112 protein-coding genes, 4 tRNA genes and 1 pseudogene (2 of these 117 running past the window's edge) are annotated in these 113,243 nt (G+C 68.0%); 49 read left to right on the top strand and 68 right to left on the bottom strand.

Annotation, left to right across the window (positions count from 1 at the left end):
- The 3 genes in view from MHN84_RS04380 to MHN84_RS04390 are tightly spaced (at most 32 nt apart) and all read left to right on the top strand, a layout consistent with a single transcriptional unit that may run on beyond the window.
- A protein-coding gene (locus tag MHN84_RS04380) for a GntR family transcriptional regulator (RefSeq protein WP_241203401.1) crosses the window boundary here: on the top strand, window positions 1-487 show its 3' portion. 176 nt of this gene lie to the left of the window's left edge; only the last 487 of its 663 coding nucleotides appear in the window; the start codon falls outside the window, past its left edge; the stop codon is at window positions 485-487.
- 32 nt (window positions 488-519) lie between these two features.
- On the top strand, window positions 520-1,896 hold the full coding sequence (locus MHN84_RS04385; RefSeq protein WP_241203402.1) for an NADP-dependent succinic semialdehyde dehydrogenase: 1,377 nt from the start codon (window positions 520-522) through the stop codon (window positions 1,894-1,896).
- Between the two features lie 2 nt (window positions 1,897-1,898).
- Window positions 1,899-2,486, top strand: coding sequence for a carboxymuconolactone decarboxylase family protein (locus tag MHN84_RS04390; protein ID WP_241203403.1), 588 nt, complete (start codon window positions 1,899-1,901; stop codon window positions 2,484-2,486).
- Window positions 2,487-2,559: 73 nt separating this feature from the next.
- On the opposite strand, the gene MHN84_RS04395 is transcribed toward MHN84_RS04390, so the two are convergent.
- Genes MHN84_RS04395 through MHN84_RS04420 form a run of 6 tightly spaced genes read right to left on the bottom strand, consistent with a single transcriptional unit; the run spans window position 2,560 to window position 9,492 of the window.
- Window positions 2,560-3,825, bottom strand: a complete 1,266-nt coding sequence (locus tag MHN84_RS04395; protein WP_241203404.1) for a Xaa-Pro peptidase family protein — start codon at window positions 3,823-3,825, stop codon at window positions 2,560-2,562.
- Complete coding sequence (locus MHN84_RS04400) at window positions 3,822-4,763, bottom strand: NAD(P)-dependent oxidoreductase (RefSeq protein ID WP_241203405.1); 942 nt, start codon at window positions 4,761-4,763, stop codon at window positions 3,822-3,824. The genes MHN84_RS04395 and MHN84_RS04400 overlap by 4 nt, the downstream gene beginning before the upstream one ends.
- Window positions 4,764-4,782: 19 nt before the next feature.
- Window positions 4,783-5,541: an ABC transporter ATP-binding protein gene (locus tag MHN84_RS04405; RefSeq protein WP_241203406.1), complete on the bottom strand. Its 759-nt coding sequence runs from the start codon at window positions 5,539-5,541 to the stop codon at window positions 4,783-4,785.
- Window positions 5,538-7,403 (bottom strand): branched-chain amino acid ABC transporter ATP-binding protein/permease, encoded by a 1,866-nt coding sequence (locus tag MHN84_RS04410; RefSeq protein WP_241203407.1) that lies wholly within the window; start codon window positions 7,401-7,403, stop codon window positions 5,538-5,540. The genes MHN84_RS04405 and MHN84_RS04410 overlap by 4 nt, the downstream gene beginning before the upstream one ends.
- Window positions 7,400-8,281 carry a branched-chain amino acid ABC transporter permease gene (locus MHN84_RS04415; protein ID WP_241203408.1) on the bottom strand — a complete coding sequence of 294 codons (882 nt, stop codon included), beginning with the start codon at window positions 8,279-8,281 and terminating at the stop codon, window positions 7,400-7,402. The genes MHN84_RS04410 and MHN84_RS04415 overlap by 4 nt, the downstream gene beginning before the upstream one ends.
- On the bottom strand, window positions 8,281-9,492 hold the full coding sequence (locus MHN84_RS04420) for an amino acid ABC transporter substrate-binding protein (protein ID WP_241203409.1): 1,212 nt from the start codon (window positions 9,490-9,492) through the stop codon (window positions 8,281-8,283). The genes MHN84_RS04415 and MHN84_RS04420 overlap by 1 nt, the downstream gene beginning before the upstream one ends.
- 248 nt (window positions 9,493-9,740) lie before the next feature.
- Here MHN84_RS04420 and MHN84_RS04425 point away from each other — a divergent pair, with 248 nt between their 5' ends.
- Window positions 9,741-11,252 carry an aldehyde dehydrogenase gene (locus MHN84_RS04425; RefSeq protein WP_241203410.1) on the top strand — a complete coding sequence of 504 codons (1,512 nt, stop codon included), beginning with the start codon at window positions 9,741-9,743 and terminating at the stop codon, window positions 11,250-11,252.
- Between the two features lie 24 nt (window positions 11,253-11,276).
- Complete coding sequence (locus tag MHN84_RS04430) at window positions 11,277-12,404, top strand: MFS transporter (protein WP_241203411.1); 1,128 nt, start codon at window positions 11,277-11,279, stop codon at window positions 12,402-12,404.
- Between the two features lies 1 nt (window position 12,405).
- Here MHN84_RS04430 and MHN84_RS04435 read toward each other — a convergent pair whose 3' ends face one another.
- Together MHN84_RS04435 and MHN84_RS04440 are read right to left on the bottom strand one after the other, a co-directional pair.
- Window positions 12,406-13,299 (bottom strand): hypothetical protein, encoded by an 894-nt coding sequence (locus MHN84_RS04435; protein ID WP_241203412.1) that lies wholly within the window; start codon window positions 13,297-13,299, stop codon window positions 12,406-12,408.
- 10 nt (window positions 13,300-13,309) lie between these two features.
- Window positions 13,310-14,398, bottom strand: coding sequence for a LacI family DNA-binding transcriptional regulator (locus tag MHN84_RS04440; RefSeq protein ID WP_241203413.1), 1,089 nt, complete (start codon window positions 14,396-14,398; stop codon window positions 13,310-13,312).
- A gap of 97 nt (window positions 14,399-14,495) precedes the next feature.
- Between MHN84_RS04440 and MHN84_RS04445 the strand changes: the two genes are divergently transcribed.
- The gene (locus MHN84_RS04445; protein ID WP_241203414.1) at window positions 14,496-15,665 is read left to right on the top strand and encodes a pyridoxal phosphate-dependent aminotransferase; all 1,170 of its coding nucleotides are present in this window, start codon (window positions 14,496-14,498) and stop codon (window positions 15,663-15,665) included.
- Here MHN84_RS04445 and MHN84_RS04450 read toward each other — a convergent pair.
- On the bottom strand, window positions 15,662-16,102 hold the full coding sequence (locus MHN84_RS04450; protein WP_241203415.1) for an SRPBCC family protein: 441 nt from the start codon (window positions 16,100-16,102) through the stop codon (window positions 15,662-15,664). The genes MHN84_RS04445 and MHN84_RS04450 overlap by 4 nt on opposite strands.
- A gap of 124 nt (window positions 16,103-16,226) precedes the next feature.
- On the opposite strand from MHN84_RS04450, the gene MHN84_RS04455 reads away from it, so the two are divergent.
- Window positions 16,227-17,234, top strand: coding sequence for a cation diffusion facilitator family transporter (locus tag MHN84_RS04455; protein ID WP_241203416.1), 1,008 nt, complete (start codon window positions 16,227-16,229; stop codon window positions 17,232-17,234).
- On the opposite strand, the gene MHN84_RS04460 is transcribed toward MHN84_RS04455, so the two are convergent.
- A complete protein-coding gene (locus MHN84_RS04460) occupies window positions 17,215-17,655 on the bottom strand; it encodes an SRPBCC family protein (RefSeq protein ID WP_241203417.1) in 441 nt (146 codons plus the stop codon). The two genes, MHN84_RS04455 and MHN84_RS04460, sit on opposite strands and share 20 nt — an antisense overlap.
- 72 nt (window positions 17,656-17,727) lie before the next feature.
- Here MHN84_RS04460 and MHN84_RS04465 point away from each other — a divergent pair, with 72 nt between their 5' ends.
- Window positions 17,728-18,081, top strand: a complete 354-nt coding sequence (locus MHN84_RS04465) for a UBP-type zinc finger domain-containing protein (protein ID WP_241203418.1) — start codon at window positions 17,728-17,730, stop codon at window positions 18,079-18,081.
- Window positions 18,082-18,113: 32 nt separating this feature from the next.
- Entirely contained in the window at window positions 18,114-18,266 is a 153-nt protein-coding gene (locus MHN84_RS04470) for a hypothetical protein (protein WP_241203419.1), read from the top strand.
- Window positions 18,267-18,281: 15 nt separating this feature from the next.
- Here MHN84_RS04470 and MHN84_RS04475 read toward each other — a convergent pair whose 3' ends face one another.
- Both MHN84_RS04475 and MHN84_RS04480 read right to left on the bottom strand, forming a co-directional pair.
- Window positions 18,282-19,841: an NAD(P)/FAD-dependent oxidoreductase gene (locus MHN84_RS04475; protein ID WP_241203420.1), complete on the bottom strand. Its 1,560-nt coding sequence runs from the start codon at window positions 19,839-19,841 to the stop codon at window positions 18,282-18,284.
- A gap of 54 nt (window positions 19,842-19,895) precedes the next feature.
- Complete coding sequence (locus MHN84_RS04480) at window positions 19,896-20,501, bottom strand: TetR/AcrR family transcriptional regulator (protein ID WP_241203421.1); 606 nt, start codon at window positions 20,499-20,501, stop codon at window positions 19,896-19,898.
- Between the two features lie 135 nt (window positions 20,502-20,636).
- Between MHN84_RS04480 and MHN84_RS04485 the strand changes: the two genes are divergently transcribed.
- Window positions 20,637-21,422 carry an MBL fold metallo-hydrolase gene (locus MHN84_RS04485; RefSeq protein WP_241203422.1) on the top strand — a complete coding sequence of 262 codons (786 nt, stop codon included), beginning with the start codon at window positions 20,637-20,639 and terminating at the stop codon, window positions 21,420-21,422.
- Here MHN84_RS04485 and MHN84_RS04490 read toward each other — a convergent pair.
- The 5 genes from MHN84_RS04490 to MHN84_RS04510 all read right to left on the bottom strand — a co-directional run bounded on the left by MHN84_RS04490 (window position 21,395) and on the right by MHN84_RS04510 (window position 22,849).
- The gene (locus MHN84_RS04490; protein WP_241203423.1) at window positions 21,395-21,988 is read right to left on the bottom strand and encodes a TetR/AcrR family transcriptional regulator; all 594 of its coding nucleotides are present in this window, start codon (window positions 21,986-21,988) and stop codon (window positions 21,395-21,397) included. The genes MHN84_RS04485 and MHN84_RS04490 overlap by 28 nt on opposite strands.
- A 1-nt stretch (window position 21,989) precedes the next feature.
- Window positions 21,990-22,553 carry a chorismate mutase gene (locus MHN84_RS04495; protein WP_241203424.1) on the bottom strand — a complete coding sequence of 188 codons (564 nt, stop codon included), beginning with the start codon at window positions 22,551-22,553 and terminating at the stop codon, window positions 21,990-21,992.
- Window positions 22,553-22,629, bottom strand: a tRNA-Phe gene (locus MHN84_RS04500). Before MHN84_RS04500 ends, MHN84_RS04495 begins: the two co-directional genes overlap by 1 nt.
- A gap of 38 nt (window positions 22,630-22,667) precedes the next feature.
- Window positions 22,668-22,744: transfer RNA gene (locus MHN84_RS04505), tRNA-Asp, on the bottom strand.
- A gap of 32 nt (window positions 22,745-22,776) precedes the next feature.
- A tRNA-Glu gene (locus tag MHN84_RS04510) sits at window positions 22,777-22,849 on the bottom strand.
- 125 nt (window positions 22,850-22,974) lie between these two features.
- Here MHN84_RS04510 and MHN84_RS04515 point away from each other — a divergent pair.
- Window positions 22,975-23,050: transfer RNA gene (locus MHN84_RS04515), tRNA-Lys, on the top strand.
- Between the two features lie 3 nt (window positions 23,051-23,053).
- Here MHN84_RS04515 and MHN84_RS04520 read toward each other — a convergent pair.
- Entirely contained in the window at window positions 23,054-23,965 is a 912-nt protein-coding gene (locus MHN84_RS04520) for a serine/threonine-protein kinase (protein WP_241203425.1), read from the bottom strand.
- A 74-nt stretch (window positions 23,966-24,039) separates the two neighbouring features.
- Between MHN84_RS04520 and MHN84_RS04525 the strand changes: the two genes are divergently transcribed.
- A complete protein-coding gene (locus MHN84_RS04525) occupies window positions 24,040-24,366 on the top strand; it encodes a hypothetical protein (protein WP_241203426.1) in 327 nt (108 codons plus the stop codon).
- Here MHN84_RS04525 and MHN84_RS04530 read toward each other — a convergent pair.
- Both MHN84_RS04530 and MHN84_RS04535 read right to left on the bottom strand, forming a co-directional pair.
- Entirely contained in the window at window positions 24,332-24,982 is a 651-nt protein-coding gene (locus MHN84_RS04530; protein WP_241203427.1) for a L,D-transpeptidase family protein, read from the bottom strand. The genes MHN84_RS04525 and MHN84_RS04530 overlap by 35 nt on opposite strands.
- Before the next feature lie 20 nt (window positions 24,983-25,002).
- Window positions 25,003-26,013 carry an oxygenase MpaB family protein gene (locus MHN84_RS04535; RefSeq protein WP_241203428.1) on the bottom strand — a complete coding sequence of 337 codons (1,011 nt, stop codon included), beginning with the start codon at window positions 26,011-26,013 and terminating at the stop codon, window positions 25,003-25,005.
- A gap of 58 nt (window positions 26,014-26,071) precedes the next feature.
- On the opposite strand from MHN84_RS04535, the gene MHN84_RS04540 reads away from it, so the two are divergent.
- The 5 genes from MHN84_RS04540 (at window position 26,072) to phoU (ending at window position 31,909) form a co-directional block, all read left to right on the top strand.
- Window positions 26,072-26,653, top strand: a complete 582-nt coding sequence (locus tag MHN84_RS04540) for a TetR/AcrR family transcriptional regulator (protein WP_241203429.1) — start codon at window positions 26,072-26,074, stop codon at window positions 26,651-26,653.
- A gap of 106 nt (window positions 26,654-26,759) precedes the next feature.
- The gene (locus MHN84_RS04545; RefSeq protein ID WP_241203430.1) at window positions 26,760-27,767 is read left to right on the top strand and encodes an acyl-ACP desaturase; all 1,008 of its coding nucleotides are present in this window, start codon (window positions 26,760-26,762) and stop codon (window positions 27,765-27,767) included.
- A 29-nt stretch (window positions 27,768-27,796) separates the two neighbouring features.
- Window positions 27,797-28,930, top strand: a complete 1,134-nt coding sequence (dusB, locus tag MHN84_RS04550) for a tRNA dihydrouridine synthase DusB (RefSeq protein ID WP_255729921.1) — start codon at window positions 27,797-27,799, stop codon at window positions 28,928-28,930.
- Between the two features lie 237 nt (window positions 28,931-29,167).
- The gene (locus tag MHN84_RS04555; RefSeq protein ID WP_241203431.1) at window positions 29,168-31,168 is read left to right on the top strand and encodes an LCP family protein; all 2,001 of its coding nucleotides are present in this window, start codon (window positions 29,168-29,170) and stop codon (window positions 31,166-31,168) included.
- Window positions 31,169-31,240: 72 nt separating this feature from the next.
- Window positions 31,241-31,909 (top strand): phosphate signaling complex protein PhoU, encoded by a 669-nt coding sequence (gene phoU / locus MHN84_RS04560; RefSeq protein ID WP_241203432.1) that lies wholly within the window; start codon window positions 31,241-31,243, stop codon window positions 31,907-31,909.
- Between the two features lie 70 nt (window positions 31,910-31,979).
- Here the strand turns inward: phoU and pstB are convergent, their stop codons facing one another.
- From pstB to MHN84_RS04590, 6 genes are all read right to left on the bottom strand, one after another.
- On the bottom strand, window positions 31,980-32,756 hold the full coding sequence (gene pstB / locus MHN84_RS04565; RefSeq protein WP_241203433.1) for a phosphate ABC transporter ATP-binding protein PstB: 777 nt from the start codon (window positions 32,754-32,756) through the stop codon (window positions 31,980-31,982).
- A gap of 9 nt (window positions 32,757-32,765) precedes the next feature.
- Window positions 32,766-33,683: a phosphate ABC transporter permease PstA gene (pstA, locus tag MHN84_RS04570; protein ID WP_241203434.1), complete on the bottom strand. Its 918-nt coding sequence runs from the start codon at window positions 33,681-33,683 to the stop codon at window positions 32,766-32,768.
- Window positions 33,680-34,756, bottom strand: coding sequence for a phosphate ABC transporter permease subunit PstC (gene pstC / locus MHN84_RS04575; RefSeq protein ID WP_241203435.1), 1,077 nt, complete (start codon window positions 34,754-34,756; stop codon window positions 33,680-33,682). The genes pstA and pstC overlap by 4 nt, the downstream gene beginning before the upstream one ends.
- Window positions 34,757-34,812: 56 nt before the next feature.
- On the bottom strand, window positions 34,813-35,946 hold the full coding sequence (gene pstS, locus MHN84_RS04580; protein ID WP_241203436.1) for a phosphate ABC transporter substrate-binding protein PstS: 1,134 nt from the start codon (window positions 35,944-35,946) through the stop codon (window positions 34,813-34,815).
- A gap of 128 nt (window positions 35,947-36,074) precedes the next feature.
- Complete coding sequence (gene mshD, locus MHN84_RS04585) at window positions 36,075-36,983, bottom strand: mycothiol synthase (protein WP_241203437.1); 909 nt, start codon at window positions 36,981-36,983, stop codon at window positions 36,075-36,077.
- Window positions 36,980-37,810 carry a response regulator transcription factor gene (locus MHN84_RS04590; protein WP_241203438.1) on the bottom strand — a complete coding sequence of 277 codons (831 nt, stop codon included), beginning with the start codon at window positions 37,808-37,810 and terminating at the stop codon, window positions 36,980-36,982. Before MHN84_RS04590 ends, mshD begins: the two co-directional genes overlap by 4 nt.
- Before the next feature lie 169 nt (window positions 37,811-37,979).
- Between MHN84_RS04590 and lmeA the strand changes: the two genes are divergently transcribed.
- The 8 genes from lmeA (at window position 37,980) to MHN84_RS04625 (ending at window position 42,312) form a co-directional block, all read left to right on the top strand.
- Window positions 37,980-38,792, top strand: coding sequence for a mannan chain length control protein LmeA (gene lmeA / locus MHN84_RS04595; RefSeq protein ID WP_241203439.1), 813 nt, complete (start codon window positions 37,980-37,982; stop codon window positions 38,790-38,792).
- A complete protein-coding gene (locus tag MHN84_RS04600; RefSeq protein ID WP_241203440.1) occupies window positions 38,789-39,211 on the top strand; it encodes a thioredoxin family protein in 423 nt (140 codons plus the stop codon). Before lmeA ends, MHN84_RS04600 begins: the two co-directional genes overlap by 4 nt.
- A gap of 29 nt (window positions 39,212-39,240) precedes the next feature.
- Window positions 39,241-39,330 (top strand): Ms5788A family Cys-rich leader peptide, encoded by a 90-nt coding sequence (locus MHN84_RS29960; RefSeq protein WP_374238313.1) that lies wholly within the window; start codon window positions 39,241-39,243, stop codon window positions 39,328-39,330.
- A gap of 84 nt (window positions 39,331-39,414) precedes the next feature.
- Window positions 39,415-39,888 (top strand): DUF4395 domain-containing protein, encoded by a 474-nt coding sequence (locus MHN84_RS04605; RefSeq protein WP_241203441.1) that lies wholly within the window; start codon window positions 39,415-39,417, stop codon window positions 39,886-39,888.
- Between the two features lie 17 nt (window positions 39,889-39,905).
- Window positions 39,906-40,739, top strand: coding sequence for a sulfurtransferase (locus MHN84_RS04610; protein WP_241203442.1), 834 nt, complete (start codon window positions 39,906-39,908; stop codon window positions 40,737-40,739).
- 1 nt (window position 40,740) lies between these two features.
- On the top strand, window positions 40,741-41,043 hold the full coding sequence (locus MHN84_RS04615) for a DUF1416 domain-containing protein (protein ID WP_241203443.1): 303 nt from the start codon (window positions 40,741-40,743) through the stop codon (window positions 41,041-41,043).
- A gap of 185 nt (window positions 41,044-41,228) precedes the next feature.
- Window positions 41,229-41,549 (top strand): DUF732 domain-containing protein, encoded by a 321-nt coding sequence (locus MHN84_RS04620; RefSeq protein WP_241203444.1) that lies wholly within the window; start codon window positions 41,229-41,231, stop codon window positions 41,547-41,549.
- Between the two features lie 133 nt (window positions 41,550-41,682).
- Window positions 41,683-42,312, top strand: coding sequence for an FABP family protein (locus MHN84_RS04625; protein ID WP_241203445.1), 630 nt, complete (start codon window positions 41,683-41,685; stop codon window positions 42,310-42,312).
- A 531-nt stretch (window positions 42,313-42,843) separates the two neighbouring features.
- On the opposite strand, the gene MHN84_RS04635 is transcribed toward MHN84_RS04625, so the two are convergent.
- On the bottom strand, window positions 42,844-43,722 hold the full coding sequence (locus MHN84_RS04635; RefSeq protein WP_241203447.1) for an aminodeoxychorismate lyase: 879 nt from the start codon (window positions 43,720-43,722) through the stop codon (window positions 42,844-42,846).
- 51 nt (window positions 43,723-43,773) lie between these two features.
- Between MHN84_RS04635 and MHN84_RS04640 the strand changes: the two genes are divergently transcribed.
- Both MHN84_RS04640 and MHN84_RS04645 read left to right on the top strand, forming a co-directional pair.
- Complete coding sequence (locus tag MHN84_RS04640; RefSeq protein ID WP_241203448.1) at window positions 43,774-44,859, top strand: folate-binding protein YgfZ; 1,086 nt, start codon at window positions 43,774-43,776, stop codon at window positions 44,857-44,859.
- A 130-nt stretch (window positions 44,860-44,989) separates the two neighbouring features.
- Entirely contained in the window at window positions 44,990-45,169 is a 180-nt protein-coding gene (locus tag MHN84_RS04645) for a DUF3073 domain-containing protein (RefSeq protein ID WP_143817336.1), read from the top strand.
- A 25-nt stretch (window positions 45,170-45,194) separates the two neighbouring features.
- On the opposite strand, the gene purM is transcribed toward MHN84_RS04645, so the two are convergent.
- Together purM and MHN84_RS04655 are read right to left on the bottom strand one after the other, a co-directional pair.
- Window positions 45,195-46,268 (bottom strand): phosphoribosylformylglycinamidine cyclo-ligase, encoded by a 1,074-nt coding sequence (gene purM, locus MHN84_RS04650; protein WP_241203449.1) that lies wholly within the window; start codon window positions 46,266-46,268, stop codon window positions 45,195-45,197.
- Between the two features lie 42 nt (window positions 46,269-46,310).
- Window positions 46,311-46,928 carry a DUF2461 domain-containing protein gene (locus MHN84_RS04655; protein ID WP_241203450.1) on the bottom strand — a complete coding sequence of 206 codons (618 nt, stop codon included), beginning with the start codon at window positions 46,926-46,928 and terminating at the stop codon, window positions 46,311-46,313.
- Window positions 46,929-46,963: 35 nt separating this feature from the next.
- Between MHN84_RS04655 and MHN84_RS04660 the strand changes: the two genes are divergently transcribed.
- Window positions 46,964-47,413, top strand: coding sequence for a cupin domain-containing protein (locus MHN84_RS04660; protein WP_241203451.1), 450 nt, complete (start codon window positions 46,964-46,966; stop codon window positions 47,411-47,413).
- Window positions 47,414-47,489: 76 nt separating this feature from the next.
- Complete coding sequence (locus MHN84_RS04665) at window positions 47,490-48,458, top strand: NAD(P)H-binding protein (RefSeq protein ID WP_241203452.1); 969 nt, start codon at window positions 47,490-47,492, stop codon at window positions 48,456-48,458.
- 18 nt (window positions 48,459-48,476) lie between these two features.
- On the opposite strand, the gene purF is transcribed toward MHN84_RS04665, so the two are convergent.
- Window positions 48,477-50,018 carry an amidophosphoribosyltransferase gene (gene purF / locus MHN84_RS04670; RefSeq protein WP_241203453.1) on the bottom strand — a complete coding sequence of 514 codons (1,542 nt, stop codon included), beginning with the start codon at window positions 50,016-50,018 and terminating at the stop codon, window positions 48,477-48,479.
- 123 nt (window positions 50,019-50,141) lie between these two features.
- Window positions 50,142-50,534, bottom strand: coding sequence for a sterol carrier family protein (locus MHN84_RS04675; protein WP_241203454.1), 393 nt, complete (start codon window positions 50,532-50,534; stop codon window positions 50,142-50,144).
- 16 nt (window positions 50,535-50,550) lie between these two features.
- Between MHN84_RS04675 and MHN84_RS04680 the strand changes: the two genes are divergently transcribed.
- Window positions 50,551-51,747: an MCE family protein gene (locus MHN84_RS04680; RefSeq protein ID WP_374238314.1), complete on the top strand. Its 1,197-nt coding sequence runs from the start codon at window positions 50,551-50,553 to the stop codon at window positions 51,745-51,747.
- Here the strand turns inward: MHN84_RS04680 and MHN84_RS04685 are convergent.
- Genes MHN84_RS04685 through MHN84_RS04710 form a run of 6 tightly spaced genes read right to left on the bottom strand, consistent with a single transcriptional unit; the run spans window position 51,737 to window position 59,221 of the window.
- Complete coding sequence (locus tag MHN84_RS04685; protein ID WP_241203455.1) at window positions 51,737-52,360, bottom strand: CPBP family intramembrane glutamic endopeptidase; 624 nt, start codon at window positions 52,358-52,360, stop codon at window positions 51,737-51,739. The two genes, MHN84_RS04680 and MHN84_RS04685, sit on opposite strands and share 11 nt — an antisense overlap.
- Window positions 52,360-54,075, bottom strand: a complete 1,716-nt coding sequence (locus tag MHN84_RS04690; RefSeq protein WP_241203456.1) for an alpha/beta-hydrolase family protein — start codon at window positions 54,073-54,075, stop codon at window positions 52,360-52,362. Before MHN84_RS04690 ends, MHN84_RS04685 begins: the two co-directional genes overlap by 1 nt.
- Window positions 54,072-56,378 carry a phosphoribosylformylglycinamidine synthase subunit PurL gene (purL, locus tag MHN84_RS04695; protein ID WP_241203457.1) on the bottom strand — a complete coding sequence of 769 codons (2,307 nt, stop codon included), beginning with the start codon at window positions 56,376-56,378 and terminating at the stop codon, window positions 54,072-54,074. Before purL ends, MHN84_RS04690 begins: the two co-directional genes overlap by 4 nt.
- A gap of 10 nt (window positions 56,379-56,388) precedes the next feature.
- Complete coding sequence (locus tag MHN84_RS04700; RefSeq protein WP_241203458.1) at window positions 56,389-57,585, bottom strand: sodium:proton antiporter; 1,197 nt, start codon at window positions 57,583-57,585, stop codon at window positions 56,389-56,391.
- A gap of 19 nt (window positions 57,586-57,604) precedes the next feature.
- Window positions 57,605-57,952: a VOC family protein gene (locus MHN84_RS04705; RefSeq protein WP_241203459.1), complete on the bottom strand. Its 348-nt coding sequence runs from the start codon at window positions 57,950-57,952 to the stop codon at window positions 57,605-57,607.
- Between the two features lie 15 nt (window positions 57,953-57,967).
- Window positions 57,968-59,221 carry a M18 family aminopeptidase gene (locus MHN84_RS04710; protein WP_241203460.1) on the bottom strand — a complete coding sequence of 418 codons (1,254 nt, stop codon included), beginning with the start codon at window positions 59,219-59,221 and terminating at the stop codon, window positions 57,968-57,970.
- A 52-nt stretch (window positions 59,222-59,273) separates the two neighbouring features.
- Here MHN84_RS04710 and MHN84_RS04715 point away from each other — a divergent pair, with 52 nt between their 5' ends.
- The gene (locus tag MHN84_RS04715) at window positions 59,274-60,269 is read left to right on the top strand and encodes a Dyp-type peroxidase (protein ID WP_241203461.1); all 996 of its coding nucleotides are present in this window, start codon (window positions 59,274-59,276) and stop codon (window positions 60,267-60,269) included.
- The gene (locus tag MHN84_RS04720; protein WP_241203462.1) at window positions 60,266-61,063 is read left to right on the top strand and encodes a family 1 encapsulin nanocompartment shell protein; all 798 of its coding nucleotides are present in this window, start codon (window positions 60,266-60,268) and stop codon (window positions 61,061-61,063) included. The genes MHN84_RS04715 and MHN84_RS04720 overlap by 4 nt, the downstream gene beginning before the upstream one ends.
- Before the next feature lie 81 nt (window positions 61,064-61,144).
- Here MHN84_RS04720 and MHN84_RS04725 read toward each other — a convergent pair whose 3' ends face one another.
- From MHN84_RS04725 to MHN84_RS04755, 7 genes are read right to left on the bottom strand one after another with little or no spacing between them, the layout of a single operon-like run.
- The gene (locus tag MHN84_RS04725) at window positions 61,145-61,867 is read right to left on the bottom strand and encodes a hypothetical protein (RefSeq protein WP_241203463.1); all 723 of its coding nucleotides are present in this window, start codon (window positions 61,865-61,867) and stop codon (window positions 61,145-61,147) included.
- Window positions 61,868-61,878: 11 nt separating this feature from the next.
- The gene (locus tag MHN84_RS04730) at window positions 61,879-62,886 is read right to left on the bottom strand and encodes a hypothetical protein (RefSeq protein ID WP_241203464.1); all 1,008 of its coding nucleotides are present in this window, start codon (window positions 62,884-62,886) and stop codon (window positions 61,879-61,881) included.
- A 44-nt stretch (window positions 62,887-62,930) separates the two neighbouring features.
- A complete protein-coding gene (locus MHN84_RS04735) occupies window positions 62,931-63,179 on the bottom strand; it encodes a WXG100 family type VII secretion target (protein WP_241203465.1) in 249 nt (82 codons plus the stop codon).
- Window positions 63,180-63,227: 48 nt separating this feature from the next.
- On the bottom strand, window positions 63,228-63,512 hold the full coding sequence (locus MHN84_RS04740) for a type VII secretion target (protein WP_241203466.1): 285 nt from the start codon (window positions 63,510-63,512) through the stop codon (window positions 63,228-63,230).
- A 30-nt stretch (window positions 63,513-63,542) separates the two neighbouring features.
- Window positions 63,543-64,214, bottom strand: coding sequence for a phosphoribosylformylglycinamidine synthase subunit PurQ (purQ, locus tag MHN84_RS04745; RefSeq protein ID WP_241203467.1), 672 nt, complete (start codon window positions 64,212-64,214; stop codon window positions 63,543-63,545).
- Window positions 64,211-64,453, bottom strand: a complete 243-nt coding sequence (purS, locus tag MHN84_RS04750) for a phosphoribosylformylglycinamidine synthase subunit PurS (protein ID WP_241203468.1) — start codon at window positions 64,451-64,453, stop codon at window positions 64,211-64,213. The genes purQ and purS overlap by 4 nt, the downstream gene beginning before the upstream one ends.
- A 35-nt stretch (window positions 64,454-64,488) precedes the next feature.
- Window positions 64,489-65,142, bottom strand: a complete 654-nt coding sequence (locus MHN84_RS04755; protein ID WP_241203469.1) for an ATPase — start codon at window positions 65,140-65,142, stop codon at window positions 64,489-64,491.
- 41 nt (window positions 65,143-65,183) lie between these two features.
- Here MHN84_RS04755 and MHN84_RS04760 point away from each other — a divergent pair, with 41 nt between their 5' ends.
- Together MHN84_RS04760 and MHN84_RS04765 are read left to right on the top strand one after the other, a co-directional pair.
- Window positions 65,184-65,843: an MBL fold metallo-hydrolase gene (locus MHN84_RS04760; RefSeq protein WP_241203470.1), complete on the top strand. Its 660-nt coding sequence runs from the start codon at window positions 65,184-65,186 to the stop codon at window positions 65,841-65,843.
- A gap of 175 nt (window positions 65,844-66,018) precedes the next feature.
- Window positions 66,019-66,942 (top strand): annotated as a pseudogene (locus MHN84_RS04765) (YbfB/YjiJ family MFS transporter); the annotation flags it as partial.
- 33 nt (window positions 66,943-66,975) lie between these two features.
- Here MHN84_RS04765 and MHN84_RS04770 read toward each other — a convergent pair.
- Window positions 66,976-67,908, bottom strand: a complete 933-nt coding sequence (locus MHN84_RS04770) for a LysR family transcriptional regulator (protein WP_241203471.1) — start codon at window positions 67,906-67,908, stop codon at window positions 66,976-66,978.
- A 93-nt stretch (window positions 67,909-68,001) separates the two neighbouring features.
- Here MHN84_RS04770 and MHN84_RS04775 point away from each other — a divergent pair, with 93 nt between their 5' ends.
- Together MHN84_RS04775 and MHN84_RS04780 are read left to right on the top strand one after the other, a co-directional pair.
- Complete coding sequence (locus MHN84_RS04775; RefSeq protein ID WP_241203472.1) at window positions 68,002-68,709, top strand: SDR family NAD(P)-dependent oxidoreductase; 708 nt, start codon at window positions 68,002-68,004, stop codon at window positions 68,707-68,709.
- Window positions 68,696-69,064: an SgcJ/EcaC family oxidoreductase gene (locus tag MHN84_RS04780; RefSeq protein ID WP_241203473.1), complete on the top strand. Its 369-nt coding sequence runs from the start codon at window positions 68,696-68,698 to the stop codon at window positions 69,062-69,064. Before MHN84_RS04775 ends, MHN84_RS04780 begins: the two co-directional genes overlap by 14 nt.
- A 72-nt stretch (window positions 69,065-69,136) precedes the next feature.
- On the opposite strand, the gene MHN84_RS04785 is transcribed toward MHN84_RS04780, so the two are convergent.
- The 5 genes from MHN84_RS04785 to MHN84_RS04805 form a co-directional block, all read right to left on the bottom strand.
- Window positions 69,137-70,777 carry an FAD-binding dehydrogenase gene (locus MHN84_RS04785; protein WP_241203474.1) on the bottom strand — a complete coding sequence of 547 codons (1,641 nt, stop codon included), beginning with the start codon at window positions 70,775-70,777 and terminating at the stop codon, window positions 69,137-69,139.
- 26 nt (window positions 70,778-70,803) lie between these two features.
- Window positions 70,804-71,508 (bottom strand): DUF2334 domain-containing protein, encoded by a 705-nt coding sequence (locus MHN84_RS04790; protein WP_241203475.1) that lies wholly within the window; start codon window positions 71,506-71,508, stop codon window positions 70,804-70,806.
- An 82-nt stretch (window positions 71,509-71,590) separates the two neighbouring features.
- Window positions 71,591-72,076, bottom strand: a complete 486-nt coding sequence (locus tag MHN84_RS04795; protein ID WP_241203476.1) for a glutathione peroxidase — start codon at window positions 72,074-72,076, stop codon at window positions 71,591-71,593.
- A complete protein-coding gene (locus tag MHN84_RS04800) occupies window positions 72,073-74,196 on the bottom strand; it encodes a S9 family peptidase (protein ID WP_241203477.1) in 2,124 nt (707 codons plus the stop codon). Before MHN84_RS04800 ends, MHN84_RS04795 begins: the two co-directional genes overlap by 4 nt.
- Complete coding sequence (locus MHN84_RS04805; protein ID WP_241203478.1) at window positions 74,193-75,086, bottom strand: phosphoribosylaminoimidazolesuccinocarboxamide synthase; 894 nt, start codon at window positions 75,084-75,086, stop codon at window positions 74,193-74,195. Before MHN84_RS04805 ends, MHN84_RS04800 begins: the two co-directional genes overlap by 4 nt.
- A gap of 52 nt (window positions 75,087-75,138) precedes the next feature.
- Here MHN84_RS04805 and MHN84_RS04810 point away from each other — a divergent pair, with 52 nt between their 5' ends.
- Complete coding sequence (locus MHN84_RS04810) at window positions 75,139-75,771, top strand: hypothetical protein (protein WP_241203479.1); 633 nt, start codon at window positions 75,139-75,141, stop codon at window positions 75,769-75,771.
- Here the strand turns inward: MHN84_RS04810 and MHN84_RS04815 are convergent.
- From MHN84_RS04815 to purB, 3 genes are read right to left on the bottom strand one after another with little or no spacing between them, the layout of a single operon-like run.
- Window positions 75,768-76,334: a DUF1707 domain-containing protein gene (locus MHN84_RS04815; RefSeq protein ID WP_241203480.1), complete on the bottom strand. Its 567-nt coding sequence runs from the start codon at window positions 76,332-76,334 to the stop codon at window positions 75,768-75,770. The genes MHN84_RS04810 and MHN84_RS04815 overlap by 4 nt on opposite strands.
- Window positions 76,331-77,569: a cytochrome P450 gene (locus MHN84_RS04820; protein ID WP_241203481.1), complete on the bottom strand. Its 1,239-nt coding sequence runs from the start codon at window positions 77,567-77,569 to the stop codon at window positions 76,331-76,333. The genes MHN84_RS04815 and MHN84_RS04820 overlap by 4 nt, the downstream gene beginning before the upstream one ends.
- A complete protein-coding gene (gene purB / locus MHN84_RS04825; RefSeq protein ID WP_308192912.1) occupies window positions 77,566-78,996 on the bottom strand; it encodes an adenylosuccinate lyase in 1,431 nt (476 codons plus the stop codon). Before purB ends, MHN84_RS04820 begins: the two co-directional genes overlap by 4 nt.
- 32 nt (window positions 78,997-79,028) lie before the next feature.
- Between purB and relZ the strand changes: the two genes are divergently transcribed.
- Window positions 79,029-80,759 carry a bifunctional ribonuclease/(p)ppGpp synthase gene (gene relZ / locus MHN84_RS04830; protein ID WP_241203482.1) on the top strand — a complete coding sequence of 577 codons (1,731 nt, stop codon included), beginning with the start codon at window positions 79,029-79,031 and terminating at the stop codon, window positions 80,757-80,759.
- Here the strand turns inward: relZ and ppdK are convergent.
- The 6 genes from ppdK to MHN84_RS04860 form a co-directional block, all read right to left on the bottom strand.
- Complete coding sequence (gene ppdK, locus MHN84_RS04835) at window positions 80,752-83,460, bottom strand: pyruvate, phosphate dikinase (RefSeq protein ID WP_241203557.1); 2,709 nt, start codon at window positions 83,458-83,460, stop codon at window positions 80,752-80,754. The genes relZ and ppdK overlap by 8 nt on opposite strands.
- Complete coding sequence (locus tag MHN84_RS04840) at window positions 83,460-84,593, bottom strand: aromatic ring-hydroxylating dioxygenase subunit alpha (protein WP_241203483.1); 1,134 nt, start codon at window positions 84,591-84,593, stop codon at window positions 83,460-83,462. Before MHN84_RS04840 ends, ppdK begins: the two co-directional genes overlap by 1 nt.
- A gap of 38 nt (window positions 84,594-84,631) precedes the next feature.
- Window positions 84,632-85,828: an FAD-dependent oxidoreductase gene (locus tag MHN84_RS04845; protein ID WP_241203484.1), complete on the bottom strand. Its 1,197-nt coding sequence runs from the start codon at window positions 85,826-85,828 to the stop codon at window positions 84,632-84,634.
- A complete protein-coding gene (locus tag MHN84_RS04850; protein ID WP_241203485.1) occupies window positions 85,825-86,184 on the bottom strand; it encodes a bifunctional 3-phenylpropionate/cinnamic acid dioxygenase ferredoxin subunit in 360 nt (119 codons plus the stop codon). Before MHN84_RS04850 ends, MHN84_RS04845 begins: the two co-directional genes overlap by 4 nt.
- Window positions 86,185-86,386: 202 nt before the next feature.
- Entirely contained in the window at window positions 86,387-87,973 is a 1,587-nt protein-coding gene (locus tag MHN84_RS04855; protein ID WP_374238316.1) for a BCCT family transporter, read from the bottom strand.
- Between the two features lie 227 nt (window positions 87,974-88,200).
- Window positions 88,201-88,980: an IclR family transcriptional regulator gene (locus tag MHN84_RS04860; RefSeq protein WP_241203486.1), complete on the bottom strand. Its 780-nt coding sequence runs from the start codon at window positions 88,978-88,980 to the stop codon at window positions 88,201-88,203.
- Window positions 88,981-89,119: 139 nt separating this feature from the next.
- Between MHN84_RS04860 and MHN84_RS04865 the strand changes: the two genes are divergently transcribed.
- Both MHN84_RS04865 and purU read left to right on the top strand, forming a co-directional pair.
- The gene (locus tag MHN84_RS04865) at window positions 89,120-91,582 is read left to right on the top strand and encodes an FAD-dependent oxidoreductase (RefSeq protein ID WP_241203487.1); all 2,463 of its coding nucleotides are present in this window, start codon (window positions 89,120-89,122) and stop codon (window positions 91,580-91,582) included.
- The gene (gene purU / locus MHN84_RS04870; RefSeq protein ID WP_241203488.1) at window positions 91,579-92,430 is read left to right on the top strand and encodes a formyltetrahydrofolate deformylase; all 852 of its coding nucleotides are present in this window, start codon (window positions 91,579-91,581) and stop codon (window positions 92,428-92,430) included. The genes MHN84_RS04865 and purU overlap by 4 nt, the downstream gene beginning before the upstream one ends.
- A 4-nt stretch (window positions 92,431-92,434) precedes the next feature.
- Here purU and MHN84_RS04875 read toward each other — a convergent pair whose 3' ends face one another.
- Together MHN84_RS04875 and MHN84_RS04880 are read right to left on the bottom strand one after the other, a co-directional pair.
- Window positions 92,435-93,064 carry a GntR family transcriptional regulator gene (locus tag MHN84_RS04875; RefSeq protein WP_255729983.1) on the bottom strand — a complete coding sequence of 210 codons (630 nt, stop codon included), beginning with the start codon at window positions 93,062-93,064 and terminating at the stop codon, window positions 92,435-92,437.
- Window positions 93,065-93,163: 99 nt separating this feature from the next.
- The gene (locus tag MHN84_RS04880; RefSeq protein WP_241203490.1) at window positions 93,164-93,835 is read right to left on the bottom strand and encodes a GntR family transcriptional regulator; all 672 of its coding nucleotides are present in this window, start codon (window positions 93,833-93,835) and stop codon (window positions 93,164-93,166) included.
- A gap of 113 nt (window positions 93,836-93,948) precedes the next feature.
- On the opposite strand from MHN84_RS04880, the gene glyA reads away from it, so the two are divergent.
- The 6 genes from glyA to MHN84_RS04910 all read left to right on the top strand — a co-directional run bounded on the left by glyA (window position 93,949) and on the right by MHN84_RS04910 (window position 101,022).
- Window positions 93,949-95,274 carry a serine hydroxymethyltransferase gene (glyA, locus tag MHN84_RS04885; RefSeq protein ID WP_241203491.1) on the top strand — a complete coding sequence of 442 codons (1,326 nt, stop codon included), beginning with the start codon at window positions 93,949-93,951 and terminating at the stop codon, window positions 95,272-95,274.
- Entirely contained in the window at window positions 95,271-96,515 is a 1,245-nt protein-coding gene (locus MHN84_RS04890) for a sarcosine oxidase subunit beta family protein (protein WP_241203492.1), read from the top strand. The genes glyA and MHN84_RS04890 overlap by 4 nt, the downstream gene beginning before the upstream one ends.
- A 17-nt stretch (window positions 96,516-96,532) precedes the next feature.
- The gene (locus MHN84_RS04895) at window positions 96,533-96,808 is read left to right on the top strand and encodes a sarcosine oxidase subunit delta (protein WP_241203493.1); all 276 of its coding nucleotides are present in this window, start codon (window positions 96,533-96,535) and stop codon (window positions 96,806-96,808) included.
- On the top strand, window positions 96,808-99,660 hold the full coding sequence (locus MHN84_RS04900) for a glycine cleavage T C-terminal barrel domain-containing protein (RefSeq protein ID WP_241203494.1): 2,853 nt from the start codon (window positions 96,808-96,810) through the stop codon (window positions 99,658-99,660). Before MHN84_RS04895 ends, MHN84_RS04900 begins: the two co-directional genes overlap by 1 nt.
- Window positions 99,653-100,240, top strand: coding sequence for a sarcosine oxidase subunit gamma (locus MHN84_RS04905; RefSeq protein WP_241203495.1), 588 nt, complete (start codon window positions 99,653-99,655; stop codon window positions 100,238-100,240). Before MHN84_RS04900 ends, MHN84_RS04905 begins: the two co-directional genes overlap by 8 nt.
- Window positions 100,241-100,395: 155 nt before the next feature.
- A complete protein-coding gene (locus MHN84_RS04910; RefSeq protein ID WP_241203496.1) occupies window positions 100,396-101,022 on the top strand; it encodes a GntR family transcriptional regulator in 627 nt (208 codons plus the stop codon).
- A gap of 3 nt (window positions 101,023-101,025) precedes the next feature.
- Here the strand turns inward: MHN84_RS04910 and MHN84_RS04915 are convergent, their stop codons facing one another.
- Genes MHN84_RS04915 through MHN84_RS04930 form a run of 4 tightly spaced genes read right to left on the bottom strand, consistent with a single transcriptional unit; the run spans window position 101,026 to window position 107,146 of the window.
- A complete protein-coding gene (locus tag MHN84_RS04915; protein WP_241203497.1) occupies window positions 101,026-103,338 on the bottom strand; it encodes an FdhF/YdeP family oxidoreductase in 2,313 nt (770 codons plus the stop codon).
- A gap of 4 nt (window positions 103,339-103,342) precedes the next feature.
- On the bottom strand, window positions 103,343-103,975 hold the full coding sequence (locus MHN84_RS04920) for an MBL fold metallo-hydrolase (protein ID WP_241203498.1): 633 nt from the start codon (window positions 103,973-103,975) through the stop codon (window positions 103,343-103,345).
- Window positions 103,972-105,057, bottom strand: coding sequence for an S-(hydroxymethyl)mycothiol dehydrogenase (locus MHN84_RS04925; protein ID WP_241203499.1), 1,086 nt, complete (start codon window positions 105,055-105,057; stop codon window positions 103,972-103,974). Before MHN84_RS04925 ends, MHN84_RS04920 begins: the two co-directional genes overlap by 4 nt.
- A gap of 40 nt (window positions 105,058-105,097) precedes the next feature.
- Window positions 105,098-107,146: an NADH:flavin oxidoreductase gene (locus tag MHN84_RS04930; protein ID WP_308192913.1), complete on the bottom strand. Its 2,049-nt coding sequence runs from the start codon at window positions 107,144-107,146 to the stop codon at window positions 105,098-105,100.
- A gap of 193 nt (window positions 107,147-107,339) precedes the next feature.
- On the opposite strand from MHN84_RS04930, the gene MHN84_RS04935 reads away from it, so the two are divergent.
- The gene (locus MHN84_RS04935) at window positions 107,340-108,728 is read left to right on the top strand and encodes an L-serine ammonia-lyase (RefSeq protein ID WP_241203501.1); all 1,389 of its coding nucleotides are present in this window, start codon (window positions 107,340-107,342) and stop codon (window positions 108,726-108,728) included.
- Between the two features lie 9 nt (window positions 108,729-108,737).
- On the top strand, window positions 108,738-108,974 hold the full coding sequence (locus MHN84_RS04940; RefSeq protein WP_241203502.1) for a hypothetical protein: 237 nt from the start codon (window positions 108,738-108,740) through the stop codon (window positions 108,972-108,974).
- Window position 108,975: 1 nt separating this feature from the next.
- Here MHN84_RS04940 and MHN84_RS04945 read toward each other — a convergent pair whose 3' ends face one another.
- Window positions 108,976-110,409 (bottom strand): APC family permease, encoded by a 1,434-nt coding sequence (locus MHN84_RS04945; RefSeq protein WP_241203503.1) that lies wholly within the window; start codon window positions 110,407-110,409, stop codon window positions 108,976-108,978.
- 40 nt (window positions 110,410-110,449) lie between these two features.
- A complete protein-coding gene (locus MHN84_RS04950; protein ID WP_241203559.1) occupies window positions 110,450-111,082 on the bottom strand; it encodes a TetR/AcrR family transcriptional regulator in 633 nt (210 codons plus the stop codon).
- A gap of 59 nt (window positions 111,083-111,141) precedes the next feature.
- Between MHN84_RS04950 and MHN84_RS04955 the strand changes: the two genes are divergently transcribed.
- Window positions 111,142-111,990: an esterase family protein gene (locus MHN84_RS04955; protein WP_241203504.1), complete on the top strand. Its 849-nt coding sequence runs from the start codon at window positions 111,142-111,144 to the stop codon at window positions 111,988-111,990.
- Here the strand turns inward: MHN84_RS04955 and purD are convergent.
- Window positions 111,987-113,243: the 3' portion of a phosphoribosylamine--glycine ligase gene (purD, locus tag MHN84_RS04960; RefSeq protein ID WP_241203505.1), read on the bottom strand. Its footprint extends 12 nt past the window's final position; the window shows 1,257 of its 1,269 coding nt (coding positions 13-1,269); its start codon lies beyond the right edge, outside the window; its stop codon occupies window positions 111,987-111,989. The two genes, MHN84_RS04955 and purD, sit on opposite strands and share 4 nt — an antisense overlap.

Raw genomic sequence — 113,243 nt, forward strand, 5'->3', positions numbered from 1 at the left:
ATCCGAGGGTCTGATCACCACGGTGGCCAACGCCGGCGCATGGATTGCCCGGCTGAGTCTCGACGAGTGCGTCGAGCTGTACCAGGTCCGGGAACGAGTCGAGCCGTTGCTGCTGCGGTACAGCCTGCCTGTGTTGACGGATGCCCAGATCGACCGATTGGCAGAGTTGGCCGAACAGATGCGTGAAACGCGGGGGGTGGAACACTTCCTCGAACTCGATCGCGAATTCCACCTCGGCAGCTACGCCGCCGCCGAGACGACGTTCCTCGGGCCGACAGTGGAGCGGTTGTGGAACACCACCCAGCACTACCGCCGCGCCTTCACCCGTCTGCTCGACGACGAGAGCAACCGCATAGTGCACGACGAACACCACATGCTGGTGACCGCGCTGCGCGAGCGCGACTCCGACGAGGCCGAGCGGGTGCTGCTCGGCCACATCCGGCGCACCCGTCGCCAATTGGCTCGTCATCCCGAGATCTTCGGGTGACGCTGTACCCCCGCACAGAACAGGACCCGTGTATGGCCATCGCAACCGTGAACCCCGCCACCGGCGAGACCGTCGAGACGTTCGCCCCGCACGACAGCGCCGAGGTGGAGCGCCGGATCGCGCAAGCCGTCGCCGCGTCCCAGACGTTGCGCGCCACCGATTACGCCCAACGGGCACAGTGGATGCAGGCCTGCGCCGGCATCCTGGAGGCCGATGTGGAACGGGCTGCGACGATGATCACCCGGGAGATGGGCAAGCCGATCGCTCAGTCGCGGGCCGAAGTTCTCAAGTGCGCCAGGAACATGCGGTTCTACGCCGACAATGCCGAGGCCTTCCTCACCGGTGACTCCCTGGCGGATCCGGCGGCGGTGGGCGCGTCGGCCGCGGGCACCGTGTGGCAGCCACTGGGCGTGGTACTGGCCGTGATGCCCTGGAATTACCCACTGTGGCAGGTGATCCGCTTCGCCGCCCCCGCACTGATGGCCGGCAACACCGGGTTGCTCAAGCATGCCTCCAACGTGCCGCAATCGGCGCTCTACCTCGACGAGCTGTTCGAGAAGGGCGGATTCCCGACGGGATCGTTCCGAACACTGCTGATCGGATCGCGGGAGGTGGCCGCGGTGCTCGAAGATCGCCGGATCACCGCGGTCACGCTGACGGGTTCCGAGCCGGCCGGCCGCGCAGTGGCCGCCACGGCCGGCCAGCAGATCAAGAAAGCGGTCCTCGAACTCGGTGGGTCGGATCCGTTCGTCGTCATGCCCAGTGCCGACCTCGACGCCGCAGCCACGGTCGCGGTCAAGGCCCGCGTCTCCAACAACGGTCAATCCTGCATCGCAGGAAAGCGTTTCATCATCCACGCCGACGTGTACGACACGTTCGTCGGGCTCTTCGTCGAGAAGATGAAGGCACTGACCGTCGGCGACCCGATGGACGAGGCCACCGACGTCGGCCCGCTGGCCACCGAATCAGGGCGCTCCGACGTCGCCGAGTTGGTCGACGATGCGGTCGCCAAGGGCGCCGAGGTGCTCACCGGCGGGTCTGCACCGGACGGCCCGGGCTGGTTCTACTCCCCCACTGTGTTGGCCGGGTTGACCGAGGACATGCGGATCGTCATGGAGGAGGCTTTCGGGCCCGTCGCCTCGGTCTACCGGGTGGCCGACCGGGACGAGGCGGTGCGGGTGGCCAACCAGACGACCTTCGGCCTGAGTTCGTCGGTGTGGACAACCGATGCCGCAGAACAGGATTGGTTCGTCGACCAGTTGGATGCGGGCGCGGTGTTCGTCAACGGGATGACGGTCTCGCACCCTGAGTTGCCGTTCGGCGGGGTGAAGGACTCCGGATACGGGCGAGAGCTCGCCGCGGCGGGCATCCAGGAATTCTGCAATCTCAAGACCGTCTGGAAGGCATGACCATGGCACGGATCAGCTACGTCCGCCCCGACGACGTCACCGAGCCCGACCTCGTCGCCATCCTCGACGAGTCGCGCACCCACGGCACACCCCGTCTGGAAAGTCAGGCCATTCGTGCCCACGTACCCGCCGTGCTGCGCTCGTTCAGTGCGTCGTGGCAGCAGACGTTCCGCGACGGTGTGCTGGACCATTCGGTCAAGGAGCTGGCCCGGGTGTTCATCGCCAAGAGCCTCGAGTGCGGCTACTGCGCCGGACAGCGCTCACACCTGGGGGCCGAAGCGGGCCTGACCGAGCGCGAATTCGACGAGGTGATCGAATTTCGCGACTCGACGATCCTCGGGGACCGGGAGAAGGCGGCGTTGAAGTGGGCCGAGGCCATCGCGTGGGACCCGGGCCTTGCCGACGACGCGCTGTGGGCCGAGTTGCACCATCACTTCACCGAGCCCGAGCTCGTCGAGCTCGGCTATTTCATCGGGCTGACGATGGGCCAGCAGAAGTTCCTCAAGACGCTGGACCTGCGCCACGGCGACCTGGGCACCGAGAGCCTGGCCGGACTGGCGCCCGAGGTCGCCGAGCACCTCCGCAGCTGAACCCTCCCGCGACTGTGCGGTCCCATCCGCGGCTCGCCGAGCCAGGCGGATGGGACCGCACAGTCGCCGGGGGTCAGTACTGGTTCGCGACGAACAGTTCCTGGGCGGGAAACTTGGTGAGGATCACCGGGCCGTCGTCGGTGACCACGACCTCTTCCTCGATCCGGGCCGCAGACGTGCCGTCCGAGGCCGGGCAGTAGGTCTCCATCGCGAACACCATGCCCGCCTGCAACTCGACCGGATTCTCCAACGAGTTCAACCGCGAGATGATCGGCCGCTCGTGCAGACCCAGCCCCAGCCCGTGGGCGAACTGCAGACCGAACGCGGCCATCTCGTTGTCGAACCCGAAATCCTCTGCCTTGGGCAACAGCCGGGCGATCTGGTCGGAGCCCACTCCCGGCCGGATCGCCGCGATCGAGGTGTCCATCCACTCCCGCGCCTGGGCGTAGGCATCGCGTTGGCTCTGGGTGGCCGACCCGACCCCGAAGGTGCGGTAGTAGCACGTCCGATATCCGTTGTAGGAGTGGATGATGTCGAAGAACGCCTGATCCCCCGGCCTGATCAACCGATCGGTGAAATTGTGTGGATGCGGGTTGCACCGCTCACCGGAGATCGCATTGACCGCCTCGACCTGGTCCGAGCCCATCTCGTAGAGCCGCTTGTTGGCCAGCGCGACGATCTCGTTCTCCCGCACCCCGGGCTTGAGCGCCTCGACGATGTCCTGGTACACGCCGTCGACCATCGCGGCGGCCTGGTTCAGCAACATGATCTCGTCGACCGACTTGATCACCCGCGCGTCCAGCATCGACTGCTGGGCATCGACGACCGTCAGGCCCTGGCGCTGCATCTCGAACAGGAACGGCGGCTCCACGATGTCCATCCCCACCGGAGCGTCAGCCACGCCGGCTTCGACCAGGATGGCCTTGATCTCGCGCACCGCATCGGCCATCAACCCCGCATCCGGGGCGACCGCCCCACGGAAACCGAGGAACCCGGCCCGCCAGTTGTCCTGCGGCAGCCATGGCGAATACAGCTTGTGATGGCGCACCGCCGACCCGAAATCCCACAGGATCGGCTCACCGTCGCGAGTCAGCAGGCAGTACCGGATCATCTTGTCGCCCAGCGCACCCCCGATCCAGGTCTGCGTGGTGTAGCGGATGTTGTAGAAATCGAACAGCAGGAACGCGCCACACCCGCTGGCTTCCAACGCCGCCTTCGCCCGGGACATCCGGTACTCGCGCAACCGCGCGAAGTCGACCCGCTCCTCGTAGTCCACGCCCATGTGACCGGGAGCGCCGAGAGGACGCTCGGTCGCCGGCGGGGCGACCAGCGCGGTCACGAGTGCACCGGGGTCAGGCCGTCGTCGACGCTGACGTTCTCCGGCTTCAGCTCGATGCCCGCACCGCGGGCCACTTCGAGCAGCAGCGTCGCGAAGTCCTCGTCGACCCCGACGCCGGCCCCGGCCGCCTGCGCGACGATCTGCCGGGTGGCCGAGGCGATCGGCATCGGCGATTTCAGCGCATAGGCCGCTTCCAGACCCAGGTCGAAGTCCTTCTGCAGCAGCTCCATCGTGAACGTGGGGCTGAAGTCGAGGTTGACGAAGGCGGGTGACTTGTATTGCGTGAACGTCGATCCCATCACCGAATCGTTGAGGAAAGCCAGGAAGTCGGCTCGGCTCACACCGCCCTTCTCGACCAGCACGGTGATCTCGGCCAGGCACTGGGTGACCACACCGAGCATCAGGTTGTGGGCGATCTTGACCAGCCGCGCCACCTCGCCGTCGCCGACGTAGGTGACGCTGCGACCGAAGACGTTGAGCACGGGTTCGACCGAGTCGAACACCTCGCGCGGACCCGATACCGCGACCGTGAGTTTTCCTGCCGCAATCACTTTCGGGTTGCCGCTGACCGGGGTGGCCAGGAAGTCCGACCCGCGGGAGTTGGCGGCCTCGCGGATCTTGGCGCTGATGTCGGCGGACACGGTCGAGGAGTCGGCGATGACGCGTGGGGACTGCGTGCCGGTGAGCAAGCCACCGTCGCCGAGCATCACCTGCTCCAGGTCCTTCGACGACGACACCATGGCGAACACCAGATCGCGGTCGGCCAATTCGACGGGCCGCGTGACGACTTTGGCGCCCTTGTCGACCAGTGCAGCGGCCTTGGCGGCGGTGCGATTGTAGACCGTGACGTCGTATCCCGCGTCGAGCAGTCGGGTGATGAGCTGAGCGCCCATGCGGCCTGCGCCGATCCAGCCGATCGTGGGTTGTGAGGCAGACATATGGTTTCCTTTTCTCTTTTCAGGCGCTCGGTTGAGTCACGGGGGCATCGGATGCGCTGGGTGCGTGCACTGCGCCGCCGAAGTAGAGATCGGCGATCTCGGGGTTGGACAGCACGGACTGGGCGGGCCCGGTCAGCAGCACCCGGCCGCTTTCCATCACGATGCCGCTGGAGGCCATCCGCAACCCGAATCTGACGTTCTGTTCCACCATCAGCACGGCCTTGCCGGCCGCCCGCATCACCGCGACGGCTTCGTCGATGACGGTCAGTGACTTCGGGTCGAGCCCGAGCGAAGGCTCGTCCAGCAGAACCAGTTTGGGATCGAGCATCAGTGATCGGGCGAACTCGACCATGCGACGCTGGCCGCCCGAGAGATTGCCGCAGCGGATACCGGTCTTGTCGGCGACCAGCGGGAACATGCCGAGCACCTCGTCGTAGCGCTGTTTGACCAGGCGGCGTTGACGGCGGATCACGTAGGCGCCCATCAGGATGTTCTCCTTGACGGTGAGTGTCGGGAACAGCCCGTTGCTCTGCGGCACCTGGGTGACCCCTTCACCGAGCACCTGGTCCGGTGCCAGCCCGGCGATGTCTCTGCCGTCCAGCAGGATCCGGCCCGCGCTCGGGGTGAGGATGCCGCTGACCGCACGGAGAACGGTCGACTTACCCGCTCCGTTGGGGCCCACGATGCAGCCCAGCTCGCCGGCACCGACCTCCAGGTCGACACCCTGCAGGACGTTGCCGCCCCCGTATCCGGCGACCACTCCCTCGAGTCGGATCATGCCGGGTTCCTTTCTGCCACAGTGACGCTCGAGCCCTTCGACGGCGCTTCGAGCAGGTAGTCGTCGCCGAGGTACGCGTCGAGCACGACAGGGTCCTTCTGGATCTGCTCCGGTGTGCCGGAGGCGATGACGGCGCCACGGGCGAGCACCCGGATCGGGTCGCAGAGGCCGACGACGAAGGGCATGTTGTGCTCGACGAGCAGGAACGTCTTGCCCTCGGCGTTGAGCTGACGGATCAGGTCACCCATGCGCTCGATCAGCGTGGGGTTGATCCCGCCCGCGGGTTCGTCGAGCAGGATCAGCTTCGGGTCCAGCACGAGCACCTGGGCGAGTTCGACCAGTTTCTGCTGGCCGTAGGACAATGCCCCGGCACGCGCGTCGCGGTAGGCCGCCATCCCGACGAACTCCAGGAGTTCCTCTGCCCTGCTCGCTTCGGATCCGCTGACGGCGCCGAGACCGAGCTGGTTCACCGAGAAGCTCCGCAGTGGGGCGACGACGTTCTCCAGCACCGTCATCTCGCGGAACAGCCGGGTGATCTGGAAGGTGCGGCCCAATCCGTGGTGCGCCCGCGACCACGGCGCGATGTCGTCGATGCGCTGCCCGCCCAGCAGGATCTCACCCTTGTCGGGTGTCATCGTGCCCGAGATCAGGTTGAACACCGTGGTCTTGCCGGAGCCGTTCGGACCGATCAGCGCGGTGATCGAGCCTTCGGGCACGGTGAAGCTGCAGTCGTTGACGGCGTGGTTGCCGCCGAAACTCTTGTGCAGTCCCCGCACTTCGAGCAGCGTCTTGCCGGTGGGCGCAGGCTTGGCGATCTCGGCGCGCACCAGCGGACGATCGAGCGGGTTGAGCCGCGCGCCCGAAAGCCCGACGGTGTCCCTGGTTCTGGCCTTCTCGATGATCTTCTGCAGTGTCGGCAGGATGCCCGACGGCAACAGGATGACCAGCAGGATCAGCAGACCGCCGAACAGGACGAGACGCGCGTTGCCACCGCCGAAAGCCGAGTTGGCGTAGTTGTTGACGGGCTGGATGATGAACGCGCCCAACACAGGACCGAACAGGGTGCCGCGGCCGCCGAGGATGACGGCGAGGACGATCAGTGCGCTGGTGATGATCGAGAACATGCCGATCGGATCGACGAACGACAGATAGTAGCCGTAGACCGAGCCGGCCATGCCGACGAAGAGCGCACTGAGGCCGAAGGCGAGCAGTTTGTAGACGGGCGCGTTCACCCCGATCGTGCCGGCCTTGCCTTCGTCTTCGCGAATCGCGATCAGACCCATGCCGAACTTGGTCCGCCGGATCCACCACGTCATGCCCAGCGACAGCGCGAGCAATGCGACCAGGGTCAGATGGAACGGCCAATTACCCCAGGATTCGGGCCAATCCGGCAGCGGCAGGGTCAAACCCGCGGTGCCGTTGGTGACGGGTACCCATTCGATCGCGACGAATTGCACGAGGAACAGGAAGGCGACAGTGATGATCACGAAGGCGGGGCCGCGGGACCGATAGGTGACCAGCCCGAGCAGCATCGCGATCACCGCCGCGACCACGCCCGCGAGCGGCACCCAGAGCAACGGCTGGACGTCGGGGAAGCGGGTCGCGAGGATCGCGCCGACGTAGGCGCCGATGCCGATGAACGCGCCCTGGCTCAGTGAGAGATACCCGGTGAAGCCGGTGATGACGTTCAGTCCGCTGGCGCCGATGGCCAGCACGAGCGACATGATCACGACGTTCTGCGCCGACATGCTGGGCGACAACGGGAACAGCAGGATCACCACCGCAGCGACGGCGACCACGGTGCGGGCGGCCCACGTGTGCAGTCTCGCGTCGAGCAGGCGGTTGCGTGTGGCGGTGCTCATGCGACGGCGTCCTCTCGTAGGCGGGTGCCGAGCAGTCCCTGGGGACGGGTGATGAGCACGACGATGATGACCAGGAACGGCACGGCCACCGGCCAGGCCGCTCCGATGTAGGCCGTGGCGGCCATCTCGCCGACGCCGATCACGAGGGCGCCGAGCACAGCCCCGGGCAGGCTGCCCAGACCACCGAGCACGACGATCGCGAGCAGTCGAGCGATCCACTGATAGTGCGTGCCGGGCAGGAACGGGTAGATCGTCGACAGCATCGCGCCGCCGGCCCCGAGCGTGGCCACCCCGATCGCGAATGTCAGTGCGGCGATGGTGGCCACCCCCACCCCCACGAGCAAGGCACCGCTCTCGTTCGACGACGCCGCGCGGATGGCGCGGCCAGCCCAGGTGTAGTTGAGCAACAGGTAGAGCGCGCCCATCACCACGACGGCGATCACCGCGGCGATCAGCATGGCTTGCGGGATGTAGATCGAGCCCAGCGACAACGACGCGTCGGTGTAGGACACCACCACGGTCGAGGAGGTGTTGCCCCAGATGAAACCCATGATGCCCTCGAGCATCAGCGCGATCCCGAAGGTGGCCAGCACGGTCATCGTGACGTGGGCACCGCGGACGTGCCGGATCACCAGAACGTAGACGAGCCAACCGAATCCGAACATCACCGCCATCACGATCGGGATGGACAGCAGCGGGTCGAGACCGAGATGCTTCCACAGCGTGTAGGTGAGGAACGCTGCCAGCACCGCGAAGGCGCCGTGGGCGAGGTTGATCACCCGCATCACCCCGAAGATGAGCGTCAGGCCGGAGGCCATGAGCGCATACAGCGAGCCGACGAGCAGACCGAGGATGAGCGTCTGCACCAGCGAGGTCATCAGATCGCCCCGCCGCGCCAGCCCGTGATCTTGGTCGAGGTCGCGACATCGGTGGGCAGCACGACCTGCGATACGCCGCCCTGCCACTGCCCGACCAGGAAGTCGCCCTTGGGGCTGCCGTCGGGATTCCAGCTCAGGGTACCGAGCACCGTGTCAACGCTGTTGTTGTGCAACCAATCTGCGAGCTTGGCCTGGTCGTCGATCGAGCCGACCCCGTTGACCGCCGCGGCGAGCACCTGGCCTGCCGCGAAACCGTCGGCAGCGTCCTCCGGCGGGCTCTGACCGAACTTCTCGGTGAACCGCTTGACGAATTCGGCGTTCTGGGTGGTGTCCGACCGCGGGCTGTAGCTGGACGAGAAGAACACGCCCTCGGCGTTGTCCGCGCCCACCGCGTCGAGGTACTGCTGGCCGTAGGTGGGCGAGCTGCTCTGGTAGAGGATCGCGGGTTGATAGTTGGCGCGGTTCATCGAGCGGATCATGTTGACGCCGTCTTCGAATTGCGCCCCCTGCACGACGATTTCGGCACCGGCGTCACGCATCGCGTTGACGACCGAGTCGAAGTTCTTGGTGGTGGCCGGATACTGGTCCTTGTACACCGTGCGGATGCCTGCGGCCGAGAGGATCTTCTCCGCACCTTCGACGACCGGACCGGCGAACGGATCGTCGAGCGTCGGATAGGCGGCTGTCTGGGGCCGCTGCTCCGGCGGCAGGTTGGCGATCCAGTTCGCGAACACCTTCGCCTGGTCGGTCGCCACCGCCTGCTGGGAGAAGAAGATGTAGGAGAAGCCGCGGTTGAACATGTCCGGCGACCCGCAGGACGGGCAGACGAAGAGCATCTTGTTCTTCTCGGCGATCGCCGATGCCGGGATGTTCAACAGCGAGGACTGGCTGCCCAGCACGAGGTTCACCTTGTCCTGGGCGATCAGGTTGTTGTAGTTGCTGACCGCCGTTTCCTGCTGGGTGGCATCGTCTTTGACGACCATCTCCACTTTCTTGCCGAGCAGTCCACCGGATTCGTTGACCATCTCGACCCACGTCTCGTACCCGTGCTGGGTGTCGAGTCCGCCCTGACTGAATTCACCGGTCAAGGGCAGTGACGCGCCGATCCGGATGGTGTCGCCGCCGGCGTTCTGATCTGCGGTACAGCCCGCGGCGGTCAGGGTGATCGCAGCTGCGGCCGCGAGCGCCCGGAGAACAGGGGTGATACGCATGTCCAACCTCTCTGTCAGACCGATTGCCCGTGTCGAGTCCGCGATGATGTGTAACTCACCTGCAATCGATTGCAGTGAATCCTGTCACATGCCTGCGAGGGGTGTCAACGATTTCGTACCGATCGACGCCGACGTTCGTTGTCGACTTCGGCGGACCCTTGCCAGACCGGCGATCGCTGCTTATCGTCCTATGCAATCGATTGCGACCGCGATCGATCACGTGAGCTGCCGGCTGCGAGGGAGCAGGGATGACGATCACCGACGAGAAGGCGGGCGCCCGGCATCCCCTTCCGCGCACGCACTGGGGCGCCTTCATCGACGGCAGCTTCCTAACGCCGCCGGAACTGCCCACCTTCGACGTGATCGAGCCGTCGACGGCCACTCCCCTCGCCCACGTCGTCGCCGGCGACGACGCGTTGGTGGACCAGGCGGTGTGCTCCGCGCGGGCCGCTCTCCCGGGCTGGCGGGCGCTGTCGGGACGTCAGCGCGGCGGATACCTCAAGCAGGTCGCCGAGCGCATCCGCGTGCACGCCGACGAACTCGCCGAACTCGTCGCCCGCGAGAACGGCAAGCCCAAGCGCGATGCATTGGCCAACGACGTGTCGTTCAGCTCCAACTGTTTCGAGTTCTTCGCCGGGCTGGGCGACAGCCTGCCCGGCGAGATCATCGACCAGGGACCCATCGAGACACGGGTGCTCTACGAGCCGTATGGCGTGGTTGCGGCGATCCTGCCGTTCAATTGGCCGCCGATCCACTTCGCGAAGAAAGGCGCACCCGCGCTGATCACCGGCAACACGGTGGTCATCAAACCCGGTGAGCAGGCCCCGCTGACCGTGTTGCGGCTCGTGGAGATCGCCAACGAGGTACTGCCACCGGGAGTCCTCAACGCCGTACCCGGGATCGACGCCGGTGCCGCGCTCGCCCGGCATCCCTTGGTCGAACGCATCAGCTTCACCGGCGCCACGACGACGGGACGGCGGGTCCTGCAGACCGCCGCGCAGAACCTGACCTACGCCACCATGGAACTCGGCGGCAAGAACGCGCTGATCGTCTTCGCCGACGCCGATGTCGAACTCGCTGTGACGATCGCGGTCGAGGGCATGTTCTACAACCAGGGCGAGGCATGCACCTCGACCGCGCGCATCCTCGTCCACGACGACGTCTACGACGACTTCCTCGCACGCTTCACGGCGGCGGCCACCTCTCTGGTGGTCGGCGACGGTCTCGACCCGCGCACCGACGTCGGCCCCCTCGTCGACGCGCGCCAGCGCGACCGGGTGCGCGACCACCTGCGCATCGCCCTCGACGAGGGAGCCCGCATCGCCGGGCAGGGCACGGTCCCGACCGACGACGCCTACGCCGACGGATACTGGTTCCCGCCAACGGTTCTGGTCGACGTGACGCCGGATTCCACGGTCGGCCAGGAGGAGATCTTCGGACCGATCGCACTCGTCATGCGGTACGCGACCATTGACGAGGCGGTCGAGATCGCCAACGGCACGAGCTACGGGTTGACCGCGGCGATGATCACTCGTGACGAGGCCCGGGCCTGGCACATCGCGCAGAGGCTAGAAGCCGGCATGGTCTTCGTCAACAACTACATGCGCCGGTCCTTCCTCGGCTCCCCCTTCGGCGGGGTCAAAGGCAGCGGATTCGGGCGGGAGAATGCTCCGGAGACGCTGCACGAGTTCGTCCGGTCCAAGGCGGTCCGGTTCCCCTCCGGGCGGGGCGAGATCCCCGTCTGGCCGCCGCGTGCCTGAACGAAGGCCGGCCGCGGTGGCCTCGTGATCCTGATCATCGCAGCATTCGTGTCGATGCTCGACCGCTCGGTGATGCCACCGTTGGTCCCGGTGATCGCCGACGAGATGGGCGTCGGGGTGGTGGCGATCGGCCGATCGCTGACGCTCTACGCCGTCAGTTACGCCGCCTGCCAATTGGTCTGGAGTTCGGTGGCGGCCCGGTACGGACGGGTCCGCATCCTCGTCGCGTCCACTGCGCTGGGCGCAGTTGCCAACGTTGCGACGGCATTGGCGCCGGATGCGCTGACATACAACGTCTCTCGCATGGTCGCCGGAGCCGCATTCGCCGCCACGATCACGACGGCATTGATCTACTACGGTGACACGCTGCCGATCCGGCAGCGGGCCGTGGCGACCGCGAACCTGGCTGCAGCCATCTCCCTCGGCCTGGCCGGCGGCACGCTGGGCGCCGGGGCGATCGCTCAGTGGTGGGGATGGCGCCCGGTGTACATCGTGGTGGCGCTGGCCGCATTCGCGCTGAGCGCCCTGCTGGCCCGAATGCCGGAGTCGATCGGCGCACCGCGCGAGCGGTTAATCCCGTCGATCCGGCGACTGGCGGCCAACCGGTGGGCGGTCTCGATCCTGGTGTTCACCGCGGCGGAGGGCGTTCTTCTGGTCGGTGTGTTCAACTACCTCGCGGTGGCGCTTCAGGCCGGCGGTGAGACCGTGCTGGCCGCTGGGTTGGCGACTGCCGCGTTCGGCGCCGCGGTCGTGGTGATCAGCCAGCTGATGAAGCTGGTGCTGGCTCGTTGGCCCGCCTGGCTGTTGATGGGGCTGGCCGGTGCCGCCATCGTGGGGGCCTACGCCGTGGTTGCGGTCGAGATCTCCCCGGCGGCGGTGACGGTGGCCGCCACCCTGCTGGGTCTGGCCTGGGCACTGGGTCACACCACGATGCAGACCTGGATGACCGATGCCGCCGCCGACAGCAGACCGATCGGCATGTCGTTGTTCTCGATCGCCCTGTTCGCGGGGGCCTCTGCCGGCGCCGCGGCCGGCAACGCGGCAGCGGGCGCCGGTCGGTTCAGCGTTCTCTTCGCCGTGAGCGCCACCGGCGCGGTGCTCTACGCGGTGTCGACCACCATCACGCGAGGCAGATACGTTGTGCGCGAGTGATTCACGTGCTCAGAGCACAGTGTCGCACCACCTCGTCGAACCGGTCAGCCAGACCGTCGAGCTGCGGAGCGGGCAGGAAGCGACCGCGCAATCTCACCAGCGTGTCCAGCGCCGCCACCTCGACACTGCCGTCGACAATCAGGCCGCGCGCCGGATCGCGCAGCACCGCCACGTGTTCGGCCGCCCCCTCGGGCGTCAGCGTGAGCAACCGGGCGGCAGCCTCTTCGGCGTCCTCGGTGAGGGCTCCGGCCACGATCGCTGCAGCGGTGTCCCCGAGTGCGGCCACCAGACGGTCCACCGCGTCGCCTCCCGGCGCCTGCCGCAACCGCGCGACGACGGTGCCCAGGTACGGCCCGAGGCTGGTGACGTCGACGAGTTCCACGCAGCCGTCCGCCCGGGCGCGGATCTCGTTGCCCGCGTTGAGGACCGTGATATCGCAGCGCCCGTCCACGAGTGCCGCAACGCGCGTCGGTGTCGAGCCGAGCGCGACGATCTCGACGTCCTCGCGCGCCACCCCCATCTCGGCGAGCAGCGCATAGGCCACGAACGCGAACCCTGATGTCGGCACGTCGACACCCAGCACCGCGCCCGAGAGATCGGTGCGGCCAGGACGGCCACTCAGGCACAGGCCCAGGCCCCGGTCGACCCCGGCCACGATCTCGACGTCCAACATCTCACCCAGCGGGTTGTCCGGGAGGATGCGGTAGGCCAGCACGTTGTCCGGGCTGGTGAACACCGCGTCGTATGCGCCGTCGCGCAGTGAGGCGAACTGCGCGGGTGACGACGGTACCGGCACCTGGTGCACCTGCACCCCCGCCGCGTCCAGACGGCCCGTGGACTGCGCCACGGCCAGCAGCACGGACGGGCTGAACACGCCCAGGTTCACGACATCCACGACCGATCCTTCACTGACGCTTGGGCGGTTGGTTCGGCTCCTCGTCGCGCGCGGCCGCCGTCGAGCCACGCACCATCAACGACACCGGCAGCGTCAGCGTCACCGCATCCTGCTCGCCGGTGTCGATGCCGCGCAGCAGCAGACGCGCCGCCTCGGCCCCGATCTCCCACAGCGGCGTGTGCACCGTCGTCAACGGCGGCCAGAAGTCCTCGGCGAACGGCATGTCGTTGAACCCGACCACCGACACGTCGTCGGGACAGGCCAGACCTTCGGCGCGAAGTCTCCGGATCAGCCCCAACGCCACCAGATCGTTGCCCGCGACGAGCGCTGTCGGGAAAGGCGTTGCACGCTTGAGGAGCTGATCGGCCACCTCGACACCGGCGTCGATGCTCAACGCGGCGGCGTAGACGGTGTCGTGGGCGACGCCGGCCCTCGTCGCGGCGACTTCGAACGCCTCGGCGCGCGAACGCGTGGTGGAGAAGTTCGCGGGGCCGGCCGCGTGCACGATGTGCCGGTGCCCCAGGTCGACGAGATGTGCCACGGCGAGGTCGATTCCGGCGGCGTTGTCGGCGGAAACCAGCGGATACCCGCCGAGACCCGAACCGCGGTTGACCAGCACGACCGGCACGTCGGCCGCGGCCGCCTCTTCGACCACCGGCTGGTCGTCGAGGCGGCCTGTCGCGAGGATGAAGCCGTCGACACGGCGCTGCAAGAGCGAGTCGAACACCGAGGATTCGACGTCGTCGTGCGAGTCGGTGTTGGCGATCAGCACCGTGTATCCCTGCGCCTGCAGCACACGCTCCATGCCTCGGATCATCGGCGGGAAGATCGGATTCATCAGGTCGGGGATGATGACCCCGATGGTCATCGACCGGCTGATGCGCAGGCCGCGGGCCATCGCGTTGGGGACGTACCCGAGTTGCCGGGCCGCGCGGGTCACTCGCTTGAGGGTTTCGGCGTTGACCTGCCCGCGCGTCTGAGCATTGAGCGCACGCGACACCGTCGCCTTGTGGACCTCGGCGAGCCGAGCCACATCGTCGATGGTCACCCGTCGCGGCATCGTCGCCAGCACCCCCACTTCCCCGGCCCAGCTGGCCATTCGGGTCAGATTACCGTCCGATGGGCTCTGCGCGACGCCGCACTGCAATCGATCTCAAAAACGTGTTCGCGAGCTGGGCCATCTACCCTCGACTGTCATGACGGTTGCGCGACTGACGCCCTACGCGGTGACGATCTTCGCCGAGATGTCGGCCCGCGCGGCCGAACTCGGTGCGGTCAATCTCGGCCAGGGGTTTCCGGACGAACCCGGTCCGCCCGCCATGCTCGCCGCGGCTGAGAAGGCCATCGCCGACGGGGACAACCAGTACCCGCCCGGCCTGGGCATCGCACCGCTGCGGCAGGCCATTGCCGCTCAGCGCCTGCGCCGCTACGGCATCTCCTACGACCCCGATACGGAGGTGCTGGTCACCGTCGGCGCCACCGAGGCGATCGCAGCGTCGATCCTCGGCCTCGTCGAACCGGGCTCCGAGGTGCTGCTGATCGAACCGTTCTACGACTCGTACTCCCCCGTCATCGCGATGGCCGGATGCCACCGGCGGGCGGTGCCGATGCGCCTCGACGACGGGCGATTCGCGATCGACGTGGAGGCGCTGCGCGCGGCGATCACCCCGAAAACCGCTGCGATCATCGTGAATTCGCCGCACAACCCGACCGGCACCGTCGCCGGCGACGAGGAGCTGCGGGCGCTCGCCGAGGTGGCCGTGGCTGCCGACCTGCTGGTGATCACCGACGAGGTCTACGAGCATCTGGTCTTCGACGGGCGCAGACATCTCCCCCTGGCCGGCTACCCCGGCATGGCCGAGCGCACCATCACGATGTCCAGCGCCGGCAAGATGTTCAACGTCACGGGGTGGAAGATCGGCTGGGCGTGCGGACCACGCCATCTGATCGCGGGGGTGCGGGCGGCCAAGCAGTACCTGAGCTACGTGAGCGGGGCGCCGTTGCAGCCCGCCGTCGCCGCGGCACTCGACACCGGCGACGAGTGGGTGGATGCGCTGTGCCGCTCGTTCGAATCCCGACGTGACCTGTTGGCCGCTGCGCTGCGCGAGGTCGGCTTCGACGTGTTCGACAGCTTCGGCACCTACTTCTTGACCGCCGATCCGCGCCCGCTGGGCTACGACGACGGCAGGGCGTTCTGCACCGAGTTGATCGAGCGGGTGGGTGTGGCGGCCATTCCGATGTCGGCGTTCTGCGATCCCGCCGCGTCGCATGCCGGTGAGTGGAACCCACTGGTGCGCTTCGCATTCTGCAAGCGTGAGCAGACGCTGGACGAAGCCATCGATCGGTTGGGCGCGCTGCGCCGCTAGCGTGCTCCGGCCATCACCCGCTGGCGCAGGTTCTCCAGCGCGACGTCGAGCACCATCCGCTTGGCCCGCTTGACCAGAAACGCCGGATAGGGCGCCGCGAGATCGAGGATCAGATCGAAGCGCACCCGGGTGCGCGCTTCGCCTTCCTGCACGAGGTTGTACTCGCCGTGCTGGCAGCGTTGCCGCGACGTGCGCTGGGCGTCCCACACCACCCAGTCGTCGCCCCAGTGGTACTCCAGGAGTTCCTTGTCGCTCATGCCCATGATCTTGACCGTCGCCTTCACGTGATGAGGCCGGCCGTCGGGGTGGCGGTCGATGACCTCGGCCGCTTTGTGCAGAGATGACCAGGATGCGACGGCTTCGATGTCGGCCAACGCGTCGAGGATGACCTCCGGCGGCGCCTCGATCACCACCTCACTGGAAGCACGAACAGCCATGCGGCAAAGCATAACGGCGGTCCCGATCACATGTTGGATATTGTTCAGCTAATTTTATGACGCTTCTTAATGTGGCGCGGACCGCCACGTTTGTGCCCACTCGCGGCGGGGAAGGCACGCTGCCATGAGCGCTGTGTCCGACAGTGGGCCCGACCGGGCAGCCACCGACGCCGATCCCGACTCGCCGAAGGGTGGGGAGAGCACGCTGACGGTGATCGTCGCGCTGGCCGCGAACTTCGCAGTCGCCGTCGCCAAGACCGTCGCCGCCGTCATCTCCGGCTCGGCGTCGATGACGGCCGAAGCGACCCACTCCTGGGCCGACACCGCGAACCAGGGTTTCCTGTTCGTCGCCAACCGGCGCAGCTCCCGCCCACCGGACGGCGAGCGGCCATTGGGTTACGGACGCGAGGCGTACGTGTGGTCCCTGCTCGCGGCGGTGGGGCTTTTCGTTGTCGGCGGGACGGTATCGGTGTGGCACGGCATCACCGAGATCATCCACGGAGAGTCGGGTCCGGAGAACTACCTGGTGGCCTACATCGTGTTGGGGGTCGCGTTCGTCCTCGAGGGGTCCTCGCTGCTGCAGGCGTTCCGTCAGTTGCGGTCCGAGGCGAGCGAGTACGACCGGGAACTGCTCACGCACGTGCTCGACACGTCCGATCCGACCACGCGCGCGGTGTTCGCCGAAGACACCGCGGCACTGATCGGCATCGTGATCGCACTGCTCGGCATCGGCTTGCACGAGATCACCGGCGACGCGATCTGGGATGCGATCGGCTCGATTCTGGTGGGCCTGCTGCTCGGCGTCGTCGCGGTGATCCTCATCGACCGCAACCGCCGCTTCCTGGTCGGCGAATCAGCCAGCCCCCGAGTGCGTCAGGCCGTGATCGCGCAGATCGAGCGGATGCCGGAGGTGGCCTCGGTGCGCTTCCTCCGGCTCATGTTCGTCGGCCCCAAGCAGCTGTTCCTGGTGGCCAGCGTCGACATCGAGGGTGACGCCGCCGAGTCGCGGATCGCCGAGACCCTGCGCGATCTCGAGAACAGGTTGCAGGCCGAGCCCACCATCGTCGACGCCGTCCTGACCATCGCCGAGCCCGATGAGCTCGACCGGCTCGCTAACCCTTCACAACCTTGAGCACCTGTTTGCGGAGCCCGTCGGTGGCGGTTTCGACGCCGCCTTTGATGGTGCGCTTGACGATGAAGCCGGGCAAAGGCACCGACAGGTCGATCGCGATGTCGAAACGCACCCGCGTCCTGTCGCCCTCAGGAGTGAGCGTGTAGCCGGCGTCCTGCGCCTTGAGCTGGCCCGCGGAGACCAGCGTCCAGCTGACTTCGTTGTCGCCCCAGGTGTATTCGATGACCTGCTCGTCGGTCAGCCCGGCTGCCTTGACGACCATCTTGACCTGCTTGGGCCTGCCGTCGTCGAACCGTTCCAGCACCTCGGCCTTCGTGTACTGCGGCGACCAGGTCGGGGTCGCTTCGACATCGGCGATGACGTCGAGGATCTGTTCCGGCGTTGCTTCGATCACGACTTCGCGCGAATCCTTGGTGGCCATGGCGGAACCATAGAGCACGGGAGCTGCCGTTCGGATCGAGATCACCCGAGGAGACCCGTAGGCTCGTCGACTGTGAGCAGTGACATCGACCCCGCGGTGCCGCCCAGTGGTACCGGTTGCGTCGAGTGCGATGCCGCGGGCGGCTGGTGGGTGCATCTGCGCCGATGCGCTGCATGCGGCCACATCGGCTGCTGCGACGACTCGCCGCAGCGGCACGCATCCGCGCATTGGCGCTCGAGCGGCCATCCGATCATCCGGTCCTTCGAGCCGGGTGAAGACTGGTTCTGGGACTACGCCACCCAGTCCTATTACGACGGACCCGAGCTCGCTGCGCCGCAGAGCCGGCCCGTCGACGAGACCGTGCCCGGTCCGCGGGGACGAGTTCCCGCGGATTGGATGGCGCAGCTGCAGGCGCGTCGCGAGTGAATGGAATCGCCGTGCCGGGGTAGTCCTGGCTGGTGAGCACAGATCCCCGTACCACTGACACCGACGCCGGCGCCGAGAATGCCGACGACGACGTGATAAGCGATCCGTCCAAGGGTGCCCAGGAAGGCGCCGACTGGTCAGACGAGGGCGGCGCGACCTCGGCCGGGCCGGCTACTTCGGATTAGCGCCTGTCACCTGATTCATCCCGCCGACAGGACCTCCTGCGCGGCGTTGTAGCCCGGGATGAAGGTGATGCCCGGGCCGCCGTGGCAGCCGGCCCCGGCGAGATAGCACCCGTCGATCGGAAGCGGTTGGTCCACATGACCTTTGGGGCCCGGGCGGTTCGGCCCCATCTGATCGGGGTGGATCAGGCCGTGACAGTAGTCCCCGCCGGGTGCGCCGAACATCGTGCCCATGTGTTTCGGCGTGAACGTGGTGTGGCGCAGGACGAGCTGCTCGAAGTTCGGAACCAGCCGAGTGATCTTCTCGATCACGCGGCGCCCCATCTCGGTTTTGCGGTCGCCGTAGCCGGCCTGCTCCTCGGTGAGGGGAAACCACAGCGAGAAGGCCGACGCCGCGTGCTTGCCGGGCGGCGCCAGGCTGGGATCGTTGGCCGAGGGGATCTGTAGCGCGATCGCCGGATCGGCGGGCACGATGCCCCGTTTGGCGTCTTCCCACTGCGTCTGCAGTTCTTCCGGAGTACTGAAAATGCCGATGGCCGACTGGTATTCGGGGTTGTCGAGCACCTCGTAGGGGGCGGCGAACTCGAGCGGTCCATCGAGCGCGAAATGCATCTGCAGATAACTGCCGCGGTGGTCGATGCGGGCGTAACGCTCTTTGATGTCCGCGGGTACCGCCGCCGGATCCAACAGGCCGTTGACGGTGAGATCGGGAGCGAGGGTGGAGACGACGACCGGGGCGGTCAGGGTCGAGCCCTCCTCCAGGCGGACGCCACGGACGCGACCACCGGCGGTGAGTATCTCGGCGACTTTGCTGCGTAGGCGGAGCTCACCGCCCGCGTCGGCGAACATGGACAGTAGGTGGTCGGTGACAGCACCCATGCCCCCACGGAACTTCTTGATGAGCGTGGCATTCTCGTCGGGTACGGCCAGCCCGAACGCCAGAGCGGCGGCGCTGCCCGGTGTCTCGGGACCGCGAAAGGTGGTGTTGACGGCCAGGAATGCCAGCATGCCGCGTAGCGCGCCGTGCTTCTCCCGGTCGGGAAGGTGGCGGTCGAGGACGTCGCTGACCGATCCGAACAGAATGTCGCTGATCGCCTGACGCTCGAATTCGTTTGTCGCGCAGGCATACATCTCGTCGAGCGTCTTGGGCGGGCTGGCCGCATCGAAACGGCCGAGAGCCCGCGTGGGTGCCTGACACCACGCCATGAGACCGGCCATCCCGTTGACGGCCTCGGCGCCGTGCACCTCGTTGAGATGAGTCAGCAGTCTCATGGGGTCGGTGTAGTAGATCACCGGGTCGTCGCCGATGCCGCGGAGTTGCACGCTCATCACGTCGAGATCGACTGTCGGCAGATCGTCGAGCCCCAGCGCCGCACTGACCACGGCGGAGGTGGGCACCTGCACCGACCCGGCGATCTCGAACCGGAAGCCGTCGAAGAGTTCGACCGTCGAGGCCATGCCGCCGGCATAGCGCTTGGCCTCCAGGCACACCGTGCGTAGGCCGGCGCGTTGCAGCAGCGCGGCGACGGTCAGACCGTTGTGTCCCGCACCGACGACGATCGCGTCGTAGTCCGTCATCGCCCGAGGCTGACACGCACGCCCATGTTTTGTCAATATTGACGAAACTCTGGGTCAGCCCGGACTGCCGACTCCGGTCTGCAACAGCGCCAGCGCCTGGCGACACAACCTGTCCAGCTCGGGCAGGGAACGGTCCTCCCCCAGCATCCACACCTCCATGGCGCCGAACACCGCAGCGGCGATGCACCGCGCCGTCACCGTGATGCGCATGCGCTCCTCCGTGCCGGGCGCGGGCGGGTCCTTGGCGGCCATCCGCTCTTCGATCGCCTCGGCGAAGTCCGCCTCGACCTGCCGGATGTGCCGGACGATGCGGCCCGGGTCGAGGTCGTGGGCCCGCATGGCGGCGATCTGGGTGACCGCCGAATCGTCGTAGGGGGCTGCCGAGATCGCCGACTGCACCGACTCGATGATGGGTTCGTCCGGCGAGCGCGAGGACAGCGCCGCGCGGAACCAGTGCAGTCCCGCGTCGTAATCGGCGAACAGCAGATCGTGCTTGGACGAGAAGTGCCGGTAGAACGTGCGCAGCGAAACACCGGCATCGGCGGCGATCTGTTCAGCCGACGTCTCCTCCACGCCCTGGGCCAGGAAACGGACCGTCGCGGCCTGCCGGAGCGCCTCCCTGGTGCGCTCGCTACGCGCCGTCTGAGCAGGCCGGACCATGCCGGTAAGGTACCCCAGCCACCGGACCCGCCAGATGAACCCGAGCCGTTGCCATCGCCGGATGGCGTCGACACGCTAGTGTTGTGACGCACTGTGAAAAATTGACATCGGTGACGACGCGGGGGGCGACGGCTGGTGAAGGTCCACCATCTGAATTGCGGCACGATGCGGCCTTGGGGGGCAGGCACGGTGGTGTGCCATGTGCTGCTGGCCGAGGCGGACAGCGGCCTGGTGCTCGTCGACACCGGATTCGGCACGCTCGACTGCCGCCGACCGGCCCGGTTCGGCCGGTTCCGGCAGTACTTCTTCCGGCCGTCCTTCGATGAGGCCGAAGCAGCCGTGAACCAGGTCGAGGCGCTCGGCTTCCACCGCAGCGACGTGCGGCACATCATCACCACGCATTTCGACGCCGACCACATCGGCGGGCTGGCTGACTTCCCCGACGCCCAGGTCCACGTCACCACCGCCGAGCTGGATCACGCGGTGCGCTCACCCGCGCTGCCCGACCGAATCCGTTACCGCGCCGAGCAGTGGGCACACGGCCCTCACCTGGTGGAGTACGACATCACCGGCGAGGCGTGGCGGGGGTTCGCGGCCGCCCGAGAGCTCACCGGAATCGGCCCCGGCTTCGTGCTCATCTCGCTACCCGGTCACACCCGCGGGCACGCCTGCGTGGCCGTCGACGCCGGCGATCGCTGGATACTGCACGCCGGCGACGCCTTCTTCCAGGCGGGCACCCTCGAGGAGAACCCCCGGGTACCGGCGTTGACGGCGTTCGAGAAGGCTGTGGCAGAGGACCGGAAGCAGGTGGCGGACAACCACTCTCGACTCGTCGAACTGCACCGGCGCAACGAACCCGATCTGATGATCGTCTGCTCCCACGACCCGGCGCTCTATGAACAGGCCAGAGCGCCGCGCTGATCCCGGTGCCCCACCAGGGCGATCGACGCCTCCACCGCCTCGTCGGTGACGTCGCTGAGACGACCGCCCTCCTCGACGGTGATCGCGGTCAGCTCACGCAAACCGCCGAGCAGCATGATGATGCGCCGACGCGGTACGGGACCGATTCCGGCCGAACGGAATTCGGTGCTGTCGCTGAGCGCATCGACCATGTCGATGAAGTGATCGAGCGCCTCGCGCTGCAATCCACGAGCGGCACTACCCAACGCCGGCACGTCACGAATCCAGCTGAGCATCAACGCCGATCGTGCCTCGGCAGAGGCGATCCACGCCTCGATGGCTTGGCGCACTTGCTTCTGCCATGGCGCGGCCGGATCGACGGCCGCCCGGATCTGCTGGATCTGGTCGTCGTTGGCCTCTGACAGCAGAGCGACGAAGCACTCGTCGCGGCTGGTGAAGTGCTCGTAGAACGTGCGCCGCGAGGTGCGGGCCCGGCGCACGATCTCGGCGACGGTGGTCTTGGCGTAGCCCTGCTCGGCGATCGACGCTTCCAGGCCGTCCAGCAGCCGCTGGCGGAAGTCGCTCATGTCAGCGGCAGTAGTTGCGGGTGGCGAAGTCCAATGCCTGCCGGTACAGCGGGTCGAGGCCGCGCGCCGTCGCGACCGACGCCTTCGCCGCATCGAGTTCGGCGGGGCACTGCGGGGAGTGCAGCTTGGGCCACTCCTCGGCCATCAACGTCACCATCTCGCGGTTGAGCGCGTCGATGATCGCCCGCGACGACGCCAGATCCGGCGCGTCAGCAGGAGCGGTGGCCGGATCGAAGGTCCACTGCGCCAACCGCTGGTATTCGATGCCGACGGTGGCGTCGAGCTGATCGCGGAACGCGGTCTGCACGTAGGCGGGGTCGATCTGGAAGCCGCGGGCCTGATCGGCGACGTTGTCGAGCACATGCTGCTCGCGCGCGGGGTCGACGACGGCGGTGCGGGTGTGGAACTTGTTGGCCGCCACGGGTTCGGCGATCTCCAGGCGGCGCACCGCGGCATCGACGAGATCGGTCACCGTGTGGGTGGGTTGCGCCGAGGCGGCCGGCGCCGGGACAAGGGCCACCGCCAGACCGGCGACGGCCGCTGCGAGTGCACCACGGGTGTTCATGGTGGCCAGGGCCGGGATCGAACCGGCGACCTTCCGCTTTTCAGGCGGACGCTCGTACCAACTGAGCTACCTGGCCGGAAGGCCATCGACTCGCGTCGACGAACCTCGCCAATATGGCGACCCTGACGGGACTCGAACCCGCGACCTCCGCCGTGACAGGGCGGCGCGCTAACCAACTGCGCCACAGGGCCTTACTGTGCAACCCGACGAGTCGCGTTGCGCGTACCCCCAACGGGATTCGAACCCGTGCTACCGCCGTGAAAGGGCGGCGTCCTAGGCCACTAGACGATGGGGGCCAAGTCCGAATTCCTCCGGGGTACTCACAACCACGTTCGTTGGGAGCTTCGATAGCTTAGGGTACCGACACCCGAATCCTCAAACGGCCACCCCCGCAGTATCCTTTTGCAGGCACGCACGCCACGCCCCTATAGCTCAGTCGGTAGAGCTACGGACTTTTAATCCGCAGGTCCCAGGTTCGAGCCCTGGTGGGGGCACCACATTCACAACGCGACCATCAGAACGGCCGCCACCAGCACGGCGAGCATCGCCGCCGCCCCCGCGAGGACCGCCACGACCCGCTGCGGCGCCCGACTCAATCCCTGCGCCGCACCGTCCAGACAGGCCCGCATCTGCTCGGCCGTCGCAAAGCGCCACCGCGGGTCCGGCGACATCGCGCGCTCCACGGTGGCCACCAACGCCGCATCGAGATCCGGCCGCAACACCGCCAGCGGCGTGACCGCTCCCGCCGCGATCGCATCGGCCAGCCCTGTCAGGGTCTCCTGCGGGTAGGCCCGGCGGCCGGTGAGCGCCTCGTAGGCCACCACGCCGAGCGCGTAGAGGTCGTCGCTGGGCGTCGCGGGACGGCCGGCGGCGCGGTCGGCCGGCATGTAGGCCATGGTCCCGAAAACCCGGTTGGTCAGCGTCTGTGGCGTGTCGGCGCTCTTGGCCACCCCGAAGTCGGCGACCTTCACGGTGCCGAACCAGGTGAACAGAAGGTTGGCCGGTTTGATGTCCCGGTGCAGGATCCCGCGTGCGTGCGCGGCGCCGAGCGCGTCCAGCACGTCGCTCAGGATGCCCCGGACATGCTGCGCCGGCATGGGACCGCCGCGCGCCAGGGCGTCGGCCACACTGCGGCCCGGCAGTCGTTCCAGCACGATGTAGTGCCGGCCGCGGTGCACGCCGGTGTCGTGGACCGCGACGACGTGAGGGTGGTCCACGACGGCCGCAGCGCGAGCCTCGGTCGCGAATCGGCGGCGGGTGTCGGGCTCGTGACTGACCGACGGATAGAGGAGCTTGACCGCGACGGGGCGGCCCAGCTGCAGATCCCAGGCATCGCGCACCTCGGCCATCCCGCCACGGCCCAGAATGCCTCGCAGCTCGTAGCGACCGCCCAGGACCTCCGGCGCGTGCATGCGTTCAAGCTAGCCGCTGCGGCGCCGGCGCAAACCTGACGCGGCCGTGGCGAACCCTCGTAGGATCGGCGTCGATGTACATGTCACGACCACCGCGGCCCCTGTGGTGGCGGCGCCATCCGCTGCTGACGGCGTCCGCTGCCGCGGTGGCGCTCTGGTGGACGTGGCTGGGGTGGTACCCGGCGGTGATCCTGGTCACCGCGTCGGTGGCCGTCGTCGTGGTCCGGCGTCGCCGCAAGGCGACCGCCATCCGTAACGCCGGCCTGAGGGCCCGCGCCGACTACGAACACCAGCTCACCTTGGCCGGTGACCCACACGGCTTCTACGGCCGCTTCCCGCCCGCGAACTGGTACGGCCGTCCCTCAGTCACGCAGGGCCGGACAGGCCCACCCCGATGGTGATCTCCGGCTGCTGCGCGGGGTCCAGCCACTGCAGCACCGACTGCATCTGATCACGGCCGATCGCGACACACCCCCACGTGGGCTCACCATCGGTGACGTGCAGGAAGATGCCCGCTGAGCGGCCCGGCACCCGCTCCGGATTGTGGTCGATCAGCACTGCGTAGTCGTAGATCTCCCCGGAGTCGTAGAGGTTCTCGGCGTCCTCGGAATCGATCTCGGCGGCGTGCACATGGGTGTTGTACGTCGGGGAGTCCACATCCTCGTCCCACCAGTCCTCGTCGGTCGCCACGAAGTAGGGCATGCGGGTGCCGGGGTTCTCGCTGCGCCCGAACGCCTGCCCGAGCGGGAAGGTGCCTTCCGGGGTGCGGAACACGTCGTCGGCAGGGGCCCCCACTCCAAGGCCGCCCAGGTCCGCCCGGGTGGGGCCCAGCACCACGCGCCACGTCCCGTCGACGCGCTCGTAGGTTGTCAGCTCCCCGACGGGCGAATCCGATTCCGGCGCACTGACGACGATGCGTTGTGCAGGCGACTCGCTGCCGGTTTCGGCGGCAGCACCGCCGGCGGTGCCGGTCGCCAGGATCATCAACAGTGGCGCGACGGTCAGTTTGCCCAGCACAGAGTCGAACGTACGCGCCGTCAGACCGTCGGACAGTAGAAGTGTGGGTCGCCGCGATACTCGACCGGCGGCAGGTTGCGCGCCGGGGTCTCCACCAGCGGCGCGTCGGACGGCAGGCGGCCGTGTGCCCGGTCCCATGCCGAACGTTTGCGCGGATGCATCAGCATCCGCTTCGGCAGCAGGCGGGTGGTCAGGTAGACCGCACGGCCGAACAGTGCGTGTAACCGTGCCTGCCGCGGGGTCCACGAGTACCCCATCAACTCACGCACCGGCGGGTCGTAGAGGCCGACCGTCGCGAAGTTGAAGAAGCGCTGCATCGCGGCGATGTTGAGCCGCCACAGCCAGTCAGGCAGCCAGTCGAGAGAGGGATGCTTCGGCATCGTCGAGAGGTCCATGACTTCGCGCGCGGCCCAGTTGTTCTCCAGGACGTTGCGGCACATGTGGTCCCAGTACCGCTCGAAGTCCTCCCAGCTGGCGGGCACCGGCCGCATGCTCATGCCGTACATCCGGTACCACGTGACGTGCTCGTCGAAGAGCTGCCGTTTCTGCGCGTCGGTCAGCCCGCCGCCGACCCACTCGGCCGCCAGCAGCGTGGACTTGAAGAACGTGGCGTGCGCCCAGTAGAAGACGTCGGGGTTCAGTGCGCTGTACCGCCGGCCCTCGTCGTCGACGCCCTTGATGCCGATGTGATAGTCGCGGACCTCGGCTCCGGTGCGTGGGGCGCGGTCGCCGTCGAACACCACACCGCCGATGGGATACACCGACCGGAACAGCCGGGGCATGCGCTCGAGGAAGAAGATCGAATGCTGCGCCACGGCGGCACCGAGCTGCGGGTGCATGTTCTGCATCGAGCCTGCCCACGGGCCCTGCAGCATGCCGGTCCACTGTCCGAAGTACTTCCACGTCAGCGAGTCGGGGCCCAGCGCCGCGGGTACGTCGTCGTAGCCGCCGGTCACGGGACAGCCGGCGGTCACCGGTACGTCATCGGACGCGCTGGTCACCGGGCATGTGGCGGACGTATCTTGAGTCACTGTTCGCGCTACCCCGATTCTGACTACATGCGTTGTCAAAACGAAGCATAGGAGGACTGTGCCGTCCGGTCAACGACAGGGCAGATGGTCCGGCGTTCCCGTGCGGGAGCGCCCCGCCCTGCGCCGTGACGACCTGATCGCCGCCGGGATCGAGCTGCTCGGCAGCCCGGGCGGCCCGAGCCTGACCGTGCGGGCGGCGTGCCGCGCCGCGGGATTGACCGAGCGCTACTTCTACGAGAGCTTCGCCGATCGCGATGACTATGTCGCCGCGATCTACGACGAGGTCGGCAGTGCGGCGATGGCGACGCTGGCGAAGTCGGAGAGCATGCGGGACGCCGTCGAGCGGTTCGTCGCGATGATGGTCGACGATCCGGCGCGCGGCCGTGTGCTGCTGCTGGCGCCGGAAGCCGAGCCGGTGCTGGCCCGGTCGGGAGCGCGGTGGATGCCGAACTTCATCGAGCTGCTACAGCAGAACCTGACCCGCATCACCGACCCGACCACCCAGGCGATGGTTGCCACCGGCCTGATCGGGGCACTCACTGCACTGTTCACCGCGTACCTGGACGGTCGGCTCTCGGCGACTCGGGAGCAGTTCATCGACCACTGCGCGGAACTGCTGCTCCACGGCGCAACACGCTGAATCGCGGCATGGGACACGGGTGTGACCTCCCGCGCGGCGACTTGAATGTCACCGGCAGACACAGATATATTGACTGCAACTACGAGGTACAGATATCGGAGGTGTCATGGCCAAGGATCTCACTGATCTGCAGCTGCTGACCGAACTGGAGCCCGTCGTCGAGCCCCTGGTCAACCGGCACATGAAGATGAAGAAGGACTGGAACCCCCACGACTTCATCCCGTGGTCCGACGGCAAGAACTACTACGCCCTCGGCGGCCAGGACTGGGACATCGAACAGTCGAAGCTCTCCGAGGTCGCACGGACCGCGATGTTGACCAACCTGCTCACCGAGGACAACCTGCCGTCCTATCACCGCGAGATCGCGATGAATTTCAGCATGGACGGGCCGTGGGGCTTCTGGGTCAACCGGTGGACCGCCGAGGAGAACCGGCACGGCATCGCCCTGCGCGACTATCTCGTCGTCACCCGCAACGTCGACCCCGTCGAGCTGGAGATGCTGCGCGTCGAGCAGATGACGCGGGGCTTCTCCCCCGGCCAGAACCAGCAGGGCGGCCTCGAGCTGTTCGCGGAGAGCCTGTTCGACTCGGTCATCTACGTGACGTTCCAGGAGCTCGCCACCCGCGTCTCGCACCGCAACACCGGCAAGGCGTGCGACGACCCGATCGCCGATCAGCTGCTGCAGCGCGTCTCGGCGGATGAGAACCTGCACATGATCTTCTACCGCGACGTGTCCGAGGCCGGCTTCGAGATCGCCCCTGACCAGGCGATGAAGTCACTGCACAAGGTGCTGCGCAACTTCAAGATGCCCGGCTACACGATCCCCGACTTCCGTCGGCGCGCGGTCACGATCGCCTCCGGCGGTGTCTACGATCCGCGCATCCACCTCGAGGACATCGTGATGCCGGTGCTCAAGAAGTGGCGGATCTTCGAGCGCGAGGACTTCAACGGCGAGAGTGCCAAGATGCGCGACGACCTCGGCCTGCTGGTCGAGGAACTGCAGGAGGCCGTCGACAAGTTCGAGGTCGCCAAGCAGCGCCGCGAAGAACGCCTGCGTCAGATGGCGGAGAAGAAGGCCGCCAAGGCACAACTGGTGGGATCATCGACGTCGTAGCCCCCGGCAGCGAATCGACCCGATCTGGATTGCAGATCGGGTCGATCGCGTTGCGCAGCCCCGTCGTCCTGGCCCCGATGGCCGGGGTCACCAACGTGGCGTTCCGGACGCTGTGCCGCGAACTCGAACTCGCCCGCGCCGGCACCGTCAGCGGCCTCTACGTCTGCGAGATGGTGACGGCCCGTGCGCTGGTCGAGCGGCACCCGGTCACGATGCACATGACGACGTTCGCGCCGGAGGAGTCGCCGCGCTCCTTGCAGCTCTACACCGTCGATCCGGTCAACACGTACGCGGCGGCCAAGATGATCGTCGACGAGAACCTCGCCGACCACATCGACATGAACTTCGGCTGCCCGGTGCCCAAGGTCACGCGCCGCGGCGGCGGTGCGGCCCTGCCCTACAAGCGCCGCCTGTTCGGTCAGATCGTGGCCGCGGCGGTCAAGGCGACCGAGGGCACCGATGTTCCGGTCACCGTCAAGTTCCGCATCGGCATCGACGACGAGCACCACACCCACCTCGACGCCGGGCGGATCGCCGCGGAGGAGGGCGCCGCTGCGGTCGCGCTGCACGCGCGCACGGCTGCGCAGCGATACTCGGGGACCGCCGACTGGGAGCAGATCGCAGCACTCAAAGCCCATGTCACCGGGATTCCGATACTCGGAAACGGTGATATCTTCGACGCTCGTGACGCGCTGGCCATGATGGCCGCGACGGGCTGCGACGGCGTCGTGATCGGCCGGGGCTGCCTGGGGCGGCCGTGGCTGTTCGCCGAACTCTCCGCCGCCTTCAACGGCGAGACACCGGCCACCCCGCCCACCCTGGGCGAGGTCGCGTCCATCATTCGTCGACACGGTGAGCTGCTCGCCGCGCACTTCGGAGAGGACAAAGGCATGCGCGACATGCGCAAGCACGTGGCCTGGTACCTGCACGGATTCCCGGCGGGAGCAGACCTACGGCGATCATTGGCGCTGGTCAAGACGATCTCGGAGCTAGACGACCTGCTCGGCGAGCTCGAGCCCGACGTGCCGTTCCCGGCGGCCGCCAACGGCCCTCGCGGACGGCAGGGCTCCGCGGCGTCGGTGTCCCTGCCGGAGCACTGGCTCGACGATCCCGAGGACTGCGCGGTCCCCGTCGGCGCCGACGTGATGCATTCGGGCGGCTGACCGCCCGCTTGACACGCGTCTCGACTGGATATCGATCCTCGCCCGAGGACTTCGGTCGGCTGGCTCTCTCCCAGGATGTCTCAGTACGATGAGATGCCAGCGAATGGCAGATGTACCCGGCTCATCACGCCCAGCCGGGATCAGTGCTTATCGAGTCGGAGACGGCGTTCACCCGCGGTGCGCGTCAGCACCGCCGAGACGCCTGTGGAGCAATGGGAGCTGAAAGGCCGGTAGACGATGAGTGACGGTGATCACGCCACTCGCGGCCGCCCGGATCCCGACGAACCGAACCGCGACAACGAATGGCTTACCCGATCGCAGCGGCCGGCACCAGGCGCCGCGCCGTGGGAGCGGGGAACTGACCCCTCCGACGAGGACTCCGCCGCCTCCAACCGGGGTGACGGCGAACCCGCGCCGATCACCGTCGCCGACCTGATCGCGAAGATTCACGGCGAGGCCCCGATCCCCGCGCCCACCCGCCACCGTGCTGAACCAGAGGCCGAACCCGAGGTCGATCCCGAGGCCGGCACCGATCCAGAACCTGCGCGCGACCGCGAACCCGAGCCCTACCCCGCCGACGAGTTCGACACCACGATCCTGCCCGTCCTGGACTCCCCCACCTCGGAGTTACCGGATCTGACAGCCGCCGCGATGCGTGAGGAGCCGAAGCCGCAGCGCGCAGGGCACCGTCGCAGCGTCATCGCGGGACGAGTCGTGGCGGCGCTGGTCGCAGTCCTGGCCCTGGTGTTGACCGGCGGCGCCTGGCAGTGGCAGTCATCGAAGAACAACCTGCTCAACCGCGTCTCGGCACTCGACCCCGACTCCCGCGACATCGTCGACCCCAACGCTCAGTTCGGAGACGAGAACTTCCTGATCGTCGGCACGGACACCCGCATCGGCGACAACAGCGAGATGGGCGCGGGCACCACCGAGGATGCGGCCGGTGCCCGGTCCGACACGGTGATGCTGGTCAACATCCCGGCCAACCGCAAACGCGTCGTCGCAGTGTCCTTTCCCCGCGACCTGAAGATCGAGCCGATGAAGTGCGAGGTCTGGAACCCCGAGACCCGCCAGTACGGGCCGATCTACGACGACCAGACCGAGTCCTGGGGACCCGAAGAGGCCTACACCGAATACAAGCTGAACTCCGCATTCGCCGTCGGCGGCCCGAAATGCCTGGTCAAGGTCATCCAGAAGCTGTCCGGCCTGCACGTGAACCGATTCATGGCCGTCGACTTCGCCGGCTTCTCCAAGATGGTCGACGCGCTCGGCGGCGTCGAGGTGTGCAGCACGACGCCCATCGAGGACTACGAGCTCGGCACCGTGCTGGCCAAAGCCGGTCGTCAGATCGTCGACGGGCACACCGCGCTGAACTACGTGCGTGCACGGCAGGTGACCACCGAGACCAATGGCGACTACGGGCGCATCAAACGGCAGCAGCGGTTCCTGTCGTCGCTGCTGCGCTCACTGATCTCCAAGGACACGTTCTTCTCGCTGTCCAAGCTCAACAACGTCGTCAACATGTTCATCAACGACAGCTACGTCGACAACCTCGACACGAAGGACCTCGTCGACCTCGGTCAATCGGTGCAGGGCGTCAACGCGGGCAGGATCACCTTCGTCACCGTGCCGACGGTCGGTTACGCCGACGACTACGGCAACGAGATCCCCCGCACCGACGACATGCGCGCGTTGTTCGACGCGATCATCAACGACGACCCGCTGCCCGAAGAGCGCAACGCCGACAACACCCCGGTCCCGGGCACACCCGAGTCGCCGGCGAACGGTGCACCTGCGTCTCCGACGCCCAACGACGGCGAGGTCATCGAGGCCGTGGCGACCGACCCCGCGGACGTGACGGTGCAGGTGTCGAACTCCACGTCGGAAGCCGGCCTGGCCTCGACCGCCGCCGATGCACTGCGCACCCACGGTTTCAACATCACCGATCCCGACGACTACCCCGGTCCGCTGGACCACACCACGGTGTTCTTCTCCCCCGGCAACGAAAAGGCGGCCGCAACGGTGGCCTCGTCGTTCCCCGACCCGACCATCGAGCGGTCCAGCGGCCTCGGCGACGTCGTGCAGGTGGTGCTGGGTAAGGACTTCTCTGCGGTCGGCACGCCCATGCCGAGCGGCGCCACGGTCAAGGTGCACGTCCTGCGGGGTTCCAAGAACGCCGCCAGCGAGCTCCCCGAGGACCTGACCATCACCAACGCCGCCGACACGTCCTGCGAATAGCAAGCGCCATTCACCTGGCGTTCACCGGCCGGCTCGTGACGATCTGCGCAGGTAACCCGTAGGCTTTTGATCATGCGTACCGCGTACCACGAGCAGCTGGAAGCCCTGTCCACCCAGCTCGGCGAGATGTGCGGGCTGGCGGGCGTTGCCATGGAGCGCGCCACACAAGCCCTGCTGCAAGCCGATCTGGCGCTGGCCGAACAGGTGATCACCGACCACGAACAGATCGTCGCGATGAGCGTGCGCGCCGAAGAGAGCGCATTCGTGCTCCTGGCGCTGCAGGCCCCGGTGGCCGGGGACCTGCGCGCGATCGTCAGTTCGATCCAGATCGTCGCCGACGTCGACCGGATGGGCGCGCTGGCCCTGCACGTCGCCAAGATCGCCCGGCGTCGTCACCCCCAGCATGCGCTGCCCGAAGAGGTCAACGGTTACTTCGCCGAGATGGGCCGGGTGGCCGTCGAACTCGGCCACAGCGCTCAGGAGGTGCTGATCACCCGCGACCCGGAGAAAGCAGCACGCATCCGCGAAGAAGACGACGCGATGGACGACCTGCACCGGCACCTGTTCACCGTGCTGATGGACCGTGAGTGGCGCTACGGGGTCGCGGCGGCGGTCGACGTGACGCTGCTGGGCCGCTTCTACGAGCGCTTCGCCGATCACGCCGTGGAGATCGCGCGCCGGGTGATCTTCCAGGTGACCGGGCACGCCCCCGAAGAGGAGGAGCTACCGGCCCCGCGCTGACAGCTTCCGACAGCGAGCGAGCCCCCCGGAATTCTCTCCGGGGGGCTCGCTCTCTGTCGGGGTGATTCGGTCAGCCGAAGCGGCCCGAGATGTAGTCCTCGGTCGCCTTCTGCGTCGGGTTGGAGAAGATCTTCTCGGTGTCGTCGATCTCGATCAGCTTGCCCGGCTTGCCGGTCGCCTCGAGGTTGAAGAACGCCGTCTGATCGCTGACGCGGGCCGCCTGTTGCATGTTGTGGGTGACGATCACGATCGTGAAGTCCTGCTTCAGCTCGGCGATCAGATCCTCGATCGCCAGCGTCGAGATCGGGTCCAGGGCAGAGCACGGCTCGTCCATCAGCAGCACGTCCGGTTGCACGGCGATCGCCCGGGCGATGCAGAGCCGCTGCTGCTGGCCACCGGAGAGCCCGCCGCCGGGCTTGTCCAACCTGTCCTTCACCTCGGTCCACAGGTTCGCGCCCTTGAGCGACCGCTCGGCCACCTCGTCGAGCGTCTTCTTGTTGCGCACGCCCTGGAGCTTCAGGCCGGCAACCACGTTGTCGCGAATCGACATGGTGGGGAACGGATTCGGGCGCTGGAAGACCATACCGATGGTCTTGCGCACCCCGACCGGGTCGACACCGGCACCGTAGATGTCGTCACCGTCGAGCAGAACCGAACCTTCGACGCGGGCGCCGGGGATGACCTCGTGCATCCGGTTCAGGGTGCGCAGCACGGTGGACTTGCCGCAGCCCGACGGTCCGATGAACGCGGTGACGCTGCGCGGCGGCACCGACATCGACACGTCGGCGACGGCGTGGAAGCTGCCGTAGTAGATGTTGACGTCTTTGAGATCGAGTCGCTTGGCCACAGCAGTCTCCTAAACCTTCTTGGGCGCAAAGAATTTGGCGATGAAACGGGCACCGACGTTGAGCAGCGCGATGACGATGATCAGCGTCAGCGCGGCGCCCCACATGCGGTCGGTGGGCACCGGATTGGCCCCGGCCCCGGCGGAGGTCTGGTCGTACATCATGCCGGGCAGCGAACCCATGAACCCGCTGAACATGTCGAAGTTGATGGCCTGCGAGTACCCCACCAGGATCAGCAGCGGCGCCGTCTCGCCCATCACGCGGGCCAGCGACAGCAGGATGCCGGTGACGATGCCCGACAGCGCGGTCGGGATCACGATGGCCGCGATCGTCTTCCACTTCGGCACGCCCAGTGCGTAACTGGCTTCCCGCAGGTCCATCGGGACGATGCGGAGCATCTCCTCGGTGGACCGCACGATCACCGGGATCATCAGGAGTACCAGCGCCAGCGACACGGCGATGCCCGACCGTTCGAACCCCAGCGTCGCCACCCACAGTGCGTAGATGAACAGTGCCGCGACGATCGACGGCACACCGGTGAGGATGTCGACCATGAAGGTGGTGAGCTTGCCCAACCGTGTGCCGCCGCCGTACTCGACGAGGTAGATGCCGACGAAGACGCCGATCGGGATCGAGATGACCGCGCACACGGCGGCCTGCAGAAGGCTGCCGACGATCGCGTGATAGGCACCCCCACCGGCGACGAACGCGGTCATGCCCGCCTGGGAGTTCAGCCACCAGGTACTCGAGGTGATGACACCGATCCCCTTGGCCACCACCGTGTAGAGCACCCAGAGCAGCGGCACGAGCGCGATGATCACCGAGGTGGTCACCAGGACGGTCGCCACGTTGTTGGTGACCTTGCGGCGCGTGCTGACGCCCTGGAACGTCGGCGACTTGACGGGGCGGTCCAGTGTCGGCGAACTCATGATGCAGACCGGTCCTTTCCGGAGACCGCGGCGCGCGCCAGCGAGTTCACCACGAAGGTCAGGATGAACAGCACCAGACCGGCCGCGATGTAGGCGCCCGCCTTGTACTGGTCGTTGAATTCCGATGCGGCAGCGGCGATCTTGCTGGCGAAGGTGTAGCCGGCGTCGAACAGCGTCCAGCCGAACGCCGACTGGGTGCCGCGCAGGATGATCAGCAGCGCGATCGTCTCACCCAGCGCGCGGCCCAGGCCGAGCATCGCGCCGCTGATGTACCCCGACATCCCGAACGGCAGCACCGTCGTGCGGACCACCTCCCAGCGCGTCGCGCCGAGAGCGAGCGCCGCCTCGATCTGTCCGCGCGGGGTCTGCACGAACACCTCGCGCGTGACGGCGGTGATGATCGGAAGGATCATCACCGCCAGCACGATGCCGGCGGTGAAGATCGTGCCGCCACCGGCGACCGAAGCGTTGCCCGACGCGAACAGGAAGAACCAGCTCCCGAGGTTCTCGTTGAGCCACACCGCCACCGGCCTGATCACCGGCGCGAGCACGTAGAGGCCCCAGACGCCGTAGATGATCGACGGCACCGCGGCGAGCAGGTCCACCATGTAGGCCAGCGGGCCGACCACCCGCTTGGGTGCGTAGTTAGTCAGGTAGATGGCGATGCCGAGAGCGATCGGCATCGCCAGCACCAGCGCGAACACCGACACGAACACCGTGACCTGCAGCAGGTCCAGGATGCCGAACTGCATCGCCGAGGTGTCGGTGGTGATCCAGTTTCCTCCGTAGAGGAAGAAATTCTGTTCGTTGCGCGCCAGCGCGGGGATCGCCCGCCAGAGCAGGAAAATGCCGATCGCGGCGATGATCGCGACGATGAGCACGCCCGAGCCCTCGGCCAGCCCACGGAAGATCCGGTCGCCCAGGCGCACCACGCCGCGCCGCGAGGGGTCGGTGGACAGTGGCGTCGGCTCGGGGTGAGGTTCGGCCAAGGTCTCACCCGACCCCGAGCCTGTCGGATTGGGGATAGTCACAGAAGTCCCGTCAGAGCCCTTCTCGATACTGTTGAACGTCATCGGTGTGTGGCACCCATCCTCGCCTCGAACGTGCTACCGCGCCAGCGCGCGTCTGGCTACTTGATGGCCTCGATGGAGGTCAGCAGGCGCTCCTTGAACTTGTCGGGCAGCGGCACATAGCCGGCACTCGACAACCCGCCCTGACCGTCGTTGGCGGCCACGGTCAGGAACGACTTGACCGCTGCGGAGGTCTCGGGGTCGTACCCGGCCGAGCAGACGATCTCGTAGGTGGCCAACACCAACGGGTAGGCGCCGGCTTCCTTGGTCCCGTACAGCGAATTCAGGTCGAGGATCAGGTCGTTGCCATCGGCGGCGAACTTCGCGTCGTCGATCGCCTTGCCTGCGGTCTCGTCGGTCAGTTCGACCGCGCCGGCTCCCGTGTCGATCTGGGCCATCGGCAGCCCTGCCTGCTGGGCGAAGCCCTTCTCGACGTAGCCGATCGAACCGGGTGTGGCCTGCACGGCCTGGGTGACGCCGGCGGACTTCGAGGCGCCCTCGCCGGCGCCGCCGTTGAACTCGCTGCCGGCGTCCTTCGTCCAGGTCTCCGGCGCGGCGGCCTTGAGGTACTTCTGGAAGTTGTCGGTGGTGCCCGAGGAGTCGGAGCGGTAGATCGGGGTGATCGCCGTGTCCGGCAGGGTCGCTCCGCTGTTCAGCGCGGCGATCGCCGGGTCGTTCCACTTGGTGATCTGGCCCTGGAAGATCTTGGCGAGGGTGTCGCCGTTGAGCACGAGCTTGTCGACGCCCTCGAGGTTGTAGGCCATCGCGATGGGTCCGAACACCAGCGGGAGGTTCCAGGCCGGGTTGCCGCCGCACCGCTGCGCAGCGGCTGCCACCTGGTCACCCGAGAGCGCCGAGTCCGAGCCGGCGAAGTCGACGGTGTTGGCGATGAACTGCTCACGGCCCGCCCCGGATCCGGTCGGGTTGTAGGACAGGTTCTTGCCCTGGCACTTCTGGCCCCAGACCTGGTTGAACAGCGCGACGGCATTCTGCTGGGCGGTCGAGCCTTCGGCGGTCAGCGAGTTCTTGCCACCGCAGTCGGCCGGGGCGGAGCTGCTCCCCGACGCGGACGAGGAGTCCGAGCCTGCCGACGGCGTGTTGTTGTCGCTGCCGCATCCGGCGAGGGTGATCGCGGCGACCGCCGCGACCGAGACCGTCGTGCCGAACGTCTTGCCGATGCTCTTGCGCTTCACTGATCCCACTTTCGTCGTCCGCGTGTGTCGGTGGCCGGTACGGCTCCGAGCTCACCCGGCAAGCTATGCGCCGGTAGTTGACGTACTGCGGATGACGAGTGAACGGGAGGTGAACAGGTACAGCGATTTCACAGGTGGTAGCTGGTAGGGCGACTGTAGGCGGCATCGACGGTCGCGACCTCGAAACCCAATCGTCGGTAGGTCTTCACCGCAGCGGCGTTGTCCGATTCGACGTAGAGCATCACCTCGGCGTCCCGGCCCGCGGCAGTCAGCCGGTGTGCGAGGTGGTGTAAGCCGGTGAGGGTGAGCGCAGCGCCCAGACCGCGCCCCTGCGCGGACGGGTCGACCCCCACCACGTACACCTCGCCCAACGTGTCGGAATGTGTCTTGGTCCAGTGGAATCCGAGGAGATCCCCACTTGTGGTGTCGTGCGCGAGGAACAGTCCGGCCGGGTCGAACCACGATTCGTCGCGTCGCTCCGCGATGTCGGCGTCGGTCCAGCCGCCCTGTTCGGGGTGCCAGGCGAACGCGGCGTTGTTCACGCGCAACAGGTCTGCGTCGTCTGCCGGTCCCGAGTACGTGGTGATCCGCACCCCGGCCGGTGCCGGCGTCGGTGGCAGGTCGGCCAGGCTGCGCCGCATCTGCCACAGCTCGCGCACCACGGCGAGGTCGAGCGCCGCGGCGGTGGCTCGGGCAGGCGCGAGGTTGCCGTGCGCCCAGATGCGGGCGTCCGGACCGCCGGCGGGCAGGCCGGCGCCGATCATCGCCGAACCGATGCCGCGTCGCCGCGCCTCGGGGTGCACGACCAGTTCTGCCATCGCGGGAGCGCCGTCGCCGGCAGGCGCGAAATTGAGGTAGCCGAGCACGTCGTCGCCGTCCCGGGCGAGCAGATGCCGGGTGCGGTCGTGGGCGAGTTCGCGGAGTACCTGGTCCCCGACGGGTGCGATCCCGTCAGTGTGCGAGGCCGCGGAGATCAACTCGCGGATGAGGTGCTGTTCGTGGTCGGTCAGCCGCTCGCGCCAGTCGATCGCCGTCACGTTCTGCGCAGCGCGTCGGCGGGCGTCGCGGGGATGTCGGCGTGGTGCAGGGCATCGACGACGGAGCCGTCGGTGCCGCCCGCGATGTCGACGTCGTCGTCGTACGGGTCGTCGTCCATGTCCTCGGCCAGATCGGACTCCGCGGCGGCCGACCGTCCCCGCGCGGGCCGGACCGCTTTGTAACCGACGTTGCGTACGGTGCCGATCAGCGATTCGTATTCGGTGCCGAGCTTGGCCCGCAGCCGTCGCACGTGCACGTCGACCGTGCGGGTGCCGCCGAAGAAGTCGTACCCCCACACCTCCTGCAGCAGTTGCGCCCGGGTGAACACCCGGCCGGCGTGCTGGGCCAGGTATTTGAGCAGCTCGAATTCTTTGTAGGTCAGGTCGAGAGGGCGTCCACGCAGTCGCGCCGTGTACGTCCCCTCGTCGATCACCAGCTCCCCGAGGCTGATCTTGCCCACGTTCTCCTGGTTGGCCATTCCGCCGCGTCGGCCGACGAGAAGCCGCAGCCGCGCGTCGATCTCCGCCGGTCCGGTGCTGGGCAGCAGGATCTCGTCCAGCCCCCATTCCACGTTGACGGCCACCAGGCCGCCCTCGTTGACGACAGCGACCACAGGCACGGCCGTTCCGGTGGTACCGAGCAAGCGGCACAGGCCGCGCGCGGCGGCGAGGTCGGTGCGGGCGTCGACGATCGCCACATCCGCGGTTCCGGCTTCCAGCAAAGACGACACTTCGGTGGGCGCCGTCCGGACATTGTGCGCCAGCAGCGACAACGAGGGCAGGACGGATTCAGGATGCGGGTCAACAGTCAGTAGCAGTAGGTCCAACTGTCCCCTCCAGCGCCGTGGAGATCATCCGGGACCTCGCCGGTACGTCTTTGTCGCGCGGTGACTTCCCAGATTCATACCTGACATACGGCCGTTACCCGGCCGATGGCTTCCTAACGATAGCGTGCCACCTGCTCTTAAGCCGCGCCGAACGTGGGACGCCGGCGGTGTGGGCAACAATGTCGGCGTGCGCAGGTTCGTCATCGGTGCCATCGCGACGGTGGTCGTGGTTCTCCTCGGCGCGCTCGGAATCGACTTCGGATCAGCGATCTACGCCGAGTATCGCCTGGCCAGGAGCGTGCGGACGGCCGCGGATCTGCAGTGGGACCCGTCGGTGGCGATCCTCGGGTTCCCGTTCCTGACGCAGGCGGCCGATCACCACTACAACGAAGTCGAGATCAAGGCCAGTGGCGTTGATCACGCCGTGGTCGGCAAGGCCTCGCTGGAAGCGACCCTCCATTCGGTGGATCTCGGCGATTCCTGGCTGATCGCCCCCGACGCCACCCTGCCCATCGGCAAGCTGGAAAGCCGGATCATCATCGACTCCACCCACGTCGGACGCTTCATGGGCATCCCCGATCTGCTGGTGGAAGCGCCCACCCGGGAGACCAACGACTCGACCGGCGGCACCACGGAGTCCGGTATTTCCAGCAACAAGGGCGTCGTGTTCACCGGCACTCCGCGTCAGGCCGGGGTCGATCAGCGCGTCAGCATCGCGGTGGACCTGTCGGTGACAGGGCCCGACCAGACGACGCTGACGATGACGGCGACGGGCGTGCTGACCGGTCCGGGTACGGCCGATCAGGACGTCCCGGCGGACAAGCTGCCCGCCGTGCTGGCCGCTTTCTCCACGGAGATGCCGGGACAGAAGTTGCCGTTCGGAGTCGCGCCGACCAGCGAGGGCGCCCGCGGCTCGGACCTGATCATCGAGGGCATCACCGAGGGAGTAACGGTGCCCCTGAATGAGTTCAGGATGTCATGAGTGCTTCCTGGATCACCGTGATCGCGGTGCTGATCGCGGCATTCGGCGCCGCGTTCGTCATCGGCAGGCTGCTGACCTCACGTGCGGGTTCGGTGACCCCGTCCGCGGATTCGCCTGCCGTGGACACCAGCGAGCTGGGCCTGTCCGGTACCGGTCCGACGGTCCTGCATTTCGGGGCGGTGTGGTGCGGTCCGTGTGCCGGGGTCCGCCGCGTCGTCGATCAGGTGTGCGCCGACCTGCCGGCAGTGGCGCACGTGGAGATCGACATGGACGCCAATCCCGAAGCCGCGCGCCGTCTTTCCGTGCTGTCTCTGCCGACGACGTTCGTCTTCGACGCCGAAGGACGCCAGCGGTATCGGGCGTCCGGCGTTCCGACAGCCGCTGACCTGCGGTCCGCTCTGCTGCCGCTGTTGGCTTGATCACGTGGTCGTTCGGTAAGCTGTCAGCCGTGTCAGCCCGTGTCGAGCTCAGGCTCACCAAGCGCCGCGCAGTCGATCTGTGCCGCGTTGCGGGTTGTTGCTGTTGTTGTAGCTGCTAGGTAGCCGCGCCGGTCTCGGCGTCGCGCTCCCCGGCGGTCTCGTCGCGAGCCGCACCAGCCAGTCCAGACAACAGGAGCATTTTCATGTCGCACGTCTCGCAGATCACACAGCACCCGGCACCGACCGAGGTCGACGTTCGCGGTCCGCGATTCGTCGCGTGGATCACCACCGGCGTGCTGGTCGCGACTCTGCTCGTGTCGACGGTCAGCACTGCGCTGGCCGCCGGTGTCCTCGCCGCCCAGGCGGTCGTGTTCGCGCTCGGCGCCACGGTCGGTCCCCGTCGGCACCCGTACGGTCTCGTGTTCTCGGCGCTCGTCGCTCCGCGGCTGGGTCCCGTGACGGAGCGGGAGCCGGTGGCTCCGCTGAAGTTCGCCCAATTGGTCGGCCTGCTCTTCGCGGTCGCCGGTGTCGCAGCCTTCCTCGCCGGGTCGCCGACGCTCGGGCTGGTGGCCACCGGTCTGGCGCTTGCGGCCGCTTTCCTGAACGCAGCCTTCGGCATCTGCCTGGGCTGCCAGCTCTATCCGTTGTTCCTCCGCCTCAAACCCACTCACTCGTAGTCGAAAGGATTTCCTCCATGGCACGCTCCGACGTCCTGGTCACAGCAGACTGGGCCGAGAGCAATCTCGATGCGCCGAAGACCGTCTTCGTCGAGGTCGACGAAGACACCAGCGCATACGACACCGGGCACATCCCGGGCGCGATCCGGCTCGACTGGAAGACCGATCTGCAGGATCCGGTCAAGCGCGACTTCGTCGACCAGCAGCAGTTCTCGAAGCTGCTGTCGGAGCGCGGCATCGCCAACGACGACACGGTGGTGCTCTACGGCGGCAACAACAACTGGTTCGCCGCCTACGCCTACTGGTACTTCAAGCTGTACGGCCACGCCGACGTCAAACTGCTCGACGGTGGCCGCAAGAAGTGGGAGCTCGATGCGCGGCCCCTGTCCACGGATGCGGTGAAGCGGCCCGAGACCAGCTACACCGCCCAGGCACCCGACAACAGCATCCGCGCGTTCCGGGATGAGGTCATCGCGGCGATCGGGGAGAAGAACCTGGTCGACGTGCGCTCGCCCGACGAGTTCTCCGGCAAGATCCTGGCGCCGGCGCATCTGCCGCAGGAGCAGAGCCAGCGCGCCGGTCACATCCCGTCGGCCATCAACGTGCCGTGGAGCAAGGCCGCCAACGAGGACGGCACCTTCAAGTCCGACGAGGACCTGGCCAAGCTCTACGCCGACGCCGGGTTGGACGGTGAGAAGGAAACCATCGCCTACTGCCGCATCGGGGAGCGCTCGTCGCACACCTGGTTCGTGCTGCAGGAGCTGTTGGGACACAAGAACGTCAAGAACTACGACGGCAGTTGGACGGAATACGGCTCCCTGGTGGGCGCCCCGATCGAGTTGGGAAGTTGATATGTGCTCTGCACCGAAGCAAGGACTGACGTTGCCCGCGAGCGTCGACCTGGAGAAGGAAACGGTCATCACCGGCCGTGTCGTGGACGGCTCGGGTCAGGCGGTCGGCGGGGCGTTCGTGCGCCTGCTCGACAGCTCCGACGAGTTCACCGCCGAGGTCGTCGCGTCGGCCACCGGTGATTTCCGGTTCTTCGCTGCGCCGGGCACGTGGACGCTGCGCGCACTGTCGAAGGCCGGCAACGGCGACGCCACCGTGGCGCCTTCGGGAGCGGGCATCCACGAGGTCGACGTCAAGGTCGCGTAGGACGTCGCGTAGGACACAGCTCGCAGCGCAGGCGACGCCGAGGAGTCGCGCCATCACGTCCGGCGCGACTCCTCGCTCGATCGCTTTGATCTTGCTGTGAAATCGCTGCGCGTTGAGCTGCCGTCGGCGACGATAGGTGCACTGCCCGCGCGCCCGCGTGGGCCACACCTTTCGAGGACCCGACTATGAAGATCACCATCGCCTTTGCTGCGGCCGCTGCGTTCGCCACGGTCGGTGTCATCAGCGCGCCCGCTGCCCTCGCGGATCCCGAGGGCGATTTCCTCACGGTGATCGGCAAGGGTGGCATCACCTGGCCCTCGGACAAGACCCAGCAGGTGCTCGACACCGGCCGTGCGGTCTGCCAGGACTGGGAAAACGGGGCCACCTTCGAGCAGGAGGTCGCCGACCTGACCAGCGTCACCGACTGGTCGGACTACCAGGCCGGCTACTTCGTCGGCGCGGCCACCGGGGCCTTCTGCCCGGAGTGGGAGAGCAAGGTCAGCTGACTCCTGCGCCCCGATGGGCAGAAGCTAGACTCTCCTGCGTGGTGCTGTTCTACGAACTCCTGCTCGTCGCGGCCGTCGTGGTGATCACGTGGTTCGCGTTGTACGCGCTGTACCGGCTGATCACCGACGAGTCGTGACTTCTGGCGACGAGGCGGTCGCCGCTGCTGCCGAGCGCGCCCGGCGGACCGCCGCGCGCAACATTCCGGCCTTCGGGGATCTGCCGGTGCCCGCCGATACCGCCAACTTGCGCGAGGGCGCCGATCTCGACGATCGGCTGCTGGCGCTGCTGCCACTGGTCGGGGTGTGGCGTGGGGAGGGCGAGGGTCGCGGCTCGCACGGCGATTATCGCTTCGGCCAGCAGATCGTGGTTTCTCATGACGGGGCCGACTACCTCAATTGGGAGGCGCGCTCCTGGCGGCTGACCGACGAGGGCGACTACGACGGACCGACGTTGCGCGAGACGGGATTCTGGCGCTTCGTCAACGACCCCGGTGATCCCGGTGAGTCGCAGGCCATCGAGTTGCTGTTGGCGCATTCGGCCGGCTACGTGGAGTTGTTCTACGGTCGGCCACTCAATCAGTCCTCATGGGAATTGGTCACCGACGCGCTGGCGCGGAGCAAGTCGGGAATTCTGGTCGGCGGAGCGAAGCGTCTCTACGGGATCGTCGACGGCGGCGATCTCGCCTACGTGGAAGAGCGGGTCGACGCGGACGGCGGTCTGGTTCCGCACCTGTCCGCCCGCCTGGCTCGGTTCGTCGGTTAGTGCGGCGCGCAACGGCCGCGGTGGTGTGCGCGGCGAGTATGACCATGGCGTGCTCCGCGGCGTGCTCCTCTCCCGCCCAGCAGGAACCCCCGCCGTCGACCACGGCGTCTCCGAGCGTCGGGCACGGGTCGCTCGCGTACTGCCTGAGCCAGCACGGCATGCCGAAGGCGCCGGGGCCGGTGACAGGTCCTCCTGCCGGCGTCGATCCCGCGAAGTGGGAAGCAGCGATGCGGGACTGTTCGTCACTGGCGCCCGGGCCGGGCGCGCCGGCCCAGCCCTAGAACGGCCCGGCCCCAGAAACGGAGCAGCCCCCGAGCCGTCATCCTCGGTCGGACTCAACCAAGGGGCTCGGGGGCCGGGTGGCTGCGGGGAATTCGCCAGCGCGCGCAGTAGGCGTCAAGCGCTCCCCGGCGCTGCTAGCTCGCAGCCACCTCACATGTCCATAAGTCACTCAATTTGTCGGACCACCTCCTTCCCTGTGTACAGGCGAAGGTACTCGCGCTCTGGCTGCGCGACAAGGGAATTAATCTCTCAGCGATCACTGAGGATCGCCGCGTCGATCAGCGCGGCGATGTCGGCGGCCATCGGTGCCGGCGCCAGCGCAGTGCCGTCGAGGGTGTGCACGCGCGCCGCCAGCGTGATGCTCGACACCAGCCACACCCCCTGCGCGGTCATCAGGTCTGCGGGCCGCAGGGCCTGGTAGTCGCAGTCGAAGCCGGCGGTTCGCGCCGCCTCGAACAGCGCCCGCTGCGTCGTGCCGCGCAGGATCGGATACCAGGGCGGCGGCGTCAGCAAGCAGGGGCGCCCGTCGTCGGACGTCGTCGCGATGACGACCGTGGAGCGGGGACCTTCGAGGACGTATCCGTCGGTACTGACGAACACGACGTCACCGGCGCCGTGCCGCTCGGCGTGCCGCAGCGCGGCCATGTTGACGGCGTAGGACAGCGTCTTGGCTCCCGCGACCAGCCACGGCAGGTTCTCGTCGGCGTTCGAGGCGAGTCCGCGGTCGAGCGTCAGCGCGGCGACGCCGGCGCGGCGCGCCTCGGCGACGCGGGGTGCCAGCGGACCGATGGTCGCGTAAGACGTACCGCGGGGGTCGCTTTCGCGACCTCGGCTGTACAGCAGGCGCAGCACGCCCTCGCCGCCGCCGCCGGCGAGCCATCGGGTGACGGCCAACTCGATCGCCGATCGCCACGCCGGAAGGTCGGGCGCGGCCAGGTCCATCAGCTGCGCCGAATGCGCCAGCCGCGCCAGATGCGCCTCCAGTAGGCAAGGCCTGCCCTCGCGGATCAGCAGGGTCTCGAAGATCCCGTCGCCGCGCACGGCGGCGAGTTCGTCGGCGTGCAGCAGCGGAGCTGACGGATCGCAGACCACACCGTCAAGGGAGACCACCACACTGAGTCCGGCCATGGGGCATCAGCGTAGCGGCGCCGGAAAGCCGCAGGCTCGTAGAGTTGAGGCATGTCTGTGCACACCTCCGCCGTCCCAGCGCCCGAGAACGGGCCCGACGCCGGCGCGGTCTGGCATTACGGCGATCCACTGGGCGAGCAGCGCGCGGCGACGCGCGCGGCGATCGTGGTGGACCGGTCGCACCGCGCCGTGCTGCAGCTCACCGGAGCGGAGCGCAGGAGCTGGTTGCACACGATCTCCAGCCAGCACGTCAGTGATCTGCCCGACGGCGCGGTGACGGAGAATCTCAACCTGGACGGGCAAGGGCGGGTCGAGGATCACTGGGTGCAGACACAGCTCGACGGCGTCACGATCCTCGACACCGAACCGTGGCGGGGCGAGCCGCTGCTGGCCTTCCTGCGCAGGATGGTGTTCTGGGCTGACGTCGTGGTGGACACGTCGGACCTGGCGGTGTTGTCGTTGCTGGGACCCGAGGTGTCCGGAGCGGCAGTGCTGGCGGCAATGGGTGTGCCGGCGCTGCCGGTCCCGGGCACGGCCATCCCCCTGCCGGAGGGCGGGTTCCTCCGCGTGTTGGCGGGCACCGTGGACGAGTTCGACCTCGTCGTACCGCGCGACCAGGCGGAGTCCTACCTGCAGCGACTGGAGGCCGCCGGGGTGAGGCGTGCAGGGGTGTGGGCATACGAAGCGCACCGGGTGGCGGCGCTGCGGCCCCGCCTGGGCGTGGACACCGACGAGCGCACGATTCCGCACGAGGTGGGCTGGATCGGCTCGGCGGTGCACCTCGACAAGGGCTGCTACCGCGGCCAGGAGACCGTCGCGCGGGTGCACAACCTGGGTAAACCGCCGCGCATGCTCGTGCTGCTCCATCTCGACGGCGCCACTGATCGACCCGCCACCGGAGACCCGGTGCTGGCCGGTGGCCGCGCCGTCGGGCGGGTGGGCACTGTCGTGGAGCACGTGGACGAGGGTCCGATCGCGCTGGCGCTGCTCAAACGGGGCCTGCCAGCGGACACCGAGCTGGTGACCGGCGGCGAGGTGGCCGTGTCGGCGGTCATCGATCCCGATTCCCTGCCCGCCGCCGATGTGGTGGGAGCAGGCCGGTTGGCAGTGGACAGGCTGCGGGGCGCGGCGCGGTGACCGCGGCAGAACGGGGCCTGCCAGCGCCGCGGCGTTCGGCACGGTAAAGTGTCGGCAGGACAATAGACACACTCAGATCGGAGCCGCCTAGTAATTAGGCCGCTCCGTTATTGCGCGAGGGGGTTCCCCCATGGGCCGCGGCCGGGCAAAGGCAAAGCAGACCAAGGTTGCTCGTGAGCTCAAGTACAGCTCACCGCAGACCGATTTCGAGCGGCTCCAGCGCGAGCTGGCCGGTGGAGACGATGACCGCCTCGGCGGCGACGTGCCATCGGATGATCGCTGGGCAGACGAGGACGACTGGCGGCCCTAGCCGCCGGAGCGTCCGGCTCCCCCGGTCAGAATCGGGGGTGTTGGCCCACGAGCACAGCTCGTGACGCGTCCTTGCTGCCCTTCTCGATGGTTCCGAGGGTCCAGCAGCTCAGGTGACGAGCAGTCAGGACGGCCAACGCGCGATCGGTGTCCTCCGGCGCGACGACGGCCACCATCCCGACGCCCATGTTGAACGTCTTCTCCATCTCGACGCGTTCGATGCGGCCCCGCTGCGCGATCATGCCGAACACCGGTGCCGGGGTCCAGGTTCCGCGATCCAGATGGGCGCACAGTCCAGGCGGGATGACCCGTTCCAGGTTGCCGGCCAGTCCCCCGCCGGTGACGTGGCAGAACGTGCGCACCTGCGTTTCGGCGGCGAGCGCCAAGCAGTCCTTGGCGTAGATGCGGGTCGGCTCCAGCAGTTCCTCACCGAGGGTGCGGCCGAATTCCTCGACGTGACCGGCGAGGTTCATGTGGTCGATCTCCAGCAGCACGTGCCGGGCCAGCGAGTAGCCGTTGGAGTGCAGCCCTGTCGAGGCCATCGCGATCACGACGTCACCGGGGCGGACCCGGTCGGGGCCGAGCACGTCGTCGGCCTCGACGACACCGATGCCGGTCGCGGAGATGTCGTAGTGGTCCGGGGCCATCAGGCCGGGATGCTCTGCCGTCTCACCGCCGAGCAGTGCGCACCCGGCCGCGACGCAGCCCTCGGCGATGCCGGACACCAGTTCGGCGACCCGTTCGGGCACAGTGCGCCCGACGGCGATGTAGTCCTGCAGGAACAGCGGTTCGGCCCCGCACACCACCAGGTCGTCGACCACCATGGCGACCAGGTCGATGCCCACGGTGTCGTGTTTGTCCATCGCCTGGGCGACGGCGAGCTTCGTGCCCACCCCGTCGGTCGAGGACGCCAGCAGGGGTTCGCGGTAGCCGCCGCGGAGGGCGAACAGGCCCGCGAACCCACCGAGGCCGCCTCGGACCTCAGGTCGGGTCGCCTTTTTGGCGAGGGGTTTGAACAGTTCGACGGCGCGGTCGCCTGCTTCGATGTCGACCCCTGCCGACGCGTAGGAAATGCCGTGTTGTTCGGCGCGATCGGTCATCGGCCATAAGGCTACCGCTCGGCCACGACGGCCGGTACGGCGCTAGCCGACGTGGCGGTCGAGCCACTGCTCCAGCGGCACCGCTGCGCGCAGCGTCGTGACCACGCGGTCCTTGGCCTTGGAGGTGCCCAGCCAGGCGCCGACGGGCCAACTCTTCATCATGGCGATGCCTTTGTGCCGCAGCAGCTCGATGCGCGGGTGATCTGTGGGATAGCCCCGGGGTGCCGTCTTGAGCACGTCGTGCGCCGTGATCTGGTAGCCGGCGCGGCGCAGGTGCGCGACGATGTCGGCCAGGTCGGCGCCGGAATCCTCGTCGGCCACGGCCGACCGGAAGCGCTGCAGGGCCGCCGAGTCGGGCATGTACAGCCCGCTGCCCGCAGACAGCCCCTCGGCCGAGAACGACACGTAGCCAGCGCCGATGCGGGCCGCGCAGGTGGTCTTGTACGGGGATTTGTCGGTGCTGAACCGCACGTCGCGGTAGGGCCGGAACATCTTTCCGTGCCCGAATTCGTCGGCGAGCTCAGCCAGCAACTCCTCCATCGGCGCCTTCACGTACCGCTCGTAGGTCTCCCGGTGGTCCTGCCAGTAGACCTTGGAGTTGTCCGCCTCGAGGCCCTCGTAGAACTCGACCCCCTCGATCGGCCATCCGCGAAACGCCATGGCGTCATTGTGACGCTGTGCGATGCTGCTTGCCCATGGGATGGATGCGGCACTGGTGCGCGACGATTCCGGCGCTGGCGGCACTGCTCGCCGCGCCGGGCGGGGCGGCGGCCACGCCGGGCACCGGAGTCGAGGCGGTCACCTTGTCGGACTCGACGGCCGGCGGCAGCCACTACGTCGCCAAGCTGCTGACCATCGCTCCGGGCGGCGCCACCGGCTGGCACTTCCATCCCGGCAACGTGTTCGGTGTGGTGCGGTCCGGCACGCTGACGCACTACCGCGCGGACTGCACGGTCGACGGGGTCTATCCGACGGGGTCGACGATCACCGAGGCGAGTGGGCCCGGCTACGTCCACGAGGGACGCAACGAGGGCACGGAACCGCTGGTGATGTGGGTGCTCTACGCGAATCCTGCCGATCCGCCCGATCTCCCGCTGGTGGTCGACGCCGCTGATCCGGGCTGCCGGATGCCCGGGGCTGCTTAAGCCGCCCGTTTGCGGGCAATCTAGCCCGGTATCGGCACCGAAGACCTCTCGAGTGTCGGCGACGAACGGAGTGCAGGTGTCGACTGAGCAGATCAAGTGCCTGGTGACGGGTGCGACCGGGTACATCGGCGGGCAATTGGTGCCCGAGCTGCTCGGACGGGGACATGCGGTGCGGGCGATGGCACGCAAGCCGGCGAAGCTGGATTCCGCGCCGTGGCGCGACCAGATCGAGGTGGCCGCGGGTGATCTGACCAAGCCCGACTCGCTGGAGGCGGCGTTCGAGGGTATGGACGTCGTCTACTACCTGGTGCATTCGATGGGCACGTCGAAGGACTTCGTCTCCGAGGAGGCTCGCTCCGCGCGCAATGTGGTAGCGGCCGCCGAGAAGGCAGGGGTACGCCGCATCGTGTACTTGAGCGGTCTGCATCCCGAGGGCGTCGAGCTGTCGCGCCACCTGGGATCGCGCGTGGAGGTCGGCGAGATCCTGCTGGCCTCGTCGATCGAGACGGTGGTGCTGCAGGCAGGCATCGTGATCGGGTCGGGTTCGGCGTCCTTCGAGATGGTGCGTCATCTCACCGATCGGCTGCCCGTGATGACGACACCGAAGTGGGTGCACAACAAGATCCAGCCGATCTCGATCGACGACGCGCTGTACTACCTCGCGGAAGCGGCCAGTGCCGACGTTCCTGAGTCACGCACGTGGGATGTGGGCGGGCCCGACGTCATGGAGTACGGCGACGCGATGCAGACCTACGCCGACGTCGCGGGGCTGCGCCGCCGCGTGATGGTGGTCCTGCCGTTCCTGACGCCGACGATCGCCAGCCACTGGGTGGGTCTGGTGACGCCGATCAAGGCCGGGCTCGCGCGTCCGCTGGTGGAGTCGTTGGAGTGCGACGCGATCTGCCACGAGCACGACATCGACGCGGTGATCCCGCCGCCGGCGGCAGGACTGACCTCGTACCGCGACTCCGTGGTGGCCGCCCTGAAGGAGGATCACACGGGACGCAGGCACCTGCTGCGATTCAGCAAGGTCGCGCCCCAATAACTCTCGCGGCGTCGGCTCCTACGGGCGGCGCAGCGCCGAGGCGTTGTCGTTCTCTGGCGTCAGCGGAATGCCGGTACGTGCGGCGGTGGCCAGCATGTGCTCGATGACGTTCTTGCCCAGCGCGGTCTCACCCGGCAGTTCGATCGGGTAGTTGCCGTCGAAGCAGGCCGAGCACAGGCGCGAGGCGGGTTGCTCGGTGGCCGAGATCATGCCCTGCTGCGAGATGTAGGCCAGCGTGTCGGCGCCGATGGCGTGGCGGACCGCGTCGAGCATCTCCTCGCCGGCACCGTCGGCGTTGGCCGCATTGGCGATCAGCTCCGCCGGCGTGGCGAAGTCGATGCCGTAGAAGCACGGCCATTTCACCGGCGGGGAGGCGATGCGTACGTGAACCTCGACGGCGCCGGCTTCGCGCAGCATCCGGATCAGGGCCCGCTGGGTGTTGCCCCGCACGATCGAGTCGTCGACGACGATCAGCCGCTTGCCACGGATGACGTCTTTGAGCGGGTTGAGCTTGAGCCGTATACCGAGCTGGCGGATGGTCTGCGACGGCTGGATGAAGGTACGGCCGACGTAGGCGTTCTTCATCAGGCCCTGGCCGTAGGGGATGCCGGATTCCTGCGCGTAGCCGACGGCGGCCGGGGTCCCGGACTCGGGCACACCGATCACGAGGTCGGCGTCCACGGCGCTCTCGCGGGCGAGCCGGCGGCCGATGTCGACGCGGGTGGCGTGCACCGAGCGGCCGACGAGCGTGCTGTCGGGCCGGGCCAGGTACACGTACTCGAACACGCAGCCCTTGGGCGTCGGATTGGCGAATCGCGTGGACCGCACGCCATCGGCGTCGATGGCCAGCAGCTCACCGGGTTCGATGTCGCGCACGAACGAGGCGCCGACGATGTCGAGCGCGGCGGTTTCCGAGGCGACAACCCAGCCGCGGTCGAGGCGGCCGAGCGAGAGCGGCCGCACGCCGTAGGGATCGCGGGCGGCGTAGAGGGTGTTCTCGTCCATGAAGGTCAGGCAGAAGGCGCCGCGCACCGTCGGCAGCAGTTCCAGTGCGGCCTGCTCGAGCGAGGAATCCGCCGCGCCGTGTGCCAGCAGGGCGCCCAGGATGTCGGAGTCGGTGGTCGCCGCGGCCGCTCCGCGGTTGCTCATCAGGCCTTCGTCGCGTGCGCGGGCGGCGAGCTCGGCGGTGTTGACCAGGTTGCCGTTGTGTCCCAGGGCCACGCCGGTGCCTGCGGCGGTGTTACGGAACACCGGCTGGGCGTTCTCCCACGTGGTGGAACCGGTGGTGGAGTACCGGCAGTGTCCGACGGCGACGTGACCGGGCATCGCGGCGAGTGTCTGCTCGTCGAAGACCTGGCTGACCAGCCCGAGATCCTTGAAAACCAACACCTGGGAGCCGTCGGCCACAGCGATGCCCGCTGCTTCCTGGCCCCTGTGTTGCAGGGCATACAGGCCGTAGTACGTGAGTTTGGCCACTTCCTCGCCGGGTGCCCAGACTCCGAAGACTCCGCACTCTTCTCGAGGCTCGTTCTCATGCTGGGCGGGCTGCTCGGCGGTCACGATCGTCGCTGCTCCCTAGGGGCGGTGGGTGACGGTGGCCAGTCTACGGTCAACCGCTGTCAAACGCGGAATCTCGCCGCGCCGTAGTCGAACAACCGCTGCGGCCGCGCGGCGATTCCCCGGTCACTGCGGCAGCGCAACCAACGGCAGCGCCGCGGCGATCTCCCGGGCCCGTGAGCCGGACAGTTGGAGTGCGCCGGTGACGGCCGCATCGTCGAGCGTGCGCAGGCCGGTGGCCAGCAACAGCCAGGTGCGCGGGTCGGTTTCGACGATGTTGGGCGGGGTGCCGCGGGTGTGACGCGGGCCGGCGACGCACTGGACGGCGACGAACGGCGGCACCCTGACCTCGACGGAGGCACCGGGGGCGACCGACGCCAGCGTCCTGGCCGTTGCCCGCACCGCGTCGGCCACCTGGGGGCGCGGCGGGGTTTCGGCGTGCTCATCGCGCAGCCAGTCCGCCACCGCGGCGACGGCGGCGCGGGTCTTTTCCGGATCGAGCGCACGGCGAACGGCCATGATCTAGGTTCTCAAAGTGTCTTCAGCCCCGGACGCACCGCCCTACCGGCGGCTGGGCGCGCTGATGCTCGCGGTGCTCGCCGTTTTCGGCGCAGTCCTCTTCCTGCAGTTCCGGGGGGACTTCACCGCGTACTCGACGGTGACGCTGCTCTCGAACCGGGCCGGGCTCGTCGTCGAGCGCGGTGCCAAGGTCACGTTCAACGGCGTCGAGATCGGCCGGGTGGCACAGATCGCGTCGGATACCGATGGGGGCGCCCGCCTGACATTGGACATCGATCCCGACGTGATGGGTGTCATCCCGGCCAACGCGGGCGCCGAGATCCGGGCGACGACGGTGTTCGGCAACAAGTACATCTCGTTGATGTCACCGGCACAGCCTGAGGCGCAACGGCTTTCCGACGGCAGCGTGCTGCGCGCCGACGCGGTGACGACGGAATTCAACACGCTGTTCGAGACGGTCACCGCGATCGCCGAGCAGGTCGATCCGGTCAAGCTGAACCAGACGCTGAGCGCGACCGCCGAGGCGTTGACCGGGCTGGGCGACCGGTTCGGTGCATCGCTGGAGAACGGCAACCGCATTCTGGACGACTTCGACGACCTGATGCCGCAGTGGCGGGCTGACGTGCGTTCCCTTGCGGAGCTGGCCCACATATATGCCGCTGCCGCACCGGATCTCCTCGACGGACTCGCCGCCGCGGTCACCACCGCGCGCACGCTGTCCGCCCGCTCGAGCGACATCGACGCCGCGTTGATGGCGGCGGTCGGCTTCGCCGATCCCGCGACGTCGGTGCTGGATCGTGGTGGCCCGTATCTGATCCGGGGTGCGGCCGATCTGCTGCCCACCTCTCGGTTGCTCGACGACTACCGCGGCATGATGTTCTGCACGATTCGCAACTACGCCGAGGTGGCCCCGGAGATCACCCGCGTGCTCGGCGGTGACAACGGCTATTCGCTGCGCGCGGCGGGCACCATCACCGGCGCCGGGAATCCGTTCGTCTATCCGGACAACCTGCCGCGCGTCAATGCGCGGGGAGGTCCCGAGGGCAGGCCGGGATGCTGGCAGAAGATCACCCAGGACCTGTGGCCGAACCCCTATCTGGTGATGGACACCGGGTTCAATCTCGCGCCCTACAACCATCTCGAGCTCGGGCAGCCGTTGCTGACCGACTACGTATGGGGCAGACAGGTCGGCGAGTACACGATCAATCCGTGACCCGTCGCGACAACACCACGGCCGCAACGGCTCCGGCCTCGTTGATCGCTAGGTGGGCGAGCATCGGCGCCGCCAGGCTTCCGGACCTGTCCCGTAGCCACGAGAAGATCCAGCCGGCCGCCCCGGTGATCAGCACCGTCGCCGGCACCGAGTCCTGCGCCGCGCGGGCATCGGGGACATGGGAAAGGCCGAACACCGCGGCGGTGAACCAGCGTCCGCGGGCGACACCGAATGCGCGCACGGCCGCGTGGCCCAGCGCGCCGCGAAAGGCCGCCTCCTCGGACCATACGGTGCCGAGCGGGATGTGCAGCAGGAGCCACGTCGCGGGCGACGAAGGGGGTGTACGGGTCGCAATCCCCGCGCGCACCGAGCCGAGCGTCGTCGACAGTGCCACTGCCGCAACGACAGTGGTGGCGGCGGCACTCCCCCACCGAAGACCCTGTGTCAGCGCGGGCGGGCGCAGACCGAGCGGGGCACCGGTCGACGCCGCGGCGGCGGCGCCCAGCAGCAGATGCGGTGCGGGATACCAGCGTCGCGGAATCCGAGGGGCCACGACACTCCAGCCGAGAAGCAGTGCGGCAAGCGACAATGCCTGGCCGCGTTCGCGATTCACTACCCGTCCTCGAGCCCGGTGCGCTGCAGAGCCATCCTGATCCGTTCGGTGTCGGCCGGCGTCCACCCCGGCGGCGGCGCCACCGCGACCCACCCGTCGAGGATGTAGTCGCCGTAGTTGTGACCGTGCCCGCCGGGCACCGACGACGCGTTGGTCATGTCGGCGGCAACCTGCCAGAACGTGATGATGGGGTACCACCGCATGGAGGCCGTCCGATCGCGCCCCGGCGGCTCGGCCAGCCAGTCGGGCCTGCTGAACAACAGATCTTGCGACCACCAGACGATCGGGTCCGAAGGGTGTTGTAGGAACAGCACTCTGGTGCCCTCCCACGGTTCTGCGGCGTCGCGGGCGATCTGGGCCGCGTCGTTGCCCATCGAGAACCGAACGGTGCGGCCGTTGTCGTAGCGGGGGTGAACCTCCGGCGTTCCGGGGTCTCGCCGGACGGTGATCTCGTGCCAGAGCGAGCTGGCGTTGGGCGGCCCCACCCACAGCACCGACGAGAATCCCATCCGGGAGATGTCGGGCAGCCAGTCGAAGGCACCCTGGCCCGCCATCGAGCCAAGGCTCTCGCCGTAGAGGAGCAGTCGAGGACGTCGCTGCGGCGGCAAGCTCGCCCAGCGGTCGTGGATGGCGTCGATCATCATGCGGCCGAACTCCACCGATTTGCGTTGATCGCCGATGAACGAAATCCAGCTCGGCAGATAGGAGTACTGCGATCCGACGATCGCGGTGTCACCGTTGTACATCATCTCCAGCGAGCGCGCGGCGACCGGATTGATCCACCCGGTGCCGGTGGTCGGGGCGATCACCAGAACCTTGCGCTCGAAGGCACCGCTGCGTTCCAGCTCGCTGAGCAGCACCGCCATCCTGGCCTCGTCGGTGTCGGCGGTCTCCAGCCCGACGTAGACGCGGACCGGCTCTTTGGCCGGCCTGCCGTTGATCGCGGCAAGCTCGGCCGCACTCGGCCCGGTGGCCACGAAGCTGCGCCCCTGATACCCGAGCGTGTCCCACGGCGCGAACGACTCCGGGCTGCCCGATCTCTGCGGCGCCCGGGGTTGGCTGATGCCAGCCATCGTGGTGTCATTCTGGGGCTGGAAGACCCGGTTGGCGCCGGCCAGGAACCCCCGCAGCAGCACACCGTTGACCAGCGTCAGCACCAGCACGACCACGATCGCGGTGCCGATGAAGAGCGCGAGTTCGTCGGAGATGCGCCATCGCCGGATCAGGTAGCGAGCCAACGTCCGGATCAGGTCGATGAGCGCACGGGTGACCGCGACGCACACGCCGCCGATGACCGCGGCGAGCACGAGGGTCCGCAGATAACTCGCGGTGCTCGGTCCGGTCAGGCCCATCAACGCCGACACCTGGCGCTGCCAGCCGGCGGCCGGAATCACCATCAGCACGCAGGCCAGCAGCGACAGCACCACGGTTCCGGTCTTCAGCGCCGAGGACACCGCAAGCGACGGCGGCCACCAGGATCGGCCGGCGAGCACGAACCGGCGCGCCATGCGCGCGAGGAACACGCCGATGCCGTAACCGATGGCGGCGTTGATCCCGCCGATCAGTCCCTGGAACAGCCAGTCCCTCGGCAGCAGTGACGGTGTCAGGGACAGACAGAAGAACAGCGCGGCGAACGCGATACCGGTGAAGTCCAGCCGCAGCAGGCCCCACGCCCAGACATAGAGGGGATGTGTGGTGGACTTCGACGAGGTCACCCGAACAACCCGGGCAACACACCTTCCGACGTCTGCCGCAACTCCTGCAGGCTCACCGTGAACAGCCCCTGTACCTCGACAGAGGGCTCGCCACCCTCGGGGCCCTGGTCGACCACACCGACCCGGGTGGCCGGCAACCCGCGGGCCTCACACATCGCGGTGAATCGGCTGTCCTCGGTGCGCGGGACCGCCACCAGCACTCGGCCCGCCGACTCGGAGAACAGGAACACGAACGGGTCCGACCCGTCGGGAACGATGAGGCGGCACCCGGTTTCGCCGGTCAGGGCACCTTCGACGGCAGCCTGGATCAGCCCGCCCTCGGACAGATCGTGCGCCGCGGAGACGAGACCGTCGCGGGAGGCGGCGGTCAGCACCTCGGCCAGCAGACGTTCCCGCTCGAGGTCGACCCGGGGCGGCACGCCGCCGAGATGATCGGCGGTCACCTGCGCCCAGATGGAGCCGTCGAATTCGTCGTGGGTGTCGCCGAGCAGGATCAGCGTCTCTCCCGGTTCGGCGCCGAACCCGGTGGGGATGCGCCGCTTCACATCGTCGATGACGCCCAGGATGCCGACGACCGGGGTCGGCAGGATCGGCGTGGTGCCGGTCTGGTTGTAGAAGCTGACGTTGCCGCCGGTGACCGGAATGCCCAGTGCCGCAGCACCATCGGCGAGACCACGGACCGCTTGCGAGAACTGCCACATCACGCCCGGGTCCTCGGGTGAGCCGAAGTTGAGGCAGTTGGTCACGGCGACGGGGGTGGCGCCGGTGACCGCGACGTTGCGATAGGCCTCGGCCAACGCGAGTTGGGCACCGGTGTACGGGTCCAGCGCGGTGTAGCGGCCGGACGCATCGGTGGAGATCGCGATTCCGCGGCCGGTTTCCTCGTCGACGCGGAGCACTCCGCCGTCGGCGTTCTCGGCGAGTACGGTGTTGCCCCGCACGTAGCGGTCGTACTGCTCGGTGATGAACGCGCGACTGCACAGGTGCGGGCTGCCGACCATCGCGAGCAGTGTCGCGCGGAGCTCGTCGCCGGTGGACGGTCGGGGAAGCGCCGCCGAGGTGTCGGCGTTGAGCGCGTCCTGGGTGTCGGGGCGCTCCACCGGCCGCTCGTAGACGGGCCCCTCGTGGGCGACCGTTCGCGGCGGCACATCGACGACTGTCTCGCCGTGCCAAGTGATTTCGAGACGGTCGCCGTCGGTCACCTCGCCGATCACCGTGGCGAGCACGTCCCACTTGCGGCACACCGCGAGGAACGCGTCGACGTTCTCGGGGGCGACGACGGCGCACATGCGCTCCTGCGACTCGCTGGACAGGATCTCCGCCGGAGTCATGTTGGCCGCACGCAACGGCACCCGGTCCAGCTCGACGCGCATGCCGCCGTCGCCAGCCGACGCCAATTCCGATGTCGCACAAGACAATCCGGCACCGCCGAGATCCTGGATGCCCACCACGAGGTCCGCCGCGTACAGCTCGAGGCAGCACTCGATCAGCACCTTCTCGGTGAACGGGTCTCCGACCTGCACGCTGGGCAGCTTCTTGCGGCCCGCGCCTGACTCGTCGCCTCCGAACGTCTCCGACGCCAGCACCGACACGCCGCCGATGCCGTCGAGGCCGGTGCGCGCACCGAACAGGATGATCTTGTTCCCCGCGCCGGAGGCGAAGGCGAGCTTGAGATCCTCGGTGCGCAGCACGCCCACACACAATGCGTTGACCAACGGGTTGCCCGCGTAGCTGGCGTCGAAGACCGTCTCACCGCCGATGTTGGGCAGCCCGAGCGAGTTGCCGTAGCCGCCGACACCGCGCACCACGCCGTCGAGCACGCGCCGGGTGTCGGGGGCGTCGGCCGCACCGAAGCGCAGCTGGTCCATCACCGCGACCGGGCGGGCCCCCATCGCCATGATGTCGCGGACGATGCCGCCGACGCCGGTGGCTGCGCCCTGGTAGGGCTCGATGTAGGAGGGGTGGTTGTGAGACTCGACCTTGAACGTCGCCGCCCAGCCGTCGCCGATGTCGACCACGCCGGCGTTCTCCCCGATGCCCGCGAGCATCGCTTCGCGCATCTTCGCGGTGGTCGTCTCACCGAAGTACCGCAGATGCACCTTCGAGGACTTGTAGGAGCAGTGCTCACTCCACATGACCGAGTACATCGCGAGTTCCGCGTCGGTCGGTCGACGGCCGAGGATCTCGCGGATGCGCGCGTACTCGTCGTCCTTGAGGCCGAGCTCGCGGAACGGCTGCGGCTGATCGGGGGTGGAAGCGGCGTGGTCGACCGTGTCGACTTCGTGGGTGAGCCCGGACGTCACGCCGGACAGTCTAGTTCGCAGCGCGCGACCAGCGTGCCGCGGCAGACGGCGCGATCAGCCCGTGGATCACGACGCTGCCGAGCACCACGACCACCATGACCGCCAGCGCGTCGTGTTCCTCGGCCCCGTCGAGCACGTTGTAGGCCAGCAGCCCGAACACGATGGTCGACGTTCCGCGTGGACCCAACCAGGCCAGCATCATGCGTTCCCGCCACGAGAACGGCGATCTCAGCATCGCCACCGCGACCGGGAGCACGCGGACGAGGGTCAGCGCCAGCAGGCAGAAAACCACGGTCTGCCAGGACACTCCGCGCTCGACAGCGAGGACGGCGACCGCGCCGACGACGAACCACATGATCGCCGACAGCAGGAAGCCGATGTCGTCGACGAACTCCAGTTCCTCGTGCCAGGCCGGGGAGTGCCGCAGGTAGTGGAACGTGATTCCGCAGACGAACGCCGAGACGAATCCGTTGCCGTCGAACGCGAGGCTCAGACCGTAGGCCAGCATCGGGGCAGTGACCAAGATCATCCGCACGCTCTGACCCGTCATCCAGCCGCGCCGGGTGGCGCCGTTGATCGCGAGCGCGAGCAGCGCGCCCACCGCGCCGCCGAGGACGATCGCCGTCAGGGCCTCGGGCACCGCCGCGCCCAGCGCGCGCAGCGGCGTCTCGGTGCGGACGTCACTCCCCGCCAGCGTCAGCGCGAACAGGAACACGGGGGCGACGATGCCGTCGTTGTAGCCGGCTTCGACGTTGAGAACGTTGCGCACCCGTTCGGGCACCCGGGCGTCCCGCAGGATGGTCGCCGCGGGTGCGAAATCGGTCGGTACCACCGCGCACGCGATGACCAAGAGCACCGCGAAGGACAGCTCGGGCAGCATCCACGCGCCGAGCAGCACTGCCAGCCCAAGGCTCAACGGCATGGCGAGGAACAGCATGCGCAGCGCCGCGCGGGGCTCCCGGCCGAACAGTCCACCGCGGACGTCGGTGGCGTCGACGAACAGCAGGACCGCGAGGATGATCTCGGCGCCGTGCTGGGCGACGTCGGCGTTGAGCGCGACGGCCAGGGCGTCGGAGGTGGTGAAGCCGGCGGCCACGCCGGCGCATATCAGCACCATCGGTGCTGTCAGCCGGGCCCGTTCGAGCCGTCCCGCCCCGAGCGCCCAGGCGGCGAACACCGCCGAGAAGGCGATCAGCGAGATCAGCACACGGCGATCTTGCCAGCGGCTACCCGCCGACGATGCAGAACGCGTTGCCTTCCAGATCGGCGAGCACGACCCAGTCGAATTTCTCTCCGATGCTGTGCCGCCCGGTTTCTCGCGCCCCCAGCTCGACCAGCCGGGTCACCGCGGCCTCCTTGTCGGCGGTGTGCAGATCCAGGTGCACCTTGTTCTTGCCCGGGGTCGGATCGGGCACCCGCTGAAAGCCCAGCGCTGGCCCCTTCTCCCGCGCGACCATGACGAATTCGCCTGGCGCCTCGGGATTGACGCGGCCGCCGACGGCCTCGGCCCACCAGCCGGCGAGCGCATCGGGATCCGAACAGTCGAAGGTGATCATCGCGACGTCGAGTGACATGACGCTGACCCTAGGTCAGGCCGGTGACAAGAACGCCGCGAGCGCGGCCGAGTACGCCGCGACGTCCGTGGCGCCCATCACCTCGCGCGCCGAATGCATCGCCAACTGGGCCGCGCCGACGTCGACGGTCGGAATACCGGTGCGTGCGGCGGTCATCGGACCGATCGTCGAGCCGCACGGCAGGTCGGCCCGGTGCTCGTAGCGCTGCAGCGGAACACCGGCCTGATCGCACGCGAGCGCGAACGCCGCCGCGGTCCGGCCGTCGGTGGCGTAGCGCAGGTTGGGCTGCACCTTCAGCACGGGGCCGGCGTTGACCTCGATCAGGTGTCCGGGCTCGTGCCGTTCGGGATAGTTGGGGTGCGTGGCGTGCGCCATGTCGCCGGAGGCCACCATCGACGTCGAGCAGCGGCGCAGGAAGTCTTCCCGACCGCCGCCCGAGGCCAGGGTGATGCGCTCGAGCACCGTCAACAGCAGATCGGACTGGGCGCCGTGGTCGGATTGCGAGCCCACCTCTTCGTGGTCGAACAGCACCAGGACCGGGGTCACCGTCGACGCCGGTGCCGCCAGTAACGCCTCCAGCCCGGCGTAGCAGGTCGCCTGGTTGTCCAGGCGCGGAGCGCTGACGAGTTCGCCGTCGACACCGGTGAGCCGCGAGGGCGTCAGGTCGTGGGTCATCAGGTCGAATCCGAGTACCCCGTCCGGGTCGACATCGGCGCGCTCGGCGACGTAGTCGAGGAACGAGCGCGGGCCGCCGATTCCCCACACGGCATTGACGTGTCGCTGCGGGTTGAGCTCGACGCCTTTGCGGTCCTCCGACAGATGGATGGCCAGCTGCGGGACGCGCAGGATCGGGTCGTCGATGCGGACCAGGACGTCCTCCGCGGTGGCGCCATCACGCACGGAGAGCCGGCCGCTGAGGCCCAGGTCGCGGTCGAGCCAGGAGTTCAGCCACGCCCCGCCGTAGGGCTGCAGCGCCACCACCTGCCAGCCCGCGACGGTCCGGTCCGGATGCTGCTTGACCCGCAGATTCGGGCTGTCGGTGTGGGCGCCGACGATCCGGAAGGGCAGGTGAGATTCGCCGGTCGAGCGCCACGCGATCAGGGAGCCGGCGCGGATGACGAAGTGATCGCCGGTGCCCGTCCATGCGTCGCCCTCGGACAGCTCGGTGAACCCGGCGTCGCGCAGCCGCTCCGCGGCGGTGCGGCAGGCGTGGAACGGCGAAGGGGAGTCATCGATGAACTCACACAGACCCTGCGCATCAGCCGCCATGGGTCATCATCTTCGTCGATCGCCGGAATTGATCATGATTTAGGGTCAGACGGTGCCCGAGTTACTGCCGCAGCCGGTGCTCGCGCCGCTGACCCCGGCGGCGATCTTTCTCGTCGCGACCATCGACGACGGTGGAGAGCAGGCGGTTCACGACGCGCTGGGCGACATCGCCGGGTTGGTGCGCGCGATCGGGTTTCGCGACCCGAGCAAGCACCTGTCTGTGGTGACGTCGATCGGTTCTGCAGCGTGGGATCGGCTGTTCTCCGGTCCCAGGCCGGTCGAGCTGCACCCGTTCGTCGCACTCGACGGAGGTCGGCACAGGGCCCCGGCCACGCCGGGTGATCTGCTCTTCCACATCCGCGCGGAGACGATGGACGTCTGCTTCGAACTGGCGATGAAGATCGTCGGTGCGATGGGACCGATCACGGTCGTCGACGAGACCCACGGCTTCCGCTTCTTCGACAACCGCGACCTCCTCGGCTTCGTCGACGGCACCGAGAATCCCGACGGCCCGCTCGCCGACAGCGCCACCCGGATCGGTGACGAGGACCCCGAATTCGCGGGCGGCTGCTATGTGCACGTGCAGAAGTACCTGCACGACATGGCTGCCTGGAATGCGCTGTCCACCGAGGATCAGGAGCGGGTGATCGGGCGCACCAAACTCGACGACATCGAACTCGACGATGCGGTCAAGCCGGCCAACTCTCACCTGGCGCTCAACGTGATCGAAGACGACGACGGCACCGAGCTGAAGATCGTGCGGCACAACATGCCGTTCGGGCAGATCGGGCGCGGCGAGTTCGGCACCTACTTCATCGGGTATTCGCGTTCGGCCGCGGTCACCGAACGCATGCTGACCAACATGTTCATCGGTTCGCCGCCCGGCACCACCGATCACATCCTGGAGTTCTCGACGGCGATCACAGGGTCGATGTTCTTCACCCCGGTCCAGGATTTTCTCGATGATCCACCCCCGCTTCCCGTTTCCATTCCGGAGCGCGCCACTGGCTCTCTGGCCATCGGCAGTCTGAAGGGACAACCGCAATGAACAACCTGTACCGGGAGCTGGCTCCGGTCACCGATGCCGCGTGGGGCGAGATCGAGAGCGAGGCGACGCGAACGTTCAAGCGCCACATCGCGGGACGCCGGGTGGTCGATGTCAGCGAGCCCGGGGGCGCGGTGACGGCAGCGGTCAGCACGGGGCACCTGGTCGACGTATCGGCGCCCGGCGACGGTGTGATCGCGCACCTGCGCGAGGCGCGTCCGCTGGTTCGCCTGCGAGTTCCGTTCAGCGTCAAGCGGATCGACATCGACGATGTCGAGCGTGGCTCGCAGGACTCGGATTGGGACCCGGTCAAGGAGGCGGCCCGTAAGTTGGCGTTCGCCGAGGACCGGGCGATCTTCGAGGGGTACGCGGCCGCGTCCATCGACGGTATCCGCACCTGCAGTTCCAACGCCGCGCTCGCGCTGCCCGAGGATCCGCGGGCCATTCCCGACGTCATCGCCCAGGCGTTGAGTGCGCTGCGGTTGGCCGGGGTCGACGGACCGTATGCGGTGCTGCTCTCGGCCGAGGTGTACACCCGCGTCGCCGAGACGACGGCGCACGGCTATCCGATCCTCGAGCACATCAACCGCTTGGTCGACGGTGACATCATCTGGGCGCCCGCCATTGACGGCGCATTTGTGTTGTCTACGCGCGGAGGAGATTTCGATCTGCAGCTGGGCACCGACGTCGCGATCGGCTACCTGGCTCACGATGCCGAGACCGTGCAGCTGTATCTGGAGGAGACGCTGACGTTCCTCTGCTACACGGCGGAAGCCTCGGTCGCCCTGACCCCTTGACCCGTCCGGCGAGCGCGCGCGTCTGCACGCAACACGCCGCAGAAATTTGGCATTTCACGCGTGCTCGCGGCGCGGCAAGTGTCAGGCGGCGCCCAGCTTGTCAAGCAGTCGTTGGGATGCGCGCCCATCAGTGAGCTCATCGCGAGCCTCAGGGTGCTGCCAGTAGAACCGCACCAGGCTCCGTAACGCCACGCCGCCGGGAGTGTAGGCAGAGGCCGTGAACGTCAGCACTTTGTCATCCGCCAGGATGAACACAATCGCACTCGGCGGAGATTTCTTCGGCTGCGGCGCTTCAGATATCACGTTCTCCACCGATGACCAATCAGCCGATTGCGGCCGCCAGCCCTGCAGGAATTCGAACCCTTGCTCCGTCAGTCGTAGATGACTCATGCTGCCTCGGCGCAGATTTCTTAACAACATCGGGGCGATACCCACCACAAGGAAAGACGCCGTGAAGGGCAGGGCATACCGCATGTTGGGTGGAACCGGAATCGCCAGGCGCCCCAGTGGCATAAGGATCACAATAAGTACCGACGACGTGAGCGCACCCGACAATCCCACCTGCAGGGGAATCTCAATCCCACGGTCAGGCAGGAAAGTCGTTCCTCCGCTGTCGGAACGCACGCGTGGCTTCACCCGACCTGGAACGCTTTTGAACGCGGGAACGACAAATCCCAGGCAGAAGATCGATCCACCCAGCGCCACCAACGCACTCAGGTACTCGGACTTCACCAATTGAAGGCAGGCAACCATGGCCGCAAACACAGCGAAAGCCCCGAACACCAGAGCCGACCAGATGACCACAGACGATCTCATCAGCGGCACACCACGTTGCCAATGACGCCGCCGAGGTAACCGAAAGTCCAACCACCCAGCGCGTCGCCGAGACCTGCCGCGGCAGGGGCAAATTCAGGCCAACCCAGAGCGGAGATGCCCGCTGCTCCCAGTCCACCTGTTGCATAACCCCCGGCGATACCGGCCGTCCCCGAAATAGCAGCCACGCACGCGTCCTGGAACGTCTTCGCGGTGACGGTGTCGTAGAGGGCGGTCGCGACTCCCAGCGCCGGACCACCGTATTTGCCTGCTTTGCCGAGGTTTTCGACGGACTCTTGCGTCAGCATGGGTATACCCTGCTCGGCCTGCTTCTCGAGACCGGTCAGCGCGCCTCCGCTGATGGTGACGACGGGGTGGGTGAAAAACTCGTCCGGCAGGACACCATGGCGACCATCGCCCGTCGTCACGCCTCCCGTCGTCTTGCCATCAGCGGTTCTCGTCATCGTGACCTCGGTGCCGTCCCGGAATCTGATGGAGGTGTACTGCGTTCCGTCGTAGTTCTTTCTGTCCTGGGAATACGTACTCGAGATGAAATTGCCGTCCTTGTCGTAGTAGTCGTCCTCGACGCTGGGCAGCATGTTTCCCCACTCGTAGATCTCGTGTCGGCTACCGTCCATCATCGTCAGCGTTCTCCGGTATTGGCCGTCTTCAGTTTCCCATTCTTTGTAATCCCGCACGGTCTGCGCCATGTCGTTGTCACGCATAACTCCCTGCTGAATGAGCCCGGTCATCGACAAGGGGTTGGGCACCTCGTCGCCGGGTGAAACAAAGCCTGACGTGGGGTCGAGGCGACGCGGGTCATCGGGACCAGGCATGGCGAAACCGAAAAGCTCACCGGCTGATTGGACTTTCCGGGCCGTGCCCGCATCGGCCTCACCGACGGCCACCAGCAGACGGTTGATCTCCGCCTGTTCCGTCTTTGCCTGAGCCTGCAGCGCCGCCGCCTTCTCTGCGGACACGCGCGCGGGTTTGATCAGCACGACCCACATGTCGTTGACCGACAACTCTCCCCTGTCGACCTCGTCTGCGTGATTCACCAGCGCGGTGCGGCCGTCCCGATCGTTCCTGCGCCGTCGGACAATGCCCTGGAGACAGCATCCGCATAGTTCTTGAAGGTCGAAGCCTTGTCGGTCGCCCGGGTGAACATCGCGGCCGCCGCCTTGTGCGACGCACCACTCCACGCCTCGGCAGCCGGCATGCGGTCGACGCCGTCGTCGAGATCGCGAATCGCCGTGTACACCGATTCTCCCGCTTTCGACAGCGCGGCAGCGGCCGCGCTCATCGAATCGGGGCGCCAGCCTTGCAGGCGGGACCGGGACGGCAGCATCGCTCAGAAAAGTTTGTCGAAGGAGCCGGCCAACGCGGTGTCCTCGACCTGGAACGTGTCGCCCGCCCCGCGTACAGCGACACCCATCTTCGCGACGTTGGCCGCAATCGCGTCTGCCAGCGTCGTCATGTGGCCACCGACCAATCGGACGGCCCACTGCGTCGTCGACCCGGGAAGACCGTCAGCAGCCGTCGACGCCGTATGCCCGACATCGGCACCCTTGATGGCGCTCGACGCTTCCTCCATCTGCCCCGCGAAGGCCCGCAACACGTCAGGATCGACCAACACAGGTCGACGCTAACGCAGTTCGCAGAGGGGTCAGGACACCAAAATCGCGTCCAGGGCCGAGTAGAAGATTCCGAGGCCGTCGTCCGACGGGCCGGTCAGCGCCTCGGTGGCGTGCTCGGGGTGCGGCATCAGGCCGACGACGCGGCCGTTGGCCGAGCTGATGCCGGCGATGTCGCGCATCGAGCCGTTGATGTTATCCCGGTACCGGAACACCACGCGGCCTTCGCCTTCGAGTTCGTCGAGCACCTCGTCGCTGGCGACGTAGCGCCCTTCACCGGACTTCAACGGGACCAGGATGTCCGCCCCCTGCTCGTAGCGGGTCGACCACGCCGACGTGTTGGACGCGACCTCGAGCCACACGTCGCGGCAGACGAAGTGCAGCCCGACGTTGCGGGTCAGCGCGCCGGGCAGCAGCCCCGCTTCGCACAGCACCTGGAACCCGTTGCAGATGCCCAGCACCGGCATCCCTCGCTCGGCCGCGGCCACCACCTCACCCATCACCGGCGCGAAGCGGGCGATCGCGCCGCACCGCAGGTAGTCGCCGTAGGAGAACCCACCGGGCACGATGACGGCGTCGACGCCTTTGAGGTCGGCGTCGGCATGCCAGAGGTTGACGGCTTCGCCGCCGGCCAGGCGCACCGCCCGCGCAGCGTCGATGTCGTCGAGCGTCCCGGGGAATGTGATCACGCCCACACGCGTCATGAGCCATCCTCCCGGGTTACGGTCCAGTCCTCGATCACGGTGTTGGCGAGCAGTGATTCGGCGATCGCGGCGAGCTTCTCGTCGTCGATCGCATCGTCGACCTCGAGCTCGAACCGCTTGCCCTGCCGCACATCTGAGATGCCGTCGAAGCCGAGCCGACCCAGCGCACCGACGATCGCCTGCCCCTGCGGGTCGAGGATCTCGGTCTTCGGCATGACGTGAACCACCACTTTTGCCACGCGGACACTCTACCTGCGGCGACGGCAGCCCCGCCTCACCGGCACGAGCCCAGGTAGGCGGCACACAACGGCGCCGCCAGCGCATCGAAGATCTGCGCGTCGGGCACCGCGCGCCACTCGACCCGTGTGGGCAGCGTGGTCCACAGGGCGGCCTCGACGATGGTGCTGCTGGCCGGGTCCGCCAGCAGATAGGTCCGCATCACCCGGCTGCCCGCTTCGCTGATCACGGCCGCGATCCGATCGGCCTCGTTGGTGGTCAGTGATGGCGACACACCGTCCCCGCAGGACGCCAGGGCGATGCGCGCCTTCTCCAGGACCTCGAGCGCGGTCTGCCCGCCGGTGACGACGTCCCCGCGCCAATGGATGACCTGCACCTGCAGGTTCCACTGGCCGTCCGGGTTGGGCACCGTGGCGCGCGCGGCGACCGCGTAGCGGCGCGGGTCCGTTGACGACTCGGGGGTGACGCACCATGACTCGAACTCGAAACGGGGTGCGGGTGCGGTGACCGCGAGGCCGGCCAGCGACGGCCACCGATAGATCGACGCCAGCGGCAGCGAACTCGATTCGACCCACGCGGCATCGGGGATCGCGTCGCAGGTGGGCGGACAGAATCCGGGCACCGCATTCGCCTCGCCGGAGGCCAGGAAGACCCCCGAGAACGCCAACGCCAGTGTGAGCATCCACCGCATCCGCACTACCCCCGCTCCCCTGTGCGGGCCAGACTATAGGCATGCAGCTCACACACTTCGGCCATTCCTGCTTGTTGGCGAGCTTTTCTGCCAGTGCTCGACCCGGCGGTGAGACCACGATCCTGTTCGATCCGGGCAATTTCTCCCACGGCTTCGAGGGCATCACAGGTCTGTCGGCGATCCTGATCACCCATCAGCATCCCGATCACGCCGATCCCGAACGGTTGCCGGCGCTGGTCGACGCGAACCCGCAGGCTTTGCTCTACGCCGATCCGCAGACCGCGGCCCAGCTCGGCGAGCCGTGGCGGGCTGTACACGTGGGGGATTCGCTGTCGATCGGGCACCTGACGGTGCGCGGGGTAGGCGGTCAACACGCTGTCATCCATCCGGAAATCCCTGTGATCGACAACATTTCGTATCTGATCGGCGATGGCGGCCATGCCGCGCGGCTGATGCATCCCGGTGATGCGCTATTCGTTCCGGACGAGCCGGTCGACGTGCTCGCCACCCCGGCAGCCGCGCCGTGGATGAAGATCTCCGAGGCCGTCGACTACCTGCGTGCGGTGAACCCGACGCGCGCGGTGCCGATCCATCAGGCGATCGTCGATCCGATTGCGCGGCCCATCTACTACGGCCGACTCGACGAGATGACGAGCACCGACTTCCAGGTTCTCGAGCAGGAGAACGGCACCGAGTTCTAGGTGTAGGAGTTAAAGCCTGTCAGCTGAGAGGAATTCGATCCTGGCAGGCACACCACGCAACGCTCAGGCTCGAGTCATGCGACGACACCTGCGCAGCGGGGTGCTGCCCACCGCCGGCGCACTGGCCGCTGCCATGGGCGTGGGCCGGTTCGTCTACACCCCGATCCTGCCGCTGATGACGGGTCAGGCCGGTCTGACCGCGCAGGCCGCCGGACACCTGGCCACGGCCAATTACGTCGGCTACCTGGTCGGCGCGGTGGCCACGACGTTGTCGGCCCGGTTGGCCCACTCCGCGTTGGCGTGTCGCACGTCGCTGGTCGCCATCGTGGTCAGCCTGGCCGCGATGCCGACGACGACGCACGCGGCAGTGTGGCTGACCGCCCGCACCGTCGCCGGGTTCGCGAGCGCGGTGGTCTTCGTGGTCGCCGTCAACACGCTGCTGGAGCGCCTGCCGGCGAAGGCGGGATGGGGTTTCGGCGGGGTCGGTGCCGGCATCGCGACGTCCGCCGCGCTTGTCCTCGTGCTGCCCACCGACGACTGGCGCACCGCCTGGTGGGCGGCGGCGGGCCTGGCCACCGTCTTGGGCGCGACGGGCTGGTCGTTGCATCCGCGGCGGACGCCGACGACGACGCACACGGAGACACATCGGGCCGGCAGGCCGCGTTTCCTGCTGTTGTTCACCGCGTACACCTTGGAAGGCGTCGGCTACATCATCGCCGGAACGTTCCTCGTCGCCGCGGTGACCGAGCACTCCCCCGGCGCCTTGGGCGCCGGGGTCTGGCTGGTCGTCGGCGTGGCTGTGGTGCCGTCCGCGGCGCTGTGGGCGAGGCTGGGGGCCCGACACGGCCAGCCGGCGACGCTCACCGTCGCACTCGCGCTGCAGGCCGCCGGGATCGCCTTGGCCTGTCAGGGCAGCAGCGCCGCCAGCCTCGTGGGTGCCCTGTTGTTCGGTGGCACGTTCATCGGGGTCAGTACCTTGGCGGTCGCCGAGGGCCGATTGCTCGGCGTCCGTTCGGCGGTGGCACTGCTGACGGTCGGCTACTCCGTCGGACAGATCGCCGGACCGTTGCTGGTAGCCCCGCTGACCACCGATGGGTACCGGCCGGCGCTCGTGATGTCCGCTCTCACAGTCTCAGCGGCTGCGTTGGCCGCCGCCGCGGTGTGGATCATCAGCAGGAACCCACGTTCCCGGGTCGTCGACCGTCAGATCACCGGTGTCGCTGCTGAATTCGTCGACGATGGCACGCACCGCCGGTCGATCGTCGTCCGCACGCCAGACCAGTGACCACGTCCACAGCGGCGTCGGTTCGATCACCTCTCGCCGCACCAGATCTCGCGGTTCGGGATCGCGCTGACCCCGGGGGTTGATCAGCACGGGACGCCCCAGCCGTCGCACGTGTTCGACGAACGCAGGGCCGGTGACTCCGCCGTCGTCGGTGCGGACGACGCGCGCGCCGGTGCTCGCGGCGAGCTCCTCGGCGTACCGGTTCCACGACGACCAGCTCGCGGCGTCCGTGTCGACCAGGACGACGACGTCGGCGGCCGTCACCGCCGACTCGTCGCCGCCCGGCCCCAGCGCGTGCAGGCGATCGATGCCGATGAGTCGCGCCTGAAGGGCCAGTGCGTCGAGGTCGCGCGCCTGCACCCAGCAGATCGCCAGGTCGAGCGCTCCGCTGGCCACGCGCTCGGCTTGGGTGTGCGAGGGCATCACCCAGGTGTCGACGCGCAGTTGCGCGACGCCCGCGGCGCGTTCGGCCCAGTCGGTCGGACACCAGTTGACGCAACCGATCCGAATCGGCTCTGATGCCGCCAAACCCGTTGCGCGCCTCCGTAATGCATCCGCCTGGTCGATCAGCGCCTTCGCCTCGGACACCAGTGCGGCACCGGCCGGGGTCAGAGCGACGGATCGGCGGTCACGGTCGAACAGCTGGACCTTGAGGTCGCGTTCGAGCGCCTTGATCTGTTGCGACAGCGAGGGTCCTGCGATCCGCAGCCGTTCCGCAGCGCGGCCGAAATTCAGCTCGTCGGCCACGGCGACGAAGTAGCGCAACTGACGCAGCTCCACGTTCCGCAGCGTAATAGGCAGGACCTCTCAACAGCGAGGAATCCGGTCCCGCCGAGCGGACATGCGACGCCAGGCACTCACGTTGAGCAGGACATGAACAGCACATCTGAAGTAGCAATCATCACCGGGGCATCGCAGGGCATCGGGGCGGCGCTCGTCGCGGGCTACCGTCGCCTGGGCTATGGCGTCGTCGCCACCTCGCGCAGCATCGCCCCCAGTGATGACCCGATGATCGTCACCGTCGCCGGCGACATCGCCCAACCGGGCGTCGGTGCCGCCTTGGTCGCCGCCGCACACGAACGCTTCGGCCGCGTGGACACCGTCGTCAACAACGCCGGCATCTTCATCGCCAAACCGTTCACCGAGTACACCGACGCCGACTACGAAGCTGTGACCGGGGTGAACACCCGCGGCTTCTTCGAGGTCACCCGTGCCGCCATCCCGGCGATGCTCGAGCGCGGCGGACACATCGTGAACATCTCCACCAGCCTGGTCGGTCAGGCCGACAAGAAGGTGCCGTCGGTGTTGGCCTCGCTGACCAAGGGCGGACTCGATGCCGCCACCCGCTCTCTCGCCATCGAGTACGCCGACAGGGGAATCCGAGTCAACGCCGTCGCGCTGGGCACCATCGACACCCCGATGCACGACCCGGCCACGCACCCGTTCTTGGCCGCGTTGCACCCGGTGGGTCGCCTCGGCACCCTCGACGACGTCGTCGATGCCGTGCTGTATTTGGAGAAGGCAGGCTTCGTCACCGGGGAGATCCTGCACGTCGACGGAGGTCAAAGTGCCGGACACTAGCCGCGAGATCGTTAAATCGGTGCTCGACGAGTGGAAGGCCGGCATCGACGCGCATGACCCCGAGCGGGTTGCCGCCGTGTTCGCCGACGACGCCGTCTTCCAAGGGCTGGCGCCCTACACGGTGGGACGCGACGGGGTGCGCCGCTACTACGACGGCCAGCCCCACGGTATGACGGTCGACTACCGCATCGACGAGGTCCGCCGGCCCGCCGAGCACGTGGTCGTCGGGTACGGCGCCGCTGATTTCCACCGGCCCGACGGCACGGTGGTCTCGCTGCGCCTCGGCGTGGTGCTCGCCCGAGCCCACGACGGCTGGTCGATCCAGCAATACCAGGTCAGCGCGCCACCGGTCTGACCGCGAGAAGTCGCGAACTCGAGTGACACGCCGGAGAAAGCACTCGAGTTCGCGACTTCTCGCGCAGAAGAACTAGCCCACGTCGCGGGCTGCGGCCCGGCCCGCCGCGCGACCGGAGAACACGCACCCGCCGAGGAACGTTCCCTCCAACGAGCGGTACCCGTGCACGCCACCGCCGCCGAAACCCGCGGCCTCGCCGGCGGCATACAGCCCGGCCACCGGCGTGCCGTCGGCGCCCAGTGCCCGGGATTCGAGGTCGGTCTGCAAGCCGCCCAACGACTTTCGGGTCAGAATGTGTAGCTTCACGGCGATCAGCGGGCCGGCCTTGGGGTCGGTGAGCCGGTGTGGTGCGACGACGCGGCTCACGCGGTCGGCGAGATAGCCACGCGCGCCGCGGATCGCGGTGATCTGGCTGTCCTTGGTGAACCGGTTGGCCACCTCCCGGTCGCGCGCGGTCACCTCCGCTTCGACCGTCGCGTAGTCCAATGGCTGCACATCGGGTACGGCGTTCATCTTCGCGACGAGCTCACGCAGTGAGTCGGCGGTGACGAAGTCGACGCCCTTGTCGACGAAGGCGTGCACCGGTGCGGGTCCCTTGCGGCCACGTTCGAGGACCAGGCGCACACTGCGGCCCGTCAGGTCAGGGTTCTGTTCCTGCCCCGACAGCCCGAATTCCTTGTCGACGATGCGCTTGTTCAGCACGAACCAGGTGTAGTCCTGCCCGGTCTGGCAGATGTACTCCAGCGTGCCGAGCGTGTCGAAGCCCGGGTAGAGCGGAACGGGCAGCCGCCGCCCGCTGGCGTCCAGCCACAGCGACGACGGGCCGGGCAGGATGCGGATGCCGTGCCGCGGCCAGATCGAGTCGTAATTCGTGATGCCCTCGGTGTAGTGCCACATCCGGTCGCTGTTGATCATGTGCGCCCCGGCTGCCGCGGCGATCCCGAGCATCCGCCCGTCGACGTGCTCGGGCACGCCGCTGAGGAGCTGCTCGGGCACCCGGCCCATCCGCTGCGGCCAGTTCGCCCGCACGAGGTCGTGGTTGCCGCCGATGCCGCCGCTGGCGACGATGACCGCTTGTGCGCGAAAATCGAACTCGCCGATGGAGTTTCGAGACGACGGTGCGCCGCGTGCCGCGGAAGACGGCTCCAGCACCGCCCCGCGCACCCCGACGACGGCGCCGTTCTCGACGACCACCTCGTCGACGCGGTGGCGGTGCGCGAAGCGCACCAGCGGGCCGGTCAGTCGGCGCGCGAAGATCTCGACCAGGCCGGGCCCGGTGCCCCAGGTGATGTGAAACCGCGGCACGGAGTTGCCGTGCCCGCGGGCGCCGTAGCCGCCTCGCTCGGCCCAGCCGACGAGCGGAAAGACCTTGAGCCCGCGGTCACCGAGCCAGCTGCGCTTCTCGCCGGCCGCGAAGTCGACGTACGCATGCGCCCACTGCCGGGGCCAGTGGTCCTCGGGGCGGTCGAACCCGGCGGTGCCGAGCCAGTCCTGCAGGGCCAGCTCGTGACTGTCCCGGATGCCGAGACGCCGCTGCTCGGGGCTGTCGACGAAGAACAGCCCGCCGAAAGACCAGAAGGCCTGCCCGCCGACGTTGGCGGCGTTCTCCTGGTCGACGATGAGCACGCGTCGGCCCCGCTCGACCAGCTCACATGCGGCCACCAGGCCGGCCAGGCCGGCACCGACCACGATGACGTCAGCATCATCTGCCATGCGGCCAATGTAGCGAGCGGAACCCCTCAGGCGGCGTCGGACAACGCAGCCGGGTGCCGCCAGGCGTAGACGGTGGGCTCACACCCGTGCATCAGCGCCAGGTCGGCGGCGTCCAGCATCGCCTGTCGCGGGCCGGGCCGGCGCAGGTGCCGCGCCGCGACGGCCACCCGCACGATGCCGTCGCGGCGTGCGGTGCGCTCCGCGGCGAGCACGACGGTTCGGCACCACCACGGTTCGCTCAGGAATCCCTCACCGATGCCGAGGACGCGCCCCCGCACCGTCGTACCGCGGACCAGGTCGGTGATCCCGCCCAGTCCGGCCATCACGCGAAAGCCGTTGCGCGGCAGTGCCGTGACCGCGCCGTCGGAGACGTTCCAGCCGGGTGCGGCGAACAGCCGGGTGCGCAGACCGAGGTGTTCGAGGATCCGGTCGGCGGCCATCAGGCGCAGGTTGGCCTCGTGTGCGGGCAGCGTCGCGAACTCTCCGCGACGCGTCTTGGTGGCAGCCTCGTCGAAACCGTGCAGCACGATCGCATCGCCGGCGTCGCGCCGCTGCGCGAGCCACGAGACGGTGCCGGGGTCGCGGTCGAGCCGGTATCCGCCCTTGAGCCGGGGCGCCACCAGGAACGATGCCGGCACGCCGCGCCGCGCCAGCTGCCCGTGGAACGCCGCCACGTCGTCGATCGTGCGGTCGCTGACTCCGGAGATCGAGACGATCAGTTGTCCTGCCACTTCCGCAGTGTCGCAACGCCAGGTGTCGCGATGGACAACGCCGCCACTCGTGTGGCTGAACTGTGTGCGCTGCCCCGCGAAGCTACCCCAGCACGTCTTCGATGGCCGCGATCACCTCGGGCGCATCGGGTGCCGTGCGCGGCCGGAACCGGGCGACCACCTCACCGCCGGGCGCGAGCAGGAACTTCTCGAAGTTCCACTGCACGTCACCGGCCTCGCCGCTGCCGTCCGCGGTCTGGGTCAGCGTCGCGTACAGCGGATGGCGGTCGGGCCCGTTGACATCGGTCTTGGCCAGCAGCGGAAACGTCACCCCGTAGGTCGTCGAGCAGAAGGTCTGGATCTCCTCGGCGGTGCCGGGTTCCTGCCCCATGAACTGGTTGCAGGGCACACCGATCACCGTCAGCCCGCGATCCCGGTAGTCCTTCGCCAGCTGCTCCAAGGCGCTGTACTGCGGCGTGAGCCCGCATTTGGACGCCACATTCACCACGAGCGCCGCGCCGTCGGCCAACTCCCCCAGTGTGGTGGCCTGTCCGTCCAGGGTGGTCAGGGGCATGTCGGTGAGCGTCATGAGGCAGACGCTACGTCTGCGCCGGCCAGTCCCGCCACATCGAGCAGCCAGGCGTACTGGAACGCCGTCTCTTTCCAGCGTTCGTAGCGTCCGCTGATGCCGCCGTGGCCGGCGTTCATCTCGGTCTTCAAGAGCACTCGGGCACCGTCGCGCTCGGGTTCGTGCTGAGCGTGCCGCAGCGCGGCCACCCATTTGGCGGGTTCGACGTAGTAGACGCGGGTGTCGTTGAGCGAGGTCATCGCCAGGATCGCGGGATAGCGCTTGGCCTCGACGTTCTCGTACGGCGAATACGACTTCATGTAGTGGTACACATCGGCGTCGTCGAGCGGGTTGCCCCACTCGTCCCACTCGGTGACCGTCAGCGGCAGTGACGGGTCGAGGATCGTGGTGAGGGGATCGACGAAGGGCACGGCGGCCAGGATGCCGGCGAACAGCTCGGGCGCCATGTTGGCGACCGCACCCATCAGCAGGCCCCCCGCGCTACCGCCGTAGGCCACCATCGTGTCGGCGGTCGTGACGCCGGTGTCGACGAGATGCCTTCCCGCGGCGATGAAGTCGGTGAACGTGTTGCGCTTCTCGAGCAGCTTGCCGTGCTCGTACCAGAGCCGGCCGAGCTCGCCGCCGCCGCGCACGTGCGCCACCGCGTACACCATGCCGCGATCGAGCAGGGAGAGCCGCGCGATCGAGAAGCGCGGGTCTTCGCAGGACTCGTAGGCGCCGTAGCCGTAGAGCAACAGCGGTGCAGGCGCGGTGACGCCGACCCGGTGGATGATCGACAACGGCACGCGCGCACCGTCTTCGGCGATCGCCCAGTCCCGGCGTTCGACGTAGTCCTCGGCCCGGTAGTCGCCGAGCACCGGCTGTTCGCGCAACAGCACGCGCTCGCCGGTGGCCAGGTCGAGGTCGTAGACCCGCACGGGTGTGACGAACGAGGTCGCGCCGATGCGCAGCCGCGGTGCGGCCCAGTTCGGGTTGGCGGACAGCCCGACCGACATCAGCTCCGAGTCGAAGGTGACATCGCGGGCCTCGCCGTAACCGGTTCCACGCAGGGGCCACAGCTGAATTCGCGGCAACGCCTCGCTGCGGTAGCTCACGACGAGCAGCTCGGCGAACGCGTCGACAGCATCCAGCCGCACGTCGTCGCGGTGCTCGATCAGGGTGCGGGTCGCCGATGGATCGGCCACCGGCGCTTCGACGAGCGTGAAGTTCTCGGCACCGTCGTTGTGCATGATGAGGAAGCGGTCCTCGTCGGCGACGACGGCGTGTTCGACGGAGTACTCCACTCCGTCGCGGCGCGGCCACACCACGGTGAATTCCGCTTCCGCATCGGCGGCGTCGGCGTAACGCATCTCCGAGGTGATCGCGCTGCCGGCCGCGATCAGCACGTACTTGTTACTCCGCGTGCGCCCACAGGCGACCCAGAATCTCTCGTCGGGCTCGTGGTACACCTTCTGGGCCGGCAGGCCGGCGCCCAGCCGGTGCCGCCACACGGTGTCGGGTCGCCAGGCGTCGTCGACGGTGGTGTAGTAGATGGTCTTGTTGTCGGCGGCCCAGGTGGCGCCGGCGCCGATCCCGGCGATCTCGTCGTCATACCGTTCGCCGGTCCGTAAATCCTTGAACCGCAACGTGTACCGCTCGTCCCCGACGACGTCGACGGAGTAGGCGAGCACAGTGCCGTCCACGCTGACGCTGGCAGCGCCGAGCGAGAAGAAGTCGTGCCTCTCGGCTTCGACGTTCTCGTCGAGCAGGACCTGCTCACCGGGGATGTCGGTGTCTTCGGTCAGCTGCGGCGGTGTCCAGTCGCCGGGGTCGGCGACGGGGCACCGGCAATGCACGCCGTACTGCTTTCCGGCGAAGCTGCGTCCGTAGTACCACCAGTCCCCGCGCCGTGTCGGCACCGACAGATCGGTTTCCTTGGTACGGGCCTTGATCTCGTCGAAGATCGACTGCCGCAGCGGAGCGAGGTCGGCGGTGATGTGCTCGGTGAAGGCGTTCTCGGCCTCGAGGTGGTCGATCACCTCGGCGCTGTCCTTCTCCCGCAACCACTCATAGGGGTCGACGAACACGTCACCGTGGTGAGCACGCCGATGCTCGACACGTTTGGCCACCGGCGGCTTCACCGCCGTCCTCCGATCCACTCCGCGAACTTCAGACCCGAAATACGTTCGTAGGCTTCGATGTAGCGCGCACGCGTCGCCTCGACGATGTCGGCGGGCAACGGTGGCGGCGGTTGATCGCCGTGGCGGTCCCAGCCCGAGTCGGGGCCGGTCAACCAGTTGCGGACGAATTGCTTGTCGAAGCTGTTCTGCACGGAGCCCTCGGTGTGGTCGTCGGCATTCCAGTACCGCGACGAGTCGGGGGTGAACACCTCGTCGGCCAGCGTCAGTTGCCCGTCGGTGTCGACACCGAATTCGAACTTGGTGTCGGCGACGATGATGCCCCGGCTCAGCGCGTGGTCGGCGCCGTGGCGGTAGGTCTGCAACGTCAGGTCGCGCAACTCCTCGGCTCGGGCGGAGCCGATGAGGCCGACGACGTCGTCGTAACTGATGTTGACGTCGTGATCCCCCAGCTCCGCCTTGGTCGCCGGGGTGAACAGCGGCTCGGCGAAGCGGCTCGCCTCCACCAGACCCTCGGGCAGCTCGATTCCGCAGACGCTGCCGCTGTTCTGGTAGTCGATCAGGCCCGAGCCAGTAAGGTATCCGCGGGCCACGGCTTCGACGGGCAGCATGTCGAGTCGGTGCACCACCAGCGCGCGGCCGAGCACCTCGTCGGGGATGCGGGGATCGTCGGGTGGGCCGGCGAGGTGGTTGGGCACCGGCAGGAGATCGAAGAAGAACACGCTCATCGCGGTGAGGATGCGGCCCTTGTCCGGAATCTCACTGTCGAGGATGTAGTCGTAGGCCGAGATCCGGTCGGTGGCGACGAAGAGCAGGTGTCCCTCGTCCACCCGATAGAGCTCACGAACTTTGCCGCTGGCCAGGTGCTGGTAGTCGGACAGAGCGGGACGCATCGGGCAAGCCTATCGGTCCGTCAGGAGCGCCCCGTGTGCTGTGATCGATCGCATGAGATCGCGATGGGTTCCCTATGCCACGACGCCCGCGCGGCTGCTGCGTCAGCTGTTCAGCGACGTCGTCGTCATCGGCTGGACCGCCGTCTGGGTCATCATCGGTCTGGCGGTGCACGCGGCCGTCGCGGTGATCGCCGACTTCGGCTACCAGGTCGAGAGCGGCGCCAACGGTGTGGCCGGCAACCTCGACTCGGCCGGCAACAGCGCCGACAACGTGCCGCTGATCGGGGACGCGCTGGCCAAGCCGCTCAGCGCAGCCGGCGATGCGGCCCGCGAGATCGCCGGGGCCGGTCAGTCCCTGGGCGGGACGGCCAGCTGGTTGGCGTGGTTGTTGGCGCTGGCAGTGGCCGCGCCCCCGATCCTCGCGCTGATGATGCCGTGGCTGTTCCTGCGCGTGCGGTTCGCGCGGCGCAAGTGGACGGCGGTGACGCTGGCATCCACCCTCGCCGGGGAGGAGCTGTTGGCGCTGCGGGCGCTGGCCAACCGTCCGCTGCCCAAGCTCGCCGCGGTCACCCCCGACCCGGTCGGGGCGTGGCGCAGCCAGGATCGGATGGCGATTCGCGGGCTGGCCGCTCTCGAGTTGCGGGCGACCGGGATCAGAGCGACGAATCTGCGCCGGCCGAGTTAGCGCAGGAAGCGCCGCAGCGTCGCACCGAACGGGTGCCGCACGGTGAGGGACCCGAACCGCACCCGTCCGGTCACGACGACGTGCAACCGCTGCGACGGCGCACCGGTCCCCACCCGGACCGACGTGGAGCCGCCGACGGTGCTGACCCGGTTGCAGTCCGCGGTCGCGCCGTCGGGCAGCACCAGTTCGACGGAACCGAAGTAGTCGTCGACCTCGACGTGCACCACCGGCCCTGGGAGCACCGCCGACGTGTAATCCAGGGTGGTCGAACACATCCTGGTGACCAGTCGCATGCGCGGGGGCACCGTCCACGGCCCTTTGCGGGTGATGCTGGACAGCCAGCTGCGTACTTCTTGAGCGGGCGGCGTCGCGGGCTCGCGGCCGAACGGCAGATCAGCGATCACCACGTCGAGGTCGCGACGGGTGCGCGCCGCGAACACCGCATCGAGGCGCTCGCTGTACTCGTCGAGGCTCAGCATGCCGTGACCGACGGCCCGCTCGAGCAGTCCACGTACCGCGGCGCGGTCGGCGTCGGATACCCGGAGGTCGGGGTACTCGCTCATGACAGTTCCACCATCAGGTGCCGCAGTCCGGTGTGCCGGTTGCTTCTCGTCCATTCCACCGGCGCGGCCAGCCGCATCGCCGAGAACCGGCTGAGCAGTTCGGAGAAGATCACCCGCAATTCCAGCCGAGCCAGGTTGGCGCCCAGGCAGTAGTGCACACCGTGCCCGAAACCCAGATGCGGGTTGGGCTTTCGGGCGACGTCGAACCGGTCGGGATCGACGAACACCGCCGCGTCGCGGTTGGCCGAACCCTCCCACACCAGGACCTTCTGCCCGGCGTCGATGCGCCGGCCGGCCAGGGTGGTCGGCCGGGTGGCGGTGCGCCGCTTCGACGGGGACGGCGAGGTCCACCGGACCATCTCCTCGATCGCGGTCGGCAGAAGCGACGGCTCGGCCCGCAGCGCGGTGTGGGCGTCGGGATTGTCGATCAGAGCCAGCAGTCCGCCGGCGATGGCGTTGCGGGTGGTCTCCGCCCCTGCACTGAAGAGCAGGCTGAAGAACAGATAGCTCTCCAGCTCGGACAGCTCCGGATCGTCGGAGTTGACCACCACCGAGAGCATGTCGTCGCTCGGCGCGGCTTTCTTGGCGGCGATCAATTCCTGGCCGTAGGCGAACATCCGGGAGCCGGCCTCCTCGACGGAGAGCCGGGAGATGGTGGCCCGACGGGCGTCGCCGAAATCGAAGCTCGGTTCGATGGCTTCGAACAGCCAATGCCGCTCGGACTCGGGCACTCCCAGCAGGATGCAGATCATCTGCATCGGGATCTCGGCGGCGATCTCGGTGACGACGTCCACCGGCTCGCCCGGCCGCACGGCATCGAGAAGGCGGCGGGCCCGCATCCGCAGGTCGTCTTCGACACGCGAGATCATCCGGGGCGTCAGACCGGAGCTGACGAGACGGCGCACCGCCGCGTGGCGCGGGTCGTCCATCATGTTGAGCAGCTGACCGGCGATCGGCAGATCCTGCAGCAGCGTGCCACCGAACGGGCGACCGCCGCCGGTCACCGAGGAGTAGGTGTCCGGATCACGAAGCACGGCAAGGGTTTCGGCGTGGGTCGCCACCGACCAGAAGCCCTCCCCGTCGGGGGTGTTCTCGGTCGGTTCGTGCCAGTACACCGGGGCGTGCTCGCGGTGGCGCGCGAACAGGTGGTGGGGAAAGCCCGCGGCGAAGTTGTCGAGATCGGTGAAGTCGATCCCGGTCCACCCAGAAGTCGAAGCGTCCGCGGTCGCCGTCACAGAATCGCGCCCGAGGTGTAATCGGCCGCGCCCGGGTAGCGCGCGACCAGATCGTCGACGGCCGCGATCACGCGGTCCACCTGGTCCGCGGCTGCACCGGTGAAGGCCGCCTTGTCGGCCAGCGCGCCGTCGAGCGCCGCACGGTCCAGGGGAAGGCGCGGATCGGCGGCCAGCCGATCCAGCAGATCGGGTTCGGCGCCGCGCTCGCGCATCGCCAGCGCCACCGCGACCGCGTGCTCCTTGATCACTTCGTGCGCGGTCTCGCGGCCCACCCCGGCGCGGACCGCGGCGATCAGGATGCGCGTCGTCGCCAGGAACGGCAGATAGCGGTCGAGCTCCCGCTGGATCACCGCGGGGTAGGCACCGAACTCGTCGAGCACGGTCAGGAACGTCTCGGTCTGCCCGTCGATGGCGAAGAACGCATCCGGCAGTGCGACCCGACGCACCACCGAGCAGAACACGTCGCCCTCGTTCCACTGCGCGCCCGCCAATTCCGCTGCCATGGAGGCGTATCCGCGCAACACCACCTGCAACCCGTTGACCCGCTCGCAGCTGCGCGTGTTCATCTTGTGTGGCATCGCCGATGACCCCACCTGGCCGGGGGCGAACCCCTCGGTGACCAGTTCGTGGCCGGCCATCAACCGGATGGTGTGCGCGAACGACGACGGTCCCGCGCCGAGTTGGACGAGCGCGGACACCACGTCGTGATCCAGCGATCGCGGATACACCTGGCCGACACTGGTCAAGATGTCGGTGAAGCCGAGGAACTGGGCGACGCGGGTCTCCAGGTCGGCCAGCCGCGCGGTGTCGCCGTCGAACAGGTCGAGCATGTCCTGGGCGGTGCCCATCGGCCCCTTGATGCCACGTAACGGGTAGCGGGCGATGAGTTCCTCGATGCGGCGCAGCGCGACCAGGGTCTCCTCGGCCGCCGAGGCGAATCGCTTGCCCAGCGTGGTGGCCTGGGCGGCGACGTTGTGGCTGCGGCCCGCCATCACGAGGTCGCGATAGAGTGCGGCCCGCTCGGCCAGCCGAGCGGCGACGGCGATGCCGCGCGCGTGCACGAGTTGCAACGAGCGCCGGATCTGCATCTGCTCGACGTTCTCGGTGAGGTCGCGGCTGGTCATGCCCTTGTGCACGTGCTCGTGTCCGGCGAGGGCGTTGAACTCCTCGATCCGGGCCTTGACGTCGTGGCGCAGCACGCGTTCCCGCGCCGCGATGGAGTCGAGGTCGACGTTCTCGAGCACCTGCTCGTAATCGTCGACGACGCCGGCGGGCACCTCCACCCCGAGTTCGCTCTGCGCCCGCAGCACAGCCAGCCACAGCCGGCGTTCGGCCACGATCTTGGCTTCCGGCGACCAGATCGCCACCATCTCCTCGCTGGCGTAGCGATGGGCCAGGACATCGGGAATGGACGCGCGGTTGCTCACGGCCCAACAGCCTATCGGGCACAGTAGGGGCCATGTATTTCGTCGGTCTGGACCTGGCATGGGGCCAGCGCAAACCCACCGGTGTCGCCGTCGTCGACGACGGCGGCCGGCTGGTGGCGGCGTCGGCGGCCACCGATGACGCCAGCATCCGTTCGATGGTGGCGCCCTACGTCGACGGCGACTGTGTGGTGGGTATCGACGCACCGATCGTCGTGCGCAACCCGACGGGTCAGCGGCCGGCCGAGCGGGCGCTCAACGCCGATTTCGCGAAATTCCAGGCCGGCGCGCATCCGTCGAACACGGGCAAGCCGGAGTTCGCCGACGGCACCCGGGCCGGGCGGCTGGCCGACGCCCTCGGCCTGGACATCGATCCGCAGTCCGACGGGCCGCGTCGCGCGCTCGAGGTGTATCCCCATGCGGCCACGGTGGCGTTGTTCCGGCTGGGTCGCACGCTGAAGTACAAGGCCAAGCCGGGCCGCTCGGTGGCGCAGCTGCAAGCCGAACTGCTGCGGTTGATGGATCTGGTCGAAGGGCTTGCGACCGCGGAGCCCTCGCTGCGGGTGGCCGACTCACCCGACTGGGTGCGGCTGCGCGCGATGGCCGAAAGTGCCGAGCGGAAAAGCGAATTGCGCCGAGTGGAAGATCCGGTCGACGCGGTGGTCTGCGCCTACGTGGCGATGTTCGCTGCCCGCCGGCCGGACGCGGTGACCTGTTACGGCGACGCCGAGACCGGGTGCATCGTGACGCCGACGTTGCCGTCGGACCTGGTGCCCGCCCCGCCGGAGCCGACACCTGGTGTGGTGCACGAGGCGATCGCGACCTACACCCGGCGGCGCCCCGCGCTGATGGCGTCCACCGAGCGCTACCTGACGATGGTCACGGCGCTGCTGGACGACGCCGGGATCGATTATCTGAGCGTGACCGCCCGGACGAAGTCGGTGGCATCTTTTGCCGCCAAGGCCGACCGGCACGTCGACGGCCACCGGTTGTATGCCGATCCTCTCTCGGAGATCACCGATCAGATCGGCTTGCGGGTGATCACGTATCTGCGCGACGACGTCGCCGCGGTCGCCCGGCTGCTCGGGCAGGAGATGCAGCTGCTCGACGATCGGGACATGGGGGTGGAAACCGCGAGCGAGGGCCGCTGGGGCTACGCCAGCAGGCATCTCCTGCTGGCGGCCGAAGGCGAGCAACAGCCGGCGTCGGTGCAGGTGCGCACGATCCTGCAGCACGCGTGGGCGGAGTTCGAGCACGACGTCCGCTACAAGGGTTCGATCCCCGAGGAGGACGCCCCCGATTTGGACCGGCGGTTCACCCTCGCCGCGGGTCTGCTCGAGCTCGCGGACCGGGAGTTCTCCGCGATCCGGGAGCGGTTGCGCTCGACCACCCCGGCCGAACGGCCGCGCGCCGCCGGTGAGGCGGGTATTCCGACGCCGGTCTTGGCCACCTACCTGGCCAACCGGTTCCCCGACGCAGGGTGGTCGCGCACCGACCACTACGGGTGGATGGCCGGTCTGCTGCTCGATCTCGACATCGACTCGATCGACGAGGTGGACTCGGTGTTGGCCGGCGTCGACACCGATGCGGTGAACGCCGCCATGGACTACCGCTTCCCGCCGGGGGCAGTGCGACGCCTCGACGATGCGCTGTTGAAGCTCTACGGCCGCCGCTACATCGATCTTCCCGGCAATGCACACCGAATCCGGCTGTTGGAGAACAGGTCCGAACGGCTCAGCGGCGAGATGAGCAGGGACGTCAACTGACGGCTGCCCGGCCCGCCTCCAGCCGCGCGATCGGCAACCGGAACGGTGAACACGAGACATAGTCCAGTCCGGTGCGGTGGAAGAAGTGGATCGACTCGGGGTCGCCGCCGTGTTCCCCGCAGACACCGAGTTTGAGACCGGCCTTGGTGGCCCGGCCCTCCCTGGCCGCGATCTCCACCAGTCGCCCCACCCCGTCGGCGTCGAGCGTCTCGAACGGCGACGTGGTGAACACCCCCTTGTCGATGTAGCTGGCGAACAGCGAGGATTCGACGTCGTCGCGGGAGAACCCCCACGTCGTCTGGGTGAGGTCGTTGGTGCCGAAGGAGAAGAAGTCAGCGGCCTCGGCGATGCGATGCGCGGTCAACGCCGCTCTGGGCAGCTCGATCATCGTGCCGACGGGCACGGTGAGCGTCACGCCGCGCTCGGCAGCCACCTCGGCGAGGATCTCTTCGGCTTCGTCCCGGACCAGGTGCAGCTCCATCACCGAGCCGACCAGGGGCACCATGATCTCGACTTGCGGGTCCCGTCCGGCGGCCAGCTGGTCGCAGGCGGCCTCGGCGATCGCACGCACCTGCAGGGCGAACAGTCCCGGTGTCACCAAGCCGAGTCGGACACCGCGTAGACCGAGCATCGGGTTGGACTCGTGAAGGTCTTCGACGGCCGCGAGCAGCGCACGGCGACCGGCCGCCTGTGCGCCCTGATCGCCGGCGGCATCGGCCAGTGCGACCTCGACGGCGAGATCGGTTCGGTCGGGCAGGAATTCGTGCAGCGGCGGATCCAGCAACCGGATCGTCACCGGCAAACCGTCCATCGCCTCGAGCAACGCGGCGACATCGGCTCGCTGCAACGGCAACAGCGCCGCCAGGGCGTGCTCACGCTCCTGGGGCCTGCGCGCCAGGATGACCGCTTCGATGAGCGTCCGGCGTTCGCCGAGGAACATGTGCTCGGTGCGGCACAGCCCGATCCCCTGCGCGCCCAGCGAGCGGGCCCGCGCCGCATCCTCGGCGGTGTCAGCGTTGGCCCGCACGGCCAGGCGGCGCGATTCGTCGGCGTGGGTGAGCAACCGGTCCACGGCCATGACGACAGCCGCGGTCTCGTCGTCGGCGCCTTCGAGTGCCGCCGCAAGTCCGGCTTCGATGTAGGTCTCCACCGGCGAGGGCACCACCGGCACCGCGCCGAGGAACACCTCACCGGTCGAGCCGTCGATGCTGAGCGCGTCGCCCTCCTCGATCACCACGCTGCCGACTCGCGCAGTCCTGGCCGCCACGTCGACGTCGAGCGCTTCTGCGCCGCACACGCACGTCTTCCCCATCCCGCGGGCCACCACCGCCGCATGGGAGGTCTTCCCGCCGCGCGCGGTGAGGATTCCGTTGGCGGCGATCATCCCTTCCAGGTCGTCGGGGTTGGTTTCCTTGCGCACCAACACGACGTGCTCGCCGCGTTCGTGCCAGGCGCGGGCGGTCGCGGAGTCGAACACCACCCTGCCCACAGCGGCCCCGGGCGAGGCGGCCATCCCGCGGGCCACCAGGTCCCGCTCCGCCGTCCGGTCGAATTGCGGGAACATCAGCAGCGCCAGTTGCGCCCCCGACACCCGAAGCAGCGCCTCGTCCAACGTGATCAGGTCCTCGTCGACGAGTTGGGCGGCGACCCGGAATGCGGCGGCTGCCGTGCGCTTGCCGACGCGGGTCTGCAACATCCACAAGGTGCCGCGCTCGATGGTGAATTCGATGTCGCACAGGTCGCGGTAGTGCGTTTCCAGCCGGCGCATCATCGTCATCAGTTGACCGTGTGACGCGGGGTCCAGCTCGGCCAGATCGTCGAGCGAGAGCGTGTTGCGGATGCCGGCGACGACGTCTTCGCCCTGCGCGTTGGGCAGGTAGTCGCCGTAGGCGCCCGGCCGCCCCGACGCCGGGTCGCGAGTGAACGCCACGCCGGTGCCGCTGTTCTCCCCCAGGTTGCCGAACACCATCGTGCAGATGTTGACCGCCGTGCCGAGGTGGGCGGGTATCCGTTCCCGCCGCCGGTACAACCGGGCCCGCTCGGTGTTCCACGAGTCGAACACCGCGTCGATCGCCATGTCGAGCTGCTCGCGCGGGTGCTGCGGGAACTCCTGTCCGGAGTGCTCGCGCACCAGCGCCTTGAACTCGGTCACCAGATCCTTCAGATCATCGGCGTCGAGTTCGACGTCGGTGACGACGCCCTTGGCCGACTTCGCTTTCTCCAGCGCATCGGCGAACATGTCGCCGGGCATGCCGAGCACGGTCTTGCCGAACATCTGCAGGAGCCGCCGGTAGGAATCCCAGGCGAAGCGTTCGTCGCCGGACTGCTCGGCGAGGCCTTTGACGCTGGCGTCGTTGAGCCCGATGTTGAGCACCGTCTCCATCATCCCGGGCATCGAGAAGGCCGCGCCGGAGCGGACACTGACCAGCAGCGGATCGTGTCGATCACCGAGCCGGCGTCCGAGGCCGTCTTCGAGCTGCCGCAACGCCATGGTGACCTGCACCCGCAGTTCCCCGGGAGCAGCTCCGCGACTGAGGTATTCGCGGCACGCTTCAGTGGTGATCGTGAACCCGGGTGGCACCGGCAGACCGAGGTTGGTCATCTCGGCGAGGTTCGCGCCCTTGCCACCGAGCAGTTCCTTACGACTCTTGTCACCTTCGGTGAAGTCGTAGACGTATTTGGTCATCGACTGCGGACGCATCACACGGCGAGCATGCCGCGCAGCCAGTCGTGGAAGGCCCCGATGTGGTGTTCGCTGGGAACCAGCACACCGCCGTTGCGATACACGCGCGAATTCATTGCCGGCTGGCATCTTTCGGCTGCTTCGAAGTCCTGGCTGTTGACCCGGTGGAACAATTCGACCGACCGGCTGACGTCGCGACCCGATTCGACGACCTCCGGCAGGTACAGCCAGTCGCACTCGACGACCGTGCGGTCGGCGGCCATCGGGAACATACGGTGCACGATCACGTGATCGGGAACCAGGTTCACGAACACCTGCGGGCGCACGGTGATCGCGTAGTAGCGGCGATCCTGATCTTCGGTGACCCCCGGGATGTGATCGAGCCCTTCGGAGCCGTCGATCGTGAAACCCTTGACATCCTCTCCGAATTCGGCTCCGTGCCCGACGTAGTACTGGGCCGCGTAGCCGTCGGCGAATTCCGGCAGCACCTCGGTCAGTTCGGGGTGGATCGTGGCGCAGTGGTAGCACTCCATGAAGTTCTCGACGATGAGCTTCCAGTTCGCCTTGACGTCGTAGACGATCCGGCGGCCCACGCTCAGGTCGGCAATGCCGTAGTGGTCGATCGACTCGAGGTCGCCCAGGCGATCGACGATCTCCTTCATCACGGTGTCCTCGAACGAGGGCGGCGTCTCGGCCAGGCACACCCACACGTATCCGAGCCATTCCCGCACGGCGATGGTGCGCAGCCCGTATTCGACCCGGTCGATGTCGGGCATCTTGGTCAGGTTCGGGGCGGCGATGAGCTTGCCGTCGAGGTCGTATGTCCAGGCGTGGTAGGGACATTGGAACGCGCGCCGGACCTCGCCACTGTCCTCGGTGCACAATTGCGCGCCGCGATGCCGGCAGACGTTGAAGAACGCGTTCACCTTTCCCGTGCGCGACCGGGTCACCAGGACACTCTCGCTACCCACCTGGACCGTCTTGAACGCCCCGGGCTTTGCGATATCCGAGGAGCGCACCACGCAGAACCACATCGCCTCGAAGATCTTCTGCTGCTCGAGCGCGAACACCTCCGGGTCGGTGTAGTAGTGGCCGGCCAGGGTGGAGATGAGGCTCTCGGGCAACGTGGGGGCTGCTTCGAAGGTGGTCATGAGGCTCCTGTGAGTGAGAGTGGGGCTGAGGGAAGAGGTCAGACGGCAACCGGGGTGGTGGCGAGTTGGCGGCGCCACCGGGTGAACAACTTGGGTTGGTCGACGCCGAGGACGGCGACCAGGCGGCCGTCGCGCCGGTACGTGGCGAGGAAGCTGCCGCTCTCGCAGTCGCCCGCCTCGATGGTGATCTCGTCGTCGGGCAGCGCGGTTCCGGCGAACTGGATGCGCGCGCCGTACTGGTCGGACCAGAAGTACGGCGCCTTGACGGCGGTGCTTTGGTCGGTTCCACCCGCCAGCAGCGCGGCGACCGCGATCGCCGGCCGCTCCAGTGCACCCGTCCAGTGCTCGACTCGGCGCGCCACCCCGGTCGACGGGTCGTGCCATGCCGCGCAGTCGCCCACCGCCACGACATTCGGGATGTTCGTCTGGCCGTTGGCGCCGCAGATCACGCCGTTACCGAGGGTCAGACCGCTGCCCTGCAGCCACTCGATGTTCGGGATTCCGCCGATGCCGACCACCACGACGTCTGCGGGCAGGTGGCGGCCGTCGACGAGGTCGACCCCGGTGACCCGGTCGACGCAGTCCGCGTCGCGCAGCGCGCGCTTCTGTCCGGTGAGCCCGGCCACGCCGACCCCGCAGATCAACGTCGTACCGTGCACGCCGTGCGCTTGCGCGACGACCGCGCCGAGCCGGGAACCGAGCTGCACCTGCAGGGGCGTCGGTGCCGCCTCGACGACCGTGACCGCCATGCCGAGTTTGCGTGCGGTGGAGGCGACCTCGGCGCCGATGAAGCCGGCGCCGATCACCACCATCTGCGCTCCGGGTCGCAGGTCGGAGCGCAGCGCGAGGGCGTCGTCGATGGTGCGGATGACGTGGACTCCGGCCATCTTCTCGCACCCGGGCCAGCGCCGGGCCCGCGATCCGGTGGCGATGACGAATCCGTCGGCGTGCACCCGGCGGCCGTCGGCGAGGTCGACGGTGTTGGACGACGGGTCGAGAGCGACGGCGGCCGAGCCGAGCACCCACTCGGCGGCCAGGTCGTCGGAGTCCTCGAGGGTGAGGTCGGCCTCGGTGAGGTCACCGGCGAGGAAGTCTTTCGACAGCGGCGGGCGATCGTAGGGCCGGCGCGCCTCGTCGCCGATGACGGTGATCCGGCCCGTGAATCCTTGTGCGCGAAGAGCTCTGACTGCCGAGAGGCCGGCCAGCGAGGCTCCGATGACGGCGATGTGCTTCACGACTGTCCCTGGGCCAGTCGCGCGCGGATGTCGGGCGGCAGGTTCGGCTTCTCGGTGCTGAGTTGGACGCGGATCATGCCGTCGTCGATGACGACGGTGTGGGTGCGCACCGGCAGCTTCGCGGGCGGCGCGTCCACGGCGCCGGTCCGCAGATTGAACCGCGACGCGTGCAGCGGGCATTCGACTTCGCATCCCTCGAGCCAGCCGTCGGCCAGCGACGCATCCTGGTGCGAGCACGTGTCGTCGATCGCGAACACCTCGCCGTCCTCGGTGTGGAAGACAGCGATCGGCGGTTCCGCGGCGACGCGGACCGACTCGCCGGGCGGCAGGTCGGAAAGCGGGCAGACGTCGAGCATGTGTTGCCTTCCTGTTTCGAACAGATGACGCGTATTAAGGAACGCGATTCGTAATACGCAACAGTGTGTGGCCGGTCACAATGCTTGTCAAGTGGAACAGCGGCTTCGGCCGCTGTGAGTTTCCTGACTTCTTTCGACAGCAAAAACACTGGTCGCCGCACTGTTTGCTCAGTGCGGCGACCAGTGTCGAAAAGGCTTCGTGCTACGGAGCTGGGTCTCCCACCGGCGTCTCGCCGGGAACGGCGGTCTTCTGCAGATCGGCCATCATCGGATCGCGGGTGACGTCGAGGAACAACGACACGCACATGCCGATCATCACCAGCACGAACGGTGCCGCGACGATGATCGTCATCGTCTGTAGACCGTTGAGCGCGTCGTTCCCACCGGCCCACAACATCAGCACGGCCACCGCGCCGGTACTCAGGCCCCAGAACGCGACCACCCACCGCGACGGATACACCGAGCCGCTCTGGGACAGCGTCCCCATCACCATCGACGCGGCGTCGGCACCCGAGACGAAGAAGATCGCGACGAGGGCCATCACCAGAAGCGAGGACAGGCCGGCCAGCGGCATGTGGCTGAGCATCCCGAACAGGGTGGATTCGGGTTCGCCGCTGCCGAAGATGTCGAGACCGTTGCGTTGCAGCCCGATCCCCGCCCCTCCGAAGATGACGAACCACAACAGGCTGACAGTCGTCGGGATCAGGATCACACCGATGACGAACTGCCGGATGGTGCGTCCGCGGCTGATCCGCGCCAGGAACATGCCGACGAACGGTGTCCAGCTGATCCACCACGCCCAGTAGAAGATCGTCCACGAGGAGAGCCACTTCTCGGTGTCGCCGCCGGCCTCGGCCGAGCGTGCCGACATCGCCGCGAGATTGGCCAGGTAGTCACCCAACGCGGTCGGCAAGAGGTTCAGGATCAGCACCGTCGGTCCGACGATGAACACGAAGATCGCCAGGATGAGCGCGAGCACCATGTTGATGTTCGACAACCACTGGATTCCGCGCGACACCCCGGAGACGGCGGAGGCCACGAAGGCCAGGGTGAGCAGGGCCACCACCGCCACCAACAGGAGCGTGCCCGCCTTACCGACCCAGCCGAGCACCTCGATGCCCGAGCCGATCTGCAGAGCGCCGAGCCCGAGGGACGCCGCCGTGCCGAACATCGTGGCGAAGATCGCGAGGATGTCGATGGTCTTGCCGATCGGTCCCTCGATGCGCTTGCGGCCGAACAGCGGGATGAACGACGCGCTGATCAACTGGCGCCGGCCCATGCGGTAACTGCCGTAGGCGATGGACAGTCCCACGACCGCATACATCGACCAGGGATGGAACCCCCAGTGGAACAGCGCCGTGGCGAGCGCCGTGCCTGCCTTGGAGTCGGCCAGCCCTGGCGGCGGATTGACGAAGTGGGTCAACGGCTCGGTGACGCCCCAGAAGATCAGCCCGATCCCCATGCCGGCGCTGAACATCATCGCCACCCAGCTCACGGTGTTGAACTCGGGCTTCTCACCGTCGCGGCCGAGCGGGATCTTGCCGTACCGACTCAGCGCCAGCCACGCGGCGAACAGCACGAAGCAGGTCGCCGAGACGATGAAGACCCACCCCATGTTGCTCACCACCCAGGTGAGCATCGCCGACATCGTGGAGCCGAAGTTCTCGGGCGACAGCAGGCCCCAGCCGAGGATGGCGACGACGATGACCGCGGTGACACCGAAGACCACCTTGTCGGTGATCGGCGGACGCTGACACAGCGGGACATCGTCTTTGTGCCCGGGTGCGATCGGTGCGCCCGGACCGGGAAACGTGTGGTGCAGCTTGGTTTTCAGCTCGTCGACATCGAGCGGATGGTCTTGTTGTGCGGTCACATTCTCACTCCTGGGCTGATACGAGCAGGTGTGACGAGAGCCACACTCGCCCTGATATATTAGAACGCGCGAGAGTGATACACCACCGGGAGCGCGAAATTAGTCGCTGTGAACGTGCTGGCAGAGCCGTCAGAGGCGGAGGGTCAGCCTTGGTAGCCCATGCGTTCGGACACCGCCGCCGCCGCGGCGACGACGGCAGGAATCACCTCGCGGGCGCGGCCGTCGTCGAGCCGGTACACCGGTCCCGAAACACTCAGCGCAGCGATGACGATGCCGGCATGGTCCCGGATCGGCGCCGCCACGGCGGTCAAACCGTGCTCCATCTCTTCGGTGGAGATGACATAGCCGTCGCGGGCGATGTCGATGAGCTGACGCTCGAGATCATCCATCGACGTGACCGTGCGGTCGGTGTAGCGGGTGAGGCGCGCTTCGCCGAGCACATCGCGCCGCGCTTCAGCAGACATGTAGGCCAGCAGGATCTTGCCGCTCGAGGTCGCGTGCAGCGGAGTCAGCTCGCCGACCCAGTTGTGGCTGCCGACCGATCGGGGGCCGCGGGCTTGATCGACGTTGACGGCGTAGTGCGATCGCAGGACCGCGATGTTGACCGTCTCCCCCAGCTCGACAGCCAGCCGCTCGCAGATCTCGCGCCCCTGCTGTGTGACGTCGAGTTGTCCCGACACGGCGTTGGACAGGCGCAACAGGCCGAACCCGAGTCGGTACTTGCCGCGCTCGTAGGCCTGTTCGACCAGCTCATGGTCTTCCAGGGCAGACAGCAGACGGGACACCGTGGATTTGTGCACACCGATCTCATTGGCGAGTTCGGTGACGCCGACCTCGCCGAGGCGAGCCAGGATCTCGAGGACGGACACCGCCCGGTCGACCGACTGCACACCCCCGCCCGAGTCGGAGCTCCCGTTGCTCACCGCGACGACACTACCGGGACAGCAGGGGCGAGAGGTCACCACCCGCAGGGGCACCGGCGCCGAGGTTGACCGGCGCCCAGTGGGACCTTACCTTGGTATATCAGTTGTTGATCAATCTTAGTCAGGAGCGGCCACGCACATGGGATCCCCTCGCGTCGTGATCATTGGCGCCGGCATCGTCGGCACCAACCTCGCCGACGAACTCACCGCCCGTGGCTGGGACCGGGTGACGGTCCTCGATCAGGGCCCGCTCCCGTTGACCGGCGGCTCGTCCTCGCACGCGCCGGGGTTGGTGTTCCAGACGAACTCCTCGAAGGCGATGACGGCGTTCGCGTCCTACACCGTGGAGAAGTTCTGCTCGCTCGACGTCGACGGCGCGTGGTGTTTCAACCAGGTCGGCGGTCTCGAGGTGGCGACCACCGAGGGCCGGCTCGCCGAGTTGCACCGACGGCACGGGTGGGCGACCTCGTGGGGTGTCGCCGCGCGCGTGATCGACCCGCAAGAATGCGCGAAGCTGCACCCGCTTCTCGATCCGCAGCGCATCCTCGGCGGTCTGCACGTGGAGACCGACGGACTGGCCAAGGCTGCCCGGGTGGTCGTCGCGCTGACCCGCCGCGCGCAGAGCCGGGGCGCAGAGTTCCGCGGTTCCACCAAGGTCCTGGGGATCGAACACAGCGGAGGGAAGGTCACCGGTGTGACGACGCCGTCGGGCACGGTGCCCGCCGACATCGTGGTGTCCTGCGGCGGATTCTGGGGACCGGAGCTCGGTGCGCTCGTCGGCATGGACGTACCGCTGCTGCCCCTGGCCCATCAATACGTGAAGACCCACCAGATTCCGGAACTGGTCGGGCGCAACACCGAGGCCTCCGAGGCCGGCTTCCCGATCCTGCGCCACCAGGATCAAGATCTGTACTTCCGCGAGCACGTCGACCGCCTCGGCATCGGCTCGTATGCCCACCGCCCGATGCCCGTCGACCTGCGCGACCTCCCCGACGGCGAGATCAGCTCGGAGGCAATGCCGTCCATGCTGGCGTTCACCGAAGAGGACTTCGCGCCGGCCTGGGAGCAGAGCAAGCTCCTGCTGCCCTGCCTGCAGACGGCGACCATCGCGTCGGGCTTCAACGGCATCTTCTCGTTCACCCCCGACGGGGCACCACTGGTCGGCGAATCGCCCGAGGTCGCCGGTTTCTGGATCGCCGAGGCGGTCTGGGTGACGCACTCGGCCGGCGTCGCGCGCGCCGTCGCCCAGGTGCTCATCGACGGCCGATCCGAGGTCGCGCTGAACGGCTGCGATGTGCACCGCTTCGAAGACGTGCAGCTCGATCCCGACTACGTCAGCGAGACCTCGCAGCAGAACTTCGTCGAGGTCTACGACATCCTGCATCCGTTGCAGCCCAAGGAATCTCCGCGCGATCTTCGGGTCAGCCCGTTCCATGCGCGGCAGAAGGAACTCGGCGCGGTGTTCCTGGAGGCCGGCGGGTGGGAGCGGCCGCACTGGTTCGAGGCCAACGCCGACCTGGTCGACGCGCTGCCCACGCAGTGGCAACCGCCGCAGCGCGACGCGTGGGCGGCGATGTTCCACTCGCCGATCGCTGCTGCCGAGGCATGGCGCACCCGGACCGCTGTCGCTCTCTACGACATGACGCCGCTCAAGCGCCTGGAGATCTCCGGACCCGGTGCGGTGTCGCTGCTGGAGCGGCTCACCACCGGAAAGATGGACAAGTCGGTCGGTTCGGTCACCTACACGCTGATGCTCGACGCGGCCGGCGGGGTGCGCAGCGACATCACGGTCGCCCGCCTCTCCGCCGACACTTTCCAGGTCGGGGTGAACGGCAACGTCGATCTGGACTACCTGCGCCGCCAGGCCGACGGTGCCGACAGTAACGTGGCCGTCCGCGACATCACCGGCGGTACCTGTTGCATCGGCGTCTGGGGGCCGAGGGCACGCGACCTGGTGTCGGCCCTGAGCCGCGACGACTTCTCCAACGACGGCTTCAAGTACTTCCGGTGCAAGCGGGTCCGCATCGGCGGGGTGCCGGTGACCGCGATGCGCCTGTCCTATGTCGGTGAGCTCGGCTGGGAGCTCTACACCACTGCCGAACACGGTCTGCGGCTGTGGGATGCGTTGTGGGCCGAGGGGCAACGCCACGGCGTGATCGCCGCGGGCCGCGCCGCTTTCAACAGCCTGCGGATGGAGAAGGGGTACCGCTCCTGGGGCACCGACATGACGACCGAGCACAACCCGTACGAGGCAGGACTGGGATTCGCCGTGCGCCCGCAGAAGGACGGTTACGTCGGCCACGAGGCTCTTGCAGGCGTCTCGGACGACACGGTCGAACGCCGGCTGGTCTGCCTGACCGTCGATGACGGCCGCTCCGTCGTCCTCGGTTCCGAACCGGTGCTGATCGACGGCGAACCTGCCGGTTATGTCACCAGTGCGGCGTTCGGGCACACGGTCGGCGCACCGATCGCCTACGCGTGGTTGCCCGCGACCGTCGGTCTCGGCGCCGGGGTGGACATCCAGTACTTCGACCGCAGGGTGGCCGCCACCGTGGTGGCCGAGCCGCTGGTCGATCCCGAGATGGCGAAACTCCGCTCATGACACAGACATTCACGCTGACGCTGAGTTGCCCGCAGCGGCCCGGGATCGTCCACGCGGTCAGCTCGTTCCTGTTCTCCCGTCGCTACGACATCGTCGAGCACCAGCAGTTCGACGACGACGTCAGTCAGTCCTTCTTCCTGCGCACCACGTTCTGCTGTCCCGACGACACGATCGACGCGACCATGTTGACCGAGCAGTTCTCCTCGGTGGCAGCGGGATTCGAGATGTCGTTCCGTATCAACGGGATGCAGCCACCCCGGGTACTGGTCATGGTGTCGAAACTCGGACACTGTCTCAACGATCTGATCTTCCGTTGGCGGGCAGGAACGCTCGGCGGTGAACTGGTCGCCGTCGTGTCCAACCACGACACGCTGCGACCGATGGCGGAGGCCGCCGGGCTGCCGTTCGTCCACATCCCGGTGACACCCGCGTCGAAGGCCGACGCCGAGGCCCGGCTGCTCGAGCTCGTCGAGGACCTCGACGCCGAGGTCGTGGTGCTGGCCCGCTACATGCAGGTGCTCTCGGACGAGGCGTGCGCCGCGTTGAGGGGGCGGGCGATCAACATCCACCACTCGTTCCTGCCCGGCTTCAAAGGCGCCAAGCCCTACCACCAGGCATACGACCGCGGTGTGAAGATGGTCGGCGCGACGGCTCACTACGTCACGCCGGACTTGGACGAGGGCCCGATCATCGAGCAGGAAGTCATCCGAATCGACCACTCGCACAACCCCGCTCGGCTCGCGACCGTCGGGCAGGACGCCGAGGCGCTCGCGCTGTCGCGGGCGGTGCGCTGGCACTGCGAGAACCGGGTTCTGCTCCACGGTCACCGCACCGTGGTGTTCCGCTGACGGTCTACACGACCGCGCGCACCGCTTCTTCGAATCCGGTGACGTGGGCCAGTGCGATGGCGGCAGCGGCATCGCCGTCACCGCCGGCGATCGTGCGCAGCAATTCGGTGTGTTCCCCGACGTGGCGGGCGACCATCGGCAGCCGGTCGAGGAACAGGCAGAAGATGCGCGTGGCCAGGTTGTCGTACCGGATCAGCACGTCTTCGAGGTGCGGGTTGCCGGTCGCGCGGTAGATGGCCCGGTGCACCCGCAGGTCCCACCGCATGAGTTCGTGGCGATCGATGTTGGCGATCTCCAAAGTGTCTGTCTGATCGGCGAGTTCGAGTAGGTGGGCCCGAGCAGCCGGTGACGCGTTCTCGGCGGCGGTGCGCGCGGCCACCGGTTCGAGATTGACCCGGATCTGCGAGATGTGCCGCAGGTCTGCGACGTCGACACCGGTGGCGAAGGTGCCGCGGCGCGGGAAGGAGATGACGAGACGGTCCGCCTCGAGCCGCTTGAGGGCTTCCCGCACCGGCGTGCGTCCCAGGCCCAGGCCGGCGGCAAGTTCGCTTTCCACGATGGCCTCGTTGGGCCGGATGTCCAACATGATCAGCTTGTCCTGGATGATCAGGTAGGCCTGATCGGCCAGCGACATCGCGCCGAGATCGACCTCGCCCAGCGACTCCACACCGACAACCGTCACCGACACATCCTTTCACTGGTGCGCCAATGATATATCAGTGTTTCCGGGGCGTTACAGCAACGCGCGGATGGCCCTCTCGAACCCCGTGACATGTGACAACGTCAGTGCAGATGCCGTCGCTTCGTCGCCGCGGACGATCGCTTCGAGCAGCTCGACGTGTTCACGCACGTGGGTGACGACGTCGGGCAGCCGGTCGAGGAACAGACACCAGATGCGGGTCGCGTGCGCGTCCAGGCTCTCCAGGATCGACTCCAGGTGCGGGTTCTGCGACGCGCGATAGATCTCCCGATGCACGCGCACGTCGTGTCGCAGCACCTCTCGCGGATCGTCGGTGTCGGCGATCTGCTCGATCGCCTCGGCGAGCAGGGTCAACCTCCGTCGCGAGTCCGCTGTGGCCACCCGGGCGGCGCGGGCTGCCGCCGTGGGCTCCAACTGGCGGCGGATCTCCGAGATGTCGGCCAAGTCGGTCATGTCGACCGCGGTCGCGAATGTTCCGCGCCGGGGGTACGCGATCACCAACCGGTCGCGCTCGAGTCTTTTGAGCGCCTCGCGGACGGGGGTGCGACCGAGCCCGAGTTCCGCGCCGAGCTTGTCGTCGGCCAGCGGTTCGCCGGGCTTGATGTCGAGCATCACCAGACGTTCCCGCACCGCCTCGTACGCGCGGTCGACCGCGCTCTCGGTGCCGGGGCCGGCATCGACGAACGACAGCTCCGCAAGTGTCATCTGCCCCTCATCTCATTCGTCGCACATCCGCTGTTGACGTGATCGCGAACTGATCCTAATCTATCCGACAGTTGATATATTAGTCACGTATCAAGCAATCCAGAAGGGCGAGCATGTCTGTCGACACTGCAGCACCGGCCACGGCGGGGGCCAACCCGATTCTCGGCGAGAGCCTCGCTGAACTCGATCACGATGTCCACCAAGCTATTTCGGCCGAGTTGGTGCGCCAGCAGAGCACGCTGGAGATGATCGCCAGCGAGAACTTCGCGCCGCTGGCCGTCATGGCCGCGCAGGGCTCCGTGCTGACGAACAAGTACGCCGAAGGGTATCCCGGCAGGCGTTACTACGGCGGCTGTGAGCACGTCGACGTCATCGAGCAACTCGCGATCGACCGGCTCAAGAGTCTGTTCGGGGCGTCGTTCGCCAACGTCCAACCTCACTCGGGTGCCCAGGCGAACGCGGCGGTGATGGCCGCTCTGCTGACGCCGGGCGACACCATCCTCGGGTTGACCCTCGCGCACGGCGGCCACCTCACCCACGGCATGAAGTTGAACTTCTCCGGCAAGCTCTACGACGTCGCCGCCTACCAGGTGTCCGAGCAGGACCACCGCGTCGACATGGCCGAGGTCGAGCGCCTGGCCCACGAGCGGCGCCCCAAGCTGATCCTCGCCGGCTGGTCGGCCTATCCGCGGCACCTCGACTTCGCCGAGTTCCGGCGTATCGCCGACGATGTCGGCGCGTATCTGATGGTCGACATGGCCCACTTCGCCGGCCTGGTGGCCGCCGGCCTGCATCCGTCGCCGGTGCCCCATGCCCACGTGGTGACGTCGACGACGCACAAGACGCTCGGCGGCCCGCGCGGCGGCGTCATCCTGACCAACGACGAGGCGCTGGCCAAGAAGATCAACTCGGCAGTCTTTCCCGGTCAGCAGGGTGGCCCGCTCGAGCACGTCATCGCCGCGAAGGCCGTGTCGTTCAAGCTGGCCGCCGCGCCGGAGTTCCGCGAGCGGCAGGAGCGCACCCTGGCTGGGGCCGCCATCCTCGCCGACCGCCTGCTACAGGAGGATTCGCGCGCCGCGGGCATCAACGTGGTCTCCGGGGGCACCGACGTCCACCTGGTGCTCGTCGATCTGCGCGACTCCGAGCTGGACGGAAAGCAAGCCGAAGACCGCCTGCACCGGGTCGGAATCACCGTGAACCGCAACGCCGTTCCCTTCGATCCCCGTCCGCCGATGATCAGCTCCGGCGTGCGGATCGGTACCGCGGCGCTGGCCACCCGCGGTTTCGATCTCGAGGGCTTCGCCGAGGTCGCCGACATCATCGCCGCGGCGCTGCGCCCCGACGCCGACGAGGCCGACCTCGATACGCTGCGTGCCCGCGTCGACGTCTTGGCGCGACGCTTCCCGCTGTACCCCGAACTGACGGAGGCCGCACTGTGACATCACACGCGACACCTACCCCACCCGGTGCGCACCTGCCTGATCATCCCGAATTCCTCTGGCGTACGCCGGAACCCAAGAAGACCTATGACGTCGTGATCGTCGGCGGCGGCGGGCACGGCTTGGCGACCGCGCATTATCTGGCGAAGAACCACGGCATCACCAACGTCGCCGTGCTCGAACGCGGCTGGCTGGCCGGCGGGAACATGGCCCGCAACACGACGCTGATCCGCTCGAACTATCTGTGGGATGAAAGTGCCCGCATCTACGAGCACGCCTTGAAGCTCTGGGAGACTCTCGAAGAGGATTTGGACTATCCGATCCTGTTCAGCCAGCGCGGGGTGCTCAACCTCGCCCACAGCCTGCAGGACGTGCGCGACAGCGTGCGGCGCGTCGAGGCCAACAAACTCAACGGCATCGACGCCCAGTGGGTGGACCCCGACGAGGTCAAGAAACTGTGTCCGATCGTCAACATCTCCAACGAGATTCGCTATCCGGTGCTCGGGGCCACCTACCAACCGCGGGCCGGCATCGCCAAGCACGACTACGTCGCGTGGGGTTTCGCCCGGCGCGCCGATCAGGCCGGTATCGACATCATCCAGAACTGTGAGGTCATCGGCTTCGACACCGACGGCGACCGGGTGACCGCGGTGCGCACCACCCAGGGCACCATCGGCGCGGGCCGCGTCGCGCTCTGCGCGGCCGGTCACACCTCGACGCTGACCGACATGCTCGGCATCCGCACCCCGCTGCAGAGCCATCCCCTGCAGGCGCTGGTCTCCGAATTGCTGGAGCCGGTGCATCCGACGATCGTGATGTCGAACGCGGTCCATGTCTACGTCTCACAGGCGCACAAGGGCGAACTCGTGATGGGTGCGGGCATCGACTCCTACAACGGCTACGGCCAGCGCGGCGCGTTCCACGTCATCGAGCGCCAGATGGCCGCCGCGGTCGAGTTGTTCCCCGTCTTCGCCCGCGCCCACCTGTTGCGCACCTGGGCGGGCATCGTGGACGTCTGCCCCGACGCCTCCCCGATCGTCGGCCACACCCCCTACGAGAACCTGTACCTCAACGCCGGTTGGGGCACAGGCGGTTTCAAGGCCACCCCCGGGACCGGGTGGTGCCTGGCCGACACCCTGGCCACCGGCCGCCCCCACGAATTCATCGCACCGTTCAGCCTCGACCGGTTCATCACCGGTGCGCTGGTCGACGAGCACGGCGCCGCGGGCGTCGCGCACTGATACGAAGGAGCGTTCACATGCAGCTCATCGAATGCCCGTGGTGCGGGCCCCGCGAGGAGACGGAGTTCCACTACGGGGGCCAAGCCCACATCGCCTACCCCGAGGACCCGCAGGCGCTGTCCGATGAACAGTGGGCGCACTTCGTGTTCTTCCGGGACAACCCCAAGGGACTGTTCGCCGAGCGATGGGCCCACAGCCACGGCTGCCGCCGCTGGTTCAACGCCGTACGCGACACCGCCACCTACCGATTCCAGCGGACCTACCGTCTGGACGAGCCGAAGCCGACGATCTGATGACTCACCGCACCAGCACGGGTGGCCGGATAGCCCGGGACACCACGCTTTCCTTCACGTTCAACGACCGCGAGTTCACCGGGCACCCCGGTGACACCCTCGCCTCGGCACTGCTCGCTCATGGCGTGCACCAGGTGGCCACCAGCATCAAGCTCGGTCGCCCGCGTGGCTTCACCGCCGCGTGGGCCGAGGACACCGGCGGTCTGGTCCAGATCGAGCACCCGTTTCCCGAACCGATGTTGCTGGCCACCACCGTCGAGCTGTTCGACGGCCTTGTGGCGCGCGGACTTCCGGGTCAGGGCCGGCTCGCCGAGATCCCCGACACCGCCAAGTACGACAGCACGCACGTGCACACCGATGTCCTCGTCGTCGGCGCGGGGCCGGCAGGGTTGGCCGCCGCACTGACTGCGGCCCGGGCCGGAGCGCGGGTCGTGCTGATCGACGAGCAGAGCGAGGCCGGCGGTGCACTGCTCGGATCGACCGATGTGATCGCGGGCCGGCCTGCGCTGGACTGGGTCACCGATGCCGTCGCCGAACTCGCCGGCCACCCCAATGTCGTTCACCTGCAACGCACCACCGCGTTCGGGCACTACGACGACGGTTTCGTCCTCGCGCTGCAACGGCGCACCGATCACCTGGGCGCCGAGGCGCCTGCGGCGGTCAGCAGGCAGCGGGTGTGGCGGATCCGTGCACGCCACGTCGTCGTCGCCGCCGGCGCGCACGAGCGGCCCGTGGTGTTCACCGACAACGACCGGCCCGGCATCATGCTCGCCGCGGCCGCGCGGACCTTCCTGCACCGGTTCGCCGTGTTGGTCGGCGAGCAGGCGGTCGTGTTCACCACCAACGACAGTGCCTACCAGGCAGCGTTCGATCTGCACGATGCCGGCGTCGCCATCGCCGCGATCGTCGATGCGCGCCGCGACGTCAGCGCGGCGCTGCGCGACGAGTGCGCGGCCAAGGACATCGCGATCCACACCGGCGCGGTCGTTTCCGGCACGCGCGGCGAATCCCAGGTGAGCCACGCGATCGTCGCCCGACCCGGCGATGATGCCGAGTCCACGGTCATTGCGTGCGACGTCCTGCTCGTCAGCGGCGGCTGGAATCCGGCGGTGCACCTGTTCAGTCAGGCGCGCGGCACGCTGCGCTACGACGACACGCTGGGCGCGTTCGTGCCCGGCGAGCGCCTCGAGGCGATCAGCGTCGCCGGCGCGGCCGACGGGGTGTTCGACCTACCCGGGTGCCTGCGCAGCGGCCGGGAGGCCGCCGCCGCGGCGGTCAGCGCGCTCGGCCTGACCGCGCCGGCCGAAACCCTTGCGGGAGAGTCGGACACCGTCACGCCGCAGGCCACCGGTGCCGTGCTGTGGTACGTGCCCGATCCGGCGTCGGCGACGCGCCAGTTCGTCGACGTCCAACGCGACGCCACGGTGGCCGATCTGGTCCGCGCGGTGGGCGCAGGGATGCGTTCCATGGAGCACATCAAGCGCTACACGACGATCGGGACCGCACACGACCAAGGCAAGACCTCCGGTGTCGTGGCGTCGGGCATCGTCTCGGCACTGCTCGGAACCCCGGTGGCGGACCTGGGCGTCACGACGTTCCGGCCGCCGTACACGCCGGTGGCGTTCGCCGCGCTGGCCGGGCGGGACCGCGGCAGCCTCTACGACCCAGAGCGGGTGACGGCGGTGCACGACTGGCACGTCGAGCACGGTGCGGTGTTCGAGGACGTCGGCATGTGGAAGCGACCCCGCTACTATCCCCGGGCCGGCGAGAGCATGGAGTCCGCGGTGCTGCGCGAATGTGCCGCCGTGCGAACGGGAGTCGGGATCCTCGACGGGTCCACGCTCGGCAAGATCGACGTCCAGGGCCCCGATGCCGGCGAATTCCTCGATCTCCTCTACACCAACGTGATGAGCACGCTGAAGGTCGGCATGGTGCGCTACGGCGTGATGTGCGGTGTGGACGGCATGGTGATCGACGACGGCGCGGTGATGCGCCTGGCCGAGGACCGGTACATGGCGTTCACCACCACCGGTGGCGCGGCACGCATCCTCGACTGGATGGAGGAGTGGCTGCAGACCGAATGGCCGCACCTGCGGGTCCGGTTGACCTCGGTCACCGAACAGTGGCACACCTTCCCCGTCGTGGGTCCGAGATCCCGGGACGTGGTCGGCGCGGTGTTCGGCGATCTCGACGTCAGCAACGACGCGTTCGGATTCATGGCCTGGCGGGACACCACGATCGACGGCGTGCACGTCCGGGTGGCTCGGGTCAGCTTCTCCGGTGAGCTGGCCTACGAGGTGAACGTGATGGGCTGGTACGCAACGGCTTTGTGGGAGAAGTTGATCGCCGCCGGCGAACGGTACGGCATCACTGCCTACGGCACGGAGACCATGCACGTACTGCGCGCCGAGAAGGGGTATCCGATCATCGGGCAGGACACCGACGGCACGATCACCCCGCAGGATCTGGGCATGGGGTGGGCGGTGTCGAAGAAGAAACCCGATTTCGTCGGTAAGCGGTCGTTCACCCGGCGGGAGAACCTGAACCCGTTGCGCAAGCAGTTCGTCGGGTTGCTGCCGACCGACGCCGACACGGTGCTCCCCGAAGGATCGCAGATCATCGAGTTCGCCGAGGACGGCCAGTTGCCCCCGCCGCCGGTGCCGATGCTCGGGCACGTCACGTCAAGCTATCGCAGTGCCGAGCTGGGGCGGCCGTTCGCGCTGGCTCTGATCAAGGGCGGCCACGCCCGTATCGGAGAAACCCTGCACGTGCCGGTGGACGGCGCCCTCGTCCCCGTGGAGGTCACCGGCTCTGTGTTCGTCGATCCCGAAGGAGCTCGCCGCGATGGCTGACACCCTGACCCGCCGCAGTCCGCTGCACGCCTACGAAGCACGGCTCGCGGCGACGCCGGCCTCGGCCGCGCTGAGCGACGAACCGTTCTTCGCGATGGTCGACCTGTGGGTCGATCCGGCCGGCCCGGGCGCTGCCGCCGCCGCCGAGATCCTCGGCGTCGACGCACTTCCCACGGCGCCGTCGACGCTGACCGGCGGCGCGGACTCCTCCGTGATCTGGCTCGGCCCGCAGGAATGGCTCGTCGTATCCGCCACGCGCAGCGGAGAGGATCTGGAGAGCGCGCTGCGCAGCAGCATCACCGCGCACGGCGGTGCGGCGGTCGACGTCTCGGCCCAACGCACGTCGGTGCGGTTGCGCGGTGCGCATGCCCGCGACGTCCTCGCCAAAGGGTGCGCACTGGACCTGCATGAACTCAGGACGGGTAGTGCCGCGCAGACGGTGCTGGGTCAGGCCGGCGTCATCCTGGTGCCGATGAGCGACGACGGTACGGACTACCGCGTCATCGTCCGGGCGTCGTTCGCGCGCTACCTCGCCGACTGGCTGATCGATGCCGCCGAGGAGTTCGGCATCGACTGGTGACCATCGCCCGGTAGCCCCCTCGCCCGCCCAAACCAACACTCGGGCGAAAAAGAGCGAGTGGAACGCGCCAGTGCGTCGATCTCGGCACCAGAGCGTGCGGTACCCTCGGCGAGTCTGACATCTCAGACGCAGCGCGTGATGTACGAGGAGGCCACGTGCCCAGCCCCCTGCTGTCCGATCAGGCCTACGACGCGATCCGCGACAAGATCGTGTCCCTGCAGATCGCTCCCGGCGCACCGATCGAGGAAGAGCAGCTGGCCGCCGAGCTCGGCGTCGGACGCACCCCGGTGCGCGAGGCGATCAAGCGGCTGGCCCATCGCAAACTGGTCGTGATCTATCCGCGCAGCGGCAGTTACGCCGCTGATCTGGATCTCGCCGATCTCGAGGCGATCTGCGACATTCGGGAACGCCTGGAGGGCCTGGCCGCCGAACGCGCCGCCCGCGAGGCCCGTTACGAAGAACGTCAGGAACTCCAGACGCTGCTCGAGGACATCGACGCCTGCACCGATCACGAGAAGTTGCTCGAACTCGACGTGCTCACCCACCGCGCGATCCACCGGATGGCGCACAACCCTTATCTTCTGGACACCCTCAGCCAGAACCTCGATCTGTCGCTGCGCATGTGGAATCTGGCCAAGGAGCGGCTGCCCGACCTCGACCACCATGTCCACGGTCAGACCGAGGTGCTCACCGCGATCTTGGAGCGCAACGCCACCCGCGCCCGCAAGCTCGCCGAGGCGCACGTGCGGGAATTCGAAGAGGGCATCCGCACGATGTTCTGACGGTCAGGACCGTTGCAGAAGCCTGACCGTGATCGCTTTGGAGACCGGGGTGTTCGACCGTCTCGCCACGTGATCCAGCGGTACCAACGGGTTGGTCTCGGGATAGTAGGCCGCCGCATTGCCCCGGGGCGTCGGGTAGGGCACCAACCGAAAATCGTCGGCGCGCCGCTCTTCCACACCTCCGTCGGGCAAGGGCCATTCGGAGACCAGGTCCACATGGTCGCCCGCGACGAATCCGGCGTCGCGGATGTCGTCGGGATGGCAGAAGATCACCCGTCGGCCGCCTTTGACACCCCGGTAGCGGTCGTCGAGGCCGTAGATCGTGGTGTTGTACTGGTCGTGGCTGCGCATCGTCTGCAGGATCAGCCTGCCCTCCGGCACCGGCAGCCAGTGCAGGTCGTTGACCACGAAGTTGGCCTTGCCGCTTGCGGTGGCGAACCGGCGTTCGTCGCGCGGCGGGTGCGGCAGGACGAACCCGTCGGGCTGGCGGACCCGGCGGTTGAAGTCGGCGAACCCCGGGACCACGCGCGCGATGGCGTCGCGGATTCGGTCGTAGTCCGCGGCGAAGTCCGCCCACGGCACGTGATGGTCGGCACCGAAGAGCGCGGACGCCAGCGCGCACACGATCGCCACCTCACTGCGCAGGTGCTCGCTTGCCGGCTGGAGTCCACCGCGCGACAGGTGCACTACCGACATCGAATCCTCGACGCTGACAACTTGTTTGCGTCCACCGGTGCGATCCCTGTCGGTCCGTCCGAGTGACGGCAGGATCAGCGCGGTCCGCCCGCCGACCAGATGCGAGCGGTTCAGTTTCGTCGACACCTGCACGGTCAACGAGCAGCGGCGCAGCGCGGCCTCGGTGACCGCGGTGTCGGGGGTGGCGGCCACGAAGTTGCCGCCCATCGCCATGAACACCGATACCCGGCCGTCGCGCATCGCGCGGATCGTGTCGACCGCGTCGTATCCGTGCCGCCGCGGACTGGTGATGCCGAACTCGGCGTCCAGTGCAGCCAAGAAGCTCTCGGGGGCCTTCTCCCAGATTCCCATCGTCCGGTCGCCCTGGACGTTGGAATGGCCACGCACGGGACACACCCCTGCGCCCGGCTTGCCCAGCATGCCTTGCATCAGAAGGAGATTGGTGGCGTCGGAGATGGTGGCCACCCCGTGGGTCTGCTGCGTCAGACCCATCGCCCAGCAGATGATGGTCCTGCTCGAGGCGATCAGTGCCGCCGCGGTGTCGTCGAGTTGGCGGCGCGTCAGGCCGGTCGCGATGACCACGGTGTCGAGATCGACCGCGCGGATGTGCTCTGCCCACGCCTCGAAGCCGGCGCAGTGCTCGGCAATGAAGTCCGCGTCGAGCACCGAACCGGGGTGCCGATCCTCCGCCTCGAGCAGCAGTTTGGCCAGCCCCTGGAACAGCGCCTGGTCACCGCCGAGGCGGATCTGCAGGAAGTCGTCGGCGATCACGACACCGTCACCGATGACGCCGTGCACCTTCTGCGGGTCCTTGAACCGCAGCAGCCCGGCCTCGGGCAGCGGGTTGATCGCGATCACCCTCGCGCCGTTGGCTTTTGCCTTCTCCAACACCGAGAGCATGCGCGGGTGGTTGGTGCCCGGGTTCTGGCCGGCGATCAGGATCAGCTCGGCGTTCTCGAGGTCCGGGACGGACACCGAACCCTTGCCGATGCCGATGCTCTCCTGCAGCGCGGTCCCCGACGATTCGTGGCACAGGTTCGAGCAGTCCGGCATGTTGTTGGTCCCGAAGCTGCGGATCATCAACTGGTACACGAAGGCCGCCTCGTTCGAGGTGCGTCCCGAGGTGTAGAAGGCCGCCTCGTCGGGCGAGTCCAGGGCATGCAGCGCGTCGGCGATCAGATCCAGCGCGGCGTCCCACCCGATCGGCTCGTAGTGGGTGGCGCCGGGCCGCAACACCATCGGGTGCGTGAGGCGACCCTGCCTACCGAGCCAGTAGTCGGTGCGCTCGGCCAGCTCGGCGACCGGGTGGGCGGCGAAGAAATCCGGCCCGACCCGCCGCTTGGTGGCCTCTTCGGCGACGGCTTTCGCACCGTTCTCGCAGAACTCGGCGTGCTTACGGTGTCCCGGGGTCTCCGGCCACGCACATCCGGGGCAGTCGAAACCGTTGCGTTGGTTCAGCGCCGCCAGGGTGCGTACGGTACGCGCCGCGCCCATCTGCTCGACGCCGCGCCGCAGCGACACCAGTACGGCGGGAATCCCCGCCGCGTAGGTCTTTTCGCCAGTGACGACGACGTCGCGCTCGTCGATGTCACCATCGGCGTCCCCGAGGCCTGCGCCCATCCCGTCAGTGCCCGCGCGCGATCCATTCGGCGAGGTGGGGGGCCTCCGCGCCGATGGTGGTGTGGTCGCCGTGGCCGGTGTGCACCCGGGTGTCCTCGGGCAGGGTCAGCAGCGAGTCGCGGATCGAGTCGATGATGGTCCCGAAGTCGCTGTAGGAGCGACCCGTCGCACCCGGTCCACCCTGGAAGAGCGTGTCACCCGAGAACAGCACACCGGCCTCGGCTAGGTACAGCGACACCGATCCGGGCGAGTGTCCGGGTGTGTGGATCACTCGAATATCTGTGCCGGCCAGTGGGATTCGCTGATCTGCCGCGAGTTCGGTGTAGGTCGTTTCGGGGTGCGACATCTTCCACAGCACATCGTCGCCGGGGTGCAGCATGATCGGTGCGTCGAGTTCGGCACCCAACTCGGGCGCGACCGTCACGTGATCGTCGTGCCCGTGGGTGACGATCACCGCGACGACGGTGCGCCCGCCGACGGCATCGATGATCTGCGGTGCGGTGTGTGCGGCGTCGACGACGACGACCTCGTCGTCGTCACCGACCACCCATACGTTGTTGTCGACGTCCCAGGTCCCCCCGTCGAGGCTGAACGTCCCCGAGGTGACGACGCGGTCGATGCGCAGATCGCCGCTCACAGCACGACCACCGAGCGCAGCACCTCACCCTTGTGCATGGTGTCGAAGGCGTCCTCGACCTCGTCGAGCTTGATCCGTTCGGAGACGAAGCGGTCCAGCGGCAGCCGGCCCTGCTGGTAGAGATCCACCAGCGTGGGGAAGTCGCGTTCGGGCAGGCAGTCGCCGTACCACGAGGACTTCAATGCCCCACCGCGGGAGAAGAAGTCGATCAGCGGCATCTCCAGTGTCATGTCGGGCGTCGGGACACCGACCAGCACCACGGTGCCCGCGAGGTCGCGGGCGTAGAACGCCTGGCGCCAGGTCTCGGGGCGGCCGACCGCGTCGATGACGACGTCGGCACCGAAGCCCCCGGTGAGTTCCTGCACGGCCGCCACGGTATCGCCCGCGGAGGCGTCGACGGTGTGCGTGGCGCCCAGTTCGCGCGCCCATTCGAGCTTGCGGGCGTCGCGGTCGATCGCGATGATCGTGCCGGCACCGGCCAGTCTGGCCCCCATGATCGCCGCGTCTCCCACACCGCCACAGCCGATGACGGCCACCGAGTCGCCGCGCGAGACGTTGCCGGTGTTGACCGCCGCACCCAGCCCGGCCATCACGCCGCATCCGAGCAACCCGACGACGGCGGGATCGGCGTCCGGGTCGACCTTGGTGCACTGTCCCGCGTGCACCAGCGTCTTCTCGGCGAACGCGCCGATGCCGAGGGCGGGGGTCAGCTCGGTGCCGTCACCGAGCGTCATCTTCTGTGCGGCGTTGAAGGTGTCGAAGCAGTACTGCGGGCGGCCACGTTTGCACGCCCGGCACTGGCCACAGACGGCGCGCCAGTTGAGCACGACGAAATCGCCGACGGCCACGGAGGTCACGCCGTCACCCGTCTGCTCCACGACACCGGCGGCCTCATGGCCGAGCAGGAACGGGAATTCGTCGTTGATGCCGCCCTCCCGGTAGGTCAGGTCGGTGTGGCAGACGCCGCAGGCCTGCACCCGCACGATCACCTCGCCGGGGCCGGGATCTGGAATCGTGATCTCGGCGACCTCGACCGGCGCGCCCTTGGCGCGGGCGATCACTCCTCGAACGTGCTGTGGCATGGGAAGACTCCTGGTTGTTGTCGGTGAGGGATAGGGCTTTTCAGAGCGCGATGCACAGCCGGAAGGCATCGTAGACCGCCGCGTGGATGTTGCGGCTGGCCACCGCATCTCCGATCCGGAACAGTTGGTAAGCCCCCTGCGGATTGCGCACGACGTGCTGGGTGCGCAATCCGAGCAGCGCCTGCTGGTCGACTTCACCCCGGTTGGAGGAACCGGGAACCAGCTCGAAGTACAGCTCGTCCTGAGGCAGGGTGCCGTGTTCGACGACGACCTGGTCCACCACGCGGTGCCGGGTGGCGTGCGCGTACTCGTTGTACAGATCGACCTCGAGGCGGCCGTCCCTGCGCCGCACCCCGGTCAGACGTTCGTTGAGCGTCACCCGCACGTCGTGCTCGGCGAACGCCTTGAAGTAACCGGGGTAGTTCACCCCGCCCACGTCGGGCGCCAATGTCCGCTCGGGCGTGACGAATTCGACCTCGACACCGCTGCGCGCGACCATCTCGGCCGCGTCCATGCCGGGGTGGCCGCCGTTGTCGTCGTAGAACAGCACGCTGCCGCGCGGGCGCACCGCCCCGCACAGCACGTCCCATGCGTCGGTGACCAGTGACGATCCCTCGGAGAGGAATCCCGTGTTGGGCAGACCTCCGGTCGCCACCACCACGATGTCGGGTTCCTCGGCGAGCACGTCGTCGGCCTCGGCGTAGGCATTGGTCCGGATGTCGACATCGAGCAGCTTGCACTCCGCGAGCCGCCAATCGACGATGCTGATCAGGTCCCGCCGGCGGGGCGCCGAGGAGGCGAGCCGAATCTGTCCGCCCGGCGCGTCGGCCGCCTCGAACACCACGACCTTGTGCCCCCGCTCGCCGAGAACGCGGGCGGCTTCCAGGCCGGCCGGTCCGCCACCGATGACGACGGCTTTGCGCGGTGCGCCTGTGGCCGCCGGAACATGGTGGGGCATCCGGTCCTCGCGTCCGGTCGACGCGTTGTGCACGCATTTGGCGTCGCGGGCCTGGTAGATCTCGTCGAGGCAGTAGCTCGCCCCGACGCATGGTCGGATGCGGTCTTCCTCTCCCGCTTGGATTTTCGCGACGATGTGCGGGTCGGCGATGTGCGCCCGGGTCATGCCGACGAGGTCGATCAACCCGTCGCGGATCGCATGGCGCGCGGTCGCGACATCGTTGATGCGGGCCGCATGCATGACGGGGATCTGCAGGGCCGCCTTGACCTGCCCGGCGAACTCGAGGTGAGGAGCCACCGGGGTGCCCATCGGGGGGATCACCCGGGAGAGCGCCTCGTCGCTGGCCATGTATCCCTTGATGACGCTGATGAAGTCGATGCCCTCGGCCACCAGGAGTTCGGCGATCTGCACGCCCTCGTTGTACTGCAGGCCGCCGTCGATGTCCTCGTCGAGGGACATCCGGATGCCGACGGCGAAGTCGGGGCCGGCAGCCTCCCGTACCGCCCGAATCACTTTGAGCGGGAAGCGCAGCCGGTTCTCGAGGCTGCCCATCCCGTACTCGTCGTCACGCCGGTTGGTCAGCGGCGACCAGAAGGAGTCGAGAAGGTGTGTGTAGGCCTCGATCTCGACGCCGTCGAGGCCGGCCTCCCGGCAACGCGTCGTCGCGTCGGCATACGCCTTGACGATGCGGTCGAGATCCCATTCCTCAGCGACCTTCGGGAAGGCACGGTGTGCTGGTTCTCGAATCGCCGATGGCGCGATGACGGGAAGCCAGTCGCCGTCGTAGTTGCTGGTGCGGCGGCCGAGGTGGGTGATCTGGCACATCACGGCCGCACCGTTCTCGTGCACGCCATAGGCCAGCTCACTGAGCCAGGGCACGATCTCGTCCTTGTAGAGATGCAGGTTGCCGAAGGCGGCCGGACTGTCGGGAGCGACGACCGCCGAGCCGCCCATCATGGTCAGGCCGATCCCGCCCTTGGCCTTCTCCTCGTGGTAGAGGCGGTAGCGCCGCTTGGGCATGCCGTCCTCGGTGTACGAGGGCTCGTGGGACGTGCTCACGACGCGGTTGCGCAGCGTCATGGTCTTCAGCGAGAAGGGCTGCAGGAGGGGATCGATGAGCTGCGCCACCACACACCAGCTTTCTAACATTTCAGTCGTGTTGTCTAACACGTCAGCTTGGGTGAACCGTATGCCACTGCGGCCGCAGGGTCAAGGGTGGACAGTCGGCCGATTTCGCCTCCTTGACGCGTTGACCAGGCTGACCTACCGTTGACATCACATCTGGTATATCAGTAGCCGATCAGCAGAACGAAGGGAGCCGGTCGTGACGATCAGCGTGTTCGACCTCTTCTCGGTCGGCATCGGCCCGTCGAGTTCGCACACGGTCGGCCCGATGCGCGCCGCCGCACGGTTCGCCGCCGACCTGCAGACCATGGGAGCCGTCGCCGCGGTCGCCGACGTGCGTGCCGACCTCTACGGATCGCTGGCGGCCACCGGCGCCGGACACGGCACGTTCACCGCAGTCCTCCTCGGGCTCGAGGGCCACCGGCCGGAGGACATCTGCCCCGACGAGATGGAGCGACGCGTCGAGGAGATGCGCGCGACGGGCACGATCCGCCTGGCGGGTGCTCGCACCATCCGACTGACCGAGCATGACCTCACGTTGCGCCCGCTGACGATCCTGCCGTTCCACCCCAACGGCATGACGCTCACCGCGCTCGACGACCACGGCCGTGAACTGCATCGCCAGACCTATTTCTCCGTCGGAGGCGGGTTCGTCGTCACCGAGGCCGAGACGCTCGACACCGCACCTCGCGCTCGCGACCCGCGCTCCCTGACGTTCGGATCGGCGAAGGAACTACTCGAACTCTGCCACCGGCACGGATACCGCGTCAGCGACCTGATGCTGGCGGTCGAGCGTGAGCGCCACCCCTCCGACGAGATCCGGCGTCGGTTGTTGCACATCCGCGACGTGATGGTCGAGTGCGAGAAGCGTGGCGTCAGTCGTGCCGGCTATCTACCCGGCACGCTGCGTGTCCGCCGTCGGGCCAAAGACTGGTACGACCGGCTTCGCGCCGAAGACCCCGACCGGCGTCCCGAGTTCGCCCAGGACTGGGTCAACCTCGTGGCGCTGGCCGTCAACGAGGAGAACGCCTCCGGCGGACGGATCGTCACCGCACCCACCAACGGCGCCGCGGGCATCGTGCCCGCCGTGCTGCACTACGCGGTGCACTACACCGGGGCGGGCCACACCGACCCCGACGGCACCGCGGTGCGGTTCCTGCTGGCCGCCGGCGCCATCGGCTCCCTCTACAAGGAGCGCGCCTCGATCTCCGGAGCCGAGGTCGGGTGCCAGGGCGAGGTCGGCTCCGCCGCGTCGATGGCGGCGGCCGGACTGGCCGAGATTCTCGGCGGCACACCGGAACAGGTGGAGAACGCAGCGGAGATCGCGATGGAGCACAGCCTGGGCCTCACCTGTGATCCCGTCGGAGGCCTGGTGCAGATCCCGTGCATCGAACGCAATGCGATCTCGGCGGGCAAGGCGATCAACGCCGCCAGGATGGCGCTGCGCGGTGACGGGTCCCACCACGTGACGCTCGATCAGGTGATCGAGACGATGCGCACCACCGGAGCCGACATGCTCGCCAAATACAAGGAGACGTCCACCGGCGGCCTCGCCGTGAACGTCGGGGTCAACTACATCGAGTGCTGAGGTGAGGCCGTGATTCTGGACTGGTATGACCGCCGCATTCTGGCGTTCGTCGTGAGTCAGCCGTCGGATCGTCCCCTGCCCGAGCAGGAATGCCGGAGCTGGTTCGGCATCAGCCCCGGCGCCGTCATGCGACGCTTCGGTGCCGTCGTCGACGTGTATTCGTCGGCACATCCGCCGCTGACACGAGACGATCAGGATCTGCTCGACCGGGCCGCTGCGCGCCGGACGTCGCTCGCCGGAGTCTGACTCAGTCGTCCGGCCCGGCGCCCAGGTGCGTCGGATCGGTGATGTGGGCGTCGCGGATACCGAGCTGGCGGTTGATCAGCTGGGTGATGAAGAACAGCACCACCCCGAGCGCGACCAGCGCGCCGGCCACGAGGTACTGCTGAGCGGGGCGACCGGACAGCGGCGTCACCAGATACAGCGAGACGAGGAAGCCGATGACCGGCAGGATCGTCGGGGTCGTGAAGTGCCCGCCCGTCTCGCGCACGTCGCGGCGGAGCACCAGCACCGCCACGTTGACCACCGCGAACACCGCGAGCAGCAGGAGGCTGGTGGTGCCGCCGAGGACGGAGATCGCGTTGCTGCTGGCGAAGGCGCTGACGTAGGTGATCAGACCGAACGCGATCAGCGTGGTGAAGACGATGGCCACCCACGGTGAGCGGCGCGTGGGATGCACGGTCCCGAGCACCTGCGGCAGCACATGCTGACGGGCCATGCCGTAGATCAGCCGGCTCGCCATCAGCATGTTGATCAGCGCGGTGTTCGAGACCGCGAACATCGTGATGAACGGCAGGATCGAGTCGATCGGCAACGCGGGCGCGCCCGCCTTGACGACCTCGACCAGCGGGGTGTCACTGGCCTCCAGCTTGCCGATCGGCACCAGCGCCACCGCGACGATCGAGACGAGGATGTAGACGACCCCGGCGATCGAGAGCCCGGACAGCAGGATCTTGGGGAATGTCTTGACCGGGTCCTTGGTCTCCTCGGCCATGTTGACCGAGTCCTCGAAGCCGACCATCGCGAAGAAGGCCAGTGAGGTCGCCGCGGTGATCGCCAGAAAGGTGTTCTTCTCCTCGCCCGTCTCGAATGCGACGACGCGGGAGAAGTCGATGTCCCCGCCACGCGTGAAGGCCCACATTCCGACGAAGATCACCAGGACCAGGCCGGTGATCTCGACGATCGTCAGGACGACGTTGAGCTTGACGCTCTCGCCCACCCCCCGATAGTTGATGGCGGCCAGCGCCGCCATGAACCCCAGCGCCAGCAGGGCCACCGCGAGCTTGGACGCGTCGACGTCGATCCCGGTGAAGAAGTTCGCCGCGAAAGCTCTGGAAGCCGTTGAGGCCGAGGTGATTCCGGAACACATCACCACGAAGGCGACCAGGAACGTGACGAAGTGGATGCCGAATGCCTTGTGCGCATAGAGCGCGGCACCTGCGGCCTGCGGGTACTTGGTCACCAACTCCAGATAGCTGAACGCGGTGATCGTCGCGACGCCGAAGGCGACGAGGAACGGAACCCATGCTGCGCCACCGACTTCGGCGGCGACGTCGCCGACGAGCGCGTACACGCCGGTGCCCAGGATGTCCCCGACCACGAACAGCAGAAGCAGGCCCGGTCCCATCACCCGCTTCAACTCGGGCTGCTTGGTCTCCTGACCGGTCGCCGACTCCGCCATGCGCCTCCCCCTACCTGTTGGTCGATCCACCCATCTTCGGTCACCGCGCCCGCGAGCGCAGAGGCAAAGTGTAGGGAGCCAGCACGTCGATCACGTCGATCAACGTGGCCCGGGCCGTGGCGCGTGGCCCGTCGCCGTCGCCGACGAGTGCGGCCACCACGGCGCCGTCGACCGCGCACACCAGCGCGGTCAGCAGCTCGGGGTGCACGGCGCGGCCACACCGTTCGACGACCGCGATCACCGCGTCGGTGCGGTGTTTGAGGATTCTGCGCTGGATGTCACGCAGGTTGGGCTGGCGCGCGCAGGCGATCAGCCGCTCGTACCGGGAGATCAGGTGTTCGGTCACCCGTTCGCGGCTGTCCCCGACGAGCAGATCGACCAGGATGTCGGCGGTCGCTTCCGGACCTCGCCGCCGCCGCGACAGATCCGCCACGCGGTTCTGGAGCTCCTGGGTCTCGAGCACGCCGACGTATTCGACCGCGTGGGCGATCAGGTCATCCAGCGAAGAAAAGTAGTACGTCGTCGAGGCCAGTGGCAGCCCGGCCCGCCGCGCCACTGCGCGATGCCGCACCGCGTCGAACCCGCCTTCGCACAGCAGGTCGGCAGCGGCGCTGACCAGCGCATACCGCCGACGTTCTCCCTTCGGAGTGACTGCTGCCGTCACGTCTAGCATCGTGCCAGCCACGGGGGTACGGCATCGGGCTTTCGGCAATTCGCTGCGGCGCCGATGGCATGATGACGCGCATGTCGAGGATCAGCCGCCGCGCGATGCTCGGGCTCGGGTACCGGGCCGGACTCGTGACCGCAGCAGGGGTGACCGCCGTGTCCGCGTTGACCCGGGCGGCGGCGGTCGCCGCGCCGCCCGCCGCGGCGCCGACGTACGCCGCAGGCACGTTCACGTCTGCGGCGCGCGGTGGCGCGCCGACCAACTGGATCATCGCCCGGCCGCCCGGCCAGACGGCACCGCTGCGTCCGGTGATCCTGCTGCACGGCAAGGACAGCAGCGCTGCCACGGTCATGTCGATGGGCGCCGAGCAGTTCCTCGCTGATGCGGTCGCTGCCGGTGTGCCCCCGTTCGCTCTCGCCGCCGTCGACGGTGGCAACGGGTACTGGCACCGGCGCGCCTCCGGTGATGATCCGGGCGCGATGGTGCTCGACGAGTTCCTGCCGCTTCTCGCAGAGCAGGGACTCGACACCTCACGAGTCGGATTCCTCGGGTGGTCGATGGGCGGCTACGGCGCCATGCTGCTGGGCGCCCGGCTGGGCGCGGCGCGCACGGCGGCGATCTGTGCGGTCAGCCCGGCTCTGTGGACCGCACCGGGGGCCGCGGCCCCGGGCGCGTTCGACGGTGCGGCGGACTACGAGGCCAACAGCGTCTGGGGCCTGCCGGGGCTCACCGGCATCCCGTTGCGCATCGACATCGGCGACGACGACCCGTTCGCCGCGGCGACCCGGCAGTTCATCGGCCAGTTGCCCACCCCGCCGGCCGGCGGGTTCTCCCCGGGCGGGCACAACGCCGCGTTCTGGTCGTCGCAGCTCAGTTCGGAGCTGACCTGGATGGCCCCGCTGCTGACGGCTTAGAGACTGATGTCGCCCTGCGCGGCGGCCAGCCCGATGTCGGTGCGAAAGTGGCTACCCGGCAAGCGAATAGCGTCGATGGTCGCGTAGGCCGAGGCGCGTGCGGCCGCGAGGTCGGCACCGGTGCCCACCACCGAGAGCACCCGTCCGCCGGATGACACCAGTGCGCCGTCGTCGCGGCGCGCGGTGCCTGCGTGCAGGACCCCGTCGGCGTCGGCACCGGTGATGACGTCACCGACCCGAGGCCGGCCCGGGTAGTTCTCGGCGGCGACGACGACGGTCACGGCGGCGCCGTCGCGCCACCGCGGCGCCGGCGCGGCAGCCAGTTCGCCGGTGGCGGCGGCCATCAGCAACGCCGCGAGCGGCGAGTCGAGCAGGGCGAGCACCGCCTGGGTCTCGGGATCGCCGAAGCGGCAGTTGAACTCGACGACGGCGGGACCCTTCGACGTGATCGCCAAGCCGGCGTAGAGCAGCCCGGAGAACGCACTACCGCGCCGAACCAGTTCCACGGCAACGGGTCTGACGATCTCGTCGACGATGCGCGTGGTCATGTCGGCGGGCAGCCACGGCAGCGGGGTGTAGGCACCCATCCCGCCGGTGTTGGGGCCGGTGTCCCCGTCACCGACTCGCTTGGAGTCCTGCGCAGGCAGCAGCGGCACCACGGTCTCGCCGTCGACGAGGCAGAACAGCGACACCTCCGGGCCGTCGAGGAACGATTCGAGTAGCACGGGGTGGCCTGCCTCGAGCAGGCTCGCCGCGTGCGCGCGGGCCACCTCACGATCGGCGGTGACGACCACACCCTTGCCGGCGGCGAGCCCGTCGTCCTTGACCACCCAGGCTTGTTCACCGGCGGGCGGACCGAAACGGTCGAGTGCGGCGTCGAGATGTCCGGGGTTGTCGACGATCTCGCTGGTCGCCGTCTTCACCCCGGCAACGCTCATGACGTCCTTGGCGAATGCTTTGGAGCCTTCGATGCGGGCGGCGTCGCGCGTGGGACCGAAGCAGGCGATACCGGCCGCGCGCACCGCGTCGGCCACTCCGAGGACCAGCGGCACCTCGGGGCCGACGACCACCAGGTCCGCCCCCACCCGCCGGGCCAGCGCGACGACCTCGTCGGCCGACGTCACGTCGACGTCGTACTGGTCGGCGACCGCGGCGGTGCCGGCGTTCCCGGGCGCGACGGAGAGTCCGTCCACCTCGGGGTCTCGGCGCAGCGCGAGCAGCAGCGCGTGTTCACGGGCTCCGGAACCGATCAC

Origin of the sequence: Mycobacterium sp. PSTR-4-N, from assembly GCF_022348085.1 — a bacterium.
Classification (GTDB): Bacteria; Actinomycetota; Actinomycetes; order Mycobacteriales; family Mycobacteriaceae; genus Mycobacterium.

Bases quoted from the DNA above. Each gene is read 5' to 3' on its own strand.
- MHN84_RS04385 (WP_241203402.1), top strand. From the start codon at position 520: ATGGCCATCGCAACCGTGAACCCCGCCACCGGCGAGACCGTCGAGACG.
- MHN84_RS04390 (WP_241203403.1), top strand. From the start codon at position 1,899: ATGGCACGGATCAGCTACGTCCGCCCCGACGACGTCACCGAGCCCGAC.
- MHN84_RS04400 (WP_241203405.1), bottom strand. From the start codon at position 4,763: ATGTCTGCCTCACAACCCACGATCGGCTGGATCGGCGCAGGCCGCATG.
- MHN84_RS04405 (WP_241203406.1), bottom strand. From the start codon at position 5,541: ATGATCCGACTCGAGGGAGTGGTCGCCGGATACGGGGGCGGCAACGTC.
- MHN84_RS04410 (WP_241203407.1), bottom strand. From the start codon at position 7,403: ATGAGCACCGCCACACGCAACCGCCTGCTCGACGCGAGACTGCACACG.
- MHN84_RS04415 (WP_241203408.1), bottom strand. From the start codon at position 8,281: ATGACCTCGCTGGTGCAGACGCTCATCCTCGGTCTGCTCGTCGGCTCG.
- MHN84_RS04420 (WP_241203409.1), bottom strand. From the start codon at position 9,492: ATGCGTATCACCCCTGTTCTCCGGGCGCTCGCGGCCGCAGCTGCGATC.
- MHN84_RS04425 (WP_241203410.1), top strand. From the start codon at position 9,741: ATGACGATCACCGACGAGAAGGCGGGCGCCCGGCATCCCCTTCCGCGC.
- MHN84_RS04440 (WP_241203413.1), bottom strand. From the start codon at position 14,398: ATGGCCAGCTGGGCCGGGGAAGTGGGGGTGCTGGCGACGATGCCGCGA.
- MHN84_RS04445 (WP_241203414.1), top strand. From the start codon at position 14,496: ATGACGGTTGCGCGACTGACGCCCTACGCGGTGACGATCTTCGCCGAG.
- MHN84_RS04450 (WP_241203415.1), bottom strand. From the start codon at position 16,102: ATGGCTGTTCGTGCTTCCAGTGAGGTGGTGATCGAGGCGCCGCCGGAG.
- MHN84_RS04455 (WP_241203416.1), top strand. From the start codon at position 16,227: ATGAGCGCTGTGTCCGACAGTGGGCCCGACCGGGCAGCCACCGACGCC.
- MHN84_RS04460 (WP_241203417.1), bottom strand. From the start codon at position 17,655: ATGGCCACCAAGGATTCGCGCGAAGTCGTGATCGAAGCAACGCCGGAA.
- MHN84_RS04475 (WP_241203420.1), bottom strand. From the start codon at position 19,841: ATGACGGACTACGACGCGATCGTCGTCGGTGCGGGACACAACGGTCTG.
- MHN84_RS04480 (WP_241203421.1), bottom strand. From the start codon at position 20,501: ATGGTCCGGCCTGCTCAGACGGCGCGTAGCGAGCGCACCAGGGAGGCG.
- MHN84_RS04490 (WP_241203423.1), bottom strand. From the start codon at position 21,988: ATGAGCGACTTCCGCCAGCGGCTGCTGGACGGCCTGGAAGCGTCGATC.
- MHN84_RS04495 (WP_241203424.1), bottom strand. From the start codon at position 22,553: ATGAACACCCGTGGTGCACTCGCAGCGGCCGTCGCCGGTCTGGCGGTG.
- MHN84_RS04520 (WP_241203425.1), bottom strand. From the start codon at position 23,965: ATGCACGCGCCGGAGGTCCTGGGCGGTCGCTACGAGCTGCGAGGCATT.
- MHN84_RS04525 (WP_241203426.1), top strand. From the start codon at position 24,040: ATGTACATGTCACGACCACCGCGGCCCCTGTGGTGGCGGCGCCATCCG.
- MHN84_RS04545 (WP_241203430.1), top strand. From the start codon at position 26,760: ATGGCCAAGGATCTCACTGATCTGCAGCTGCTGACCGAACTGGAGCCC.
- MHN84_RS04555 (WP_241203431.1), top strand. From the start codon at position 29,168: ATGAGTGACGGTGATCACGCCACTCGCGGCCGCCCGGATCCCGACGAA.
- phoU (WP_241203432.1), top strand. From the start codon at position 31,241: ATGCGTACCGCGTACCACGAGCAGCTGGAAGCCCTGTCCACCCAGCTC.
- pstA (WP_241203434.1), bottom strand. From the start codon at position 33,683: ATGAGTTCGCCGACACTGGACCGCCCCGTCAAGTCGCCGACGTTCCAG.
- pstC (WP_241203435.1), bottom strand. From the start codon at position 34,756: ATGACGTTCAACAGTATCGAGAAGGGCTCTGACGGGACTTCTGTGACT.
- MHN84_RS04600 (WP_241203440.1), top strand. From the start codon at position 38,789: ATGAGTGCTTCCTGGATCACCGTGATCGCGGTGCTGATCGCGGCATTC.
- MHN84_RS04605 (WP_241203441.1), top strand. From the start codon at position 39,415: ATGTCGCACGTCTCGCAGATCACACAGCACCCGGCACCGACCGAGGTC.
- MHN84_RS04610 (WP_241203442.1), top strand. From the start codon at position 39,906: ATGGCACGCTCCGACGTCCTGGTCACAGCAGACTGGGCCGAGAGCAAT.
- MHN84_RS04615 (WP_241203443.1), top strand. From the start codon at position 40,741: ATGTGCTCTGCACCGAAGCAAGGACTGACGTTGCCCGCGAGCGTCGAC.
- MHN84_RS04620 (WP_241203444.1), top strand. From the start codon at position 41,229: ATGAAGATCACCATCGCCTTTGCTGCGGCCGCTGCGTTCGCCACGGTC.
- MHN84_RS04635 (WP_241203447.1), bottom strand. From the start codon at position 43,722: ATGGCCGGACTCAGTGTGGTGGTCTCCCTTGACGGTGTGGTCTGCGAT.
- MHN84_RS04640 (WP_241203448.1), top strand. From the start codon at position 43,774: ATGTCTGTGCACACCTCCGCCGTCCCAGCGCCCGAGAACGGGCCCGAC.
- MHN84_RS04645 (WP_143817336.1), top strand. From the start codon at position 44,990: ATGGGCCGCGGCCGGGCAAAGGCAAAGCAGACCAAGGTTGCTCGTGAG.
- purM (WP_241203449.1), bottom strand. From the start codon at position 46,268: ATGACCGATCGCGCCGAACAACACGGCATTTCCTACGCGTCGGCAGGG.
- MHN84_RS04655 (WP_241203450.1), bottom strand. From the start codon at position 46,928: ATGGCGTTTCGCGGATGGCCGATCGAGGGGGTCGAGTTCTACGAGGGC.
- MHN84_RS04660 (WP_241203451.1), top strand. From the start codon at position 46,964: ATGGGATGGATGCGGCACTGGTGCGCGACGATTCCGGCGCTGGCGGCA.
- MHN84_RS04675 (WP_241203454.1), bottom strand. From the start codon at position 50,534: ATGGCCGTTCGCCGTGCGCTCGATCCGGAAAAGACCCGCGCCGCCGTC.
- MHN84_RS04705 (WP_241203459.1), bottom strand. From the start codon at position 57,952: ATGTCACTCGACGTCGCGATGATCACCTTCGACTGTTCGGATCCCGAT.
- MHN84_RS04710 (WP_241203460.1), bottom strand. From the start codon at position 59,221: ATGGCGGCTGATGCGCAGGGTCTGTGTGAGTTCATCGATGACTCCCCT.
- MHN84_RS04720 (WP_241203462.1), top strand. From the start codon at position 60,266: ATGAACAACCTGTACCGGGAGCTGGCTCCGGTCACCGATGCCGCGTGG.
- MHN84_RS04730 (WP_241203464.1), bottom strand. From the start codon at position 62,886: ATGTGGGTCGTGCTGATCAAACCCGCGCGCGTGTCCGCAGAGAAGGCG.
- MHN84_RS04735 (WP_241203465.1), bottom strand. From the start codon at position 63,179: ATGAGCGCGGCCGCTGCCGCGCTGTCGAAAGCGGGAGAATCGGTGTAC.
- purQ (WP_241203467.1), bottom strand. From the start codon at position 64,214: ATGACGCGTGTGGGCGTGATCACATTCCCCGGGACGCTCGACGACATC.
- MHN84_RS04755 (WP_241203469.1), bottom strand. From the start codon at position 65,142: ATGCGGTGGATGCTCACACTGGCGTTGGCGTTCTCGGGGGTCTTCCTG.
- MHN84_RS04760 (WP_241203470.1), top strand. From the start codon at position 65,184: ATGCAGCTCACACACTTCGGCCATTCCTGCTTGTTGGCGAGCTTTTCT.
- MHN84_RS04775 (WP_241203472.1), top strand. From the start codon at position 68,002: ATGAACAGCACATCTGAAGTAGCAATCATCACCGGGGCATCGCAGGGC.
- MHN84_RS04785 (WP_241203474.1), bottom strand. From the start codon at position 70,777: ATGGCAGATGATGCTGACGTCATCGTGGTCGGTGCCGGCCTGGCCGGC.
- MHN84_RS04795 (WP_241203476.1), bottom strand. From the start codon at position 72,076: ATGACGCTCACCGACATGCCCCTGACCACCCTGGACGGACAGGCCACC.
- MHN84_RS04805 (WP_241203478.1), bottom strand. From the start codon at position 75,086: ATGCGTCCCGCTCTGTCCGACTACCAGCACCTGGCCAGCGGCAAAGTT.
- MHN84_RS04810 (WP_241203479.1), top strand. From the start codon at position 75,139: ATGAGATCGCGATGGGTTCCCTATGCCACGACGCCCGCGCGGCTGCTG.
- MHN84_RS04815 (WP_241203480.1), bottom strand. From the start codon at position 76,334: ATGAGCGAGTACCCCGACCTCCGGGTATCCGACGCCGACCGCGCCGCG.
- relZ (WP_241203482.1), top strand. From the start codon at position 79,029: ATGTATTTCGTCGGTCTGGACCTGGCATGGGGCCAGCGCAAACCCACC.
- ppdK (WP_241203557.1), bottom strand. From the start codon at position 83,460: ATGCGTCCGCAGTCGATGACCAAATACGTCTACGACTTCACCGAAGGT.
- MHN84_RS04840 (WP_241203483.1), bottom strand. From the start codon at position 84,593: ATGACCACCTTCGAAGCAGCCCCCACGTTGCCCGAGAGCCTCATCTCC.
- MHN84_RS04850 (WP_241203485.1), bottom strand. From the start codon at position 86,184: ATGCTCGACGTCTGCCCGCTTTCCGACCTGCCGCCCGGCGAGTCGGTC.
- MHN84_RS04865 (WP_241203487.1), top strand. From the start codon at position 89,120: ATGGGATCCCCTCGCGTCGTGATCATTGGCGCCGGCATCGTCGGCACC.
- purU (WP_241203488.1), top strand. From the start codon at position 91,579: ATGACACAGACATTCACGCTGACGCTGAGTTGCCCGCAGCGGCCCGGG.
- MHN84_RS04875 (WP_255729983.1), bottom strand. From the start codon at position 93,064: ATGTCGCTGGCCGATCAGGCCTACCTGATCATCCAGGACAAGCTGATC.
- MHN84_RS04880 (WP_241203490.1), bottom strand. From the start codon at position 93,835: ATGACACTTGCGGAGCTGTCGTTCGTCGATGCCGGCCCCGGCACCGAG.
- glyA (WP_241203491.1), top strand. From the start codon at position 93,949: ATGTCTGTCGACACTGCAGCACCGGCCACGGCGGGGGCCAACCCGATT.
- MHN84_RS04895 (WP_241203493.1), top strand. From the start codon at position 96,533: ATGCAGCTCATCGAATGCCCGTGGTGCGGGCCCCGCGAGGAGACGGAG.
- MHN84_RS04900 (WP_241203494.1), top strand. From the start codon at position 96,808: ATGACTCACCGCACCAGCACGGGTGGCCGGATAGCCCGGGACACCACG.
- MHN84_RS04905 (WP_241203495.1), top strand. From the start codon at position 99,653: ATGGCTGACACCCTGACCCGCCGCAGTCCGCTGCACGCCTACGAAGCA.
- MHN84_RS04915 (WP_241203497.1), bottom strand. From the start codon at position 103,338: ATGGGCGCAGGCCTCGGGGACGCCGATGGTGACATCGACGAGCGCGAC.
- MHN84_RS04925 (WP_241203499.1), bottom strand. From the start codon at position 105,057: ATGCCACAGCACGTTCGAGGAGTGATCGCCCGCGCCAAGGGCGCGCCG.
- MHN84_RS04945 (WP_241203503.1), bottom strand. From the start codon at position 110,409: ATGGCGGAGTCGGCGACCGGTCAGGAGACCAAGCAGCCCGAGTTGAAG.
- MHN84_RS04950 (WP_241203559.1), bottom strand. From the start codon at position 111,082: ATGCTAGACGTGACGGCAGCAGTCACTCCGAAGGGAGAACGTCGGCGG.
- MHN84_RS04955 (WP_241203504.1), top strand. From the start codon at position 111,142: ATGATGACGCGCATGTCGAGGATCAGCCGCCGCGCGATGCTCGGGCTC.